This window comes from Novimethylophilus kurashikiensis (assembly GCF_003112435.1).
In the GTDB taxonomy this organism is placed as follows: Bacteria; Pseudomonadota; Gammaproteobacteria; order Burkholderiales; family Methylophilaceae; genus Novimethylophilus; species Novimethylophilus kurashikiensis.
In genome coordinates this window covers 1-107,903 of sequence record NZ_BDOQ01000007.1, presented here as the reverse complement: position 1 = coordinate 107,903, position 107,903 = coordinate 1, and the positions used below count along the sequence as shown (strand labels likewise).

122 protein-coding genes, 37 tRNA genes, 1 other RNA gene and 1 pseudogene (1 of these 161 running past the window's edge) are annotated in these 107,903 nt (G+C 53.2%); 48 read left to right on the top strand and 113 right to left on the bottom strand.

The features are described from left to right. From NMK_RS09720 to NMK_RS09685, 8 genes are all read right to left on the bottom strand, one after another. On the bottom strand, positions 1-357 hold the 5' portion of the coding sequence (locus NMK_RS09720) for a hypothetical protein (RefSeq protein ID WP_181376226.1). 36 nt of this gene lie to the left of the window's left edge; 357 of the gene's 393 nt are visible here — the first part of the coding sequence; the start codon lies at positions 355-357; its stop codon lies beyond the left edge, outside the window. Positions 358-714: 357 nt separating this feature from the next. Beyond that, entirely contained in the window at positions 715-1,224 is a 510-nt protein-coding gene (locus tag NMK_RS09715) for a hypothetical protein (protein ID WP_109015553.1), read from the bottom strand. Positions 1,225-1,226: 2 nt separating this feature from the next. Beyond that, complete coding sequence (locus tag NMK_RS09710) at positions 1,227-1,841, bottom strand: YcbK family protein (RefSeq protein WP_109015552.1); 615 nt, start codon at positions 1,839-1,841, stop codon at positions 1,227-1,229. A 98-nt stretch (positions 1,842-1,939) separates the two neighbouring features. Further along, on the bottom strand, positions 1,940-3,406 hold the full coding sequence (locus NMK_RS09705; protein WP_109015551.1) for a PhoH family protein: 1,467 nt from the start codon (positions 3,404-3,406) through the stop codon (positions 1,940-1,942). 102 nt (positions 3,407-3,508) lie between these two features. Continuing rightward, positions 3,509-4,456 carry an MYG1 family protein gene (locus NMK_RS09700; RefSeq protein WP_109015550.1) on the bottom strand — a complete coding sequence of 316 codons (948 nt, stop codon included), beginning with the start codon at positions 4,454-4,456 and terminating at the stop codon, positions 3,509-3,511. A gap of 66 nt (positions 4,457-4,522) precedes the next feature. Beyond that, entirely contained in the window at positions 4,523-5,488 is a 966-nt protein-coding gene (locus NMK_RS09695) for an AI-2E family transporter (RefSeq protein ID WP_146187161.1), read from the bottom strand. Positions 5,489-5,522: 34 nt separating this feature from the next. Beyond that, positions 5,523-5,855, bottom strand: coding sequence for a hypothetical protein (locus NMK_RS09690; protein WP_109015548.1), 333 nt, complete (start codon positions 5,853-5,855; stop codon positions 5,523-5,525). Positions 5,856-5,897: 42 nt separating this feature from the next. Next, positions 5,898-8,168 carry a DNA topoisomerase 3 gene (locus tag NMK_RS09685; protein ID WP_109015547.1) on the bottom strand — a complete coding sequence of 757 codons (2,271 nt, stop codon included), beginning with the start codon at positions 8,166-8,168 and terminating at the stop codon, positions 5,898-5,900. 254 nt (positions 8,169-8,422) lie between these two features. Between NMK_RS09685 and NMK_RS09680 the strand changes: the two genes are divergently transcribed. The 8 genes from NMK_RS09680 (at position 8,423) to NMK_RS09640 (ending at position 17,784) form a co-directional block, all read left to right on the top strand. Continuing rightward, complete coding sequence (locus tag NMK_RS09680) at positions 8,423-8,704, top strand: TraR/DksA C4-type zinc finger protein (RefSeq protein ID WP_109015546.1); 282 nt, start codon at positions 8,423-8,425, stop codon at positions 8,702-8,704. Positions 8,705-9,011: 307 nt separating this feature from the next. Beyond that, positions 9,012-10,163: a hypothetical protein gene (locus NMK_RS09675; protein WP_109015545.1), complete on the top strand. Its 1,152-nt coding sequence runs from the start codon at positions 9,012-9,014 to the stop codon at positions 10,161-10,163. 14 nt (positions 10,164-10,177) lie between these two features. Then, on the top strand, positions 10,178-10,381 hold the full coding sequence (locus tag NMK_RS09670; RefSeq protein WP_109015544.1) for a hypothetical protein: 204 nt from the start codon (positions 10,178-10,180) through the stop codon (positions 10,379-10,381). 102 nt (positions 10,382-10,483) lie between these two features. Beyond that, complete coding sequence (locus NMK_RS09665; RefSeq protein WP_109015543.1) at positions 10,484-10,756, top strand: hypothetical protein; 273 nt, start codon at positions 10,484-10,486, stop codon at positions 10,754-10,756. A gap of 476 nt (positions 10,757-11,232) precedes the next feature. After that, complete coding sequence (locus tag NMK_RS09655) at positions 11,233-11,661, top strand: hypothetical protein (protein ID WP_146187160.1); 429 nt, start codon at positions 11,233-11,235, stop codon at positions 11,659-11,661. Between the two features lie 320 nt (positions 11,662-11,981). Then, positions 11,982-13,457, top strand: coding sequence for a ShlB/FhaC/HecB family hemolysin secretion/activation protein (locus tag NMK_RS09650; protein ID WP_109015540.1), 1,476 nt, complete (start codon positions 11,982-11,984; stop codon positions 13,455-13,457). A gap of 2 nt (positions 13,458-13,459) precedes the next feature. Beyond that, positions 13,460-17,128 (top strand): beta strand repeat-containing protein, encoded by a 3,669-nt coding sequence (locus NMK_RS09645; RefSeq protein WP_109015539.1) that lies wholly within the window; start codon positions 13,460-13,462, stop codon positions 17,126-17,128. Beyond that, positions 17,119-17,784: a FecR family protein gene (locus tag NMK_RS09640; protein ID WP_109015538.1), complete on the top strand. Its 666-nt coding sequence runs from the start codon at positions 17,119-17,121 to the stop codon at positions 17,782-17,784. Before NMK_RS09645 ends, NMK_RS09640 begins: the two co-directional genes overlap by 10 nt. 61 nt (positions 17,785-17,845) lie before the next feature. Here the strand turns inward: NMK_RS09640 and NMK_RS09635 are convergent, their stop codons facing one another. Together NMK_RS09635 and NMK_RS09630 are read right to left on the bottom strand one after the other, a co-directional pair. Continuing rightward, the gene (locus tag NMK_RS09635; protein ID WP_227871445.1) at positions 17,846-18,313 is read right to left on the bottom strand and encodes a VRR-NUC domain-containing protein; all 468 of its coding nucleotides are present in this window, start codon (positions 18,311-18,313) and stop codon (positions 17,846-17,848) included. Then, positions 18,313-19,041, bottom strand: a complete 729-nt coding sequence (locus NMK_RS09630) for a hypothetical protein (protein WP_109015537.1) — start codon at positions 19,039-19,041, stop codon at positions 18,313-18,315. The genes NMK_RS09635 and NMK_RS09630 overlap by 1 nt, the downstream gene beginning before the upstream one ends. 220 nt (positions 19,042-19,261) lie before the next feature. Here NMK_RS09630 and NMK_RS18505 point away from each other — a divergent pair, with 220 nt between their 5' ends. From NMK_RS18505 to NMK_RS09610, 5 genes are all read left to right on the top strand, one after another. After that, a complete protein-coding gene (locus tag NMK_RS18505) occupies positions 19,262-19,747 on the top strand; it encodes a hypothetical protein (protein WP_181376225.1) in 486 nt (161 codons plus the stop codon). Positions 19,748-19,853: 106 nt separating this feature from the next. After that, positions 19,854-20,591 carry a radical SAM protein gene (locus NMK_RS09625; RefSeq protein WP_181376224.1) on the top strand — a complete coding sequence of 246 codons (738 nt, stop codon included), beginning with the start codon at positions 19,854-19,856 and terminating at the stop codon, positions 20,589-20,591. 13 nt (positions 20,592-20,604) lie between these two features. Further along, positions 20,605-21,090 carry a hypothetical protein gene (locus tag NMK_RS09620; protein WP_109015535.1) on the top strand — a complete coding sequence of 162 codons (486 nt, stop codon included), beginning with the start codon at positions 20,605-20,607 and terminating at the stop codon, positions 21,088-21,090. Positions 21,091-21,102: 12 nt separating this feature from the next. Continuing rightward, the gene (locus NMK_RS09615) at positions 21,103-21,453 is read left to right on the top strand and encodes a hypothetical protein (RefSeq protein ID WP_227871444.1); all 351 of its coding nucleotides are present in this window, start codon (positions 21,103-21,105) and stop codon (positions 21,451-21,453) included. Positions 21,454-21,552: 99 nt separating this feature from the next. Continuing rightward, on the top strand, positions 21,553-22,206 hold the full coding sequence (locus NMK_RS09610; RefSeq protein WP_109015534.1) for a hypothetical protein: 654 nt from the start codon (positions 21,553-21,555) through the stop codon (positions 22,204-22,206). 69 nt (positions 22,207-22,275) lie between these two features. On the opposite strand, the gene NMK_RS09605 is transcribed toward NMK_RS09610, so the two are convergent. From NMK_RS09605 to NMK_RS09585, 5 genes are all read right to left on the bottom strand, one after another. After that, a complete protein-coding gene (locus NMK_RS09605) occupies positions 22,276-23,220 on the bottom strand; it encodes a DUF5131 family protein (RefSeq protein WP_109015533.1) in 945 nt (314 codons plus the stop codon). A 127-nt stretch (positions 23,221-23,347) separates the two neighbouring features. Further along, positions 23,348-24,499, bottom strand: a complete 1,152-nt coding sequence (locus tag NMK_RS09600) for a PRTRC system protein D (RefSeq protein ID WP_181376223.1) — start codon at positions 24,497-24,499, stop codon at positions 23,348-23,350. A gap of 119 nt (positions 24,500-24,618) precedes the next feature. Then, positions 24,619-26,025: a DUF2828 family protein gene (locus NMK_RS09595; protein WP_109015531.1), complete on the bottom strand. Its 1,407-nt coding sequence runs from the start codon at positions 26,023-26,025 to the stop codon at positions 24,619-24,621. Positions 26,026-26,331: 306 nt separating this feature from the next. Continuing rightward, the gene (gene trfA / locus NMK_RS09590; protein WP_109015530.1) at positions 26,332-27,231 is read right to left on the bottom strand and encodes a plasmid replication initiator TrfA; all 900 of its coding nucleotides are present in this window, start codon (positions 27,229-27,231) and stop codon (positions 26,332-26,334) included. Positions 27,232-27,712: 481 nt separating this feature from the next. Continuing rightward, positions 27,713-28,609: a 5'-nucleotidase gene (locus tag NMK_RS09585; RefSeq protein ID WP_109015529.1), complete on the bottom strand. Its 897-nt coding sequence runs from the start codon at positions 28,607-28,609 to the stop codon at positions 27,713-27,715. A 157-nt stretch (positions 28,610-28,766) separates the two neighbouring features. On the opposite strand from NMK_RS09585, the gene NMK_RS09580 reads away from it, so the two are divergent. Continuing rightward, a complete protein-coding gene (locus NMK_RS09580; protein WP_109015528.1) occupies positions 28,767-30,998 on the top strand; it encodes a beta strand repeat-containing protein in 2,232 nt (743 codons plus the stop codon). A gap of 61 nt (positions 30,999-31,059) precedes the next feature. Here NMK_RS09580 and fae read toward each other — a convergent pair whose 3' ends face one another. The 5 genes from fae to NMK_RS18500 all read right to left on the bottom strand — a co-directional run bounded on the left by fae (position 31,060) and on the right by NMK_RS18500 (position 33,321). Beyond that, positions 31,060-31,596, bottom strand: coding sequence for a formaldehyde-activating enzyme (fae, locus tag NMK_RS09575; protein WP_109015527.1), 537 nt, complete (start codon positions 31,594-31,596; stop codon positions 31,060-31,062). Between the two features lie 136 nt (positions 31,597-31,732). Then, positions 31,733-32,230, bottom strand: a complete 498-nt coding sequence (locus tag NMK_RS09570) for a hypothetical protein (RefSeq protein WP_109015526.1) — start codon at positions 32,228-32,230, stop codon at positions 31,733-31,735. 1 nt (position 32,231) lies between these two features. Further along, the gene (locus NMK_RS09565; protein ID WP_109015525.1) at positions 32,232-32,573 is read right to left on the bottom strand and encodes an aminoacyl-tRNA hydrolase; all 342 of its coding nucleotides are present in this window, start codon (positions 32,571-32,573) and stop codon (positions 32,232-32,234) included. A 1-nt stretch (position 32,574) separates the two neighbouring features. Next, complete coding sequence (locus NMK_RS09560) at positions 32,575-32,937, bottom strand: hypothetical protein (protein ID WP_109015524.1); 363 nt, start codon at positions 32,935-32,937, stop codon at positions 32,575-32,577. 212 nt (positions 32,938-33,149) lie between these two features. Continuing rightward, a tRNA-Ile gene (locus tag NMK_RS18500) sits at positions 33,150-33,321 on the bottom strand. Positions 33,322-33,527: 206 nt separating this feature from the next. Here NMK_RS18500 and NMK_RS18900 point away from each other — a divergent pair. Then, on the top strand, positions 33,528-33,656 hold the full coding sequence (locus NMK_RS18900; protein WP_265415768.1) for a hypothetical protein: 129 nt from the start codon (positions 33,528-33,530) through the stop codon (positions 33,654-33,656). A gap of 302 nt (positions 33,657-33,958) precedes the next feature. Here NMK_RS18900 and NMK_RS09555 read toward each other — a convergent pair whose 3' ends face one another. Continuing rightward, entirely contained in the window at positions 33,959-34,885 is a 927-nt protein-coding gene (locus NMK_RS09555) for a glycine-rich protein (protein WP_109015523.1), read from the bottom strand. A gap of 99 nt (positions 34,886-34,984) precedes the next feature. After that, positions 34,985-35,239 (bottom strand): hypothetical protein, encoded by a 255-nt coding sequence (locus NMK_RS09550; protein WP_109015522.1) that lies wholly within the window; start codon positions 35,237-35,239, stop codon positions 34,985-34,987. Between the two features lie 122 nt (positions 35,240-35,361). Between NMK_RS09550 and NMK_RS09545 the strand changes: the two genes are divergently transcribed. Beyond that, entirely contained in the window at positions 35,362-35,982 is a 621-nt protein-coding gene (locus NMK_RS09545) for a hypothetical protein (RefSeq protein ID WP_109015521.1), read from the top strand. A gap of 38 nt (positions 35,983-36,020) precedes the next feature. Here NMK_RS09545 and NMK_RS09540 read toward each other — a convergent pair whose 3' ends face one another. Together NMK_RS09540 and pth2 are read right to left on the bottom strand one after the other, a co-directional pair. Next, the gene (locus NMK_RS09540; protein ID WP_109015520.1) at positions 36,021-36,575 is read right to left on the bottom strand and encodes an HNH endonuclease; all 555 of its coding nucleotides are present in this window, start codon (positions 36,573-36,575) and stop codon (positions 36,021-36,023) included. Between the two features lie 56 nt (positions 36,576-36,631). Further along, a complete protein-coding gene (pth2, locus tag NMK_RS09535; protein WP_109015519.1) occupies positions 36,632-37,126 on the bottom strand; it encodes an aminoacyl-tRNA hydrolase in 495 nt (164 codons plus the stop codon). 74 nt (positions 37,127-37,200) lie between these two features. On the opposite strand from pth2, the gene NMK_RS09530 reads away from it, so the two are divergent. Next, positions 37,201-37,866, top strand: coding sequence for a BglII/BstYI family type II restriction endonuclease (locus NMK_RS09530; protein WP_109015518.1), 666 nt, complete (start codon positions 37,201-37,203; stop codon positions 37,864-37,866). Between the two features lie 40 nt (positions 37,867-37,906). On the opposite strand, the gene NMK_RS09525 is transcribed toward NMK_RS09530, so the two are convergent. Beyond that, on the bottom strand, positions 37,907-38,089 hold the full coding sequence (locus NMK_RS09525) for a hypothetical protein (protein ID WP_109015517.1): 183 nt from the start codon (positions 38,087-38,089) through the stop codon (positions 37,907-37,909). 101 nt (positions 38,090-38,190) lie between these two features. On the opposite strand from NMK_RS09525, the gene NMK_RS09520 reads away from it, so the two are divergent. Together NMK_RS09520 and NMK_RS09515 are read left to right on the top strand one after the other, a co-directional pair. Continuing rightward, positions 38,191-38,976 (top strand): hypothetical protein, encoded by a 786-nt coding sequence (locus tag NMK_RS09520; protein WP_109015516.1) that lies wholly within the window; start codon positions 38,191-38,193, stop codon positions 38,974-38,976. 8 nt (positions 38,977-38,984) lie between these two features. After that, positions 38,985-39,341 (top strand): hypothetical protein, encoded by a 357-nt coding sequence (locus tag NMK_RS09515; RefSeq protein WP_109015515.1) that lies wholly within the window; start codon positions 38,985-38,987, stop codon positions 39,339-39,341. 34 nt (positions 39,342-39,375) lie between these two features. Here NMK_RS09515 and NMK_RS09510 read toward each other — a convergent pair whose 3' ends face one another. From NMK_RS09510 to NMK_RS09495, 4 genes are all read right to left on the bottom strand, one after another. Continuing rightward, positions 39,376-39,960, bottom strand: coding sequence for a peptide chain release factor-like protein (locus tag NMK_RS09510; RefSeq protein WP_181376222.1), 585 nt, complete (start codon positions 39,958-39,960; stop codon positions 39,376-39,378). Beyond that, complete coding sequence (locus NMK_RS18895; protein ID WP_181376221.1) at positions 39,908-40,048, bottom strand: PCRF domain-containing protein; 141 nt, start codon at positions 40,046-40,048, stop codon at positions 39,908-39,910. The genes NMK_RS09510 and NMK_RS18895 overlap by 53 nt, the downstream gene beginning before the upstream one ends. 67 nt (positions 40,049-40,115) lie before the next feature. Next, on the bottom strand, positions 40,116-42,329 hold the full coding sequence (locus NMK_RS09500) for an AAA family ATPase (RefSeq protein WP_109015512.1): 2,214 nt from the start codon (positions 42,327-42,329) through the stop codon (positions 40,116-40,118). 137 nt (positions 42,330-42,466) lie between these two features. Next, positions 42,467-42,919, bottom strand: coding sequence for a hypothetical protein (locus NMK_RS09495; protein WP_109015511.1), 453 nt, complete (start codon positions 42,917-42,919; stop codon positions 42,467-42,469). A 182-nt stretch (positions 42,920-43,101) separates the two neighbouring features. Between NMK_RS09495 and pqqA the strand changes: the two genes are divergently transcribed. Then, a complete protein-coding gene (pqqA, locus tag NMK_RS09490) occupies positions 43,102-43,173 on the top strand; it encodes a pyrroloquinoline quinone precursor peptide PqqA (protein ID WP_081774944.1) in 72 nt (23 codons plus the stop codon). A gap of 52 nt (positions 43,174-43,225) precedes the next feature. On the opposite strand, the gene NMK_RS09485 is transcribed toward pqqA, so the two are convergent. From NMK_RS09485 to NMK_RS18890, 14 genes are all read right to left on the bottom strand, one after another. Then, positions 43,226-43,297 (bottom strand) — tRNA-Arg (locus NMK_RS09485). Further along, positions 43,288-43,575: a hypothetical protein gene (locus NMK_RS09480; RefSeq protein ID WP_109015510.1), complete on the bottom strand. Its 288-nt coding sequence runs from the start codon at positions 43,573-43,575 to the stop codon at positions 43,288-43,290. The genes NMK_RS09485 and NMK_RS09480 overlap by 10 nt, the downstream gene beginning before the upstream one ends. A 409-nt stretch (positions 43,576-43,984) precedes the next feature. Then, a complete protein-coding gene (locus tag NMK_RS09475; RefSeq protein ID WP_109015509.1) occupies positions 43,985-44,452 on the bottom strand; it encodes a GatB/YqeY domain-containing protein in 468 nt (155 codons plus the stop codon). 20 nt (positions 44,453-44,472) lie between these two features. Further along, a tRNA-Leu gene (locus tag NMK_RS18495) sits at positions 44,473-44,550 on the bottom strand. 1 nt (position 44,551) lies between these two features. After that, a complete protein-coding gene (locus tag NMK_RS09470; RefSeq protein ID WP_146187159.1) occupies positions 44,552-44,830 on the bottom strand; it encodes a hypothetical protein in 279 nt (92 codons plus the stop codon). Positions 44,831-44,853: 23 nt separating this feature from the next. Continuing rightward, positions 44,854-44,974, bottom strand: a tRNA-OTHER gene (locus NMK_RS18490). A gap of 5 nt (positions 44,975-44,979) precedes the next feature. Beyond that, positions 44,980-45,057 (bottom strand) — tRNA-Ile (locus NMK_RS09465). A gap of 366 nt (positions 45,058-45,423) precedes the next feature. Continuing rightward, positions 45,424-45,954: a 3'-5' exoribonuclease gene (locus tag NMK_RS09460; RefSeq protein WP_109015507.1), complete on the bottom strand. Its 531-nt coding sequence runs from the start codon at positions 45,952-45,954 to the stop codon at positions 45,424-45,426. A gap of 27 nt (positions 45,955-45,981) precedes the next feature. Then, positions 45,982-46,065 (bottom strand) — tRNA-Leu (locus tag NMK_RS09455). A gap of 25 nt (positions 46,066-46,090) precedes the next feature. Next, positions 46,091-46,993 carry a hypothetical protein gene (locus NMK_RS18485; protein ID WP_181376220.1) on the bottom strand — a complete coding sequence of 301 codons (903 nt, stop codon included), beginning with the start codon at positions 46,991-46,993 and terminating at the stop codon, positions 46,091-46,093. 389 nt (positions 46,994-47,382) lie between these two features. Beyond that, entirely contained in the window at positions 47,383-47,631 is a 249-nt protein-coding gene (locus NMK_RS09445; protein WP_109015506.1) for a hypothetical protein, read from the bottom strand. Positions 47,632-47,648: 17 nt separating this feature from the next. Next, positions 47,649-47,724: transfer RNA gene (locus NMK_RS09440), tRNA-Ala, on the bottom strand. Positions 47,725-47,732: 8 nt separating this feature from the next. Next, positions 47,733-47,809, bottom strand: a tRNA-Pro gene (locus NMK_RS09435). Positions 47,810-47,954: 145 nt separating this feature from the next. Beyond that, the gene (locus NMK_RS18890; RefSeq protein WP_265415767.1) at positions 47,955-48,473 is read right to left on the bottom strand and encodes a hypothetical protein; all 519 of its coding nucleotides are present in this window, start codon (positions 48,471-48,473) and stop codon (positions 47,955-47,957) included. A gap of 387 nt (positions 48,474-48,860) precedes the next feature. Here NMK_RS18890 and NMK_RS18885 point away from each other — a divergent pair, with 387 nt between their 5' ends. After that, positions 48,861-48,992 (top strand): hypothetical protein, encoded by a 132-nt coding sequence (locus NMK_RS18885; RefSeq protein ID WP_265415766.1) that lies wholly within the window; start codon positions 48,861-48,863, stop codon positions 48,990-48,992. Positions 48,993-49,280: 288 nt separating this feature from the next. Here NMK_RS18885 and NMK_RS18290 read toward each other — a convergent pair whose 3' ends face one another. The 6 genes from NMK_RS18290 to NMK_RS09405 all read right to left on the bottom strand — a co-directional run bounded on the left by NMK_RS18290 (position 49,281) and on the right by NMK_RS09405 (position 52,681). Continuing rightward, positions 49,281-49,673, bottom strand: a complete 393-nt coding sequence (locus NMK_RS18290) for a hypothetical protein (protein ID WP_146187158.1) — start codon at positions 49,671-49,673, stop codon at positions 49,281-49,283. Between the two features lie 740 nt (positions 49,674-50,413). After that, positions 50,414-50,488: transfer RNA gene (locus NMK_RS09425), tRNA-Ile, on the bottom strand. Between the two features lie 1,071 nt (positions 50,489-51,559). Then, positions 51,560-51,650 (bottom strand) — tRNA-Ser (locus NMK_RS09420). Between the two features lie 450 nt (positions 51,651-52,100). Then, a tRNA-Arg gene (locus NMK_RS09415) sits at positions 52,101-52,173 on the bottom strand. 14 nt (positions 52,174-52,187) lie between these two features. Next, positions 52,188-52,367, bottom strand: a complete 180-nt coding sequence (locus NMK_RS09410) for a hypothetical protein (RefSeq protein WP_109015504.1) — start codon at positions 52,365-52,367, stop codon at positions 52,188-52,190. Positions 52,368-52,411: 44 nt separating this feature from the next. Next, positions 52,412-52,681, bottom strand: a complete 270-nt coding sequence (locus NMK_RS09405; RefSeq protein ID WP_109015503.1) for a hypothetical protein — start codon at positions 52,679-52,681, stop codon at positions 52,412-52,414. A 264-nt stretch (positions 52,682-52,945) separates the two neighbouring features. Here NMK_RS09405 and NMK_RS18480 point away from each other — a divergent pair, with 264 nt between their 5' ends. Then, positions 52,946-53,098, top strand: coding sequence for a hypothetical protein (locus NMK_RS18480; protein ID WP_181376219.1), 153 nt, complete (start codon positions 52,946-52,948; stop codon positions 53,096-53,098). A gap of 59 nt (positions 53,099-53,157) precedes the next feature. Here the strand turns inward: NMK_RS18480 and NMK_RS09395 are convergent, their stop codons facing one another. Continuing rightward, entirely contained in the window at positions 53,158-53,409 is a 252-nt protein-coding gene (locus tag NMK_RS09395; protein WP_109015501.1) for a hypothetical protein, read from the bottom strand. A gap of 115 nt (positions 53,410-53,524) precedes the next feature. Here NMK_RS09395 and NMK_RS09390 point away from each other — a divergent pair, with 115 nt between their 5' ends. Beyond that, positions 53,525-53,857 carry a hypothetical protein gene (locus NMK_RS09390; RefSeq protein WP_109015500.1) on the top strand — a complete coding sequence of 111 codons (333 nt, stop codon included), beginning with the start codon at positions 53,525-53,527 and terminating at the stop codon, positions 53,855-53,857. A gap of 102 nt (positions 53,858-53,959) precedes the next feature. Here NMK_RS09390 and NMK_RS09385 read toward each other — a convergent pair. The 4 genes from NMK_RS09385 to NMK_RS09370 form a co-directional block, all read right to left on the bottom strand. Beyond that, positions 53,960-54,037, bottom strand: a tRNA-Pro gene (locus tag NMK_RS09385). 111 nt (positions 54,038-54,148) lie between these two features. Beyond that, positions 54,149-54,225: transfer RNA gene (locus tag NMK_RS09380), tRNA-Thr, on the bottom strand. A 14-nt stretch (positions 54,226-54,239) separates the two neighbouring features. Beyond that, entirely contained in the window at positions 54,240-54,869 is a 630-nt protein-coding gene (locus tag NMK_RS09375) for a prephenate dehydrogenase/arogenate dehydrogenase family protein (protein WP_109015499.1), read from the bottom strand. A gap of 19 nt (positions 54,870-54,888) precedes the next feature. Continuing rightward, positions 54,889-54,964, bottom strand: a tRNA-Ala gene (locus tag NMK_RS09370). Positions 54,965-55,002: 38 nt separating this feature from the next. Between NMK_RS09370 and NMK_RS09365 the strand changes: the two genes are divergently transcribed. Then, positions 55,003-55,188: a hypothetical protein gene (locus NMK_RS09365; RefSeq protein WP_109015498.1), complete on the top strand. Its 186-nt coding sequence runs from the start codon at positions 55,003-55,005 to the stop codon at positions 55,186-55,188. A 53-nt stretch (positions 55,189-55,241) separates the two neighbouring features. Here NMK_RS09365 and NMK_RS09360 read toward each other — a convergent pair. The 15 genes from NMK_RS09360 to NMK_RS09285 form a co-directional block, all read right to left on the bottom strand. Further along, positions 55,242-55,318: transfer RNA gene (locus tag NMK_RS09360), tRNA-Lys, on the bottom strand. A 4-nt stretch (positions 55,319-55,322) separates the two neighbouring features. Further along, positions 55,323-55,398: transfer RNA gene (locus tag NMK_RS09355), tRNA-Lys, on the bottom strand. Between the two features lie 145 nt (positions 55,399-55,543). Next, a tRNA-His gene (locus NMK_RS09350) sits at positions 55,544-55,620 on the bottom strand. A gap of 132 nt (positions 55,621-55,752) precedes the next feature. Continuing rightward, positions 55,753-55,827: transfer RNA gene (locus tag NMK_RS09345), tRNA-Thr, on the bottom strand. Between the two features lie 6 nt (positions 55,828-55,833). Beyond that, positions 55,834-55,908 (bottom strand) — tRNA-Phe (locus tag NMK_RS09340). Between the two features lie 131 nt (positions 55,909-56,039). After that, entirely contained in the window at positions 56,040-56,357 is a 318-nt protein-coding gene (locus NMK_RS09335) for a hypothetical protein (RefSeq protein ID WP_109015497.1), read from the bottom strand. A gap of 81 nt (positions 56,358-56,438) precedes the next feature. Beyond that, positions 56,439-56,515, bottom strand: a tRNA-Thr gene (locus tag NMK_RS09330). 8 nt (positions 56,516-56,523) lie between these two features. Further along, positions 56,524-56,608: transfer RNA gene (locus NMK_RS09325), tRNA-Met, on the bottom strand. A 6-nt stretch (positions 56,609-56,614) separates the two neighbouring features. Continuing rightward, a tRNA-Leu gene (locus tag NMK_RS09320) sits at positions 56,615-56,702 on the bottom strand. 159 nt (positions 56,703-56,861) lie between these two features. Continuing rightward, a tRNA-Ser gene (locus tag NMK_RS09315) sits at positions 56,862-56,951 on the bottom strand. Between the two features lie 651 nt (positions 56,952-57,602). Then, positions 57,603-57,689, bottom strand: a tRNA-Ser gene (locus NMK_RS09305). Positions 57,690-57,762: 73 nt separating this feature from the next. After that, positions 57,763-57,836: transfer RNA gene (locus tag NMK_RS09300), tRNA-Trp, on the bottom strand. Positions 57,837-57,841: 5 nt separating this feature from the next. Further along, on the bottom strand, positions 57,842-58,159 hold the full coding sequence (locus tag NMK_RS09295; protein WP_109015496.1) for a hypothetical protein: 318 nt from the start codon (positions 58,157-58,159) through the stop codon (positions 57,842-57,844). 18 nt (positions 58,160-58,177) lie between these two features. After that, a tRNA-Leu gene (locus tag NMK_RS09290) sits at positions 58,178-58,264 on the bottom strand. Between the two features lie 419 nt (positions 58,265-58,683). Further along, positions 58,684-58,761 (bottom strand) — tRNA-Glu (locus tag NMK_RS09285). 26 nt (positions 58,762-58,787) lie between these two features. Here NMK_RS09285 and NMK_RS19035 point away from each other — a divergent pair. Beyond that, positions 58,788-59,600, top strand: a complete 813-nt coding sequence (locus NMK_RS19035; RefSeq protein WP_181376242.1) for a C2H2-type zinc finger protein — start codon at positions 58,788-58,790, stop codon at positions 59,598-59,600. Here the strand turns inward: NMK_RS19035 and NMK_RS09275 are convergent. The 14 genes and pseudogenes from NMK_RS09275 to NMK_RS09225 form a co-directional block, all read right to left on the bottom strand. Then, positions 59,551-59,635: transfer RNA gene (locus tag NMK_RS09275), tRNA-Asn, on the bottom strand. The two genes, NMK_RS19035 and NMK_RS09275, sit on opposite strands and share 50 nt — an antisense overlap. Before the next feature lie 163 nt (positions 59,636-59,798). Next, positions 59,799-59,870, bottom strand: a tRNA-Gln gene (locus NMK_RS09270). 78 nt (positions 59,871-59,948) lie between these two features. Next, positions 59,949-60,023, bottom strand: a tRNA-Cys gene (locus NMK_RS09265). 87 nt (positions 60,024-60,110) lie between these two features. Beyond that, a tRNA-Ile gene (locus tag NMK_RS09260) sits at positions 60,111-60,187 on the bottom strand. A gap of 164 nt (positions 60,188-60,351) precedes the next feature. After that, entirely contained in the window at positions 60,352-60,516 is a 165-nt protein-coding gene (locus tag NMK_RS18470) for a hypothetical protein (RefSeq protein ID WP_181376218.1), read from the bottom strand. A 27-nt stretch (positions 60,517-60,543) separates the two neighbouring features. Next, a pseudogene (locus NMK_RS18465) lies at positions 60,544-60,645 on the bottom strand. A gap of 5 nt (positions 60,646-60,650) precedes the next feature. Then, a tRNA-Val gene (locus tag NMK_RS18460) sits at positions 60,651-60,725 on the bottom strand. A gap of 7 nt (positions 60,726-60,732) precedes the next feature. Next, positions 60,733-60,805, bottom strand: a tRNA-OTHER gene (locus NMK_RS09255). Between the two features lie 9 nt (positions 60,806-60,814). Beyond that, positions 60,815-60,890, bottom strand: a tRNA-Gly gene (locus tag NMK_RS09250). A 156-nt stretch (positions 60,891-61,046) separates the two neighbouring features. Beyond that, a tRNA-Pro gene (locus tag NMK_RS09245) sits at positions 61,047-61,123 on the bottom strand. Between the two features lie 9 nt (positions 61,124-61,132). Next, positions 61,133-61,217, bottom strand: a tRNA-Leu gene (locus tag NMK_RS09240). A gap of 299 nt (positions 61,218-61,516) precedes the next feature. Further along, positions 61,517-61,596: transfer RNA gene (locus NMK_RS18455), tRNA-Ala, on the bottom strand. An 827-nt stretch (positions 61,597-62,423) separates the two neighbouring features. Beyond that, positions 62,424-64,262 (bottom strand): type IV secretion system DNA-binding domain-containing protein, encoded by a 1,839-nt coding sequence (locus tag NMK_RS09230; protein ID WP_109015494.1) that lies wholly within the window; start codon positions 64,260-64,262, stop codon positions 62,424-62,426. Positions 64,263-64,530: 268 nt separating this feature from the next. After that, positions 64,531-64,866 (bottom strand): hypothetical protein, encoded by a 336-nt coding sequence (locus tag NMK_RS09225; RefSeq protein WP_109015493.1) that lies wholly within the window; start codon positions 64,864-64,866, stop codon positions 64,531-64,533. A 209-nt stretch (positions 64,867-65,075) separates the two neighbouring features. Between NMK_RS09225 and NMK_RS09220 the strand changes: the two genes are divergently transcribed. Next, positions 65,076-66,677 (top strand): hypothetical protein, encoded by a 1,602-nt coding sequence (locus NMK_RS09220; protein WP_109015492.1) that lies wholly within the window; start codon positions 65,076-65,078, stop codon positions 66,675-66,677. Between the two features lie 104 nt (positions 66,678-66,781). Here NMK_RS09220 and NMK_RS09215 read toward each other — a convergent pair whose 3' ends face one another. The 5 genes from NMK_RS09215 to NMK_RS18285 form a co-directional block, all read right to left on the bottom strand. Then, positions 66,782-67,129 (bottom strand): type II toxin-antitoxin system PemK/MazF family toxin, encoded by a 348-nt coding sequence (locus tag NMK_RS09215; protein ID WP_109015491.1) that lies wholly within the window; start codon positions 67,127-67,129, stop codon positions 66,782-66,784. Then, positions 67,129-67,374, bottom strand: a complete 246-nt coding sequence (locus tag NMK_RS09210) for an AbrB/MazE/SpoVT family DNA-binding domain-containing protein (RefSeq protein ID WP_109015490.1) — start codon at positions 67,372-67,374, stop codon at positions 67,129-67,131. The genes NMK_RS09215 and NMK_RS09210 overlap by 1 nt, the downstream gene beginning before the upstream one ends. Before the next feature lie 163 nt (positions 67,375-67,537). Beyond that, on the bottom strand, positions 67,538-68,296 hold the full coding sequence (locus NMK_RS09205) for a hypothetical protein (protein ID WP_109015489.1): 759 nt from the start codon (positions 68,294-68,296) through the stop codon (positions 67,538-67,540). A gap of 54 nt (positions 68,297-68,350) precedes the next feature. Beyond that, positions 68,351-69,145, bottom strand: a complete 795-nt coding sequence (locus NMK_RS09200; RefSeq protein ID WP_109015488.1) for a DUF2491 family protein — start codon at positions 69,143-69,145, stop codon at positions 68,351-68,353. Between the two features lie 20 nt (positions 69,146-69,165). After that, positions 69,166-69,693, bottom strand: a complete 528-nt coding sequence (locus NMK_RS18285; RefSeq protein ID WP_146187157.1) for a hypothetical protein — start codon at positions 69,691-69,693, stop codon at positions 69,166-69,168. 193 nt (positions 69,694-69,886) lie between these two features. Between NMK_RS18285 and NMK_RS18280 the strand changes: the two genes are divergently transcribed. The 6 genes from NMK_RS18280 to parC all read left to right on the top strand — a co-directional run bounded on the left by NMK_RS18280 (position 69,887) and on the right by parC (position 75,821). Next, positions 69,887-70,084, top strand: a complete 198-nt coding sequence (locus NMK_RS18280; RefSeq protein ID WP_146187156.1) for a hypothetical protein — start codon at positions 69,887-69,889, stop codon at positions 70,082-70,084. Between the two features lie 183 nt (positions 70,085-70,267). Beyond that, positions 70,268-70,618 (top strand): hypothetical protein, encoded by a 351-nt coding sequence (locus NMK_RS09190; RefSeq protein WP_109015486.1) that lies wholly within the window; start codon positions 70,268-70,270, stop codon positions 70,616-70,618. Continuing rightward, positions 70,615-71,124 carry a hypothetical protein gene (locus tag NMK_RS09185; RefSeq protein ID WP_146187155.1) on the top strand — a complete coding sequence of 170 codons (510 nt, stop codon included), beginning with the start codon at positions 70,615-70,617 and terminating at the stop codon, positions 71,122-71,124. The genes NMK_RS09190 and NMK_RS09185 overlap by 4 nt, the downstream gene beginning before the upstream one ends. Positions 71,125-71,164: 40 nt before the next feature. Next, positions 71,165-73,117, top strand: coding sequence for a DNA topoisomerase IV subunit B (parE, locus tag NMK_RS09180; protein WP_109015484.1), 1,953 nt, complete (start codon positions 71,165-71,167; stop codon positions 73,115-73,117). Then, entirely contained in the window at positions 73,110-73,340 is a 231-nt protein-coding gene (locus NMK_RS09175; protein ID WP_109015483.1) for a hypothetical protein, read from the top strand. Before parE ends, NMK_RS09175 begins: the two co-directional genes overlap by 8 nt. 15 nt (positions 73,341-73,355) lie before the next feature. Then, positions 73,356-75,821, top strand: a complete 2,466-nt coding sequence (parC, locus tag NMK_RS09170; RefSeq protein ID WP_109015482.1) for a DNA topoisomerase IV subunit A — start codon at positions 73,356-73,358, stop codon at positions 75,819-75,821. 54 nt (positions 75,822-75,875) lie between these two features. Here parC and NMK_RS09165 read toward each other — a convergent pair whose 3' ends face one another. Together NMK_RS09165 and NMK_RS09160 are read right to left on the bottom strand one after the other, a co-directional pair. Further along, positions 75,876-76,616, bottom strand: coding sequence for a hypothetical protein (locus tag NMK_RS09165; RefSeq protein ID WP_109015481.1), 741 nt, complete (start codon positions 76,614-76,616; stop codon positions 75,876-75,878). A 94-nt stretch (positions 76,617-76,710) separates the two neighbouring features. After that, positions 76,711-77,676, bottom strand: coding sequence for a thymidylate synthase (locus NMK_RS09160; protein WP_227871443.1), 966 nt, complete (start codon positions 77,674-77,676; stop codon positions 76,711-76,713). A 150-nt stretch (positions 77,677-77,826) separates the two neighbouring features. Between NMK_RS09160 and NMK_RS09155 the strand changes: the two genes are divergently transcribed. The 10 genes from NMK_RS09155 to NMK_RS09110 all read left to right on the top strand — a co-directional run bounded on the left by NMK_RS09155 (position 77,827) and on the right by NMK_RS09110 (position 85,997). Beyond that, a complete protein-coding gene (locus tag NMK_RS09155) occupies positions 77,827-78,234 on the top strand; it encodes an SH3 domain-containing protein (RefSeq protein WP_109015480.1) in 408 nt (135 codons plus the stop codon). A gap of 113 nt (positions 78,235-78,347) precedes the next feature. Continuing rightward, positions 78,348-79,079 (top strand): TerC family protein, encoded by a 732-nt coding sequence (locus NMK_RS09150; protein ID WP_109015479.1) that lies wholly within the window; start codon positions 78,348-78,350, stop codon positions 79,077-79,079. 17 nt (positions 79,080-79,096) lie between these two features. Then, positions 79,097-80,281, top strand: coding sequence for a hypothetical protein (locus NMK_RS09145; RefSeq protein ID WP_109015478.1), 1,185 nt, complete (start codon positions 79,097-79,099; stop codon positions 80,279-80,281). A 16-nt stretch (positions 80,282-80,297) separates the two neighbouring features. Then, complete coding sequence (locus tag NMK_RS09140; RefSeq protein ID WP_109015477.1) at positions 80,298-80,936, top strand: TerD family protein; 639 nt, start codon at positions 80,298-80,300, stop codon at positions 80,934-80,936. 5 nt (positions 80,937-80,941) lie between these two features. After that, positions 80,942-81,886 (top strand): hypothetical protein, encoded by a 945-nt coding sequence (locus NMK_RS09135; RefSeq protein ID WP_109015476.1) that lies wholly within the window; start codon positions 80,942-80,944, stop codon positions 81,884-81,886. Next, positions 81,871-82,605: a VWA domain-containing protein gene (locus tag NMK_RS09130; RefSeq protein ID WP_109015475.1), complete on the top strand. Its 735-nt coding sequence runs from the start codon at positions 81,871-81,873 to the stop codon at positions 82,603-82,605. Before NMK_RS09135 ends, NMK_RS09130 begins: the two co-directional genes overlap by 16 nt. A 122-nt stretch (positions 82,606-82,727) precedes the next feature. Next, positions 82,728-83,033 carry a hypothetical protein gene (locus tag NMK_RS09125; RefSeq protein WP_109015474.1) on the top strand — a complete coding sequence of 102 codons (306 nt, stop codon included), beginning with the start codon at positions 82,728-82,730 and terminating at the stop codon, positions 83,031-83,033. After that, entirely contained in the window at positions 83,026-83,673 is a 648-nt protein-coding gene (locus NMK_RS09120) for a ribonuclease H family protein (protein WP_227871442.1), read from the top strand. Before NMK_RS09125 ends, NMK_RS09120 begins: the two co-directional genes overlap by 8 nt. Before the next feature lie 204 nt (positions 83,674-83,877). Then, complete coding sequence (locus tag NMK_RS09115; protein ID WP_109015473.1) at positions 83,878-84,147, top strand: hypothetical protein; 270 nt, start codon at positions 83,878-83,880, stop codon at positions 84,145-84,147. A 203-nt stretch (positions 84,148-84,350) separates the two neighbouring features. After that, complete coding sequence (locus NMK_RS09110; RefSeq protein WP_109015472.1) at positions 84,351-85,997, top strand: methyl-accepting chemotaxis protein; 1,647 nt, start codon at positions 84,351-84,353, stop codon at positions 85,995-85,997. A gap of 51 nt (positions 85,998-86,048) precedes the next feature. On the opposite strand, the gene NMK_RS09105 is transcribed toward NMK_RS09110, so the two are convergent. Beyond that, positions 86,049-86,336, bottom strand: a complete 288-nt coding sequence (locus NMK_RS09105) for a hypothetical protein (protein ID WP_109015471.1) — start codon at positions 86,334-86,336, stop codon at positions 86,049-86,051. Between the two features lie 53 nt (positions 86,337-86,389). Next, positions 86,390-86,815 carry a chemotaxis protein CheW gene (locus NMK_RS09100; RefSeq protein WP_181376217.1) on the bottom strand — a complete coding sequence of 142 codons (426 nt, stop codon included), beginning with the start codon at positions 86,813-86,815 and terminating at the stop codon, positions 86,390-86,392. A 93-nt stretch (positions 86,816-86,908) separates the two neighbouring features. Between NMK_RS09100 and ssrA the strand changes: the two genes are divergently transcribed. The 3 genes from ssrA to NMK_RS18275 all read left to right on the top strand — a co-directional run bounded on the left by ssrA (position 86,909) and on the right by NMK_RS18275 (position 89,247). After that, positions 86,909-87,290, top strand: a transfer-messenger RNA (tmRNA) gene (ssrA, locus tag NMK_RS09095). 19 nt (positions 87,291-87,309) lie between these two features. Continuing rightward, on the top strand, positions 87,310-87,756 hold the full coding sequence (gene smpB, locus NMK_RS09090; RefSeq protein WP_109015469.1) for an SsrA-binding protein SmpB: 447 nt from the start codon (positions 87,310-87,312) through the stop codon (positions 87,754-87,756). A gap of 51 nt (positions 87,757-87,807) precedes the next feature. Beyond that, the gene (locus NMK_RS18275; protein WP_146187154.1) at positions 87,808-89,247 is read left to right on the top strand and encodes a DnaJ-like cysteine-rich domain-containing protein; all 1,440 of its coding nucleotides are present in this window, start codon (positions 87,808-87,810) and stop codon (positions 89,245-89,247) included. 41 nt (positions 89,248-89,288) lie between these two features. On the opposite strand, the gene NMK_RS09075 is transcribed toward NMK_RS18275, so the two are convergent. Further along, positions 89,289-90,896 (bottom strand): PcfJ domain-containing protein, encoded by a 1,608-nt coding sequence (locus NMK_RS09075; RefSeq protein ID WP_109015466.1) that lies wholly within the window; start codon positions 90,894-90,896, stop codon positions 89,289-89,291. A gap of 573 nt (positions 90,897-91,469) precedes the next feature. Here NMK_RS09075 and NMK_RS09070 point away from each other — a divergent pair. After that, positions 91,470-93,734, top strand: coding sequence for a glycyl radical enzyme family protein (locus tag NMK_RS09070; protein ID WP_109015465.1), 2,265 nt, complete (start codon positions 91,470-91,472; stop codon positions 93,732-93,734). Between the two features lie 131 nt (positions 93,735-93,865). Here NMK_RS09070 and NMK_RS09065 read toward each other — a convergent pair whose 3' ends face one another. From NMK_RS09065 to NMK_RS09015, 12 genes are all read right to left on the bottom strand, one after another. After that, positions 93,866-94,288: a hypothetical protein gene (locus NMK_RS09065; RefSeq protein WP_146187153.1), complete on the bottom strand. Its 423-nt coding sequence runs from the start codon at positions 94,286-94,288 to the stop codon at positions 93,866-93,868. Between the two features lie 112 nt (positions 94,289-94,400). Then, positions 94,401-94,556: a hypothetical protein gene (locus NMK_RS18450; protein WP_181376216.1), complete on the bottom strand. Its 156-nt coding sequence runs from the start codon at positions 94,554-94,556 to the stop codon at positions 94,401-94,403. After that, a complete protein-coding gene (locus NMK_RS09060; RefSeq protein ID WP_109015463.1) occupies positions 94,553-94,843 on the bottom strand; it encodes a hypothetical protein in 291 nt (96 codons plus the stop codon). Before NMK_RS09060 ends, NMK_RS18450 begins: the two co-directional genes overlap by 4 nt. Before the next feature lie 2 nt (positions 94,844-94,845). After that, positions 94,846-95,676, bottom strand: coding sequence for a hypothetical protein (locus NMK_RS09055; protein ID WP_109015462.1), 831 nt, complete (start codon positions 95,674-95,676; stop codon positions 94,846-94,848). A gap of 541 nt (positions 95,677-96,217) precedes the next feature. Continuing rightward, positions 96,218-96,652, bottom strand: coding sequence for a hypothetical protein (locus NMK_RS18270; protein ID WP_146187152.1), 435 nt, complete (start codon positions 96,650-96,652; stop codon positions 96,218-96,220). A gap of 152 nt (positions 96,653-96,804) precedes the next feature. Continuing rightward, complete coding sequence (locus NMK_RS09045) at positions 96,805-97,515, bottom strand: deoxynucleotide monophosphate kinase family protein (protein ID WP_146187151.1); 711 nt, start codon at positions 97,513-97,515, stop codon at positions 96,805-96,807. Between the two features lie 4 nt (positions 97,516-97,519). After that, positions 97,520-98,134, bottom strand: a complete 615-nt coding sequence (gene tmk, locus NMK_RS09040) for a dTMP kinase (RefSeq protein ID WP_109015459.1) — start codon at positions 98,132-98,134, stop codon at positions 97,520-97,522. 15 nt (positions 98,135-98,149) lie between these two features. Then, a complete protein-coding gene (locus NMK_RS18445; protein ID WP_181376215.1) occupies positions 98,150-99,478 on the bottom strand; it encodes a DUF4326 domain-containing protein in 1,329 nt (442 codons plus the stop codon). Next, the gene (locus tag NMK_RS09030) at positions 99,468-99,947 is read right to left on the bottom strand and encodes a macro domain-containing protein (RefSeq protein WP_109015458.1); all 480 of its coding nucleotides are present in this window, start codon (positions 99,945-99,947) and stop codon (positions 99,468-99,470) included. Before NMK_RS09030 ends, NMK_RS18445 begins: the two co-directional genes overlap by 11 nt. Before the next feature lie 166 nt (positions 99,948-100,113). Continuing rightward, positions 100,114-100,602, bottom strand: a complete 489-nt coding sequence (locus NMK_RS09025) for a hypothetical protein (RefSeq protein WP_109015457.1) — start codon at positions 100,600-100,602, stop codon at positions 100,114-100,116. 129 nt (positions 100,603-100,731) lie between these two features. Beyond that, positions 100,732-100,974, bottom strand: a complete 243-nt coding sequence (locus tag NMK_RS09020) for a hypothetical protein (RefSeq protein WP_109015456.1) — start codon at positions 100,972-100,974, stop codon at positions 100,732-100,734. Positions 100,975-101,123: 149 nt separating this feature from the next. After that, positions 101,124-101,642, bottom strand: coding sequence for a GIY-YIG nuclease family protein (locus NMK_RS09015; RefSeq protein WP_181376214.1), 519 nt, complete (start codon positions 101,640-101,642; stop codon positions 101,124-101,126). A 104-nt stretch (positions 101,643-101,746) separates the two neighbouring features. Between NMK_RS09015 and NMK_RS09010 the strand changes: the two genes are divergently transcribed. Then, complete coding sequence (locus NMK_RS09010; RefSeq protein WP_227871441.1) at positions 101,747-102,664, top strand: recombination-associated protein RdgC; 918 nt, start codon at positions 101,747-101,749, stop codon at positions 102,662-102,664. Between the two features lie 54 nt (positions 102,665-102,718). Here the strand turns inward: NMK_RS09010 and NMK_RS09005 are convergent, their stop codons facing one another. From NMK_RS09005 to NMK_RS08980, 6 genes are all read right to left on the bottom strand, one after another. Further along, the gene (locus tag NMK_RS09005) at positions 102,719-103,105 is read right to left on the bottom strand and encodes a hypothetical protein (protein ID WP_109015454.1); all 387 of its coding nucleotides are present in this window, start codon (positions 103,103-103,105) and stop codon (positions 102,719-102,721) included. 10 nt (positions 103,106-103,115) lie between these two features. Next, complete coding sequence (locus NMK_RS09000; RefSeq protein WP_109015453.1) at positions 103,116-103,691, bottom strand: hypothetical protein; 576 nt, start codon at positions 103,689-103,691, stop codon at positions 103,116-103,118. A gap of 5 nt (positions 103,692-103,696) precedes the next feature. Beyond that, positions 103,697-104,449 (bottom strand): hypothetical protein, encoded by a 753-nt coding sequence (locus tag NMK_RS08995; protein WP_109015452.1) that lies wholly within the window; start codon positions 104,447-104,449, stop codon positions 103,697-103,699. Positions 104,450-104,462: 13 nt separating this feature from the next. Then, the gene (locus tag NMK_RS08990; protein WP_109015451.1) at positions 104,463-104,816 is read right to left on the bottom strand and encodes a hypothetical protein; all 354 of its coding nucleotides are present in this window, start codon (positions 104,814-104,816) and stop codon (positions 104,463-104,465) included. A 5-nt stretch (positions 104,817-104,821) separates the two neighbouring features. Continuing rightward, complete coding sequence (locus NMK_RS08985) at positions 104,822-105,217, bottom strand: hypothetical protein (protein ID WP_109015450.1); 396 nt, start codon at positions 105,215-105,217, stop codon at positions 104,822-104,824. A gap of 115 nt (positions 105,218-105,332) precedes the next feature. Then, positions 105,333-105,902 carry a hypothetical protein gene (locus NMK_RS08980; protein ID WP_109015449.1) on the bottom strand — a complete coding sequence of 190 codons (570 nt, stop codon included), beginning with the start codon at positions 105,900-105,902 and terminating at the stop codon, positions 105,333-105,335. 402 nt (positions 105,903-106,304) lie between these two features. Here NMK_RS08980 and NMK_RS18265 point away from each other — a divergent pair, with 402 nt between their 5' ends. After that, the gene (locus tag NMK_RS18265; protein WP_146187150.1) at positions 106,305-106,508 is read left to right on the top strand and encodes a hypothetical protein; all 204 of its coding nucleotides are present in this window, start codon (positions 106,305-106,307) and stop codon (positions 106,506-106,508) included. A 17-nt stretch (positions 106,509-106,525) separates the two neighbouring features. Here NMK_RS18265 and NMK_RS08975 read toward each other — a convergent pair whose 3' ends face one another. Next, positions 106,526-107,179 carry a CYTH domain-containing protein gene (locus tag NMK_RS08975; RefSeq protein WP_109015448.1) on the bottom strand — a complete coding sequence of 218 codons (654 nt, stop codon included), beginning with the start codon at positions 107,177-107,179 and terminating at the stop codon, positions 106,526-106,528. Positions 107,180-107,190: 11 nt separating this feature from the next. Further along, positions 107,191-107,766 carry a hypothetical protein gene (locus tag NMK_RS08970; RefSeq protein ID WP_227871440.1) on the bottom strand — a complete coding sequence of 192 codons (576 nt, stop codon included), beginning with the start codon at positions 107,764-107,766 and terminating at the stop codon, positions 107,191-107,193. Positions 107,767-107,903 lie beyond the last annotated feature (137 nt).

Below are 107,903 nucleotides of genomic sequence, written 5' to 3'. Positions count from 1 at the left end.
CACGTCAGCCACCATTGGCCGGAATCCCCTGAGTTTCAACGCTTGAGCCAAGGCTTCATCAAATGCAGGGTCGGCGCTGCCAACTACCGGGCGCAGCTCGTCCATATTGCCGGCTTCAGCAAGGGCGGAAAGGTCATTGGCAATCTCCTTGGCCTGAAACCAGGCTGAACCGCCTTCTAGCCATTCTGGATAGCGGAATAAACCCCATTCGCGTGAATAATAGGGATGGCCATATGGCAATTCGTCCAAGCGCAAGTAGTAGCGCGCTGCCCGGCGGTCCACCGGCAACCGAAGCGCGGGGACTTTACCTGGATGGGTGTAGTCGACTAACTGCATAAAAGCCCTTTCTTGACGCAAAGGTCGTCCTTTGCCTGTATAGCATTCAAATTGATGGCTCTCGGGACAGTCTCATCTGGACAATGCCAGCATCCTTCGGAAGTTATCCAGCGACATCAACAGCGAAACCGCCGCCGAATACGTCAGGATGCCGAGAAACACATAGTCCCCAGCCAGAGATGGATGTAGCTCCGAACAAATCTCATTGGTCAGATAAAGAAGTGCGACGCCAAACGTCGCCTGCCAGCTAGAATCTCTGGAATATCGCAGGATGGCGCGATGACGCGCGTCCTCGACTTTGCTCTGAGGCGGTATACCGCCTGAAACTGCCATTTACCGAAAACCGAAAAATAGAATCTCGGTATAGCAAAACTTACGTTAATTGAATAACCAAAGCAGAAAAATAATCACCGCAAGACCGGGGGCAGCCACCTTGAAATCCTGCTTGCTGGGCCAGGAGGCCTGAAAGATGATGGAACAGATGCTGGTGCGCCAGAGCGACCCCAGGGTGTCGCCCGCTACGATAAAGGGATACGCCCAGTCCGCCACGAGCCAGATGGCCAGTGGCGCCAGCAACATGGGGGCCATGGCAGTAAACGGCGCATTCCACCAGCGCATGTTGGAAAACGCGACATAGCCCAGCGTCCAGCTCCCATCCGCATTCTGCTTGGGGAACAGGGACAGTTCACAGGGCTTGGCGCCCAGCACAAGGCCCACAATCCCGTGGCTAGCCTCATGCGTCACCGTGCCCACCCAGGAGACGAGCGCGAACGTCGAGGGGTGCATGGAGCTTCGCACCAAGACTATCGTCAACACCAACATGAGCACTTCAAGCGCAAGTGCAGCCGGAGGCAACGCGTCGAACCAGAATGCGAGGTAGGCTTGCATCGCTATCCCACTACACCCGGCAAATCCTGATGCCACCGGCGGGAAACGAGATGCCCGCGCCATAATCGGATACGGCCGGTATCGACATGCACAAACCCATCCTTCTCATAAATCCCCACCCCTCCTTGCGACAACCAGGCCATTAGCCTTCCCAAGTACCCCGCCGGCAAGCCGGGCACGCGGAAGTCTACCGCCTTTCCATAGAGATGTTGAGAGTTGCGAGCAGCGCCCTCCGTATGTGCGTTTGTTCTACGGCTGCGGTACCCAGAAAGAATTTGCAGCGGCTCGGTATACCCGAATTGCGCAAGGTAGTGCTGGGTCCAATCCAGAATGGCAATGAGCGTTGGGTCCATTTGCACCGCCTCATTGGCGTGAAAGTCCCGCAACAGCCAGCACAACTGCGGATAGGCGTTGTCGACCCACTGCCCATCTTGCAAATAGCTGAGCTGAAGTCGCTCCCTGGTTTCAGGGCGCCAAAGGTCGACGGTGCGAATCCCGGTTTTGAGGTCAAATCCAAACGCAGGCTCCGCCGCTTCCGCATTGTTTTGCAGAAGTTGCGATAGTAGCAGCCCGGCACCTAGCCCCAGGCCCATGCGTAAGAACTGACGACGGTCCATGCAGATAACTGATTTTTTGAACGGACTAGTATATCATTTAATGCTAGTTTTGCCGACAAAAAGGCGCCTCAAGGGCGCCTTTTTGTTTCGGTTGCACTTTAGTGCTGGTCGTTGCGGTCAGCGACCTCCTCAATGAAGGTGGCCAAGCGACTACGTTCACCCTGGCTCAGGATGAGATGTCCGGCATGCTCCCAGTCTTGCAAGCATTTCACTGCCCAGGCAAGGCCAGAACTGCCTTCGTCGAGATACGGGCTATCAACCTGGCTCAAGTTACCGGCAAGCACGACCTTCGTGCCTTCGCCAACGCGCGTGAGCAATGCGCGCATTTGACGCACAGTGAGGTTTTGGGCTTCATCGATGATGATGTACTTACCCTGGAAGCTTCGGCCGCGCATAAAGCTCATGGAGGCCATCTCCACGAGGGCCGCAGGCGGCACCCCATGCTTGTTTTGCCGAGGGTCGGTCGAAATGCCGAGCGCCGTGAAGGTGTCGCGCAGCGAACCTCCTAGCCAGGCATTCATCTTCTCTTCTTCCGTGCCAGGAACGTAGCCGATGTCTTCGCCCATGGGCACGGTCGCCCGGGTGACCAGAACGCCCTGATATTTACCCTGCTTCACCTGCTCCATACCAGCTGCCAGGGCCAGAAGCGTCTTACCTGTACCAGCCTGGCCAAGCAAAGCCACGCAATCGACATCCATGTCGCGCAACAGGTTGAGTGCCATGACTTGTTCGTCATTGCGTGCCGTCACCATCGTATCGCGGTCATCGAGGGGTCCCAGGGTGCTGTAAACGATGGATTCGTGAGCGGTATGGCTTTCGACGCGCCAAATCCGCGTGCGGCCCTTGCCCAGGTCCTCGGTCAGAAAGGAATTAACGGGTAGCTTGATGTTGATGGTCGTGTACTGGCGGCCATCCCGGCGCCAGAAGGTGGCATCCGTATCCTGGTAGGTAGTCCAGAAGTCTTCGTCAACACGCATGAAGCCAGGCGGAAGCACATCCTCGTCAGACAACACCTTGTCGCTTCGATAGTCTTGTGCCGGGATGTCGCAGGCCAGTGCTTTCACACGGAGATTGATATCCTTGGTCACCAGGACCGTGTTCCCATGGGTCTTGAGCAGGCACATGGCACAAGCCAGAATCTGGTTATCTGCCTTATCTTGCTCGAGCGCCGGAAGCTTGTCAGCCGTCTCGCAGTCTTCGGCGCTACGGAAGTAGAGCCTGCCCGTTGCAACGCCATTGGAGGCGCCTGAGAGAGAGAATCCCTCTTCCATCGAGCCATCCAGCAGGATGGTGTCGAGCTGGCGCGTTACTTGTCGGGCATTTCGCGCGATATCCGCAGTGCCCTTCTTGTGACGGTCGAGTTCTTCCAGCACGACGAGTGGAATGTAAACGTCATGCTCTTCGAAGCGGTAGAGGGAGGTCGGGTCGTGGAGCAGGACGTTGGTGTCCAGCACGTATTGCTTTTGCGGTACGGGGGCCGGCGCTGCGGAGGTCTTGCGTGGCTTTGGGGTTTTTACGGTCGAACGTGCTGCCTTGGAGGTTGATTGAGAATCCGGGGTGGCCATGAATACTCCGCTATTAAGTGGTCTTGAGTATAGGTCCGGAACCCGACATCCCTAACGCAAAAGCCCCTGGAAGAAGTCCAGGGGCTGATGGAGTAAAGCCTGCTACGCGACGAGACGTTCTTCGCGCGCAACATGTTCTATCGCGGTCATTGCCATCGAAATAGCACCTTCCATCGTTTCCGCACCAGCAAGGTGACGGGAACGGTGACAGAACACAGCAGTGTTTTCACCTGATACTGTAGCAAGAGCCGTACGTTCACGACCTCCCCATTGCGGAGGAAGCTTGATACGCGGGGTCATATCGTCGTTCACAGTTGCTCGAAGTTGCCATTGCGGACGCGACCCTTCGGATTCACCGACGGGGTATACCACAAACAACACCCCGGGCATCTCATTCGACACCACTTCCGACCAAGGCAAGCACTTTTCAAGTAAGAGTATCTGACCATCATGGATAGTTTCAGACGCCCGGACCTTGTCTCGTGCCATTACCTTGCCGGCATGACGCTTGATAAAGTTGGTGAGCAGCACTTGCGCCAGGTTCATTACCAACGGAAAGACATCCTCATCCTCCTCAAACCAGGAGGGGTTGAAGCTGCCAATTAACGCCGACAATGACGGACCCGCCGTTTTAATGCGAACACCGCAGTCAACTGCATCGATGTATCGAACGACTGATTCATCGATATGGGTGACAATCTCCTGGATGCTCTCAGCATTCAAGTCTGGATGCAATTTGCGCACAGCTTGTGCGCCGTAATGCTTCCAAACCAGTCCTGCTGTTGCATACGGCCATTCACCGCTAGCTGCATTACGGAAACCAGCACCTTCTGGCTGATGGTGGTCGAATAAACGCTGTTCAGCGTCATACCGGCCCCCTACATCCAGCAAGAATGTGTTGGGTGCCCCGGTGGCGGCTCTCAGAATGTCGAGGTCGCGCGTGCGGGTCACATGGACTTTCTGATAGATGATTTGCAAAATACCAGCTGCAAAAACATCATCTGCGTGCACAACCTTATCGTGCGTAATGATATTGATTTTAGTAGTCATAGAGCCTCTTACTTAAGTTTTGATTTTACCTAAGTTTGTATAGGCTTAAATGTGTCTTATTGCGAGTTATTTGGTTAGCCATGCGTGTCTGCGCAATTCGTTTTTAACAAAAGCGTAAAAAACAGGTGCCGCCGCCATGCCAATTGGCCCGAACAATAATTCGAAGCTGAACAGCATAATGAGGAGCTCCCAAGCTTGGGCCCCAATCTCATGCCCTTGAATCCTAGCATTCATGAAATATTCGAGCTTATGCACGACGACAAGAAAGCCGAGGGCTGCTGCTGCGGCAGGCAGCGAGACGCCGAGCGCCAGCGTACAAATAGCGGTATTCGATACCAAATTCCCGACAACCGGGATGAGGCTGCACAGGAAGGTGACTAGCACCATGGATTTAGCGAACGGGATGTGCCACCCGAACAATGGGCAGATGCCGAGCAGAAAAATACCGGTCAAGGCTGCATTAAGGCCTGCGATTTTACATTGGGCGAATGCGACGTGCTCAAAGGCAATTCCGAGCTGTTGCCATAGCTTCAACCATGTGGACGTGAAAGGAGCGAGTTTCTCGGCACATGGCTTCCGTACAGCCGCTAATACGCCTGCAATCCAGCCAATAAGCGTAAGCACCAGGGTATGCATCGCATGCGTTCCAATATCGGCCAGCGTACCGGCATGCTCTCGAAGTGAATCGGAAAATCGCTCCTTAAGTTCAAGGACCGTCTCTGGTAGCTGGGAGGCCACGGATAGAGGCAAATAATGCTTGGACTGCTTGATAGTAACAGCAAGGGTAAGCATCAATCCTTTGAGCGACTCCCCTTCGAGCAGATGTGCTACCCCCATGCCAATTGCCGCCAGTACGACGAACGAACCCAGCCCAACCAGGAGGCCGGCGAGATGCTCATGGCCCAGGATGAGCTGCATGTTCGGATAACGTTGCAGGAATCCCAGCAGATGACGGGTGAGCGCGAACGCCAGGAGGCCCGATAACAGCGCGGGGATGGTGTGCATACTCAAGGCAAGCAGCAGGGTTGCCACGAAGAGCACACTTGCCGCTGCGGGCTGGACCCATTTATTCATTTGCGGCTCCAGGGCGGGAAAGCTCCTGCGGGGCCAATCGATTAACACGGTTCAACCGGTTGAACAGCTTTACTGCGAGCCAATCCAGCCCAGACAGCGCAGCGCCTGCCAGCATGGCGGCGACCAGGGCACAGCCAATCAACATCCATCCTGCGCAGGTAACGAATACTACCGATGCGGTGACGCCGAAGCCGATGCCGCAAAGCGTGACCCAGATAGCCGTGAGAATTGTGGAGTCCAGCGAGGGCGCCACCCAGGGGGTGTAGTGATTAATAATCAGGGCGCCAAATATCAGCCCCAATCCGAATGTAAACAGCGTTTTCATAAGGTCCTTGATGAAAAGGCCGGCGTCCGCCGGCCTGGTTGGTTATTTGGTATCGGGCCAGATGCTGTGCTCGCACTTCGCCTTACCCTTGGCGAAGTAATTGGAGCAACTCAAGAACTGGCGACCGGGCGCCTTGCTAGCCGGTCCGCATACGCGCAGTTGCAACTCCCCCTTCTTGCACTTAGGGCACACCGCCCCGGATTCGTAGCCACCGATAATTACGGGGTCTTTAGGGAGGGCTGCTTTTTCGACCGGCTTGCCATCGACATCCTTGAAGGTTGTTTTACAAGCAGCGTTGGTGCAGCCAAAGAACCAGCCGAACTTGCCTTTCACCCGGTTCAGCGCGCTGCCGCATTTGGTGCACTTCTGCGCTGAAGCTTCAATGGTGAGGCCAGACTTCTTTCCAGCTGCCATCATCGACTTGCCCGCAAACCAGACTGGCACTTCCTTGACCAACTCGGTCAGCCACTTTTTCTGAGCGGCGATGAAGTCGAGATAGCCTTTTTCGCCAACCTTGCGAATGTCATCCATCGCCTGCTGCCAAAGGGCGGTCATGTCCGGCGCAGAAATCTGCTTCGGCAATACCTGAATGAGTTGTTCACCCAACTCCGTCGGCTTGATTTCCTTCTTTTCAAGCGTAATGAACTTGCGGCCGAACAATTCACCAATCACATTGGCACGCGTGGCTTCGGTACCAATACCGACGTTTTCACGCAAAATAGCCTTGAGTTTTGGGTCGGTCACAAACTTGTGCACCGACTTCATTGCGGCGACGAGCGTACCTTCAGTAAATCGCTTGGGAGGCTTGGTCGTGGTGCTGTCGAAACCCGCATCCTTGACCTTCAGCACGTCGCCCTTCGCCACTTTCGGCAGGGTCACGCTGCCAGCGGCCTCTTCTTCCTCCTTGTCATCCGGGGATGTGAAGGCGTCTTTCCAACCGCGGGAGGTATACACTTTACCAGTGACTTTGAAAGCTTCCTTGGCGCACTCCAGCAGGATTTCAGTGGTTAGGAATTCCGCCGCAGGGAAGAACTGAAGCAGATAGCGTTTTGCGATTTCAGTCCACACCAACAGTTCCTGGCTGGATAGTCCCACCAATTGAGAGGTGGTGACCGGCCGAGGCACAATGGCGTGGTGCGCTGTCACATTCTTGTCGTTGAAAGCCCTGGACTTGAGGGTGGTGTTGGCTTTGCCAGCAGCACCCCCGATAGCGGGCAACCGCGAACTGGCACTATCGATGCTGCGAACGATATCCGAAGCTTCCGCATGCTGGGAAACCGGCAAGTATTCGCAATCGGTACGTGGGTAGGTCGCAATTTTCTTTTCGTACAGGCTCTGGGCGTACTTCAGGGTGTCCTGCACCCCGATGCCATACCGTCGTGAGAGGTGCTCCTGCAGCGACGACAACGAGAAAGGCAGCGGCGGATTTTCTCGGCCCTTATCCGACTGGACATCCTTTACGGTTGCCGTAGCGGCAGCCTTGCACGCGGACACAATCCCATCCGCAACCTTACGGTCGAGTAACCGCCCTTCTGAATCCAGCCTTGAATCTTCTTTGTCCGGGTACCATGCCGCGCGGAACTGAGGGGTTGTAGCGAGATGGATAAATGGGGTGAAGTAATTGACCGGCTTGAAATGTCTGATTTCCCACTCACGGAAAACGATGAGCGCAAGGGTCGGTGTCTGAACGCGGCCTAAGGTAAGCGTGGCATTGCCGCCATTCATCTGGGATGAAAGCGTGCAGGCACGGGTACCATTAATTCCGTAGAGCCAGTCTGCGTGTGACCGGGCCAGAGCCATCCAGTAATAGCCCTTGTAATGCTCATTAGGCTTGATGTCCTTCCACGCCTTGGCAATGGTGGCATCGTCCACGGCGGATAGCCACAAGCGGTTGACCGGGACCTTGCAGCCCGCCCAAATCAGGAACTCATCCTGCAGGAGTTGGCCCTCTTGGTCAGGGTCGCCTAATCCAATCACCTCGGTAGCCGAATCGAGCAGCGACTTCAGGGCTTTAATTTGAGCCATCTTCCCGCTGTCAGGCTTACCGGTTTCACGGTCAACCCGTGGCTTTAGCTGCCATTTCTCAGGAATGATGGGCAGGTGGTCGAAAGACCAAGCCTTGAACCGTGCATCGTATTCGTGGGGCTCGATGTTCTCGAGCACGTGCCCGAACAACCAGGAAACGTTGTAGTGGCCAACAACGATATGTGAGCCAGCTGACCGCACAGTAAGGCCGAAGGTATCTGCCAACCAGGCGGCAAGCGCCTTAGCTACCGACGGTTTCTCGGCAATGATAAGAGTAGATTTAGACACGTGGTTCCTTGGTCAAAGAAATGCCTCGTAGGAGCCGAGGTATTACAAGGTATAGGCCAATTATACCACCAAATGCATAAAACGTCAACTTATGGGATAGCCCATCTTTACTGGGGTTGAAGCATTAGCACTATACCTTTCAACTGACGAGCGTCGCCCAGGGCGCTCCCAGCCTGATTAAGACCCGGCCTCTGCCGGGTTGCTTCTTATCCATCGGCCAGCTGGGCATGGCTGAGCTTTAAGGAAGTTTCAAAATGCAAGAGCGTCACGCCGACCCTATCGATGAGGCCACCGCCTTAGCTGCAACCCTCACCGAAGGAGCTATTGCCGCGGCTCGCCGCGCCTCGGCGCCAGAATCTCATCCTGACTTCGATGGGGAGAATTGCCTGGAATGCGGAGATGAAATCCCAAAAGACCGATTGGCCTTGGGTAAGATTCGATGCGTTAAATGCCAAACCGACCTGGAGCATCGTCGGAAACAACAGGCTAACTTTGGATGGGGGGCCGGGCAGCCGGTTTGGTCCGAGCAAGATTAATCCAACAAAAATTCGGCCTCACGACAAGGGTGTCAAGGAAACTTGGCGCCCTTTGTCACGTATACGTTACACGCGACGTAATTTTAAAGGTCGGGCCTGTAACGATTAATGTTAACCCCGATGTCATGTTGCACCATCTTAGTGCATTTTATGTAACGTTGGCGTGACAGCATGTAGTAAGTTTATTGGTTTTCGCTTTTACGCTTGACAAATAAGCGTTACATGGTATATCATTCGTTCCACGTTTTGCAGCTTTATGTGAATTTGTTACAGATAAATTATATTTGAAAATAGAGGAATAGTTCATATGTCACGCTCGGTATCAACTCTTACACCTTCTTCTTTAACTGCTGCCCTGGAAGCGATTGCGGCTTCCCGCAATGAAGATGATTGTGCTGTTGCCATCACCTCCGCTGCCGCTCACATTCAGGAAGCCGTACTGGCTGGGATTACTCCAAAGGAATTGCTGGATGCTATCGATAGCTGCCCGGAAACGTTGGCAAAGGAGCTGGGTACCACTGTAGACCGTGCGGTAAGTTTTTGCCAACTCGACGATGGTTCGATGCTGGGTTTGTGGCTTCTGCCTGTGGTGGTGTCCCGCCCTGTAGCAACCGCCTCTATTATTCCCCTCGAGACCGAATCCATTAACGGCTTGAAGGCAACCTCCTATATTCAGGCGCAGATGGGCGTTAATCGCAACCGCGGTTGGACCTATGTGATGCCAATGCTCCTGTCCTCTGAGCAGGTCAAGCAAGCCGATATCGGCGCACTCATCAAATTACCCCATCAGGCAATGGCACTGGTGCGTGGCCAGACAGCTAACATCAAGTTTGTAGGCGACGCTTCTGTGCCAGCCCCTCTGCCGGGCGCTGCCTTGTACTTCCTTCCGTTTATTACGCGCCACGCTCCTGGTGTGGCGGTTGAGCCTCCGGCCGCAGATGAACGCGTTATGCATCGAGTCCAGAAGTGGATTTCAGACAGCCTGACTGCCCAATCCGTCGACCTAACTGATTTCGCAATTCATGTTGCCCCGACCCCGGAATCCTACGCGGCCGGCATGCCGGCCGGTGAGCGCATCTTCATTGATGTTCGTATTCGCGAAATGATGACCGGCCTCTGCGACCAGTTGAATGTGCTGCCCAATGCCTTGGCGGCCCTGGTTGCTCCTTATGTCACCAAACAAATGGATGATACCTATGTCTTGGGTGTATCCCTTGTATCGCGCCTTACCGGCGCCTACATGGCTACGCTCAGCATGCAGGTAGATTACGACGACCCTCATGGTCACATCGTCGGCATGACGTCACGCATTCTGAATGAAATGGGCATGCAAGTGATTCAACTTCGCCATGACCCTATTCAAACAGTCTCGTGCCAGCATTGCGGCAACTTGCAGTACGCCGTGCCGGTGTTGAACCCCAACCTGAGCCTGACCAATACGGCTCAAAAAGTTCACTAAGGAGATATCCTCGCATGGCTAGACACGTTAATCAGCGCGCATTCACTGTTAACCCGAATCGTGTTAACGAAAATCCGCAACCTCGCCCTGAGCCCAAGCGGCAAAAAACATTGGTCGAAATCGACCTGGGTGAGGCCGATTACGAAGCTCCTTCCCGGCTAGGCGCCAGCTTTCACCTGCTGCTGACCGGTCAATCCCGAGCGGGTGGCGTGTACTAAACCAGCCTTGCAACAAGCCCCGATTAGTCGGGGTTTTTCATTTGTGGCTAGACAACTCGAGCGCGCTATACGCTCATAATCCTCTACCAACATTTGCTCGTCATGTATTACGGACTTCACGACTTACATCCTGCGGTGGTTGAACTCAACCATTTGCGCGAACGTGTCTCAGCGCTGGAAGCGGCTTTGGGTCGCCCATTTATTGTAGAGCGCGGCCCCTGGTCGGTCGATGCATCGGGCAGCCATTTAGAAAGTAATGATTTCACGCATGACGTGAGGTTGCGCATCATTGGTGATTTCAGCGATGAGGCTCAGCGTCGTGTTTATGCGGAAGAAATTGCCCGTCGTCTAAATCTGGCCTCGGAGACAGCATGACTGACGTTGTCCAGGCACGCGAATCCGCCGTAGCAGCGGAGACCAAGGCTGAGCAGTTCTTTCACCAAGTCTTAGACAAGCTGAATCAGCAAAACTCAAGACTCATTGAGTTGCATGACACCATTAAATCATTGCAACCTGTTGCGTCTGGCTCCATCTGTCTCGAACTCTATCCTTGCGGGCCCGGATGTACCGGCTGTCCTCATCCGAGGTGGGTGAAATATTTCTGGACGCAGCAAGAAGGGAGTAAGCCGCCACGGCTGGTTTGCACCAATCTTGACGCACAGTCACGAGACCCTGTCCGAGCGCTATCCCGAGGCGAGGAGCACTATAAGGAGCTCGCGGGCGTCATTCGCGAAACGAAGGTTTTGATGGAAAACAGAGCCGCCTTGCTGTCGGCAATACGGTCCCTTCGAAACGCTGCTAAGCGTAAATAATGCCATCCAGGGAGTTTGGCGCAGACCATGATTAGATTTATGCTTATCATCCTTGGATTGGCCGCATTTGGGGCTTATTCACTCATTGAAAAAATGGGAGGCCCGGCGGCACCTGCCGAGACGGTTGCCGCGGCGCAACAAGAAGGATTGATATCTGGGCTGGGGTCGATGGCCCTGAAGGCCGCCGCCTCAGCCAGCGGCATCAAGACAGCAGATTTGCCCGAGGAAGGCTGCTCGGACAGCGCCATGTCCGCCGACAACGTGAATTCACTGCTAGCCACCTTACCCGAGGGGCAGAGTCAGGTTCTTTCCGACCTACTCTCTAGTGGTTCCACCATTCTGTCCATACAGATGTACTCAGGGACACTGGGGATGGGATTGTGCATCCCGGCCAAAAATATGGTTGTTCTCTTGCCTCAAAAAGTGCAGCAATCCGTTTCAGGCATACTGCCCACCAGCGCTGAGTAACTAATAGTTAACACGCCGTTGGTCGGCTAACACACCCGCCATAAACCTCTCGAAGCGCTCGTTAATCGTGCGCTGTTGCCGTTGCCGCTCAATGAGCAGAAGCGCGTCTTGATGCATGGCTTGTTTTCGCTCTTGCGCCATGCAGCAATAGAGCCCAGCTACCGCCCTGGCTAATCCAAGCTTGGTATGACAGCTGCAATTTTGAAGGTGAGCGTTCATCCAGCAGTATATTGCTATTCCGCGTTTTGCGGAATGTTAACCTTGCAAAAATAGTCATAATGTGCTATATTAATTTATAAATCAATACAAAGGGATTCCCCTTGAAGAACACGGCTATTGTTGCCGCCATTATGGCGCTATGCGCTTCTGCGGTGTACGCCTCAGCAGCAGATGAAACCAACCCCACAGCTCGCGTGACTGGCTATGTGCTGCCGGACGGCATGGACACCTCTTACCTGTCCCAGTATACCGGGCCCGAAGTTTCTTTCAGCGACCTCGACGCCGCGCGTCAGGCTGTCCAAAGGGTGCTTGACGCCTCACATCCCGGATGGGTCGCCGTGTTGCCCGCGCAAGACATCTCTACGGGCCAAGTGCATATCAACATCGAGAAAAAGCTGTTTGGCAAGGTGGATATCAACCCTGCGCTTATGCCTTACTTCCCATCGGCTAAAGAAGGGGCTCCGCTTGACCGTGAGGGGGTGGAGACGGACCTGTTGTTGCTGGCCGACTTATCAAAGCCTCATGACCATATCTGGGGTGCCGCTGAGCATGGCGCAACCTCGTTGAAGGTTGAGGGTGACCCAATTACGACTCAGCAATGGTTGATGCTTGATAACACGGGAACACAGCGGACCGGGCAGCATCGAGCCACTTACCTGATTAAAAGCCCGATGGGGGCGACAAGCTCTGTGTATGCGGCATTGGTAGCCTCGGTGGAAAAGCCTGATGCTGTCCATGCGATGGTGGCTGGGGTGCGGGTACCCTTCATGGCCTCTGGTCTTATTGCAGACCTTTATGGCGCAACCTCGAAGGCCAATATCGGCGACGTAGGCCCCCTGACCCTTGCGGGCGGCGGCTCTTCCCTTGGGGTAAAGCTCACCAAGTTCATTCCAGACCAGGATAAGGGCAGCCATGAATACTATGGCGGCGTAGAAGCACGTGAATACCACTCTACGACCACGTATGGCGGCCAAGAAATAACGTTGACGCCGGACTACCACCTCATTCCAATCACGGCAGGCCTGCGAGTAACCCGCAAGGATTGGCGTGGCGACGCCTCCCTCACACAGGGGATGGCGGGTGCCGATTTATCTCAAGTTCGAAGTGGCGCCGTTTCCGACTATCGCATCTTGCGTGGCACTTGGGAGCGCGTGGTCGCCCTGGCAAATTTCAGGTTAAGGGTCTTGGCGACTGGGCAGTACACCCCAAATGCGCTTCCTGCGGGTGAGCAGTTTGGATTGGGTGGCGCGTCCTCGGTGCGCGGTTATTCGGAACGTGCCGTGGCTCAGGATAGCGGTTATTCGGCAACAGCTGAAATTTCGCATGCGCTTCCCGTTGGTCCGCGTTGGGTTGGCCGCGTATTCGCTGATATTGGCGAAGGCTATCGCAATAAGGCCCTCCCTGGTGAAGTCAGCCATGACAAGCTGGCAAGCGTTGGTGCGGGCGTCACCTATGGCGATGGCGTCTCCCCTATTGTCGCTCGAGCTGATGTCGCCAAGGCGATGACCAGCCTTCAAAACTCCACCACGGACAAAGGTGGCTGGAGTGTTCATTTCAGCGTGTCTTACAGGTTTTAACCATGACTACAACGAATTTTCGCCCCAAGGCTATCGCAGCCATTATTGCGTCACTGCTCTCCAGCACGGCGCTAGCCAATCCCACTGGAGCATCCGTCGTTTCTGGCGTGGTCAACCTCCAGCAAGTTGGAAGTACGCTGAAGGTGACAGCCTCCGACAAGGCCATCATCAACTGGGGTAGCTTCTCGATTAATCAAAATGAAGTCACCCAGTTCCTGCAACCCTCCGCATCCGCCACGGTCCTTAACCGTGTGGTTGGCCAAGACCCATCGGTCATACTCGGGCAGCTGCAAGCTAATGGTCGCGTGTTCCTGGTTAACCCGAACGGCATCGTTTTTGGCCAAGGCGCCCAGGTGAATGTAGGCGGTCTCGTCGCCTCCACACTGGATATCAAGAACGCTGATTTTCTGGCAGGAAACTATGCCTTTTCTGGGGATAGCACGGCCAAGGTGAGTAACGCGGCATTTCTTGAAACGCCCTCTGGCGGCCGCATTGTGCTTTTGGGGCAGGCAGTCGAGAACTCAGGCGTAATTCACGCGCAAAATGGTGAAATCTGGCTCGCCGCCGGCAACTCGGTGACGCTTGCAGACTCTGCCCAGCCGGGGACGTATGTCACGGTTAAAGCTCCCGCTGGTTCCGCAGTAAATATGGGTCAACTCATCGCAGAGCATGGCGTCATTGGCCTGGTTGGACTGGATGTCTCCAATAGCGGTGCTATTTCAGCATCTGGCCTGCAATCGAGTGGTGGGCATGTGTATCTTGTTGCCCAAGGCGCCAACAGCTCCTTACAAACCACCAGCACCTCCGTGATTACTGCGAACGGGGATGGCGCCGGCACGCAAGGCGGGACCATCAAGCTGAAGTCAGACAATACCGGCACGGTAGGTGGCTCATTAACTGCTAATGGTGGCAGCGGGTTCATCGAAACCTCTGCTGGCTACCTCGATGCCTCTGGTGCGTCTATCGAGGCCAAGGACGGCACTTGGCTTATCGACCCCTACAATATCGAAATTGTCTCTGGCGTCGTTGGGAATGCCTCTACCAATACGGGCACAAACCCCATCACCTACTCTCCTACCGGTAGCACCTCCCAAATCGGCGCTGGAGCCATCAGTTCCATCCTGAATGGCGGCACCTCCGTGGTGGTGGACACGACAAACGCGGGTGGTGCCGAGGCGGGCAACATTACCGTAAGCGCCGCGATAACCAAGACGGCTGGCGGTAACGCAAGCTTGTCTTTCCAGGCGGATAACAGCATCACGGTCAATGCGGGCATCAGCTCGACCGCAGGCACTCTTGACCTTAACTTCTTTGCGAACAAATCGACGCCCGGCGCGGGGGGCACGGGAACCGTAGCCATTAATGCGGCTATTGATACCAATGGAGGCGCCTTCAACGTTTCGAACGCCAATAGCCTCACGATTGGCAGTACGGTGAACGCCCTTGGAGGTGTCGCAATCGGAACTCAAACGGGCACCCAGCTGTTAAATTCTTCCATACTGAATGCAGGTACCGGCAAGGTCTCGATTACGGGTAGTGTTTCCGAACTAGGCACAACCAAAGGCCTCATTCAAGCAGGCTCGCTTTCGGTGTCAGCGGTCGGCCAGGCGGTCGACCTCACAGGGAATAACTCCGTTGGCGCTATCGCCATCGATGCAGCCGGCTCGGGTCAGTCCATCGCAGTGACCACGACGGGTGCGCTGAGCATCACGACGGTGGATGGCATCGCAGGCATTAATGCCAATGGCGGCAATCTGAATCTCACCGCAGGTGGAAATGTCTCACAAACGGATGGCATCACCGGCGTGAACTCGCTTTCTGTCACGGCTGCGAATGCCGACCTTTCGACTGCAAGTAATTCTGTCGCGGCCCTCGGAAACGTTTCTACAGGCAACTTCCTCTTGGCTAATGCCGGGGTAGGCCTGACCCTCAACGGCGTAGTGTCCGCGACCACAGCGACGATTACGACCGCGGGAGACCTTACGCTGGGCGCCGCATCACAGCTCAACTTGAGCGGTGCTGGTAACGCGCTGGTTCTTCAATCCGATGGCGTATTCCGGAATCAATCCAACAACGGAAGCGCAGCTATCTCACTTGGTACCGCTGGGGCAAACTGGCTCATCTACAGCAGTGACTACGCCTCCATCGTTACTAACGGACTGGCTGGTAACGGTCGCTACGGTTGCACGTATGCGGCCTGCGGCCCAAATAGCGCGGCGCTGACCGGCCTGACCGGCAATCGCTTCGTATTTCAGAACGCACCCACCTTGACGGTAACCCCTGGTACGGGACAATCGCGCACCTATGATGGCACCGATACCGCTGGTGACGGGGTGCTTGGCTACACGTTGTCCGGTTACTTGTTCAACGATGTCGCGGATGATTCTATTTCTGGCAGCCTGACCCGCGCGGCAGGCAGTAATGTTGGAACCTATAACTTCATTGCGAGCAATCTGGCTAGCAACCTTGGCTACCAGATTCAAATGACTGGTTCGCCGGCAACGTACGCCATTACCCCAAAATCCATTACCTACACAACCACGAACAATAGCATTACATATGGGGATGTCACTTCCTTCGGCAGCTACACTCTCAATGGCGTTATTGCTGCTGATTTGACCGCGGTAGGGGCCACGCAGGGACTGACTCTGAACGGGACCTCAATCAACCCCAACCAGACCTTGCATGCGGGCACGTATGTTGAAACCTTGACGGGCTTGACTGGCTCCGCAGCAGGCAACTACACATTGGCTTCAACCGGGAATACCACGGGCACCCTTACCGTTAATCAGCGGGGGATTACGGTGACCGCTGCCAACCAAACTAGTGTCTACGGTGACCCGACCCAGCCCCTCACCTACTCGGTAACTACAGGTTCTCTCGTTGGTACGGACAGCCTCACTGGCGCCCTTAACCAGACGGGGGTGCATGTCGGTAACTACAGCATCACCCAGGGCACGCTAGCCGCAAGCAGCGACTATGCGCTGACCTATGTTGGGGGAACCTACAGTATCACCCAGCGTGGCATTACGGTAACGGCTGGCGCACAGAGCAAGACCTATGGGAATGGCGACCCAACCTTGAGCTATGCCATTACGACAGGCTCTCTAGTGGGCTCTGACAGTCTCACAGGTGGTCTTACCCGCCAAACGGGCGAACATGTCGGCACCTATAACATCACCCAAGGCACACTCTCGGCCTCCAGCGACTACTCGCTGACCTTCGTTGGGAATACGCTGACGGTAAATAAGCGAAATATTGGGGTCACAGCAGACCCCGCCAGCAAGACTTTTGGTGGAAATGACCCGATTTTTAGCTATACCGTCTCATCAGGCAGTTTGGTGAACGGTGACACGCTATCCGGCGGCCTGACCCGGGATGCTGGGGAAGCAGTGGGCCAGTACGTCATTCGTCAAGGCACCCTGTCCGCTTCTGGTGACTACAACCTGAACTTCACAAATGGCCAGTTTTCAATTCTGGCTGCTCCAGTTGTTGTTCCGGTCACGCCAGTGCCAACTCCTAGCCTCCCGGTGCTCAGCGTGCCGGAAACAAACCTGTTATCCAACGTGCTGACGACTGCAATTCAAACCCCGGTGTATGGCGTGTCTGCACCACAGACGCCGCTCCAGGTTGACCAGGGGCGCGCTAAAGGAGAACTGTCGTGCATGTAGTTAAGAAAGCAATCTCGATAGCGGCGCTGGTGGCGGCCGCCTTCGTGAGTCAGTCGGCGTATGCCGAAGCAGTGGGGACGATTAAGAAAGCGGGACCCTTGGTTTCCATCCGCCATCCAGACCAACATGTCAGCCTGGCTTCAGAAGGCTCCGCCTTCGAGCAAGGGGACGTCGTTCTAACCGGCAAGACCACAGATGCAACTCTGGTAATGGCTGACGGCCAAGTGGTGTACCTCAAGCCAAACAGTGCATTTCGTATCGATAATTACAAGTTTGCAGCTGTAGCGCCGGAAGAAGGGGTTAGCTTTACCTCCATCCTGAAGGGCGGCCTGCGCACTGTGTCTGGGTTGATTGGTAAGAAAAACCACGACAATTATGCCCTGAAGACGCCTACGGCAACTATCGGGATTCGAGGCACGGATTATTCAGCCATGCTTTGCGGCAATGGTTCGTGTGATGGATTGGAGGATGGCGTGCACGTCTTTGTGTATGACGGCCACATTGTCGTATCGGATGATACGGTAAGCCAGGACATCAACACGAACGAAGGGGCCATCATCAAGAAGGCTACCGACGCAATCACGCCGATGGACTCAGGTGTGATGCATTTCACGCCGCCGGTAGAGTTCTTCACGCCAAAGCACCCTGGGTGCTAACTAAAAAAGGGCTGAATATTTCAGCCCTTTTAGTTTTGTCCCGCTGTATGGCTTAGTGGATTTAGGCCACCACAGTAGCCGGTAAGCGCATATAAGCTTCCAACACTGCAATCGCCGCTTCAACCCCCAAACATACCTCAGCCTGGTAGCCTTGGGCGCGCATCAAAGCGACCCAATCCTTCTGAGAGTCTGAGACGCCGGCATCATTCGGCGGCGCGGCTTTAAACTCAATCCACAGCCCGAAGAATCCTCCTCGAGCCACAGGCAGCATCAGGTCGCTTACACCGGCGCGTACCCCCTGCTCCTTGAGTCGCCATCCTTCAAATGCGTTCTTGCGAGAACCGCCGTTGGGGATATGTATGAGGAGCGGCCCCTCGGCCGGGAAAAGCTGCCGGAAAAGCTTGATGAGCTGGGCTTGCTCTTCGCCTTCCAGCTCAGCCTTGCGGGCCTTCGTCGGGCGGGCCTTTTTCGGAACCTCGCTTGGCTTTATCCAGCCTCGCTTGACCGCCTCCTCATAGGAGACATTCATTAAGCAACAGCCCCTTCTGTAGCCGTTTCGACGGTTTCTTCAGGTTGCTTGGAGTTACCACCCTCCTCCGCCGGAGGCAGCGCCATCTCGTAAACAGCCACGCCGAAACTGGAAAGCAGCTCAGCCAATTCTGGGGTGACTCGAACGGACAACAAGGTGCTCACGCGCAAGGATTGCAAATCAGCGTCCCATTGGTCGAGCGTGGTCTGCATGTTACGCGTGGAGGTCTCGTATTCGCCGCTGTCCTCACTACCAAAAACGCGCAATTCGCGGGTAATGCTGCGCAGTCGCTGGCGTTCGGTCGTGGCCGCCTCACCGGTACCGCTGGAACGCAGGGCTGTGTATTGCGTGGCCGCATGGTTAATGTCTTCTTCATCGATAACACGACTCGGCAAGCCGCACATGTACTCTTCAAATACCGAGATGATATTACGAACCGTCGAAATCTGCTGCTCGAGCGTAGGAATGCCAACATCAAAGGATACCTGGCGGACTTGGGAGCTTACTGCCTGAATGAGCAGCTGGAGGTTTTCCAGGTTGTTCAACTCGGCTACCGCCTGGTTACGCATCCTGGCTGTTTGGCCGAGGACAACAGACAGCGTTTCAACAGTCGCCGCTTTAGGCGTAAGCAGCGCCCGCAGCGATTGACGTCGAGCAAGGAAATCTGCCTCCAAGCGTGAAAGCAGTCGATTCCAAAATTCAATGGATAAGGGTTGTGATTCGAACATGCGCAAAGACCTTTCAACTAATAACGGCACCAGGAAGGCGCCGTAAAAATTCGTTACTAGAAACCGAGATACTGTATAGCGCAGTTCGACAGGCAATGCGTTTGACAGTGATGTATTAACTTAATAATATATCATAAAAAGCCTGTTTATTCAATTGCGGCAACGTGCTCTGCTGCGTTTTCTATACTGGTTCAGGACTTAACTTAATAACGGAGGACATATGCTGCATACGAACAAGCCCCTTAATATTCTCAATTTACAAATCCCTTGGGACATCGAGTCGCCGGCTCTTCGGGAGGCCGGGTTAGCCTGGTTGGACTTTGCTGTGGCATTGTTCGCGCAAGAGCCCTTTAGCTATCTAACGCTCTCATGGGCTCGCGATTTTGAAGGTAAAAATCCAGCACTGCGGATTTCTCTGGACTCCTCGAAGAATTTCAAAACAAGGGGGTTGAGAGAGCGGGTAGGTGCTCCTGAGGATGTAACTAATCGCCGCCTAATGTTTGATAAGGAAGTCGAGGTTCTATTCTCAAAAACCACGCCGGATGAGCTTTGGAGTGCTGTCATCGCGTCACAATTCAGTTCCATCTCGGCTTGGGATTTCAGTCATGATGTTCATGAAGAATCCTATCCGCGATTTGCGAGTGGACGTGATTTCCTGGTTCATGTGTTGCCCTTGCATAACGCATCCTGGCATCCTTGGTTGTAACACTCGTACCCCGTCTATGACGGGGTATTTTTGCGCTCTCTATACTCAATCAGGAACAGATGTGCTCTTCATTGAGCTTACGAAAATTGATATTGAGAGGTATATTATGTACATTCAGATTACCACCCGGTGCAACATGACCTGTGCGCATTGCTGCTTCTCGGCAACAGCAAAAGGCACCAACATGGACCGTTACACGTTCATCACGGCGCTCGAAATGGCAGTATCCATGGGCGACCACGTCACCATAGGTGGCGGCGAGCCTACGACTCATCCTGAGTTTTTTGTATTTCTGGATAAGGCGATGGAGTATTTTGAGGCTGGAAAGCTGGATATGCCTCCCCTGGTGGTGACCAATGGTAAGTTGGTCACCAAGGTCAGGAAGTTGTTGGATTACGTCGAGGAGGGTCGCCCGGTCACGGTCGAACTATCTCAAGACGAATATCACGACCCCATCCGTCCTGAAATTGTTGATGCCTTCAAAAAGCATCAACGCGCCAAGGATAGCCAATCGAGGTTCTCTTCGTCTTACTTGGAGCTTAATGACGGCCGTGGCGCCGGTATCCGTACCGTATCCATCATCAGTCCTGTTGGGCGCGCTGCAGAGCCTGCTCGCGGCATTCTGACATCGACTGCGGAGCATTTGCAGTGCTGTTGCGAAACCCCGCTGGTAAGCCCAGAGGGTTTGGTTTATTCATGCGGCTGCAAGCATCACCTACTGGGTAACATTTTCGAAGGCCAGTCTGTACTTGAAGGCTACGACCTCGAACTTGCCCACCAAGGAGGTGGATTGCCCTGCCGGGACATCGCATCCGTTCAACAATATCTGGCTGAAGCCGCTTAAGGGAGAAATCATCATGGCAAAACGGGAAAACCCGGTGTATGCGTACGTCCGTGCATCGCAGGCGCATGGTTACGGCCACATCTACATCGATTGCTTCGAATTGTTCGGCTATAGCGGCCCTACCCTGCGCCTGAGTTGTCAGATGGGAGGCGAATCACATACGACCAGCTACGCCTGGGAGTTTGGCCTCTCGAACGACTATGGCGTTATTGGTGAGTATGCCTGTCATAAGGGCTATCTCCTCATGCGCCGCGCTAACCGGGTACTCAAAGAACTGAATGATACGGTGGGCTATTCGGCCAATTTTGCAAACTATGCTGTTCGAGCTTTGCAAGCAGCTGGTGTTCGAAAGGTGTATTTCAACGACAACCTGCGGGGTGAGATTGGAGGTAAGGGCGTCAAGGAGCTTCCTTGCTTGGACACCAAGCGGGAACCCGACTTACTTGAAAAAGCCATTTTCGACATGGAATCGACGCTCATCCTGCTCATGCGCAGGTAATAAGGAGGCTGTATGCAATTTGTATTCTTGTTTCTGGTGTGTGCTGCTGTTATTTGGGTGTTACATGCCCCGGTAATGCAACTAAGCCGCGCCCGGATGTCGGATGCTGTTAAGCAACCCACGCCCGAGGTCGGCTCCAAGCCAGGTAAATGGGTTGAATGGATGGGAGCTGCTGCTGGTATGACGGGGTCTGCATTATTGGCTTGCCATAATGCGTACTCTGGCTACGGGTTCGTTGCTTACCTGCTATCCAATGGCTGCTGGCTCTGGTTCGGCCTTAAAACCAGAACATGGGGAATGGTGGCCATGCAGATGGGTTTCATCATGACATCCATCATCGGGAGCTATAACTGGCTCTCATAATGCAACATCTCAAAGCGCTGATGGTTTTCCATCGGCGCTTTTTTCATGAGCGTCCTCTAGCTATACACCTAAGTCACTATCATCAATAGAGGAAACATCATGGAAATTTCAAACAACTATGCCTTGGCTATTTCCCCCGCCTACTGCTACTTCACGTCTACCGGCAGCCCGGCGCACATCACCCTTCGACTAAGCCAAGGGAAGTATCTGATTTATCCCGCCGGGATGCCTCGGCAGGATATGGCCACTGAGGAAGAAATGTGGAGATGGCTATCGGCTATGACTCCCACTGCCTTGCAGGACTTGGGGGAAAGCAATGATTTGTTCCGCCTAGGGCTGTATAAACGGGCTCAAATGATTCTGGACGCGGGTTCTGGAATGGCCGCACATCAAGCTAAGTTCAATGAATACATGCTGCGGATAGCACATGAAATCCTTACTTCGCTTGGCTGCGCTGTCAGGCATAAACTGAAGCCACGCCGGGTATCCCCTACAAAAAGTGAAAGCTGGTGGGAGGTTCGGGCAAGGTGCAACCGGGCTGACGGTCCTGACGGCTATGATTGGGTCCATATTCGCATGTTTCCCAGTCCATTTGATGATGCAGCCTGGCAGGTTGAAGTACGCATGGCCGCAGATGGATTGAATGGCTACTGGACGAATCGGTCTCGCTTAGATGCCGCATACAAGCAGCTGGAAAGCCGCGGTATCCGGATTGAAAATGTGCTCTCTGGGTCAACTATCATTCTAGGTTAATCACCCTTCTCAAAACAAAACGGCAACCCATATGGATTGCCGTTTTTTCATATCCAGGCCTGCTCGAGATTACTCGGGGTATTCCTCAATCAGTTCCCCATCCAGGGTGCGGCCGGTATCAAAACTGCCCGCATGGATTGCACCTACGCCGCCGCCAAAATCGTGCATAGCGTGCCACTCACCCAGCGGTAGTTTGGTAGCCTCGTCATGCAGGCGCCAAGTGGCTTCAGGAGCGCCGTAGGTAGCCGGCGCCCAGGCTCCCCACTGCTTGAACAGGAACTTCTTCCCGGCCTTGCGGCACTGGTCACGCAAGGCACGAAACCAACGCAAGTCGGCCGGGCGCGCGCCATCTCCAGATTCCGCCCCGCCTACCACCCAGTCGATTGACGGGAGCGCGTCACTCTCAAGGGCAAATAACAGGTCCAGCGGCCCTATCAGCGGCTCCGCACTTACCCAGCGAATGGCCGCAGGTGTTTTCTGCAACCAAACGATACGTTCCAGAGCTGCTTCCTGGTGCTCAGCAGTAACGCCTAGCCATGCGTTCTGTACAGGCCATACCAACCCCACCATTTTCACACCCCACTTGGGGGCCAGCTTATGCATTTCGGCCAGGATGCGCGACTTGACCTCAGGGTGCGTTAAGTAGAAAAACATGCGCTCCGGGCGCTTTGTCAGAATCTGGAATACGTGCCCACGCCCAAGCAGATGGCAAAGGGCCATCACCGCAAACATCTGGTCGATGAAGGCGTCCGGGACGTCATGGTGAAAAAGGTCCGACATAGCGTTGACGAAAATCTTGCGCGGACGCGTCCAGCGCAATGGCTGGTCCAGTCTCTCAGGATGGCACATCACATCAGTGAATTTGCGACCGAAGTACACAGTGCCCGGCTTGGCTGCGTTACGCGCCCAATCGCGTTCGGCATAACAATGCTTGCAGCCCTGCGAAATTTTTTCGCAGCCTGTGACAACGTTCAGAGTAGCATCCGTCCACAACAAATTGGTTCTGTCTGCCATGATAATTCCTAGTATTTTCAGTTAGGTTTTGATTTTTCTTAAAGTGACTTCAATTAATTTCTTTAAAGTCATTTCTAACAAAAAAGGGCGGTATTGCCGCCCTTTTTCATTGTTTTACTTTAAGCGACTAGATTTCCTCGGCCTCGGTCTCAGGCTGTGGTGCCGGCGCAGCGGCCTGAGGCTGCGCCGCTGGTGCCGCGGTAGCTGCTTGCGCTGGCTTTGGCGGCTCCCATGTCAGTACAGTAACCTTGGGCGCATCTGCCGCTTTTGTCTGGGAAGCAGGCACCCCGGCAAACTTCTCGCCAGCGGCCTGGAAGCCTTTGACGTTCGCTAGTTGGGCATCCGGTAGCACGTAAATCTTGTGGTCCTTGTAATAGTTCAGGATGGTCTTGCTGAAGATTTTTTCGCCACCACCCATCAGGATGATGTTGTCGATATCAGAGCCATCCCCCGCAATGTTGCGCAGGTAGTTAACCGAGCCTTCAATGGCGGCACGCGCATTTCTGATATGCTCGAGCATATCTTCCACTTGGCCGCTAATCTTGATGCGACGGCGCTCGATAGCGCGGTCAATGGCGGTCAGGTTGTCATACTTCATGCCAAACTTGTTGGAAATCGATTCCGCAATCGCGCGCAGCACCTTGGAGACACCGCCAGGGTGGGCCGAACTGCGAGGGTCGTTAATTTTTTCACCGTTAGTGACCAGGAAGTCAAAGGTCAGGTAGCCGGGGTCGATGATGAGGTTGGTTTCATCACGGAGAAACTCGAACTCAGGCACCGTGTCTTCCAGCGACAAGCAATAGTGCAGGCCGCCCATCGGCTGAGCCAGAACCAGCGCCTGTTTGACCGTTACCGTCTCATCTTCATTGATAACATGCGTACCCTCCATCATTGCTTTGAGGTCTGCAGCACGATGCAAGGTTGTAAGCGGCAAACCAACAACCAGCAGGTCGATAGTTGACTCACCCATGTAGTGCAGGGCGCCGTAGAAACAAGCCTTGTATTGGTCGGTATATATGTATTGGTCGTTCAGGTTGCGGGTAGCGTCGTTGGTATCGAGGTCGCCGCTATCCGGGCCAACCTCATACTGCGTCCCCTCAACCGTCACCACAACAGTATCCCGCTTACCCAAAAGCGACATCGAGAGGTCGCGGCCGGTATGGCGCGGGGCAAGCGACGGGAAGCTCATGAACTCGAGGCCATTTTCCGTCTTCTTGCTCAATTTTACAAAACCGGAACCCAAGTCCAGTGCGCGAACTACTAAATCCTGCTTAGCCATTGAGGAATCCTCCTGGTATTTCATTGCTGATTGCGATGGTGTAACTATAGCAGAATAAATGAAAAAAGGCAAGTGTTAACTTGCCTTAATTAACAATTTTGCCGCATTAATTCTGCATGTTACGTCAGGATTAACTTTGTCGGGATGGTTAACCCTGGAATGTCGTACCGTGCTATATAGACGGCCTGACGCATCAGTATAGTTGGGGTGAGCTGCTCATAGTTTCCCGCGAGGACCGCGTCCAGAATACGAGGGGAATATCCTGACAACAAAACAACACCAGGGGTATTGGCGCGCACAGGGGCATTGCCGGCTCTGCCCGCCAGGTTCCAGAACACCATTAACGGCATCTTAAAGCCAGCCCGCTCAAACTTCCTGCGTGCGACCTCAAAGTTTGTCCATCCCTTGGCGTCTGCCTCATCGAACTCCATGTCGGAGAGGATGATGAGTGCTTCTGGCATCTCGAACCCCGCGCCGGCTTCTCGTGCCATCGAGAGAATTTTATCGAAAGCAGCCTGTATGTTGGTGCTCATGCTCCACATCCCGCTGGTGAGATTGGTTACACGCTCATGCAGCGTATTGCCTTTCACCGTGTGGAACTCTGGTTGGGCTGAGAACATCAAGACCTTATTCTTGAAGGGCTCAGGCAGCGCTTCTGAAAGCAACAGGCCAAGCGCAATGGAGACTTCGATTGCGAGGGTATTGCCGCCAATACGCCGTATCATTGACGAGGATACATCAGATAGCACCAGCGCCTTGCCTGCAATAGCAGGACGGGGCAATTGCGTCCACTGCGCAGTCGCTGCCGCATCATGCACAGCGCTTGCCTTAACAACATCGTGCGGGAACACCACTCCCGCATGCATGGTTGCCTTACCCGCTGTAACGTCCTCGATGTAGGTCGCATAGCGCTTATCGTGGCGCGCAAAAGCCTTTTGATAGCGGGTTGCCGCGACAGACGGGACTGCGGTATAGCGGATGCCACTCCACTTGCCTGCCGACATTTGCTGCTCGACGGTATCGGAAATCTTGGCCAATCCCTTTCGCCACTGGGCCTCGGAAATACCAAGGGCCTTACAGAGCCAAGCTGCGACCGGGCCAGAGCGCGGCATCCACTTAGCTGCCAACCTGTCAGGTGACGCTTCCATGGAGCCTGCTAAAACAAGCGCTACCTGGCTTGCGACCAAGGCCCGCAGTTCCGGTGTCGCTACACCTAAGACGTCATCCCAGCGGCCAACCTCCGGAATAATCCAGGAGGCAATGAGCTTTCTCGCTAATTCTGGACGCTTACGCTCAAGCCAATGCAGGACGTTGCGGAAGGTGTCTCGCTCACCCGCCCCTCCGCGGGCGTCACGCGACCACAGGAGGATACGCAAGGCAAGCGCCTGGTCTTCGCGCAGGGCACGCTCAAAGAGTTGAATAAGCTGTGCGGGATGACGGCGTGCCGCTCCAATCATGGAGAACAGGTCAAGGCAGGCTGAGCCTGATGTCTTGAATGTAGCTGCGCCGTTTAATGTTTTCCGCATAAGAGTTTAATCGCTGAGGGAGAGAATCAAGCGGAACCAGTGTAACTGGCTCCGCTTACAGGATGGTGCCCTAAGGCTATTCCGGTTCGGTCGTCCAAGGCTACCTGCCTGGAAGGGAGTGGCTATCGTGCCACACAACTAGCTCAGGATTGCGTCCCCAAGCGGGAGGTTTCGGTCCTTACGGGAGAGTTTTAGTCCACGTAAGGTGCCCCGGCAAGCCATTTGTCAGAAATGAAAGTGCTGAACCCATCCTTATCCGAACAAGACAAGTATATCACTAAACTTCAAATATGCAACATGTGAAGATTAAATATCTTCCTCGTCTTCTTCTGCCACTAAATCATACCTAGGCCTCGAAGATTTTTCGTGGCCAGCGCGCTGCGCTAATTTTGTGTGGCTTCCTTTTTTCACGGATACCACCCCATTGTTAACCTCGCACTTCCACCCAATGGTGCTATTGTTGATATGCTCAATGGCTTCTTGAAGGAGCTTATTGAATTTACCCGCTTCCATCTCGGCCCGCCCGCACAGCATCTGAATTTTCTGTGTCCCCAAAGGCACAGGTGAGCGATGGGTTGAGTAGAACGCGTGAAGCCACTGCGCCAGGACGTGAGCACTTGTGCGACCTGCCAGCGCAAGACGATGCGCCAGATTGAGTTGCGTCCACCCAGCAGAGAAAAGGTTGCGGAGCTCAGCATCCAACAGAACCTCGTATCGGCCATCCTCGCCTGGGGACTGGGTAAATTTATGAACCAGACCCGTCACCGTCAATTGCTCACCGCAGGTGATTCGGTAGGTAGCCATACGCATTTCAGTAAGCTTGTCACGCAGCCAAGCCATATCCGCGCCGCCTCCGGTTTTACCGAGGTGACGGAGCATCTCCCGGTAGCCAAATGAAACGGTCACCGTTTTATCAGACTGGTTTAAAGGATTATCGTAAGAAGCCTTTATGAGGAGTAGCCAGATATCCAAATGGTCCTGAGTAAGATGCGGACTCCCCGCCTCCTGCCAGATTTCGTAGCCACCATACGCCGCTAACAAGGTACGCTTCCTGTAGACTATCTTCCCTACCGCACCTCGACCAGTGCGCGCGGCAAACATCGAGCAGCGAGCAAGGACGTTCGGAATGGGGCTTAAATGCGTGGCAGGTGCCAACACTTCTGGCAGCCAGCCCGATAATTCGGCGACAGCGGTTGATTCGTGCAAAGCGATATTCCTAGAGAAGCCGGAGGCGATTCGATAATACCAGTATACCAAAGAATGCAGGTAAGTGCGGGATAATTGGCGACAGGTGCGGGATAATTGGCGAGCTTCTGCGGGATAATTGGCGGCAAAGTGCGGGATAATTGGCGGCGAGTGATTTTGTAAGTCACTGATTATTAGATTTAAAACGGCAATTTTACACCCCTGTAATCATATTATAATCACTAGTTTGTAATCCCAAATCAAATGGGAGGCTTATTAAGACGCATCAGAAACCCCCTTAGGATGCAAATTTCGTAACCCCGAACCCTCGCGATAATCACTCACCTTCCCGCCTTCGGCGTTAGCTTCAATTTTGTCCAACCAGGATGGACGAGCGGTGTTAGCATCTCCATCTCGGCCTCGCTGGGCCGAGGCGTCCTCGTAGAAATGAAAAAGCCCGACACGATGGCCGGGCTTCGGTGGGTATGCGGCTGAGTATGCGTTATGCGGTAACGGCCATTTCCTGGTTCGCGACGCCGTGTGGGACATGGCCCGATGGCACGTACTGCGCTGCGGACTCGATGTTATGCATACCGTCATCGAAAAACAGGTCTGCGCCAAATGCTGCGAGGAAGGGTCCTTTCGGAAGGCCGCCGCACAGGAAGCACTCATCCACCTTGACCCGCCAGGTACGGAAGGTATGCAGAACACGCTCATAAGCTGACACACTACGCGCCGTTACCAGCGCGACGCGTATTGGGCAATCAGCAGCGTCGGCGTAGCTCTCCTGAATCTCCTGCAGGGCCTGTAATACAGGCTTGAATGGACCTGCTCCCAACGGAATCCTGGCTTGCTTCTGCTCATTCTGCGTGAATGCGGCCAAGCCTGATTCATGGTTTACCCGTTCGGCCGAGTCATCAAACAGGACGGAGTCGCCATCAAACGCGATGCGTATGCCAGGCGCAGACTCGCCTACGTGCGAATGAGGTTGCACACAAGCACTTGCAATGCCCCGGTCAAGCGCGCGACGCACTTCATCAGGGTTGGTTGACAGGAACAGCGTCACATTACCGGCTTGTGCGATGGAAAATCGGTTGCCACCCGAAGTGAAGAATGCACGGTCGATGTTCAGGCCGTAATGGCGAACCGAATTCATTACGCGAGCGCCCGCATCCAAGGTATTACTCGACAGTAGAATGACATCCACCTTGCGGGGAGCACCTTCAATGTTGAGGGCAAGCAGCTTCTGGATGACCGGGAAGGCAACCCCTGGACGAAGAGGCTTCTTCTCATTTTTACGCATGTAGGCGTCAAATGCAGCCCATCCCTCCGTCTGGAAGATGGTATTTCCGTCTTCAAGATTAAATAATGCACGGCTACTTACGGCGACTGTTAACATTTCTATACTCCCTTTTGTATTTTTTGAGTATATCAAAAATAGCAAGCAATGTCAATAGCTTAGTTAATTATATCTTGTGCTATCAAGATGTTAACTATACTTCTGACACATGATTTTTTGGTTTCCAAAAATGCAAAAATATTCAGAAAAAGTTTGGATGACCCGGCTGGCTGCTTTCGGTTCAATGGCGCTAGTTACTTACACTGCTCTAGCGGATACTACGAGTGATGCCATTCGCCGTAACAGCCAATACGCCTCCGTGCAGCAGGCGGTGTATCAGCTCGTTGCTGAGAGCTACGACGTCGATAATGATGCGACCATTGAAGCGCCGGCCATGAAGCTGGGTACCGGGCTAGGCACCTCGGATGGAGGCGTCATCCCGGATACCTCCTCCGCGCCCAAGACGGATGGCTTCGGCGGCACGCTGGGCTATTGCGCCTGGGATAACGGTACACTAACCTCGAGCAGCGGCCGCTTGCCTGGTAGTACGGCTGCAGGCTCAGTCTCCCTGGCGGTCATCTCCTACGGCCTAGACAACGTCTTTCAGACGACTTGCGCAGACCTAGCGCAAGGCATTGTGCGTGGCGACGACTATGCCTTCTGGATGACGACCAATCAGGTGACGACCGGCGCCTCGAGCACGACGTCGACCTACTGGGGCGCGCCTGCAGCCTCACTAACCGCGCTTCAAGGGCTTAGTGCAGGCTCCTTACATGATGGTGAAGTCCGCCTCACGACCGACACCAACCGTATGTACCGGTGGAGCGCCAGCCAACAACAATGGCTTAACCTGGGAGGGGGAAGTGGTGGCAGCCAGAACTGGCTTGATAATGGTACTTACGACGTCACCATGGCGAACGCCAGTGGCCGCGTAGCCATCGGTCAAACAACCCTTGGCGCTGAAAAACTCACTATCAATAGTGGCGCCTCGGCGACGGCCCTGGGGCTAAGCGGCACCAGCTCAACGACCGGCATCAATATCTACAACACGGCCGGCTCTTCGGTGAACGCTTTTCTGGGCTACGACAACACCAACAGCAAGATGCTGATTAACGTCGCTAACGGTAGCTTTGCTATTAAGACCGGTGGCTCTGAACGCTTCAATCTGGGCACCGACGGCACGGTCACGGTCAACGGCGCCGTGTTCCTGGATGCCAGCAAGAATGTGACGGCGAATGGTGGGGCATTCTCCGGCGTAGTGAATGCGGGTGGGGGTCTTCAGGTCGGTGGCACGACGGTCATCGATACCAGTCGCAACCTCAACAATATCAATAACGTCATCGCAGCGGGTAACGCTACCGTGACTGGATATGCAAACGTAGGCTCCCTCCAGATTGGTGGGGCGTCGGCTATCGACGGCAGCCGTAACGGTACGCTGGCGACGCTGGTGACCTCCGGAGGTATCACGGCTAACGGCGGTATCAATACGTCCTCCCTGACGGCGACTGGGCAGATTGTGGCGCCTGTGGGTTCGACGTCCTCCCCAGCGTACACCTTCACGGGTAGCCCGACCACGGGATTGTATTCGCCATCGGCCAATACGCTTGGCTTGGTCGCTGGTGGCACACAAGTCCTGAGTGCGACCTCGAGCGGCGTGAGCCTGCCAGCCGGAACGACTGTATCTGGAGGAAATTTGGTGCTGTCTAGCCCCAGCATCACAGGGGCTTTGGCTGCCCGGCCAACTGCCAGCGTGGCAAACCGCATTTACATGACGACGGATACTAACGAAATCTATCGGGACACAGGCAGCGCCTGGGCTAAAGTTGGTGCATCGAGCTTGGCTACCATGGGAGATGTAAGCCTAACGAGTCCATCAAACGGGCAAGCTCTTGTATATAACGGAACCACAGGCAAGTGGGCCAACGGTATGTCGCTAGTAGAGAACTCAACTGGGTTTAGTCTTGCGGGAGGCGTCACTAGGAAGACCTTGACCGTCAACAACTCCATAACCCTGGCTGGCACGGATGGCACGACGATGACCATGCCCAGCACATCGGCAATCCTTGCACGTACAGATGCGACACAAACGTTTACTGGCCAGCAAAATTTCTCAGGCGCTATTAATGCGAGCGGTGCCATTTATGGCAACAATATCGTTCCATCCCTTGTCGCCGGAGCCGGTGCAAGCTGCGCAGGCTACAATACGGGCGCAATGGCTAATACATCAAATGGCATCCCTGTATTTTGTTCTGGCGGGGTTTGGACGAAGGTATCAACTGGAACTGCAGCAAGCCGTTTTGGGGGGACTTATGCAATGTCGGGGACTAATTGTAGTACCGCTAATCCAGAAACCGGAGCGTGCTCCTGCCCAGGAGGATATAACTCCTACCAAACGGGAAATTCTTCAGGCTCTTTTATAACTTACACTTTCTACCTCTGTCAGAACTAGGTTTCAATGAACAAAAGGGCGGAATCTCCGCCCTTTTTTACCATCACCCTTGTGGGTTACGTTACTTCGCCGCGAACGGGTGTGCCGCCTTCTTGCGTTCTTCCAGAACATGCTCAGCCGACGGGAAGCGCGCAATCGCATTCTTGATTGCCTGCTTGGTGGCCTGGTAGTTCCAGTCCTGAATGCGCTCGTCATTGTCAGCGTTGTGGTCGATGAACACGCCCACGCAAATGAAAATGTCGTCAGCCTCGGCGGCCGGGATGATACCTTCTTCGACACAGTCCATGACCGCCATCGAAACACCGCGTTGGGCCGGGCCGAACATCTGAACAGCTTGCTTGCCGTTCTTGATGGTGACCTTGTTGAACATGACCGTGGCCGGCTTGGTCATGAGGTTGGGTGCAACAACAGCCAGGAGGCCGTTCACACCTTGCTTCTGGTCGGTCAGGGTGCGACAGAAGGCTTCTTCTGCTGCGCTTCCACGGGGGCCGAGGATGAGGTCGATATGTGCAACGTTCAAGAGGTCCAGCTCATTGCTGTCCACTCGCATATCGATAACCAGGGCTTCGCCCACCAGAACGCGGTCAATTACTGCCATGCTTGTTTCTCCAGAGAAAATTAGGGGGCCGGGTAGGCCCATGTAGATAAGTGGCCGCTGATGGCAGCCACGCATCATAGTATATCAAAAAACTATACTTTTCGCAAGGAGAAGAATTTGGATGGAGAACGCGCTATCAATTTCGAGCGCCAAACTTAGCCTGCATTCGCAGGTACTCGGCTCGCTCAGCCTCCTCCTTGGCAATTGCAGCCAGGCGATTACGTTCATCCTCCGCCTCCTTGGCCAAGCGGTCGGCCTCAGCCTTCTTCTCCGCTTGCTGAGCCTGTAGTACCACCACCGCTTCTTTTGCGAGTCGGGCTATCTCCGAAAACTCCTCCGAATATGCACTTTGTGCATCATAGACAGCATCGACATCCACCGGCTGGTTGAGAATATGGTAGTCAGAATAATCCCATGGGATACCGTTAATCAGTACTGTTAAAGAATAGCCCGATTCACTATGGCCAAGGTCAGTATTCTTGAGCTTGAATTCCGCCATCTTGGCGATAAGCGCGTCTCGGTCCAGGCCATACCAGAGTTGATAGTCTCCGCTATAGGTATCCATCAAGCAGCCGCGGCAATAGCTTTGGCTTTCTTCCTTGAGGGCAATGAGGGTGTAAATTTTTGTCGTCATGTCAGCAGGTCTCCATCATGGGTTGTTTTGCCTTGTACAGCCGATATTTCCGCATGTGCTTACGCTCATCTCCGAAGAGCGGCCTCGTGGCCAGCGCAGAGTGGCCCATGGGCCCGAAGTCGGGCTCATAGAACATGTGATGCTCGATGCCAAGGTCCGCGAGCTCCTCTGCCGTGCGAACCAGCTCCTCCTGGTTCTTCGCCGCCAGGAGGATGAGGTAGGAAGTCTCGGCCGGGCGATTAAAGCTGAAGCCGGCCTCGAGGGCCGCATGGCCCAACTGCACCATCTGGTGCTCGAGGGGGATGTCTTCACGCACCATGAGGTATGAGTAGGGCTTATGCATCTTAAGCCTCCTTTCGAGCTGCTTCGATGGCAGCCGAGATGGCATCCAGAAGCTCATTGAAGCGCTCACCGCGAAGGCCAGGGAAACATAGAGCAAGCTTGCGAGTCAGCGGCCCCTTATAGGCTCGGCCAAGCATGTCAAGAGCATGTTGGTAGCCCCCAAACTCACGAAGACCGTTTGCCAGCTTCTTGGGGTTGGTGATGCGCGTGAATCCAGTCTTGGGGTTCTTGCCTCGAAGGATGGCGTAGAGAATGAAATCCTCTGCGCGCGCCTCCCCGGAGGCATGGAAAGCGCTCCAAGCGGCTGTAAGCGTGCGACGCTCGTCCGAGGTCAGGATGGTGGTATTGAGGTTAGTGGTGGTCATTGCAAATCTCCATTCGATAAAAGTTAAGTCGTACTGACGCAAACTGAGCCAAAAGGCTCATCGAATGGGATGGCGGACCACGAGCTGGAGGCAGGCTCCAGGCATGGAAAGAGTTCCTCGCCGAAGCGAAGGAATCTAACGCGAGATGTATTTACAAGTGAGGCATAGTTCTCAGTATAGTGCTGTTATTTACAAATTAACAAACTTCATTGCACGGCGGGCTGGACTCGAACCAACGACCTTTCCATTATCTTTGGATTGCTCTACACGCAAGAAATTGTTCACAGATTACCTCCACAGGCCTTGTGGGCTCACCCATGCCTTAGTCAAGCGTGCTTATAGCAAGTCTGCAGCCTCACCATAAGCCATTTGAGCTACCGCCGTGCAATGAAGTTTAACTTAAATATTAACAATATGAATATAGCATATCTGATTATCTGATACTTGTCAAGTGAATGTTAAGTTGATTCTAGCGATGACATTACCCATGCCGCCAGGCAAGAAAATGTATATGTATGCTCAATTTTACTGACACCGCTGGTACACTATACAGAGTGGTACACTTTGAGGAATGTTGATTTAGGAGATTTATGATGGCGGCCTGGATTAAAGAACACTTCGACACTGCTGAACATACCCGCGTGACTTTGTCCTATGGCAGCGCAATCATTGGCACAATTCTATTCGCTGCGGCCATGCTTGCGGTGCTGCTGAAGTAACTTCATTCAGCCGATAAAACTCAAAAAGCCCACCAGAAGTATTGGTGGGCTTTAGTTTGTCTGGTGGCCCCAGAGGGGTTCGAACCCTCGAATGGAGAATTTAAAGTTCCCTGCCTTAACCACTTGGCTATGGGGCCATATTTGAACAGAGGGCTGGGCTCGACACCAGCTGTGCAGGGCACGGAGACCCCGAGCGCAATGGAAATTCCTTGTGGGCGCATGCGCTGCGTCTAGCCGTTTTGCGTGTCCATCCACGCCGCCACTGTTCAAACAGTATACTTCAATTGCCTATTAATGTCAAGTTAATAATAGATGACAACATAGCCGGGTTGTCCTGAGGCCGTTCCTGAGGAAATATTCGCGCCATTCCCTTTCCCCGCCACGTAGTCGACATCTGCGGCATTAGCGACAACATTAACATTGCCCGTCGTCAGGATGGTATTCGTTGCACCAGATATCACGTGCCCAGAGCCTCCACCCGACGCACCGGTGGCACCTCCTCCAAACCATCCGCCGCCTCCGCCTGAATTATTTGACGCAATCGTTGCCCCGCCCTTCAGCGCACTTCCAGTTGTACCGCTGTTATAGTTTGTTCCACCGGCAGTTTGGGTGCCTCCTCCGGCGGTGCTTCCATTTTGCCCAGACGAACCACCCCCCGCGCCCGCATTACATATGGATAAGGTTGCGCAGGCACCACCTCCTCCTGCAATAACAATGGCATTAGCCTGTGTAGCAGAATTGTTAAGGAAAACGCCCGAGTAGCCACCGCCGCCATAAAAGGTTGCAACACCTCCGCCGCCGCCATTTGTGCCGGCGACGTTAACACCCCCGCCGCCACCAACCGCAACCAGGACAGTAGACCCAGGCGTTACACCATAGTCTGCTTGGGCGAAACCACCACCTCCAGACTTAGAGACATTACCCGCACTGTAGTCTGCACCGCCTGCTCCCCAAGCCTTAATTCGGATTGTTCCGCAGTTGTCGGCCGGAATAGTCCACGACGTATTTGCGGTAAAGCCTACCTTACGCGAGAAACAGGCTGTAGCACCAGAACTGAGGGCCCGCCAGGTCCCGGCAGTCCCGCTGGCCACGGTGAATTTGTGCCAGGTCGAGTTCGCTGTGGCAACCGATTGAATCTGATGATAGGTGGCTGCATCCCCGACAGCAAAGGGAATAAGGGCCAAGGCCACAATAGTGGCCGCCTTGCGAAGGACAAAACGTAGTTTCATTTGATGAGAACCTTAAATCCCACGGAACATTTCAACAGGCCGGGGAGGCCAGGCGATAAAGAAGATTGTGAGTATAGGGAAATCCCTACAAAAAAGAGGCTATAAGGCCGACAAAGCCTCGGCAATACGCTTCAGGTTGTATTCGCAGATTTCTTCAGGCGTTGCCTTCATACAATAGGCTTCACCCTGCGCCATATCGATTCCGCTATCGATACAAAGCTGGTGAACCATATTGCCAGCCTCAATTTCAGCCGGGCTTCCCCAGTAAATATCCTGCGTATCTGCTTTCAGCAGTTCAAGGTGAGCCGTTTCCAGCTTTTGGGCGAACTGCAGGGAAAGTTTAACGTTAGACATGGGGTTACCCCTTTGAACCGAGATATAGTAAATCTACCATAAATATCATGTTGGGTCAAGGGAAGCGGGCTGGAATGCAGCTATACATATCGTGGTCTTTATTAATTTTTAAGGAAACTATTATGCTGAATGCAAATTTGGAAAATCTGATTGAACGTGCTGAAGAGCTGTCTCATGCGACAGGGAATTGCGGGCGTAGCATCCGCCGTTATCTGGATGGGATTTTTACTGAAGGTCTGGGGAAAATTGTTTTGGCCGGTTCGCCTGAGCAGTCAGGCATCAAGGATAAACCCCTTGCCTTTGCTTACGTCGTCGACCGAATTCTCGCGAGTCTCAAGCTGGCTACATCAGCTAGCGAGGGGACGCTTGAATTCAAGCTTGGTGAGGTGAGCCTAGAAAAAGGCTCGGTTGATGTGCTGATTGAAGCGGAGGTGCCTGATAGCGTTCGTGACCGTCAGGAGTTTCTAGCTACCCTCGCGTTTTCGCTCCGTCGCATAAACGGCATGCTGGCTATGCAGGGAAATCGCCTCGAGCAGTCTGATTCCGCCTTACTGGCCGAGATGTTCTATGAGTCATCCACCAGTGAAATCGAGGGGCATCTGCAGCAGTTCTATGCGTTGCTCAAAAATGAGTATGCATTATTCGACAGCACGCCAATTGCCTTAATTGGACTGGCTTCATTGATTTCGCCGGCTGTTAGCGATTACGACAAGCAGTTTGACGAGATTTTAGACACGCTGTAACACTCAAACCCCGCCGATTTCTCGACGGGGTTTTTCTATCAATTAAGCCTGCCAAGCAGCCTGGAATCAGGAGGCAGACAGGCCCGTAGGAACTCCATCTGGTCCGCCTTGATGTTGCGGCCGGCCAGGATGAGAGATTCGGCTGTATTTGGCGCATACGGCACGTACAGCAGTTTCACTCCAGCCTCTTCAGGCAGCATGCAGCCCTTGGCGTTATTGCACGGCTTGCAGCAGGTTGCGCAGTTGGTCCAGGTGTTGGGGCCTCCGCGTGCTACCGGGATAACGTGCTCGCGCGTGAGCTGTCCTCGCGGGAAGCGCAGGCCACAGTAGCAGCAGATGTTGTCGTCACGAGAGAACAGGTTCTGATTCGTGAGCGGTACCCGGCCGGCAAAGCCGATATTGCGAACGGCGATGATGGAGGGGAGCGCAACAACGGTGCGTTGTCCAGACTTGGAGTATCCACCGTGAAGGTGATATTCGTCCTCGCCCTGGCTCCAGGCGATAAGTCCCTTGAGATGGTAGTAAAGCGCGTCTTCAAGCGTGCTCCAGCGGTTAGGCTGGCCGGCTTGGTCGAGCGTGAGGATGGCAGTCATGAGGCGTCCTTTCAGTGCGAGATGGAGCAAGCCCCTTCCCGCCGGACGCCATCGACTTAGAGGAGCGGTAAGCCCCCTGTAATGCGGTCGACAGCCTCGGCATCGCCGGGGCCAATTGATAAAGCGGTGCGCGTCGGCACACCATGGAATTCGGTTAACCCGGAATCGGTAATAAGCGCAGCAGGCAGACCTGCGGCTTGCGCCTGGGCATAGAGCTCAAGCAATGAGGCTTCGTCCGGGGTGGAGACACAGATTTTCTTGAAGCGTCCGTCCAGCCAGGGGCGGATGTCGGCATCAAGCGGAATGATGATGGCTGACGGTAGGCGTATCCCTCGCTCGAGCAGCGCGCCTATTGAGGCGTGCGCACCTTGGGCGACTGATTTACCAAGTCGCATCTTCAGGTCCTTGCGTAGAACAAGGACCTGCTTGTGTGTGCTGGATGAGGTGTGCTCGAGCTTCTGGATTGGTTGGTTAGCGGCCAAGGCAGCCTTCAGCTGGTCGGCAAAAGTGAGGGTCTCCCGCAGAAGCGCCTCGATAAAGTCGTGATTCATGTGTTTCTTTCAAGTTCGTTACAAAAAATATCAATTAACGCTATACGATGACCTCTAAATCATGCGGCCATCCAATGCAAATTTTGGAAGTTCGGGACTTCGGGCTGGACCCCAAGCATCCTCGGGCAGAAATTCTCCAGCAGCTATCCGCCATCGTGGATTCAGTCCCCTTTCCAGTGTGGCCGGGCTATGCCAAGCTTCCTGAGCACATTGGCAACATCCCAGCTTTAAATGCCCTCTTCGCAGCCCAACTCAAGGCGCACGGCTGGCGAGTCGGCCATCCTTTGGCGACTGGCGATATTCCTGATGCCTATAAGGAAGTCGCCGGCGCCAGGGTGGCTGTTGAAATCCAATGTGCCAATATCGCCCGTGACGAAGCGGATATCGTAAAATTCATGCGTCTCGCCGAAGCGAACCAGGCAGATGTGTTTGTCCGCATCGCCTTGGCTCACGAGACAGGCGCCTTATTCGCGAAAGGGATTGCAACCCCTGAGCACTTCTGCCGGAGCATTGAGCGCCTTGGAAGCCGGTATGCGGGCGTCCCTACGATATCCATTTCCATGGGGCATCACGGCGTCGCTCAGGAAGACTTCTCTGGCTACGGCATAGCGGTGCAGGAATTGAAGCATTGCAGCTCACACCCAAGACTAGCGAGAATCGCTGAATCCATTATGCGCAAGGTTGCCGGCGGGGTCAGCCTGGTCTTGGAAAGCGCGCCCACGCAACTCGGGTTCTTTTAACCAAATAAACAAACACCCCGGAAAACCGAGGTGTTTTGAGTTACTGGGCAAGCGCTTGCGCAAATTCTTCCCAGACCGGGTCATTGGGGGCGTCGCCATAAGAAGCAGCCAGCTGCTCATATTCGATTTGCACTGATGTCCCTGGGCCTTCGGTCTCAATGACCGCTCTTACTTGATTCCAGCACTGCTCCTTAAGGGGTAGTGTAGTCCTTACGGCTTGCATGATTTTTCCTCCTGATTGTCGATTTTCCTACTCCTTCGTATAGGAAGGATGCTCCCTATACTTCAACGCAGTAATTAGGAAACATTAACCAAGGAGAAATCATGAGCAACGCAGCATTGAACACCATCGTCGACAACGCAAAACAAGCAAGCGGCATCGGCATTCCCAAGCTGAATCCCTATGAGCCTGGTACCAATAACTACCTGGCCTACGAGCTAGGCTGGGAAGGCGAGGTCACCCTCGTTGAGCGTCTGGATGGGCAGGTCTTTGGGTTGAGTTGGGATGGGGTTGAGTACCACAGCGATGTGCCGTTTGACCTCGCAGAGTCTGGAGAAGGCCGCTATCACGAAACCATCGAGGAAGCGCTGGAGTATCTGCAGACACTGTGCTGGACGACTGCCGATTCTGCGGCCGCGCAAGCCGATGGCTGGGACTTGTTCGAGACTATCGTCGACGGCAAGGTTGTATTGAGCCTTCAGCGTGATGACGATGAAGATAGCTTTCCAGATGATGCGGCAGCCTTGTCTTTTGTGCGGAATGCGGCGTCAACCGGGAATCGAGTGGCCCTCAAGGCACTTGAATTGACCGGACTGGCAGCGCCTGAAACAAAACCCATCTTCAACGCAGGTAACAAGTCCACGATTGGAGACATCTCCATGAGCGACATCCTCGGTGAGGACGTTGAACCGGAGGCTTCACCTGAGTGGGCCTGGGTGCAGGAAAACGCAAGCTATGCTCACCGTGACAATGGCAAGGGTGCGGGTGTCTGGGAGTTCATGCTCAATATGAGCCGGACTTACAAGGACATCCCGGAAAAGCTGGTGCCGGTCCTCGCAGATGCTCGCGAGAACGACCTCAGCTACATTCTGATTCACAACGGCACCTAGGAGGCAGCATGTTAGAGCTAAGTCGTTCCAACGGCTACTACCCTCCTGGCTTGAAACCGGGTGACTTCATTCAGACGACGTCACATTGTGGCGACGTTTTCTTTGAAGTGCTAAGTTGTATCCAACCTTCACAACCTGGCGACTATTGGCATATCACCTATGTGACTTATGACAAATACGGAAGCCAGCCAGGGAGAGAGTTTGTTAATTCTGCAGGGTCTATTCGCGCCGTCATTCCTGCTGAAATGGCGATTCCTGTCATGGTGCGAAAGCGGTTGCGGTTCAAGTCAAAAGAAGGCCAGTTTGACCCGTTTTATGGGTATGCCCCAGTGGGAACACCATTACGCAAGAAGGAAGTTTGGTAGCACACTCAAAAGCCCGCGATTGCGGGCTTTTTCTTTACAGCAACAGGTCAAGCTTGCCGGCTTCAACTGAACTCAATGCCGCTCTTTTTCCTGTGCGATGGTCAGTCACCCCGTCCGCACGATAAGTGCGTATCTTGTCACCCCGAGCGCCCGTCCCAACTTGTGATTTGCGGAAACTGTTCTCGGCCTGTGCCGCCCGCTCTGCGTAATAAGCCAAGACTCGCTCGCGCAAGGTGGCCATGGCCACTCGACGGTTTGCTTCAAGTGTGCGCTCGGCCTCAGCCTTTACTTCGATACCGGTTAGGCGGTCTTTGAGGATTATGGCGGTTAATCGCTTGTTTCGATTCTGCCCGCCTGGACCAGTCCCCTTTGTTACTCTCTCCTGGATATCGTTCACATTCAGCTGTAAAGGAGCGTATTTTTCACCCTCCATTACGGCAACGGTGACGGTACTGGTTTGCATCCTGCCCTTGCGTTCGGTCGGAGGTACGCGTTGCCAGCGATGGCCGCCGGCCTCATTGCGCAGGATGGCAAGAATTTCTGCTGGTCCCTCGAGAGTTACCAGGTCAAAGGTGGCCCCGTGTCTCCACAGACGCCTTGATGCCGTTACGTGCGGCATAGCGTTGATAAATGGCTGCCTGGTCATGAACCAGGAGCTTGGCATCTTCACCGCCCTCGGCGGCGCGAATCTCCAGCGTTAATTTCATGATGTACTCCTTGGATGGAAAAACGCCCCACACAAATGTGCGGGGCATGAGGGTATAGCGTTATTGCTTAGCGCAGTGCTTGAATTGCGTCTCGCACCAGGACTACACGTTCTGTATCCGGCAGCGCCAAGAAGTCAGTCTCCGAGGTTGTGGTGACCAGGTGGTCGACCAACGGGTAGAACTCCTCATCGATGTCCTTCTTGAATCCCTTAGGATGACAGAACATGTGCCGTACCTTGGTGTCGCTCATACGGCCGAGGAACTTGGTCACAAGGTAATAAGGCGTCTTGAACTTCAAGAGCGTCTTGTGTGACTTCGCATCCCGAACCATATAGCCTTCCAGTCGGGAGGTGGCCACCTTTTCCTTCAGCTGCCCGAACGACGTGTAGAACCACTCCGGACGATTCACGGTCAACATCAACCCGATTTCGTCCAACTCATCTTCCGTTATCGGCTCAGCGCCCTGCTCCTTACCTCGCCCACCAATCAACCAAAGGCCCATGTCTTGCGGCCGGTACTGGATGATGTGCGGGTCTTCCGGATGCAGAACCTCGAACATGAGCGTCACGTTGTTGCGCGAGAAGTACGAGAGGAGCAGCCCCTTCAATGCCGGCGTGATGAACGACTTGATGTAGTCAACGAACGGCGAGTCGAATGACCCGGAGCTCGTCACCAGCAGTTCATTCTTCCAAGGATGGCGACTGATGCAGCCTAGGAAGCCATTCATCTTCTCAACCGCGTAGACCGGATGGTCGTCTGCGATATCGAGACCGGCACCGTTTTCACCATAGTTAAACACCTTGTCGAACGGATGCACGACAATGTTTCCAGCCAGGTCAAGCACGATACCGCGAGCCTTCAGGAGATAAGGGCTCTCACCCCACAATGCATCGAAAAACACACGCTTCGAATACTTGTAGAGCGATAGGCCGGCCGACGGCTCCGTTTGCACGGTCACCATCTTGGCGGTCTTCAGCTTATCCAGCGAACGCTTCAGTTCAAACTTGGCGCTGTGTACGTCGAAGTCAAACTCGCACTTTTGGGAAACGAGATTGTCATTGAAGGCCTCTTGAGCCATCTTTTCGCGACAGTCAGCCAAGAATCCATCCAGGCGCAAGGCCAGCATGTTTCCGGCAAACGCTTGGTGGGCGTCCAGTGAGAACACGCAATGATGCATACTCGTCAACGGGATGTGCCCATGGATAAGCATGTGCCGTGATTCGCCGCTGCGATAGCTCTCCGCATACATCCCGTCGGCGTCCTCATCGCCATAATCCGGCAACTCATTCCCGCCATACAGGCATTCAGAATGCAGAATCGTGAAAGGATGAAAAGCCGTCTGCGGTGCATGCGCAAACGCAAGCTGGAGTGGCCCGTCGGTCACAGTGTAGAAGCCAGGCAGGTTTCGGACAAACTGAATCAAAGCCTGCTGTTCTTCCTCACGCAGCTTCATGAACTCCATGGCCGTTTCAGCAGCAGATGGAGAATTTGCGCGAGGTGCCCCAGTCTGGAGTGAATCCCAGAACTGCAGCAATTTGCGCTCATGATTACCTGCGACCATCAAGTGCCCAACCGCTATAGCCTGGCGGACGAACTTCAAGGTCTCAATGGATTGAGGCCCACGGTCAACGACGTCACCCAGGAAAAGCAGCTTACGGCCCTGCGGATGTACGGGCACACCAGACTCGAGGGAATACCCGAGCTTGCCCAGCAACACCTTCAAGTCGTCAAGCAGGCCATGAACATCCCCGATGACATCGAAGTTGGTGTCAGGCAGGTCGCGAGACACCAACCGAGGCACCGTGAATTCCGGCACACGCACGAACGGATACATGCTGTCCAGCTGAAACTCCTTGGACATCTCATTCATCCGATACTCGGAGACCCGGTCTTGCCGGGAAATGTTTTGCACCATACACGTGTCAAAGGGGCGGTCAAAAATCAGCACTACCACTTTCACGCCATGCTTCTGGGCGAGCTTCACCAAAGGCTCACGCTCAGCATCGTTGAGTAACGTTGCATCCACGAACGTCGTGAGCTTTTCCTTGAGGCGAACTTCCAGGATTTGATTCAGTAATGACCAGACAACATCATTCCTGTCCTGAAAAATATGCTTCAAGCCACCGACCATTTTATGGCCAAGCACGGACTCACGAATTGCATCCGCAGATAGAATCATGCTGGGTAAAATGTTGCCGCTTCCCAGCCACGTGGACTTGCCGGCGCCAGGCAAGCCTGACGTCAAATACAAGGTGCCTACTTCCAGATTTACGAATTGCATAATAATACCTCCTCCTAAGTTAAAAATATGTCCTTAGAAGGTATAGAATGAATGGATTTAACTTGCACGATTATACCAATAAATGATAAATCGTCAAGTGAAGAAAAGCCGCCCCAAAAAGGACGGCTTGAGAAATGTTAAACAGGTTCCCAGCAACTAGCTGGGCCATAGTTGATTGCTACTTTTGCGGCATCATCCGGGTCCTGCAGGTCATAGATTATCTGGTCCGTATCTGCGGCGACCAACTTAATCCACGGGTCAATCAGGTAGCGGTCGTCGAGAATCGCAAAGTCGTGCCCACCAGGATGAATACCTTCAATGGCAACGCGGGACGTCGGGTTATTCTCATTGTGAAACCCAACTATCTGCACACGTCCCGGGTAGGCATTACGCACCTGAACGGCATAATTGGTGCAGCAGGTTGCGCTGGAGCCATCAGGTAAGCAGCTGAAATATTCCTTATCCTGAAATTCGTCAGCTCGAGCGTCAAAGTCCGCAGCGCTCACCTTCATCCCTTCCACATCGAAGTACACGCCCATCGCTTGGTCGGTCCCAAATTGAGCGTCAAGCTCCTGAATAAATGCTTGCATGATTTTTCCTCGTAAAGTTAATTAAACACACGAGGTATAGCGCGCAAGCACGACGTTAATGGTTTTCTTTAGGCATGAATCAGGATGCCCTCTAGGGCTGGAGCAGAACCTCAGGCGATAGCCTCACTCAAAGCCTACAGATGGGACATCTCCCATTCAATTAATTCCTAAGGAGACTTAACATGTGGACCAAGCCTGAAGTAACCGAAATGCGTTTTGGTTTTGAAGTAACGATGTACGTTTGCAATCGCTAATCGCGAATTGCGAATGAATTACGGGAGCATATGCTCCCGTTGCTATGGAGGGCACCCTCGAGACGAATCGAACGTCCGGCCTACGGGATAGGAGCCCGTCGCTCTTCCGCTGAGCTACGAGGGTACTGAACAATTTCCAGGGCAGGCTTTGTGGATGATGACAAAACCATCGACCGACTCGCAAGCCATGGATTTGGCATCAAAATCAGTCAGCGCCGCTTCCTTTTCTGACACCAAGGCGCCACAAAGCGCACATGGGACATGTCCGGCCTGACGCTTTTTCAGCATGCGGTAGACCGTTTCCCGACGCCCCTGCCTAGCGCTGACCTTGAGTGCCTTTTTTAGGTTGGGAGACATTTTCACCCGTTTGCCAGGCTTGCCTAAAAGATACGTCAAATCCATGGTATTGATTGGCCTCCCCGTAGAGATTCGAACTCATAACCGGTACGGCTTAGAAGGCCGCCGGGCACTCCGGAGCGCGGGGAGAGATTTTTTAATTGCATTGATGGTTACGCCCAGGCCGCTTGAAGCTTGCTGATAGCCGCTCTCACAAGAGCCTCACTCCAACCCTTACCGGAGTGGGCTTCAGATTGGTTATTCGGCCCTGGTACACACCACCCCAGTTCAATGGAGCGCAGCTTGAAGTTTATCGACACCGCACCTCTTCCACTCCATGCAATATGGATGACATTCTCATTCGAGCTATGCGCGGCGTAACCCCATGAGTCATCAGGTAGTGCTGGAAGTTGGTCAATCTTGCTGGTCATAATAGCGTATTCACTCCCTTGGACAAGCGCAACACATGCCGCAATTACTGAAGCGCATGCTTCACCAATTCACTGGCGAAACGTTTGTCGAAGTTGGCGCCAAAGCGCTTGTTAAGCTGGCCCATCACAGCCCCCATGTGCTTGGTGGACTTATCCGGCAGCGCGGCCACAATCTCACTTACGGCGGCCTGCAGCTCTTCAGGCGCTGCTTGCTTAGGCAGGAACGACATCAGGACAGCCTGCTCGAGCTGGAGCTTGGTACGGCGCGCCACACGGGCTTCGTCCAAGTCAATCTTCTCCGGAATCCAGAGAGCTTGGATGGTGTCGTTGTTGTTCTTGATGAACTTGCGCACAACTTCCTGAACTTCAGCATCGGTCGACACGCGATTGCCGTCGTCCTTGCCGACGCGAGCAGCTTCAGCGAATAAGGTTGTCAGTAACGCAGCTTCGTCCGTATTGCGAGCCTTTCGCGCCGAGAGACTTGCTGCCTGGATGGTATCAAGTAAGGACATCGTTTTTTCCTTTTTGTAAGTGGTACCGCGCCCGCGACTCGAACGCGGAGACCCTGAATTTTAAGGACAGGAGGTTTACCAATTCCCGTCAGCGCGGCATTAAATTTCTGCCGCTTCACGCATCATGCGGCGACAGGCAGCAATTGTTTCATCATCCCGATAGACAAACCCCGGTCTGACCGAGTAAACAAATATGTTGAGCAGGTCCATATCGGAGAGCTCTTGCCCCTCACGAGCCAGCTGCTCAGCCCTTTGCATCATCGTCATCACATAACGTCTATTGGCTGGTCGCTGTCGGGCTAAAGTGGGCGTGGCATGCTTGGTATAAATGGCTCGCCAACGTGTCAACTGTTCATCAGTGGGGGCGACGTAGGACATATCGACTCCAATCTCTATAGGGGCGCTGGTGGCGAGGCTCGAACTCGCAATTGCCTGCGGCTCTCCGATTCCCGAGAAGGCTCGTGCTCCGGTTCTGACGCCCGGGTGGCCACCGCATATGTCTACCGATTCCATCACACCAGCATGTGTGGTGGGCCTTCAGGGGTTCGAACCCATGTACCTTCCGATTATGAGTCGGGTGCTCATACCGTATGAGCTTAAGGCCCAATTGTTGTGCCAAAGGTGTGCTGCTACGCTAAAGGTTATTGGACATTTCAGGGAGCTACGCCCTAGCAACCTTGTTTCCAAGCGACTTCCTTCACCCGGAAGAGTCTCATGCTCATCCCAACCAGGTCCTTCAGTAACATTCGCCTTTGCCCTGCTTCCAGTTCCCGCGAGTCTCACGGGTCTGTGGGATTCATCAGGGTGAATCTCTCCACGGTCACGTGCGCCTATCACCACTCATTATCGGATTGCTGGGTCTCGCCCAGCTGGCTGCTTCTAAGCCTACCGCCCGATGGCACAATTGATAACGCCACTTGTTAACAAGTGCGTATCGTGAGCCTAAATAGTAGCAAAAATAGCTAAAATTGTCAAGAGTAATACCCCTCACTTCGCATGACCCCATGCTTGAGTGAGCGGGCGTCATGGAGCGCATGGTGTTGGCAGTCAGGATGGTCCAGGAAGTAGTCTTCACAGGCCCTCTTAAATTCCTTTGCCGCCACATAGTCGGGAAAGCCTAGGTGTTCGTATTTGATGTTGAGATTGGGCGAAACCTCTTGACGGTAACCTTCTATTTTGGACTTGTAATCGAGCAGTTTGTGAAACAGTTTGCTCATCAAGTAGCTGTCATAATTGTTGTCCGAGACCAGCCGCACATACGCAGCTTGAGCAGCGAGCCAGTCGATGATGTGCTGGGCGGCCATCAAGGGAGAGCTGACGATAACGCCAGGTGCGCGTAGCATCGGGTAGACGATTTCGAGTACAAAGTCCGAACACTCGGACTTTGCAATGCCATCGAACTCAATGTAGAACTCTTGCCCGTGTTCGGTGACGAATCCAGCGGAAATAAGTTCGGCCGCTGCTGACAGAGACGTGAATTCGGTATCGTAAAATATGCGCATTATTAGTACCAAAACGAACAATTAAGATGGTGTCCCAGGCGGGATTCGAACCCGCACTCTTTCGAACCGATTTTTGAGAACGGCGCGTCTACCAAATTCCGCCACCGGGACCTCATGTTTTACAATTTCAAGAGCATCATTGAATCGGGCCTTTAACCTGGGTGGAATTATTCCCGGACGTCCAGGTCAGCGTATATCCATTAGCCTGTACGGCAGCACCTGCAGCACCACCCGCATAGGGGCCGTATGGCCCAGTGGTTGATGCTGTTCCGCCGGATGCCCCGGCTGCTCCATAACCGCCGCCAGCACCTCCGCTTCCGCCGATGTAACCCCCGCCGTTATTACCTCCGGCGCCACCTGCGCCAGCAGCTGAAATTGTTCCGCCCGCTCCTGATGAAGCGCCCGCTGCAGCGCCTGTACCGCCAGCTCCACCGGATGAGACCCCTACACCGCCACCACCACCGCCGCCACCAGAGTTAAGGTGTGTGCCTGCGACTTGTCCGCCACCGCCACCTCCACCTCCCCCATAAATGGTTCCGATGTTATTAATGGTCGTTGGAACGGTAACGCTAACTGCCGCACCTCCAGCTCCCCCCGCAGAGCCTGCGCCTCCAAGCCCCCCACCTTTACCCCCATTACCGCCCCGGCCTTCAATACGACCGCTATTAGCGATGGTGAGCGAACTTCCAGCCGGGAATGACCCAGATACAAATGCCGCAGTGCTTGTCGTTGATGAGGAGATAACAACACCACTATTGATGGTGACGCCCACACTGACCGGGGTGACTCCGTCCCATCCAGCGGCAATAGCTGCGGTTCTGACGTTGTAATTTGTTTGGTTGGAACTTACTGTAAGCGCAATATCATAGGCAGAACAGGGGCCCAGCTTGTGCCAAGTGTTCGCCGCTCCAGAAGTTACGCAGATGCCGTTCCATTTATTCGCCGCAGTGAAGCTTGAAATTGGTGACCATACAGCCGCCGAGGCCGCACATGACATAGCGGCCAAAATGCCCAACATGAGTTTTGCAAAGTAACGCATAAGAATACCCAAGTAAAATACTAGGATGTATAGGAAACATCCTGGTATTTAGTCACTCATCAAGCTGGAGGTGACGTAGCTCCTGGATGGTGAGCTCTCCCAGATATTTCCTTGGATTACCACATGATGCACATGAGCATGGGGTTGGCGTGTTAATAAGAACAGCCCACATAGTAGGCTCGAGGCTCATATCCCGGCCCCAGTGATATCGACGGTTTTTCTTCACTCGCGCGGCATGATGCCGACGCAAGGCGCGTTTCATTGATTTGTTCATCTTGCTCGTCCTCTAGGGACGGTGACCGACCGCCACGCGGGACCCTCCCGCGCTACTCAAGAGCTGTCGGCCTACCGCAGGATGAACTTGTTGAGGGATAATTTAGAAGCGAGCATTACAATTCCTTTGACGTTTCTGGATATCGACTGATGAGGCCATACAGCTCCTCGATTTTAGGCTCAGCGGCAGCTTTCAGAGCGGTAGTCAGAATACCCTGGATGAGAGCTAGAGCCTCTTCTTGTGTAAGCACTACACGTGCCTGGTCTCCAAAGGTATCTCCCAGTTGTACCAGGATGCGCCCATACCCGTCGGTGTTGGCTGCCCAATGTGCTCCAGAGCCTTGTTTGATGTAGTTATGGCGCATGATGTATGACTCAATCTTGGTGGACCGAAGGAGGTTCGAACTCCCGACCTCCGCGTTGCGAACGCGGCGCTCTCCCAACTGAGCTATTGGCCCGGAAAATTTGGTCGGGGTAGCGTGATTTGAACACGCGGCCTCTGCGTCCCGAACGCAGCGCTCTACCAAGCTGAGCTATACCCCGGATGATTTTGTGAAGGTTAAACTATAGCATATTTAATAGTATATTACAACATATCCAGGCTGAGCGTTTGTGGCTTGAACCCCGTTCCCCTTTCCTGCGACGTAGTCCGTATCTCCTGAATTAGCTACAGCCGAACCGGAGCCATTCAGTAGTCTTGAGTTAGACGCCCCGGGGACGATATAGCCAGAACCGCCGCCACCTGCATAGCCAGCGCCCCCGCCGAAATAGCCGCCACCGCCTCCTGCCCCCGATAGATTTGAGAGCCCACTACCGCCTTGGAGAGCAGACCCAGCAGAGCCCATAGACCCACCTGAGCCACCTCCTCCAGATTGTGTTCCGCCTCCCCCACAACTTGACCCACCACCTGCCGCACCAGCAGAGCCACCTCCCGCACCACCCGCAGCAAGAACGCCACCCCCGCCACCCCCAGCCATGACCAATGCATTAGCTTGGGAGGCTGAATTATTCTTAAATACCCCAGAATAACCTCCACCTCCAGTTGAGGTGTTCGAGGAACTACCGCCCCCTCCATTAGTACCGCCAGCAGATGCCCCAGCAAGGTATTTGGCACCACCCCCGACAGCAACCAATAGGGTTGAGCCTGCGGGGGCAGGTACATCTGCCTGACCAAATCCGCCGCCGCCGCCATAATAATTGAAGGCACCACCATTACCTCCAGCTCCCCAGGCTTTCACGCGTATAGTTCCGCAGCCTGTCCCCGGAACCGTCCAGGACGTGTTTGCTGTAAAGGTAACCTTATTGGAGAAGGTGCAAGTAATAGAGCCTAGCTTATGCCAGGTAAGATTTGCTGTATTGCCTGACGAAACAGCATGCCAGGTCATGTTGGCTGAGCCAACATTTTTTACGACCCCCCAAGTGGCAGGGATGGCTGCGCACGCAAAAAGCGAGAGCAGTGAGGCAACAAATATCTTGTTAAATTTAGGCATGGCGTACAGGTGGAACTATCGTAGACAAATACTATATTGTTAGTTACAGTATATGCAGATATTTATGTCCTGTAAAGCAACCTTACATTTAATAATGGAATTGAATGGCTGAGCTCAATAACCTAAGCGTTAAAGCGCAGGTGCGCAAAATTTTATTTGGATTAATGTACCGACAGCATTATGTCGGTGATGCAGAGATAGATGACAGGATGTCATCAACTGCAATGGAAGCGTGAGATAACGCGCTTTGAGAATTTGGCCCCGATACTACTTCTCCGGCTCGCAGGTCCACCTTTGTCGCGCCGAAGCGCCAAGAAGAAGCAGATTTAGGTTACTCATGATGTGCCCATCACCCCAAAGAGAGACATCCCTCCCGGCCCTTATGCAAGGGTTTCACCTGAATTCAATATGCCGGCTCGGTATTCTGCGGCCCCGAGCCGTCTGGTTAGCCAACTGCAGTAGGCATCCCAAATTAAGGCCGATTGTGTTTCAGATGGCCTACTGGTGATACCCAGAAGGCCTGTTCAACAACGAGAGCCGCATGACCTAAACCCCGCTCTGAAGCCAAGTTCAAAATGACGCTTCAAGCATGCGGACCTTGTTCGCACTGGTAGATATTGAGTCTTTATTTTTGATATATAGCCCAAAGACACATTATGCTTCGCCGCAATAGTGCGATAGGCATCACCATTTTTTAGCTCACCAATAATTTCTTGCTTTGTTTTTTCTTTCACGGCTTTAACAGGAGGCGCATTAATGCCACCCAGGTTCACGGTAAAGGTAAATTCCTCATAATCCAACATGGTATGCGGAACCATATCTTTTAGAACTTGGAATGTCACCCCAACAAGGCCAACTTCGTCAAATACCCTTTGAAGAGGCCGACAATGATGTCTTCCACACTGAAGCAATCTCAAATGTTCCGCCACCTACGCAATGAAGACCCCAAAGCCTGACCAACATAGGTCAAGCCTGAGTTTCGTATTGCGTAAAGTTGCCCGTAGGCCTCAAGTTCCATCATTGTCATTTCATACTGAACCATGGCGCCGGAATTGAACCGGCTTGTTTAGCTGTCGAGCCGCAGGAAGCTGTCCTGCGACGCCCGGCTACTGGGCGACATCACCATCGACGGCGAAGGTTGGAGTTGCGCCAACATATGACATTTCAACACAGTTTTATAAGAACTGTTGCACGCCAGTGCTCCATGGATTGAGCGACGCTTTTGAGTCGCTCTGCTATTCGACGCGGGGTTTAACTCGCGGCGGTAGTAACTACACTTAAGGATGTCCTCGATGAGCACATCCTCAAAAGCATTCACTCTTGAGATAAAAGCTTGAGATTACAGCTTTAATAGCACCCCGTTCGCTCAGGTTATCGCCGGGCTTGCGTCCCAGCGTTTCTGGCTTATCCACCCCTCAAAGGAGTCGGGCACCGTGGCTGCCGTTTTAGGCTTTCGCCAAGGAAGGCTTCCTCCATGACACAACACACTACTCGATTATCGTCCTACCGCCGACCTTGCGAGCCGTTCGAGGTTGCAGCCTCTACGTGCGGATTCCAATCAACACCCTCAGCTTTGCGAGCTTTGGATGTCTGCCTTCACGTCGCCGTGGGCAGAATTAAGCCACTTTCATGTGCTGTCGGACACGACTTTGCGTTTAAATGCGAGTGGAGTTCGAATCCACAGCCTTCAGATTATCAATTCTGACGCTCTTCCAATTGAGCTATTGCAACCCACCGCCGCGAGCGTGTCCAAACGCTCCATGTCCTTTTGAGACACAGAATACGCTTCGCAGCATGTCTTTCTCCTGCCGGATACTCAACCGATTTTCAGGATTCTGTCATGGTCCCAGCGGGGCCTATGCCATTACCCTTAAATCTGCGTTGTCGCCATTGAGGGCATCTACGACAACAACGCTACCCTTTCCCGTCCGGATTAACGTGTTTGGTTTGGCTGGACCGCGGCACCACCCGCTGCTGTTCAATACCACGGGTTCCCAGCCGTAAGGCCGGCCCGTAAGGCAAAGTTCTTTCCCATCCACACGCTTTACCCCTAGCTCCGCCGCTCTTGTCAGCGAAGCGCGCCTCACGGCGCCAGGGAGGCTTGCATGGATTGACCTGTTTGCGGACAGGCGCGAGTTAGTGGGCTACCTCGCTTTGACTGCATCACTGCAGCTATCACCCCCATGCGGGAATATTCATCGCGCCATGCCTGTGCAAGCACATGCAGAATCGCGCTGAATATAGTTTCGACAGCCGGCAGAGCGAACCCTGCTTTGGGGAGGTACATGGCTGCAAACCATGGCTGAGACAGTCAACCCCGGAGTGGGCTACCTCGACTTAATCCGGATGCCTCCAGATGCGTTGCGCCTTTCCACTCGCTTACTTACCAGCTTCGTAGCGTGTCAAACCACGCCGCGGCTGTCGAAACTATATTCAAAACTTGCATTACACAGCCGGCTGGGCTTGATTCCAGCTCAGACACACACTGCCAGTGCCCTCCGGTGGGGCGCTCGTCAGCGTAGCCCACTCCATTTTCCTATCAGCACCTTCGCAGTCCAACTGAATCTCGTGAACGATACCGATAGCCAACGCTAATTGGCGTGTAGGCTCTAACTAACCACCGCTTCTCACTAGGAGCCGGATATGAGTCTTTTCGAGTCTGGATTTCATGTTTCTGCACCGTGCCTAGCGTGTCCTATCCACGCCGCAGCTGTGTAATGCGAGTTCGTTTTTTTGTTAAAGAGCAATTGAATTGGCAGTATATGCAAAATAAGCATATTGGCAATATCAATGTTAAGTTAACTGGCGGCGAGGCAGGGATTCGAACCCTGGGGCCGTTCATCACGACCTCGCATTTTCGAGACGCGCGCTTTAAACCACTCAGCCACCTCGCCAATTTTGATGCCATTTGCAATGCCGGTCCGCCGGGACGACCTCCACCACTCCACGTGATGGCGCTCTCTAAAGCTTTCCACGCCCTACTTATCGAATCGTGCGCACTCATCGACTTTCAAGCGCTTTATCGCAACTAGAAGCTCGACGCGACTACGGCCGTAATCACGCCAAACCCTTCGTTTATCTGAGCTACGACATTGCAAATGACATCAAGCTTATCTGCCCAGCAGCCTGCCCGTAAGGGCAAGGACAGGTTGGCGACCTGCTTTGCGGTATCTCGCGCACGCCTAGCCCAAGTTTGCCTGGTCGAGGTTTGCTCGGCTGGAGTTGCCAACTCAGCCTGCGCGGATTCTTTCGCTGCTGGGCAGATAAGCCTAAAGACGAATTACCGTTCGCCTCAGTCAGTTTGTTAATTATGCCACAAATAGCCAAATATGTCAATACAAGGGCACCCCCGGGGAGACTTGAACTCACCGACCATCGGCTTCGGATGCCGATACTCTTCCACTGAGCTACGGGGGTATCGTGTTAGGTCATCATGATTTTCTGTGTACGCTCGCTACAGGCAAAGTCACATCCCTGATATTCGATAATCCAACCAGATAAGGCTCGATGGGCAGGAAGGTCGTATCGAGGTGCGCGCCTGTTTCGAGTAGCGCCATAAAGTCGTCGTGCTGCTTCTTGCGGTCGGATAGCGACTGGTTGGTTTCCGGCATTGGAATCTCCATAAAAAACGCCACTTATGCAGTGGCGTAGTGAGTTAAAGACCAACTCGGTTACAGGGAACATTGGTGATGCTGTGTGTTTTGTGCCCATGAGAATCAATGTCGGTCAGGTCGGTGTAACAGAGACCGAACTTGTCCTTGAAGTATTCCAGATTGCGCAGTACTGCGGCGCGCTCTGCTGCGTCAGCCCTTGCTTGCACCGCAGGCGGGGCTTTTGAACAACTGGCCATCACCACCGCAAATAGCCCTAGAATCGCGACACTTACGAACCCATCAACGACAAATTTAATAATCTTCGATTTCATGATTTTCCCTCAACTGGCTGTATTGCCAGGTCAAGTATAGGTTCGGCAGTCCCGCTATCCTCCCGGGAGGCCTTACGGGGTTGTCTCGCACCACGGAGTAACAAGACTCAACGCGGGCGTCTAGCCGAATTCTGGATGGACAGTATTGCACTATCCCAAGCCTATACTGACTGAGGCACTCATCCAGGGTACATCAGTGGAATTGTTAAACACATGCTTTATACTTTGGCTTTAGCAAAGGATAGGGCGAACAGAGAGGACATCATGACTGCAAAAGACCGACAAGAATTCAAGGACTATCTCAAAGCCTGTACCGACCGACAGGTCTATGGCGTCCTGGAAAAAGAAAAGGCTGCAAACCGTCAAGATTACGCCGACCTCGCTCAAGACGAGCTGGAGCGACGCAATCTGGTTTAACGCGTATCTCAACAAAGCCCCGACCAACTTCAAAGTTGCCGGGGCTTTTTGTTGTCTCTTCAGTGCAGCACAGCGTTGAGCTCAGACTCTACCGTCGGGCTCAAGTGAAACTGATGTGCGATAGCGCTTACGCTTGCTCCAGCCAGTGGATTACGGGTGACCTCGATGCCGATACGCTCGCCATGCCGCAATAACGTCACCAAGGCCGCTTGCCAGTCCTTAGCTTCAGAAAGCCTGTCGACAAGGTCCGGCTCGTTGGTAATTTTAAATCCCGCGGCTTTAAGCGACGGGATGAGATGAATCGGGTACATACGTCCTCCAGTAGGTAGCTGAATAACGTATATCCCAACAATCCGTTTACAAGCGGCAATCTTCGCCTTTTTTCCTATACCTCCAAGTGACAGTTATTAACTTCAAAGGACAGGTATGGACAAGAAAGCGTTGTTGAAAAAGTATGGCATCACGGAAAAGCAAGTCGCGCTGATTCGCAAGGTCGCTGAGCATCCCATCTATGGTGCTCTTGCCCCAGAATTCAGCCGGGTACTTCCCGCCGCTTTGCGCTACGGCGTGATTGAGCAGGTATGGCTGGATAGGAGTCCCCCGATAACGCGTGTCGTCACGGATGTAATTCCGGGCACAAGCTTCAAGGGGACTAACAACCAGTGGTATGAAGTCTCCAGCCGGGCAATAACCTTCATGCATGAGTACGACCCAAGCTGGCAATACACACGGCCAAGCGCCAAGTGGGCAACGGCTTAACACTCAAATCCAGGTCTTCATGGCCTGGATTTTTAATTGGCTCTGCGCGGGGCTGCACTCTCCTTCCGCTCGAATATCTACAGTTGCAGCTTTCTCAGAAAATGGTCGGGATACCGAGATTTGAACTCGGGGCCTCCGGTCCCCCAGACCGGCGCGCTAACCAGGCTGCGCTATATCCCGTTTTAAAATGGTGCAGAGTTGCAGTATCGAACTGCGCGGGCTGGGCCTGGAACCACCAAGCACAACTCTTATTGATTCATACCGGCAGCCTACCGGACTCACTCTGCAAAATGGTGCCCAAGGACAGGATTTGAACCGTCGACCGTCGCATTACAAGTGCGCTACTCTTCCAACTGAGCTACAAGGGCATAAATCTTCAAAATTAGACTTTAAGTTTGACGACATTTCCGCCTAACTTTGCGGAGGAGCTCCAATGACTGTTTGCCAGAATGCTGGACTTGGTGCCCGGCGGCATGTCGAGGAACTGCTCAGCCATGGCTTTCAGTCGCTTGAACGACGTCGGCAAGCATTCATCCGGGATATCGGAGGCATCCGCCACAATGGCGTTGATTTTGTCCGCCAGCCGTACCACCTGGAGATGCGTTTTCGCCATCATGCGGTCGTGGGTCTCCCCAGTAATGCGTTCGCCATTGGCAAACTCAACCAAGGAGCTGATGCTGCCAAACACTTCTAACACCTCATCACTGCAACTGTTCGTGAGCGTCACGATGCTAGTGCGGCCGGCAGCCGGCGAGCGAGGGCCGAACATAGGGTGAATACCCGTCACGCGGTCGCTGTGGCGCAAACAAATGCTATTGGTAGCATCCTGAACTGAGCAGACGTTGACCAGGTGCTTACCGGCATGCGCCGAGGCAACGTCTTCGTATGCGTCAAAAGGGACGGCAAGGATGGCGATATCAGCATCCTCGCTAAACAAGCAAAAAGGCGCCAGGACAGTGCGCAGGAAAGTCCCGAACACGCCGGCGCCAACGATATTAATTGCAACGGCCATGTTGCCTCCTTGGTTGAAGTGGTGGAGCCAATGGAAGTCGAATCCATGACCTCTTCCCTGCCGAGGAAGCGCTCTCCCAACTGAGCTATGGCCCCAAGTATCAAAAACTGCGACATGCTGTCCCATTAGAGGTATGAAGACCGCACTCGAAAAGAAATTTCAGGGCTACTGGATTCCAATAGCCATTCGTAATCAACGGCTGACCAGCCAGGAGCGCCAGGCGCTCGATAGCGGCGATACCATCGAGAAGGATGGGACACACCTCCGGCGAGTCGATTGGGCGACGCGGAAGGCCCTGCAGCATGCCTTAAAACGGTGAATCGTAATCGGATAGACCCTGCAGCAGACCAACAAGATACATTCGATTAGGGTTGGTGGAAGTGGGGAGCCTCGAACTCCCAACCGCCCGGGTAAAAGCCGGATGCTCTGCCTACTTGAGCTACACTTCCAGAGTGGTCCCTGCCGTGGGAGTCAAACCCACAACCGTCGGAGTAAGAGTCCGCTGCGCTATCAGTTGCGCCAGACAGGGAGAGAGATTTTTAGGCTCTCTCGCGAACCACCCTGGAGTAGTTCGTTAGAGAGCCATGCGTTTGCCGTCGAGGTCGACGGACTTGGTAGGTTTTCGCATGATTGCTCCTGATAAAATGATTGGATGTTGCTGCTTAAAAGCACTTTGGGGTGACCAGAGAGGTTCGAACTCTCAACCACAGGAGTCACATTCCTGGGCTCTATCCAGTTGAGCTATGGCCACGCCGAAGTGCTCTTCGATGTCGTTAAATGATGGTGCTCCGAGCTTGAATTGGAATGCGAAGCCAACCTCGGAAGAGGTAAATCTCCCCGCCGTAGGCCCAGGCCGATTGGTTCAATCTCGACTCAGCGCTAATGGTGCTCCGAGACAGAATCGGACTGCCGACCTCTTCCTTACCAAGGAATTGCACTACCACTGTGCTATCGGAGCGATGTTTGGTGCCGTCACGGGAATTGAACCCTGCCCTCCAGTGTTTCAAACTGGCGCTCTCACCTGGTGAGCTATGCCGGCGTTAAATGGCGATGCGCAGGGGTACCGAGCCCCTCTGATATCTTGCGTGACAGGCAAGCGTCCACACCATGCAGACCCGCGCACCATAGTTGCTCAAGAAGATAAAGCCGGTAAATTACGGCTTTTTTGTGTCAATTCCAATAACCCAACAGCCCCTTTCGAAGCAACTGAACCTCGTGCTCAGGATTCTTTTTCCATCGGCACAGTTCGGTTTTTGCAGTCATGCGGTGCTGAACTTCAATACACTGACGATAAGGTTTCGGAGGCCTCTCACCCCACCAGCAGCTCTTATCTTCGTGCCACCAGCGCAACTTATTGGCTCGCTCATCCCCATCCAGCTCAATGTGTCCGCCATAGCATTCAACATTGAAAACCGGGTCGATGAAGTAGTAGGAATCTTCTGTCACCCATGCAGGGGTGTAGTGCTTGCGGCGTACGGTTCTCGCCATTTGTGTCTCCCGTTATGAAAGGTCATAATCGGGAGCAAGTCACGTGAGGCATATGCATCTATAATCCTTAGCTTGAGAGGGTGGTGCTGATTGACAGTCTCGAACTGTCCACCTCCTGAGTACGAAACAGGCGCTCTGCCAACATGAGCTAAATCAGCATGAATTTTGGTCGAGAGAACTGGATTCGAACCAGTGAGACATTTCTGCCACGGCTTATGAGGCCGCTCCTATAACCGCTCAGGCATCTCTCGATTAACTGGTGGGCTAGGTGGGCCTCGAACCCACACGTCCTTTCGGACACAACGCTCTCATCGTTGCGCGTATACCAAATTCCGCCACAAGCCCATTTGACATCCTCCTCAGCCTGAAGCCGAGGCTTTCCCCGCTAGCTGGTAAAATAGTTGGCGGTGAGACAGAGATTCGAAATGCGAACCCTCACCGAAATAATTCAAGTCGCGCAGACGAAGGCCGCTGGCCGTAGTGGTCGACTGAATTTTCTTGATATGGCGGTGAGACAGAGATTCGAACTCTGGTGGGACTTGCGCCCCCATCACATTTCCAATGTGCGCCCTTAAGCCTCTCAGGCACCTCACCTATAGCCTAATAATTGGTGCTTCTGCCTGGAGTTTAACCAGGGCATACCGCGATTTATCGACCAGCCGGGACCCAAGGGCCACCAGTCGCTTATTCGTAGCGGACTCATCCTGCTAATGGAAGTGCTCTAAGACTGAGCTACAGAAGCATATACTGGCCTCCTCGGGGAGAATCGAACTCACCTATCCTGACGTTCGTAGCGTCGGGCCCTGTCCATTGGCAAGGAGAAAAACTGTTTCAGTTGAATACCCTAGTCCTTCACAGGGACCGGCGGATGACATCGATGCCACCATCTTCCCCTTCGCTTGGGGATATCCTGCCATTAGACGACACCTAACGGGGATTCAACCTACTCCGAAAAACTGTTTCAATAGCAGCAAGCACCACCTCCAGGTGGCCGGCGGGCATCGACTCCGCATCTCCTCCCTCATATAAGAGGCGTCCTTACCGTTAAACGACAATTGTCGCTGCTATCTACTCCGGATGTTTGGCGGGGGATGTAGGGCTCGAACCTACGCATAGCCTGGCTCAGAACCAGGTGCCTTACCAACTTGGCTAATCCCCATCAGAAACTGTTTCAGCACATCGGCTGGATGCGTTCAAAGGCCTCCAAACCCTTTTAGTTAGGGGCGATGTACCTACTCCTGAAGATGGCGGAGAGTGTGAGACTTGAACTCACACAGCCTTTCAGCTGCGGGTTTAGCAAACCCGTGCGGCTACCAATTTCGCCAACTCTCCATTAATCGTTTTGCTTACATGAGTAAACAACAAGCCAGATATTGCTTGCTCATGTAAACATTGTCACATCCAATGGCATCCAGTGAGGGAATCGGACCCCCGTCTTAGGTTTTGGAGACCTTTGCTCTACCACTGAGCTAGCTGGATACTGGTTAAATCGAAACGCTATTCACGAGCGTGCGCAGCTCGCTGGAAATGTCCGGTGCTGGGACAGGAAAATCCCGGTCATCAAAGACAAGTGGAGTGACATCACCATCCAGAATTGCTTCAAGATTGCTGCAAACCGAAGTTACAACCTCATCAACGCTGTATTTTCCGCTTGCAAGGGATTCACGGTTCCAAGAAATATGCAGGTTTACGCACCCGGACGCAGTTAACCGGTCTTGCAGCTTAGTCATGCGCTCACGGACGGCCGGCGACATTTCGTAGGAAGTCAACCTGGGTGGCTCAAACGAGAAAGGTAACTCCATTACCACTCCTTAAAATTATGGTGCCCAAGGCGAGGCTCGAACTCGCACGTCCAGGGGACACTGGTATCTGAAACCAGGGCGTCTACCAAATTCCGCCACCTGGGCAAGGTTGGTATGCAGGCTTACCAGGCCCCATACCTCGAACACTTTGTCAGTCGTCGCCTTCAGGTTCTAGCCGAGTCGCGTGGCGCACACGTCTGTTTCTTTACCTTACGGAAGGCTCACAGAGCCTCTCCTGCCGACTTACGCATCTGAGCCCATGAGGAGTCATGGGCGAGGCAGAGCGTTCTACGGCTCATCCGCTGGAGAGCGGCGGATGCTTACAGTGCATCCAACTGGGTAATTGCGACAATCAATCGACCAGCCAATTGAATGCCTAGTGCACTTTCGTGCCTCCCCTACTCTCTTAATATCCAACTCAAGGTTGGACCAGCCCTCAACGTATCGAAGACTGGCGGCGCCGCCGTTTGCTTGCAGGAGTGACCTGCTCAAGGGGATATCGGGCGGTTTTATTGCTGGTAAAGTGGTACTCGCAACGGAATTCGAATCCGTATTTACCTGGGTGAAAGCCAGGGGTCCTAGTCCAATTAGACGATACGAGTATTGAGACTTTAAAGCTATACATTGGATGTTTTCATGCATCCAATGTAGTAGAAATTTCAAATCTATTTATGCCCTTAATGGCCATCTACGCACACACAACGATGACTTTGTCGAGGTAAATAGAACGAATGGGCTTAAGTGGGCGGAAGCAGCAAAAGAAAAATATTATCTTTCACCTAAAATTTGCAAAAATTGCTCAATTGTTATTCAATATGAGAAACATAGAGCAAATTATTCAATAAAGTTTTGCTCTCAAAATTGCGCCGCTTCATTTAACAACAAGGCTAAAGCCCCAAGAAGCGAAGCTTCCAAGCGGAAAACTAGTCAAACCCTACTGCGTAGGGCGCTACTGCATCCAAAACAGGCTCAAGCTGCCTATTCCAAACTCAAAAATTGCCAGTGCGCACACTGTGGATTGCGATTTCTAAATAGACAGGCTATCAAATATTGCAGCCAACATGCCGACCTATACAAACGAAACAATCGCAATCGGTACGCCTTCACATTTTCAATAAGAGATAACTCTTCCGCGTTTTCGGCGTCAGAGCTTGCCCTTTTACGCAAATATGGAATGTGGTCATACAACAACACATCCGGAATTACTAGAGACCACAAAATTTCAGTTGCATCAGCAATTAAAAATGGGTACGACCCGTATTACATAAAGCATCCCATGAATTGCGAACTTATGCCTTGGGCAGACAACAACAGGAAGAAAACAAAGTCATCCTTAACATACGAAGAACTTGTTCGATTGGTATTGGAATATGATGCCAAAAAGTCCATTGCTCCGACGGCTGGGCTCGAACCAGCGTCCGCTTTCGCGCTCACTGCTTAACAGGCAGGGCCGTTACCATCTCCGGGCACGTCGGAGCAATGGACTTTTACTAAATTTCGGGTTGCGGGCGAGGGAGTTGAACACCTCTTCCATCTGGGCTTATGAGGCCCGAGTCCACCACTGGAACCCGCCATAAAAATATGATGTTATACTTTAATACCTTTGAGAAAAGTTCTGATTAAAAACACTTTTCAAAGGCGGGGGCGGACCGATTCGAACGGTCGATGACAGGGTCAAAACCTGTTGCCTTAGGCCTCTAGGCGACACCCCTCCTGAGTCAGCAATTGGGCCTGCTGTTGGCCATCTGCGCTATTCATTTGCGCGCTCCTTTCTCGACGTTAAAAGTATTGGAGTGGGGTACCGGAATCGAACCGGTCTAACCTGGATTTGCAGTCCAGTGCCTCGCCAATCAGCCAACCCCACATCATGATGCGTTAGGCTCCCAACAGTTTAAGATGGACTCACCTCAAACTTGGCCGTGTTTTCCTCGGGGCATCACCCGGAACCATATGGTGCCCGTTCCTGGATTTGAACCAGGGACCCCTGCCTTATCGAGACAGCGCTCTAACCAGCTGAGCTAAACGGGCATTGAAAATTGGTGGATGGTCGAAGAATCGAACTCCGTATTGGGACTTAATCCGTCAAGGTCACCCCTGATGTGCCCATCCCAGCTCTCCGCCATGCGATGCACGGTTACGAAAACGGACTGAGAGACAATCACCTGCTGTCACACCACCCAAAACTGTGAAGCTTATAACTTCACAGGAAAACGTTGTTCATCAAAGAAGACAGTCCCCATCTCATTAGCCAGGGCTCGCAGGATGTTGCTGGAGGCAACGAGGCGTGGCGCCAGGGAGAACTTCACATCAATTGAAAACGTGAGGCCCTTTGCCAGGTCGACTTCCTTAGTTAACATTTGAATTCCTATCCATCCAGGTTATGTTGGTGCGCCTCGTGGAATCGAACCACGGTCTCTTTGCCATACGGCCGGCCGCAAAGCCGAGCAACCCTTTGGGGGTGTGTTCTACCTTTGAACTATAAGCGCGTTACTGGTAGTCGGTGCGTGAATCGAACACGCCTATGCCCACTTGTAAGGAGGGTGCACAGCCACTATACCAACCGACTATAAATTTGGAGCGGGCGACGAGATTTGAACTCGCCTGTTCCGGCTTGGAAGGCCAGACGTACGCCACTTGACCACCCGCATATTAACTTGGAGCGGTATGCCGAATTCGAATCGGCGACCTCGACGATGGCAACGTCGCGCTCTACCAGCTGAGCTAATACCGCATAAATTCGCGTCACTTCGGACTTTTACCGCACCGCTGTTTTTTCGCGCTCACTCGTGGTCGGTGATTACCTCGGGGTTCGATACCCTAACGCGTTTCATCCCTCCGTGACCGGAGGCGGTGTTTACTTTGCCGGCGTTCCTTCCGGCTTAATTAGTGGTCTCGCAGGTGAGACTCGAACTCACGATGTGCCTGCTCCCAAAGCAGGTGGTATAGCCGCTAACCGACTGCGAGATAATCTGTTGGTGCCCAGAGAGGGGGTCGAACCCTCACGCTGTAAGGCGCTGGAATCTAAATCCAGTGTGTCTCCCTATTCCACCACCTGGGCGTTACGTTATATGGCGGAAGAAGGGTGCAATCGAAGCCCAAACCTTTCGGTTCAACTGTTTTCAAGGCAGTCTCCCTCCCTGAGGGTTCATCTTCCAATGTATGGTGGAGCATGGCAGGAATCGAACCGCTCGCCGCGAGGGAACTGGGTTACAGCCAGTCTCAGGCCCAGCCTGACTTATTTCACACTCCGTAAACTTAGTGGAGATTTCGGGTTTCGAACTGCGATTGAAGCCTTGAAAACTCAAGTCTCGCAATCGAAGGCCGCAGGCCGCAGCGTTCGAGTGAACCTCCAAATTATGGTGGAGATTTCGGGTTTCGAACCCGACTGAAATCCGCATTGCAAGTGCGGCGACCACCCCATAGCAGTCCCAATCCCCAAAATTGTTAACGATTACTTGCATAATCGCCTTTCTGAAGCATCCTAGTCCTGTTGCGAGGTTGCGCTAAACTCGCTTGAAGACCAAGACGCTTTAGAAAGTGTGGAGGCCATCCCTCCACTGCCCATTTTACTCCTGCGTTCTCGCCACAGTTTCAATCCGGGACTCCGCCTATTCAGCCTGCAAGGAACACTGCTATCCAGTGTTTTACTGCCCTGCCTTTTACGTGTTGGCCGCGGTCTCGTTCCGCGTATGCACGTTACTTCTGTTTGCTTGCGTCCACCTTCGGAGCCAAGCTCCCGAGATGATTTGTTTGTTCAAGCTACTGAATACATAACAAAAAACCCGGTTAGCTTTTGGCTACCGGGTTCTTGACCGACACCTTTTCAGGTATCAAGGCACGCTGTATTTACACATTATGCCTTCGGTAGCGCCTCCTTTTTAAGGGATGACGGGCGCTGATAATTGGGCTCATACATGTTCCCCCAACCCGCATCTACGCTAATTCGCGTAAACGTGGCGCCACATCCCAGACTTGCTGGGACGCATGTGACGTCATGGTTGTTGAATTGGGTTAACATTTGAATTCCAGTATCCTTAAAAATTAGTTCGACGTCGGCCTCTTGCTCAACGTCTACGAACAAGTATAGTCAAACTCATGCGTTCTGTCAACGTCTTTTTACAGAAAATCTCAAAAAAGTTTAACTTTTTGCATAAGTCATTGATTTTCAATGGCTGAAAAAGTTAACCATCGTGCTGCTTCATTGTTGCGTTCATGCAACAAGATTTTGGCTTGATGACTAAAGGGGCTTTCGCCCCTTTGTTAACTACATTTCTTCGTCCAGTTCCGCCAGTTCTGTGAGTATCGCCTGGAACTCGGCCGGACCCGAGTCCATAGGATTCTTTCGGAACTTCAGCGGAGCGGGTTTTGCTGGGGCAGCTTCCTCCTGCATTACCGGTTGCGCTGGCGCCGGTGCTGCGGCGGGCGTTTCCGGGAGTGCGGCCACCAGCCCCACTCCGCCACTCTGTGGTTGGCTCGCATCCCCCTTTGGAATGAGGTCCAGCATTGGACGCGCCACAAAGTCGCGGTCGACGTAATTCTTTGCCCTCTTATCCCGCTTCTTGGGGAACGGCAGTTTTAGCGAGCAAATTGGATAGTCCCCCGCCAACTTGAAGAAGCCTTGCAAATTGGCCAGCCGCTGGAGTTCCACCGGCATCACTGCCCGTTGAGTTTGAATCTGCTCGTTTAAGGAATCCGACCCTCCAGATTCAGAGCTGCTCTCCCCTCGAGTCATGCGCGAGATTTCAGAATCGCCAATATATTTTGATACATACTCAGAAGTTTCAGCATCCGAGCATCGCAGCACCATCCAGGAGGAAAGGCAGGAAAGGATAGTCTGAGCAGCCTTATCTCCATATCGGTCTTGCAGTTGAGATACCGACTGCAGGCCCAGCAGCAAGCAGCCACCCATCTTTCGTGCCTTGGTGGCGACGGCTTCAATCGACTGCACCTTACCAATTGAGGCGAATTCGTCGATGATGAGCCATACGCGACGCGTAGGACTGGCCGGCAAAGCTAAAATGGTCCGTGCGGCAATGTCCAGGATGCAAGACATCATGTTGCGCAAGGAATCCAGCTGGTCATCCCGGTAGGTCAGGAACAGGAAGCCAGGTTTTTCTGCCTTGATGAAATTGGCGACAGAGAATGGATTCGCATTGTCTTCAAGGTAGGCGTAGGTTCCAAGATAGTTGGCTGCAATCGTGCGGATGGAGCCAAAGGTCTTATCGGAGCCTAACTGAGCAGCGGCCGGTGTGCCCGCCAACAATGGTTCCAGCTCGGAAATTGGCGCGGCCTGAACATAATAGAGCAGGTCCTTGATGGAGAGCTGCTTACGTTCTACCAGGCGGCGCAGTATCGAGGTCACTAGCGTTTGCGCATAGCTATTCCAATCCTTGGACTCCCCTACCCCGTCCGGAATCATTGACTTGGCCAGTGCTTCTGCATCCCAAGGCCCGGCCATTTCAGCGGTAGGCGACCAGGGCACGCAGCGGTCGTCGAAAGGATTCAGGATGTGGTCTCGACCGGGCTTCATGTAGCGAGAGCTGAATTCACCGCCTGAGTCGACAATTATCGCGATATCTCCGCGCGCTTCCAGGTGGTCGATGAGGCTGGTAATGAAGACAGACTTGCCTGAGCCCGTAGAGCCCACCACAAAGAAGTGATAGGGCTCCGCCGAGCGAGGAATGTTGACCCCTCCAATATTAAAGCTCTCCTGAAAGTCTGAACTAGGCAGTGCTTTTGACGTCGCCTTATTCACATCGGAAGGCGTCCCCACCTCGGAACCGCGGCGCACCTTCTCTTTCGGGCGCAAGCGACGAATGCCAAGGTTGGCCAGCGGGATGATGCCTGCGCCGAACAACGCAAACAGGCCGTTAGGCATGGCAAACAAGTTGCTGCCAAGCGCCTGGAAGAAAAGAATCAGGACGCCAAATGCCGCAGCATACAGGGTCCATTTGGCGACCTTCGTTGCGAGGGGGAACCACTTATCCCAGCGAGTCGCCAACTTGCGCCAAGATGTCCATAGGGCATAAGCGGAAAATCCAAATAAGGCACACGTGCCGGCGTCAGTGGCCAGCCACGCTTTAACAATAGAACCGAGGTCCACGCAAATCTCCAGTCGGAAAAACAGCGCCTTAGCAGGCGCTGTGTGAATGAGTGAACCTGTATAGGAACTATTTTGCTTTTTAGCCTCGAAGACCCAAAACGCGTTTCATCTCCTGATGCTGGCGTGCTGAAATCACCGGCTTACTCCTGGTTGGAGAATGCGAGGGCTGAGTGACCGGACGGTACCAGGCCAAACTCCAGAGATTGACGGGGCCAAAGTTGATGGACGGCCAATCGATGTGTGCAGCTTGAAGGGACATGACGACCTCCTATTGGTAGTAAATGATAACGCCGCGGCCATCTGCCGTTGGCTCGATACTTACCACTACGGGGCTTTCGATACCAGTGTAAGCGGAAACATAAGTTTCCGGGCTCCACCAGTCCTGCGGCATGCGCTTGGTTTTACCGAAGAAGTTAACCTTCTGGTAGCACACACCGTTTTTCAGATTGACCCGCTCGCAGAAACGAAACTCACCTTCAATCTGGCGGGCTTCAATATCATGCGCTACCACGAACATCGGATAGGTCGTACCAGCATTAGCCTGTGGTGAAAATAGCCAGGCCAGGCACAGCATACAAATTACGGTCTTGATGAAGTTGAACATGATGTTTCCTCTATAAAAGTGATTTACCAGTCACCGTATAGCGCCAACCTATACTGACGAGGAAACGCTAGTTCGCACCGGTTACCGGTATGGCGCGTCCGTAAAACTCAAGGCAACAAAATCTTCTGTCTTTAATAAAGGCAAAGCTTTGTTGGCAACGCGAACACCTGACATTCAACCGGCTTTGCCGACTACTTAAGGACATCAAAATGAACGTAACTATCACCGCAGCAAACATGAACGACCTGGCTTCACGGATTGCCGCCTGTGCCAATACCATGGGATTCCAGAAGAACGGAAAGCCGATGGTGGCCAGCCAGGGCCTGAAGCTGATGGCCGCGCTCGCAGGGTATCGTGAAGAGCACAGTCTCGTTGCAGCACTGAAGGCGGAAAAGCCTACGCTGGGTGAACCCGACCAGGATGTGGTGCTTCAGCGCCAGGAAATGGCAAAGGCTCCAAGTCTTTTGGCTGCCGAGCATTCCGTTGAAACCGCCAAAGCCTTACTTCTTGGGAAACTGGGATACAGCGTCTATCCGGACGCAGACCAACCAGGGATGTGGGTTTGGAAGAACGGCAGCGATGGGTGTGAGGCTAGCTTTAACTCCATGGATGAAGCCATTTCCGATGTTTGGACAATTGCTGCAGACAAGGTTGCCCGTATTAAAGGGTTAACCGGTCACGACTGGGCGAACCTGAGTTTGGTGGAGCAGATGCAGCTTATCGAGGAGACGCTTGTGGTCGAATCTGAAAATGGTTCGTATTCTGAGCGTAGCTTCGAGCTGGGTGCTATGTCGCGCGATGCGTTACTGGATGTATTGGAGGCTGGTGATTATCCGAGTCATGTCTATGACTGGACTTCGGATGATATCCGCGGCGTTATTCTGGAAGCAGAGTTCCCGGAAGTTTCTACCGAGAATTATGACGCCGGAATGGCCAAGGCAGCTGACACATCCATGTATGTCATCTACTCAGCAGCAGAAGCCGAGGAAGGGGCTGGATTCTGGAATCAGACAAATGGTTGGACTGAGCTATCAGAAGCAACACCATTTTCAGCTTCCATAAAGAATGCCACCTCTTCTGCCAAAGTCTTTTTGCCTATCACTGCAAAGCAAGATGCTAAGTGGGTATCTCTGGCTGAGGCTGCCAAGCTCAACCAAAAGTCCCCGATGGACGAAGCAATCGAGGAACTGCAGCAGCGTTGGTATGAAGAGCACGGCTTTTACACCCGCTCCGACTGGAAGGAAGAAGTCGCACGGGGGGATACCAAGCTTGGATATTGGGAATGGGTCGTTCACGCCATTGAAGCTAACGATGGAGATGAATCGCACTGCGCTCAATGCGGCAAGCCTTTGGATGACGGTGAAGGATGGGATGGGAAGTGCGGTAATTGCGCTGACCATACCGAGCACCTCACTGAGCTTGCAGAGACACTTGGCATCAATCTTGAGGATGCAAAATTTTGGGTGAAAACTCATTATGCTGCTGACTTCGACGACTCCTTGGAAGATGAACAGGAGGCGTGGCTCCACAGCTATCGCCAGTACAATGGGTTGACCCCGGCAGACTCCAAGGCAAATCAGAGCATCGATGCGCTACGGAAGGTTGCTGACGCTGCGTATGAGTCGTATGACTTCGGCGAGAACCTGGTTGTTGAAGGGGATAGCGGCTGGGAATGGACGACAGGGGAAACCGTGTTATCCAAGGCTGTATTCCTTGGCGATATCCGAACACCTGAGCTACCGTCTACGCGTAAGGTGTTCGTAGTTAATGTGGTCAACGGAATCGCACAAGATATTCACGTGCGCGATTAAGCAACCTCAATAAAAAGCCACCCCAATTTCTCAGGGTGGCTTTTTCTATGCTTCGTGTGTGGTCTGGTGGAGATTTGTTCTTTATCTCTTCTGACGCAATAACCTCATTCAAACAAGATGGCTTCAATTCTGGCTAGGGCCTCATCGACGATATACTGCGGCACCGTTTCCTTGAAACTAACATTCCGCGCCCGCCAGTCAAGAGACTTCAACTGGTGGCAATGAACAGCGCCTTGCGTTTCGGTGCCTGACCCCATCAGCGTAACAACTGTACCGTACGTTCGGGAGGCGGCAGCTGCGCCCTGAGAAATCGGGCATATCATTACTAGCCCTTGCTGGTTGAAGACTTTGCCGCTCAGAACAAGACCGAAATGCGGGCCTTTTATCTCTCGGCCTGAGGAGGGGTCGAAGTCGAGATGCACGATGTCGCCACGGTTCGGCAGATACGCCATCAACTGTTTTCCAATCCTACCGAGGGCATGTCTTCCCATCCATCAATACGCGGCAGTCCTTGAGGCATCTCAGCCATAAGGTCAGCCAGTTTGTAGCGAGGCCGGGTCGGTGCTTCCACCGTCAATTTCTTTCCCTGCAGGTGTAGTTCAACCTGCGAGCCTTCGCTCAATGCATTCTGGTCGATAAATGCCTTTGGCACAGTCATTACGAGCGAGCCGCCCGCTTTGCGTAGGGTCTGAAGCATAGGAACCTCCTGACAATCAAAAATCCTATCCTAGTATAACTGAATGTTTTACTCAAGTAGGATATTTAAGGGGCAGCGTAGTCGAAATGCTAGACGTGGATGAGGGGATGCGTACTTAGAAATTGGACCGGGTCACCTGACCCGGTCCATGGGTTACTACAAGTTATACGCTCTGGCCGCCAGCTAAGCGACGCAGTCGGTCTGCGGCCGACTCCCCTTGGGTGGACGTGCCAGCAGCAATGCGACGGGCTTCTTCCACTGCGTTTGCACGCGCTTCAGGCTTCGCCTTCACATCATTGACGGTTTGCAGCGCAGCGGCTTCGTCGCGCAGTTGTGTCGCCTTCTGGCCCAGCGCACCCAATGCTGTGGAGACGGTGCCCGTACCATTACGCATAGCTTCCAGTTCCTGGGCTTGCGCGGCACGCATTTGCTGACGTTCAACATCCGCCTTGGCACGGTCGATGTCGCGGGTAGCCTGCTTGGCGGCGCGGTCGAAGTCTTCCAAACGAGATTTCACCGAAGTGACGATTTCGTTTAGGGTGTCGGCGTATTCCTTGGCGTCAGCCGCGTCTTGAACAGCATCAGGCAGGCGCTTTTGCATGTCTTCCAGGTTGTCGGTGAAGTCAGTGACGACGGACTCATCGATTTCCTTGGCATCCAGCTTTTGCAGTAGAACGCCGGCGGCCTTCTGGTCGTTGGCGATGTCATTTTGCAGTTTGGTCAGAGCAGCCTGGGCATCATCACGCTTACGGTTTGCTGCTGCCAGCTTAACAGCGGCATCATGCAGGTCTTGTTCCAGCTTTTCGCGGTCTACCTCCAATGCCGTTTCCGGGTCACTTGCGGCGAGGAATGCGAACAGCGAATCACCAAGCTTCTGGCCATGTTTTGCGAGCAGAGAGAAAGAATTGGTCCATCCAGACATAATAGTCTCCTAACGATTATTGAGATTGTTGTTACGGTTACGGTAAAACTTTGCTTAGTACACCTTGATTTTGGAGAGCGACAGCGGAATGCCAATCATGAAATCAATGTGCACCATTGGGGCCTTTTGGCCATCCAGGGAGTCAACCACTGAAAATGAAATCAGCAAGCGCTCTTCCTTCGAACCCAACCCGTCTTCCGGCAGCACACGCATGTATTGCATGAAGCGGATGGTCTGCGACAGGCCCTTGTCGCCAAACTGGTCGTCGATACGATTTTCGGTAGCGAGGATGGGCGGAACATAGTCGCCACCCGGGGTGTCACGGACAAAATCGAGCGCTTCCGCATCCCCCAGCAAATTTTCAATCTGGCTGCTATCCAGCCCGATTAATTCCAGCTGGTCGTCCGCCATGCTGTAAAGCTGCTCACCCAAGCCAAAGCCTTCGCCGAGATACGGCGCCTGCTCTTCTTCCGTCACAGGAATCGAGCGAAACAGGAATTGGTAGTAAGTCGCCTCCTGAACTTCGCTCCCGGAGGTCAACACTTGCAGGAAGCTTGCGCCATCCCCTGCCCGGTCGCTACCGCAATCGGTATACAAACGGTAGAGCCCGATATCCTCCGCTTCATCGAGATGCAAGCGACTCAATGCCACTACCTGTTGCTGCTTAGCGGGGACGCGCATCAGCGACTTGTTTAAGAGGGCGAAATCTGCCACAGGCAATTCCAGCAGAGAGCCGATGCGCGCGCCCAACGGCAAGCCTTTATCTTCACGCTCAGCCTTAACAGCCGCTTGCGCATGGGCATCCAGCTTCTTATCCAGAATGCGGCGCCCTAATTCAAAAATACTCATCAGATAATCCTTGGCTCAACTTAAAGGGAGTAGTTATGCTTGGGCGTGAGCTTTTGAATACGAGCCGTACGCGCCGACCACAAGCGATAGCCACCGAAGATTAATGCGCCAGTACCCAGCAACAGCAACAGATTGCGGAAGAAGTGTGATTCCTCTTGCGGCTGAGCTAATTGCTGCGCTGGAGCCGCCACCGGTTGCCGCACCGCAGCGGCTTGCGTTACACCAGGCGAGTCCGAATTAACGGTGTAACCCGGTGCCACTCCAGCAGACTGAGCATAGCCGCCAGGAGTGCCATTGTTGATGACGACGGTACGGTCATGGTCATGATGGCTCGCCGACCCAAGCAGGTACCCCCAGAAGAAGTTGCTACTGCCAGCACTCGATTCATGAACTACGGTCGTATGGTGGATGACAGTCGGGGGAGCATAAGACGGCGCCTGAGCGACATAGGCAGGCGCTGATTGAGGGGCCACAGCCCGATAGGTCGTCCCGCTGCCAGCCACAGGAGGTGATTGCTTTGCGGCCGTCGCAGCCGTATAACTAGCCACCGCCGCCTTATTTGCGCTTGCCGCATAAACCGCACTTCCCAATGCGGAAGGTGCAGGCTTTGCGGCCACTGCCGCAGGGGTAGAAAACCCAGAACGAGGCGCAGGTGCGACAGGCTTATAACCCGAGGACGCCGCCTGGTATGACGAGCCACTTGATGGTCTGGATGCACTCCCATACGAGCGCGAGCTGCTTATGGAGGAATGGGAACTACTGGATGAAAATCCAGACCGACCACCCGATTTGGCAGCAGCTTCTGCCACCACCCCCACAGATAGCGCTAAAGCAGTAATTAACGCAAATGCTCTCACAGCATATTTATTATTCATAATGAAACCTTTGCATACAGGTGAATTAGAACTATACCAAAAAGAAGCATTAATGTCAACGTAATTTTGATGTTAACAAATTCATTCGCATCCTAATAAGGTTGTTAAATTGACGCTAATAAAATTCAGTAAAAGCCTTAATTTACGCCGATTTGCGCTTGAAAACTAAAGAAATTCTGGTTTTTACATGGCTTGACAATGGGCATCAATAGGCTTATAATCGCAATAACTTGAATTTGGAGTATGTATGATTAACTTATCAGGGGCAGAGTTCAAGCGGTTCTACCGAGACCCTCACTTCTGGCCGGATGACGAGGGTGCCACTTGGCACGAAGAAGAAACAATTTGTGTTAATGGTGACGAGGTCGATGAAAGTTATGACCTGTATAGCATTCCAGATGTGGCCCATGTGACTCTGGCGGGTGGTATTGTTTACGGGCCAAGCCTGCCCACCAATGCCGCGCCTTCACTTGAGGATTATTTTCTCCGGTGGCGACAAGCGCAGCACACCACATTTTTGCTTGTGGAGTGCGACCGGACTGCCATAGACCCCATTATCGCTGCCGTCATTGAGCATAACGGCAAGGTGATTCAGTGAGCAAGCCAGGTCCTATCTTGGTGCTGTCACGCCTCAAGGCGGAGCAATACACCCCTTCAGCTGACGCCGTATGTGTTTCGATTACTAACCCGCGCCAATCACCGGCAGCGTTAGCGGGCTGGAGTGATTTGCTGCGTCTTGGATTTCACGACACCGACCGCAAGGGCGGTAATTTCGTCACCATGTCGCTTGGCCATGCCGGTGAGTTTCTTCGATTCTGCCAGCGCCACAAGGCGCACCCGCTCATGGTCCATTGCGAAGCTGGGGCTTCACGGTCTGTCGCGGCCGGGTTATTCGCCGCTGCATGGATGGGTCGCCAGCTCGAACTTACGGCAACCGATGTGCTTGCCCCAAATCCTTGGGTGATTCGGATGCTTAGACTTGCAGGCGTGTTCTACGCCATCAAATGGGTCGACTCGAATCTATTGAAGGTTTCCCTGCTTGGCCCGCTAGCCTTTCGCTATACAGTGCTTCCGCCGGCCATTGCCGACACCTATTTGGACTGACACGACTTGCTGAATGTAGCTATAAAAATGGAGACAACGCATGACTGATTATTCAGCATCATCTATCCGGGTTCTAAAAGACCTTGAGCCAGTGAAGGAACGTCCGGGCATGTATACCCGAACGGATGACCCGACACATATTATTCAGGAAGTCATCGATAACGCGGCCGACGAAGCCCTGGCCAAGTTTGCCAAGCGTATCTCGGTGACAGTAAAAGCATCCGGCTTGATTGAAGTCTCCGACAACGGTCGTGGTATTCCGGTTGATGTCCATCCAGAAGAAGGCAAGCCTGCCGTTGAGCTGGTGTTCTCCAAGTTGCATGCTGGAGGCAAGTTCAACAAGAAGGATTCCGGGAACGCTTATCGATTTTCCGGCGGTTTGCACGGCGTCGGCGTCTCGGTCACCAACGCGCTTTCCTCCAGACTGGAGGTTGAGGTTAAGCGTGAGGGCGGTGTGTATCAGATGGCCTTTGAGGACGGCTTCGTTGTTGAGCCGCTGCAGCAGGTCGGCGATTGCGGCCCCCGGACCTCTGGCACCACAGTGCGTATTCAGCCAAATCCTAAGTACTTCGACTCCCCCAAGGTAAACCTCCGGCTACTGGAGCACCTGTTGCGCTCGAAGGCAGTGTTGATGCCGGGCGTTACTGTCACCCTGGAAGTCGACGGGCAGGAGAAGAAAGAATGGTGCTACACCACCGGCATGGCGGAATACCTGGCAGAAATGCTTACCGCAGACTCGCTGGTGCCCATCTTCGTAGGCGAGAAGTATGTCGAAACTGAAAACGGTTTTGCAGTAGGGGAAGGCGCGTCATGGGCACTCACCTGGACGGAAGAAGGAAGCAGTTCTACTGAGTCCTATGTCAACCTGATTCCCACGCTGGAGGGCGGTACCCACGAGGCTGGATTGAAGTCTGGCGTATTTGAAGCGGTAAAGGCTTTTGCAGAACATCACGCCATGCTGCCGGCCAAGGTAAAGCTTGCTCAGGATGACGTCTGCAACCGGATGACCTTCCTCCTGTCGGCTAAGGTGCTGGACCCACAGTTTCAAGGGCAGACCAAGGAAAAGCTCACCTCTCGCGATGCCTACAAGCTCATTACGGCCATGGTTCGCGACCCGGTCGAGCTGTGGCTCAACAGCAACGCAGAGTACGGTAAGAAAATTGCTGAGCTGGCGGTGAAGGCTGCTCAAAACCGCATGCGCGCCACTCAAAAGGTCGAGAAGAAAAAGTCCTCCGGCATCGCCACCCTACCCGGCAAGCTTACGGATTGCGAGTCCGACGATATCACCCGTAACGAGGTGTTCCTGGTGGAAGGGGACTCTGCCGGCGGCTCCGCAAAACAAGGCCGCGACAAGGAAACACAAGCTGTGCTACCGCTTCGCGGCAAGGTGCTGAATACTTGGGAAGTGGAACGCGACCAGTTGTTCAAGAACAACGAAGTCCATGACATTTCTGTCGCAATTGGGGTTGACCCGCACGATATCGCCGACATGGACAAGGAAGGCCTGTTGGCCCATCTGCGCTATGGCCGCATCATCGTGATGTCGGACGCTGACGTTGACGGGTCCCACATTCAGGTGCTGCTGTTCACCCTGTTCCTAAAGCATTTCCCCAAGTTGGTGGAAAACGGCAACATTTATGTGGCTCAGCCTCCTCTGTACCGGGTGGACGCCGAGACGCGCGGCCATACCAAGAAGGTCTACTGCCTGGACGAGTCTGAAAAAGAGCAGGCAATGAAGAAGCTGCGCGATGAAGGCGTCTCCGACCATCGCATTACTGTTTCACGATTCAAGGGCTTGGGTGAAATGAATCCCGAGCAGCTCTGGGAAACGACCTTGTGCCCGGATACTCGTCGTATGGTGCCATTCCAGGCGACACGTGAAGAAATTGAAATCATGCGCGACACCTTCACCTTGCTCATGGGTAAGAATCAGGCGGCTGGCCGCCGCGAATGGATGGAACGCGATGGCGGCACGGTGGAAGCTGATGCCTAACTCATTTCCGCCCGTCGAATTGCACCTGCCTGACAATCATATGGCGGTGCTGCTGGCTGAGGCTGAGGCGCACGAGCTCTCTCCTAATGCAGCGCTGGCGCAGGCTGTTCGGCTCTACCAACTCATTTCCGAGCGCGCACGAAACGGCTTGCAGCTGACCTTCGTGGACGCCCACGGCAACATCGTTAACGACCTTTCCCCGGCCAAGCCGGTGAAACATTAACCCTAAGGACACGACATGTCTGAAGAGCTCACATTGAACGAAGGCGATAACGGCAATATGCCAGTCACTTTGCCACAACCGGCCCAGTATGCCTCACAGCGTTATCTGGAATACGCGATGAGCGTAGTGACCGGCCGCGCCCTACCCTCGGTCGCGGATGGCCAGAAGCCGGTACAGCGACGCATCCTCTACGCCATGCACCGCATGGGCCTCTACCGTAGCCCGAAACACGTTAAATCCGCTCGCGTGGTTGGCGATGTTATCGGTAAGTACCACCCACACGGCGACTCGTCGGTTTATGAAGCCATGGTACGCATGGCTCAGGACTGGAGCCTGCGGTACCCGATTGTAGATGGCCAGGGCAACTTCGGTTCCAGAGATGGCGACGGCGCGGCGGCAATGCGATACACCGAGGCTCGCCTCACCCCGATTGCCGAACTGCTGCTGTCCGAGCTGGATGAAGGCACCGTAGACTGGCGCCCCAATTATGACGGTGTTAACGACGAGCCCTGCTTATTGCCGGCGCGATTGCCGTTTGTTCTACTGAATGGGGCCTCTGGCATTGCGGTGGGTATGGCGACTGAAATGCCCTCCCATAACCTGCGCGAAGTTGCTTCTGCGGCTTCTTCACTCATCCGGAACCCGGACACTACCGAAGAAGACATCCTCGCAGCTATCCCTGCGCCGGACTATCCCGGTGGCGCTCAAATCATTTCGACCCGCGACGAGATTGAGTCCGCATATCGTACCGGTCGCGGTAGCCTGCGTGTGCGTGCTCGCTGGACGATTGAGAACCTGGCGCGCGGCCAATGGCGCCTCGTCGTGAATGAGTTGCCGCCCGGGGTGTCGACCGCGCAGGTGATGTCTGAAATCGAAGCCTGCTCTAACCCGGTACCCAAGGAGAAAGCAGGCAAGAAGGTATTCACGCCTGAGCAGACCAACCTGAAAGCTGCCTTCCTGTCGGCGATTGCTTCCGATGGCGTACGCGATGAGTCGGGCAAGGAATTCAAGGTTCGCCTGGTGATTGAGCCGGCATCCTCCCGCATGGATAAGGACGACCTGATTCGTTTGCTGCTGGCTCATACCAGCCTCGAAACCAATGCAGCTATCAATCTAACCGTGCTGGGTACCGGCGGGGCGCCGCGCCAAGCCAGCCTGTTCAGCATGCTGAGCGAATGGTGTGCCTTCCGCCTGCAGACAGTCATTCGTCGCACCCAGCATCGCCTGGAGGCCGCAGAGAAGCGTATTCACATCCTGGAAGGCCGCCAAGCCATCCTGCTGGATATCGACCGTGCTATCCGGGTTATTCGCGAATCGGATGACCCTAAAGCTGACTTGATGCGTGAGTTCAAGCTGACGGAAATTCAGGCTGAAGACATTCTTGAAATCCGCCTGCGTCAATTAGCCCGCCTGGAAGGCATCAAGATTGGCGAAGAGCTGAAGAAGCTGCGTGAAGAGGCAAAGGGACTCAAGCATCTGCTGTCTAATGACGAAGCCCTGCGTACGCTGGTGGCCACGGAAATCGATGAAGACGCCAAGAAATATGGCGATGACCGTCGCACCATCATCGAAGCCGCGGCTAAAGTAACCCTCTCCGATGCTAAATCCGTTTCTGTGGCGGACGACCCAGTGACCCTGGTCGTATCGAAGCATGGTTGGCTGCGCGCTCGTGCCGGGCATAAGGTCGATACCTCTACGCTGACATGGAAAGTAGGCGACGCGCCATTGGCCATTATCGACACACGCACGAGCCAGACGGTGGTGTTCTTCGACACGACTGGTCGCGCCTACAATGTAGCAGCCTCGGCCTTCCCGAAAGGCAATGGCGATGGGGTTCCGCTGACCTCGTTGGCCGATATCGGCAACAACAAGATTGCTCATGTGTTTGTGCTGGATGCCAAGGCCCAATACCTGCTCTCAGGCACCGGCGGCTACGGCTTCATTTGCACAGGTGAAGACCTGGTCACGCGCCAAAAGGCGGGTAAGGCCGTCATGACCCTGGAGGCAGGTGAAGTCATTCTGCCTCCAGTGAAACTCTCTGCCGTGACCGAGATTGGTGAAGCCGTATTTGCTTCTAGCGCCGGGAAGATGCTGATTTGTCCGCTGACCGAAATGAAGCAAATGGCCAAGGGCCGTGGGGTACAGTTGATGGCCTTGAAGGGCAAGGATACCTTAATTGCCTCAGGCGCCTTCGAGGGCCGCATCGAGGAACTGAAGGTCTCTACCCAGCCGGCCGGCCGCAAGAAACTCACGGAATTCGTCATCGAGGCAGATGGCTTGGAGGTCTACATTGGCCACCGCGCTCGCGCCGGTGCTTTCCTCCCAGAGAAGGCTTTGGCTACGGGATTCACGGCCGAAGTGGTCTCGGGGGAACTGCCAGTCGCGGAGAGTTCGGCCCAGGCTTCGCCAATACCTCAACCTACGCTGTTCGAGTTTGACGAGAACGTGCAACTGGAAGATGGTGAGGAGGAAGACATCTAACCCTCCCGGCTGAAATAAAAAGGCTCCCTGAGTGGAGCCTTTTTACTTTGACGCTCAGCTGCGATAGTGTTGCTGGTTAGTCCGGCGGGCTCTATCGTATGGTTTAAGAACTTCAAGCAGGCTCCCTAAGCCGGCCAATTGCGGGTCGTGCTCTTTCGGTGCAATAGCCCCCTGCTGCAACCAAAGCGACAGCCACTCAATGGGCACCGCCAGACCATCCCTAGCCTCGTCGAGGATGCCGGGCGTTACAGGGCCTTCAATTTTGCTCCAAAACGCGCCGGAAATGCAGCGAAGGGCCTTGTTAACTGGGAGCAAAGCATTCCAGGTGAGATAAAGTAACTCAGAATCCCGGCGGCCATAATTTGCGGCGGAGACGGCGTCCCGAAGTTCACCTGATTGGCATCCCTTCAAAACCAACTCACGATAACCGTGGGTAGGTAGGCAAACGATTTCGCCTGTCTGTTCGAAGTAATGAATAATCCAATGCGATTCGCTGGATAGTAGCCAACCAGGGCGGAGAGAGGGCCGGTCGGCCTTGATGAGTTCAGCCGCGCAATTCCTCACACGCTGCTTTTCAACCTTAAAATCGACCTTAACGCCTCCTTCGAGGATGTAGTCAACGCCGCGAGCCCACCATTCACGGTCGTTGCGGAGGTCGTGCCATGGGGACAAAGCAAAAGGTGGGAGTTGGCTGAAAAGCCGGGTTAATCCGGACTTTTCTTCCTGAATACTGCGGTCGAATACAAATTGACGGCCAGCAGCTTGCACTCCTGGCTCGGCGATGCGTTCTGGCATAAAATATCCAATAGGTATGGATAAAGTATACCATAGAATGCATGTTTTTGTAACATGAAGAAAGGCCGTCACTAGGACGGCCTGGAGTTTCGGCTTATGCAGCCATTTTTAGTTTAATGCCTGGATGTGACACATACCCTTCCAACTGGATATCGTCCGGTTCGATTCGCGCGAATGCTCCTGGAATTTCGTCCAAGGTCACCGTCTTAATGTTGTCGGACAGAATCAGCTTAGGTGAAGCGAAATGCTCACGCGAAAGCATTTCCTTAATGCCCTCAAAATGCGACTCGTAGGCATGCGTATTCGCAAACTGACAAACAACATGTCTGGGCGTGTACCCGGAAAGCCGCGCCATCAACGCAAGGAATATCGCAGTCATAGGGACATTGAAGGCAAGTGCACTATCAAATGACCTCTGACTGAGGACAATATTGAGCTCCTTCGTATCCTCGAAAGGAACTAGGGTGTACGAAACGTGGCACGGGGGTAACGCCATCAAATCCAACTCTGCTACATTCCACCCAGACACGATAATCCGGCGGTCGCTGGGATTGGTTAGGATTGTACGAAGCGCGTTTTCCAATTGATTAATCGAACGTTCCATCCCATAAAGACCGGCTACAGGGTCATACATTACCTGCTTGAATCCTTCGTTTAGGAGATGGTCACGCTCAACCTGGTCGACGAAGCGACGGTCACGCCAATCAGTCCACTGCGCGCCATATATGCGACCCAAAAAGTCCTCTTGACCTTTTCTGTGCCGATTGGCAAGCCAGGCTGGAGTTTCATTAGCATTCGCATCCCAAACAGTGCAACCAATCGAGCGGAAGTCTGCCGCGCTTTGATATCCCCGGAAAAAGCCGAGCAATTCACCTTTGCACTGCTTGAATGCCAGTTTTTTTGTCGTGATTGCCGGGAATCCATCCGCAAGGTCATACACCAACTGGTAACCGGGGACTGCCCGGCAAATTTCACCGGTACGTTTGTTGAGTTGGTCAACACCATTCTTCATGATGTGACGCAACATCTCATGAAAATTTTCCATCTGAGCTTCAGCCATGATTATTCCTTTAGGTAGTTAGAAAGATAAAGCCACATCAAATTATAGGCCTCAAGCAGTATATGCTATTCTACGTTATAACATGCTCAGCCGCCAGCAGGTCTATACGTTCCTAGGAAGTCATTTTTAAAGGACATTAGGAGCATTCTTATGGAACAAGCAGCAACACGTGCGGGTAATATCCGTCACAATCTGGATGAGGGGCTGATTCAGGCCCAAACTAAGGAAAACGTTACCCGCCTGGAAGGCCGCCGAGGTGAGCTCAAAAGCTTAGAAGCGAATAAGCTCATTGAATATAAGAAAGCACTCGATGATGGGAACGCACATCTTTGGTCCAAGGTCCCGAAAGGCGACAGCTGGGTGGACCCCTACATTGATAACGAAATCGAGCGGCATCTTAATTACTATTCGAAGGCTAGGGTGCTCGAGCTTCCTATTCAAGGGAATCGATTCATCCTCGTCTATGGCGATGCCGCCGATGACTCATTTACCAATGGCACCGGCCCGTTTGAGTCTTTTGAAAAGGCGGCTTCATGGTTTAATAACGGAGGAAGATAGTTAACTCTTTGCCCGGGCAATTGCTCGGGCTTCTTCATTGTTAATTGACAAAACACGCTTAATATAGTATGATGATTACTCATACCCGTTAACAAGAAGGAAGAGGGACTATTATGTTTGGTATTGATTGGGCCGCATTGTTCAAAATCGTCGGCATCGACATTCTCCTTGGTGGTGACAACGCCATTCTCATTGCTCTGGCCTGCGCTGCGCTGGCCCCTGAAGTTCGTAATCGTGCCGTGATGTTCGGTACTGCCGGCGCCGTCGTGATGCGCGCAATTCTGTTGGTCTTTGCGAGTTTTCTCATGGGTATGAGCTATGTGAAGTTCTTCGCTGGCGCCTACTTGCTTTATGTCGGCTACAGTTTACTCAAGGAAGGTGATGATGACGAAAACGTCGATGCGCCTGACCGCTTGTGGGCCGCTGTGAAGACTATCATTATCGCCGACCTCGCCATGAGCACGGACAACGTTTTAGCTGTTGCAGGCTCCGCACAAAGCGCTGGTGCCCATAGCAACCTCTATGCGGTTGGCGGCATCCTGTTCTCCATCCCCATTATCGTCCTGTTCTCTCAAGCTATCATGAAGCTTATGGACCGCTTCCCGGTCATTGTGTGGTTCGGTGCAGGCTTGCTGGGTTGGGTGGGTGCGGAAATGATGATTACCGACCCGATTCTGACTGATTACATCACCCGTGTGCATATGACCATGGGCGGTTACACGGACCTCTCCTACAAGCTCGCTGGCTTCGTTGCTGTGGTGTTCACGGTTGCCGCAGCACGCCACATCAATAAGCGTGGTGAACTCGCTGCTGAAGCAGCGCATCCGGCCAAGGCTGAAGCCTAATCGAAAGGCAATCCATTATGATGCCAACTAACTTAGGTTCTTCGAGCGGCGTTATCAGCGCTCAAACCCTGGAGTCCATGCCCAGCACGCTGGTGTTCCCGCAGAACTTCCCGGTTCAGCTGGAGCAGTCGCAGCTCGCCGCACTGACCCAACGCATTACCGCGTTCGACTTCAATACGCTGCCGCTGGTGCAGATTGCGACGCTCGGCCACGAACCAGAAATGGCACTCAGCAAATCGCTGGATGGCTTTTTGGCGCGTATCGAGAAGCAGGATAATCCGCAAATCTTCAAGCTGGTTGCAGCGCTGAATACCGCCGTCGAGCAAGAAAAGCTGCCGGAACTGGCAGCTCAAATCATGGATGCCAAACCCACGCTGGGTGAACGCATCCTCGGTATGTTCAGTAAAAAGGCGCTGAACAAGGCACTGGACCGTGCTTATGAAGAAACCCGCCGTATTGCCTCCGGCAAGTCCAAGAAACTTTCCGACCTGATTGGTGAGCAGGAATCCAAACTGCGTACCGAAATGGGCAAGGTGGCCGAGGAACTTCGCCAGCTGGACCAGGTGAAAGCCCGCTATCGCGATAGCTTCCAAGCGTTTGCCATCGAGACGCTGTTCATCAACAACGTTCTGGAAAAGGCGAGGGTTCAAGCCCAGACTCTCCTGGATGGCCAAGATGTTCAGTTGCGGTCGGAAGTACAAGACAAGCTGCAGGCACTGGAATCCCGTGCCTTGGCACTTGAAGCCACGCTGACAAAATTGCCGGCAGACCAGTTGGTGATTCGCCAACTCCAGAATGCAGGTGTTTCGACCCTGCAGGAGCTGGCCACCACCATGGCGTCACGCTTCAATAGCATCAAGATGACGCTGCTGACCATTCACGGTGCTCGCATGGTGCAAGACGTCCAGCGCCTGGGCCAGCAAGGTGCCGACCTGGATGCCAACCTGAACAAAGTCCGCTCCGTATTGATGCACGACGTTGTCGGCACTGCGGCGCATGCGCCCGGGAAGAACCGCGAAGAGCAGGCGAAACAGCTCGAGGCAGTGGTGGCCGATACCAAGGCGCTGTACGAACTCTCCGAAAGTGCTCGCGCTATCAACCAGGAAAAATTCAACCAGGCGCGCGCAATTATGGCGAAAGCACGTGAAGACATGCTGTCGCTCGGCCGGAACATGAACCCATCGGCGGAATTCCCGCTGTAATAACAAGGAGCCTCAAATGGCAATGCTTGAACTCAATCTGTTAAAACAAGGCGAAGACGCCCCCAAACTGAGCCTCTCGCTGGACAAGGGTGAACGCTTCAAGGTTCGCCTGTCGTGGGAAGGTGATACTGACCTCGACCTGCACGGCCTGCTCGCTATCAACGTCGGTCACGGCGCCAAGGTTTCCTCCTTCGGCGACATCCTCTCCACCTACAACGTGAAGCGAACGATACGCGGCCAGACCGTGGGTACGCTTGAAAAGTCTGCGGATGGCACCTTCGAGATTCATGGCGGCGCACTCACCCACAGCCCGGATGCCCTCGAAGGCGACAGTAACGACGGTGATGATGAATGGATTCTGATTAATCCGGACCGCCTGACGCCGCCGCAGCAAGGTGCGATTGAAATTCCACTGGTCGCCATGATTCACCCGCAAAACGCCGGCCGCACTTTCCGCAACGTGAAGAATGCTCGCGTCATTGTCGAAAACTCGACCGGCGAAGAGCTACTGAACGTCAGCCTGTCTGACCAGTTCGGCGAATTCGTTGGTGTGCAGATGGGGTCCATCATGGTCGAACCGTCCGGCTCGTCCTTTGTCGGTATTGGCGTCGGCTTCAACAGCGACTTCAATCAGGTTCTGGCTCACTTCTCTTAATCCAAATGGCCGTCAAGCCCACCATTATCGGGAACACAGGCGCCGGTCGCCCGGCCCCGACAAATCTTGGCGGCCTGAATGTGCAAACTTCACCAACCGCTCCAGAGGTTAAGCCCACGGTGCTCCCCTCGACGCTGCCGCCAGGCCCCAAGGTGGAGGTGTCCGCCTCCTCCCTTCCAGGCACCCCGCGCAGGCCGATTGAGGCAACACTGGAAGAATTGTCGACGGCACTACCTGAGGCTTCCCCGGATGCGTTAGTGCGCATACGTGCAATCTTGCAAGGGGTCTCGCCTCAAGCGTGGAATACGCCAGCATGGCTCAACTACGGGGTGGAGTCACAGGAGCACGTTACCAGCCTCCTTGAGCAGCGCTTAAGCGTTCTGAACCAGGATGCCTTGAGAGCCACCCCGCAACATTTCCTACAGCTTAAGAACCTGTTGATGGAGGTTCTGGACGCCCTAAAGGGTGGCCTGATACGTCGCCCAGGAAAGCATGGATGGGAAAAGCATGAAGGGGAAATTCGGCAATTGGCCGGCCTGCTGGATAAGGCCAGTAATCAGCTCTTTGAGGTTGTCACCCAACTGACTGACATTGAAGCTCGTAGCCAGGAGGTGTTCCTCCAACTCAACGCCCTCGTCTTGGCCGCCGAGTACCTGGTTGGTCTCTTGCCAGCAGATAAGGTCGCTCTGGTCCACCAGCGTCAATTGGCGCTTACATCGTCACAAGCGATGCTCCAGGAGCACATTCTCAGTATTGGTAATGACGTACATCGGGTTCAGGAGTTGATTGGGCTGGTGCAGGACGGCGCCCTGCTAAAGCTTCCTGCGGTTTACACACAACTCGCAAACCTTCCTGATAAGGCAAGCGAAACACAACGCTATCTGGCCGTCGACAAGCTCGACGACCTGGTACAACTTTTTGAAAGGAAACACGCATGGCTCTCGTCGTAAATCTGGAAAAATCCGCACAAGCGCTGGTACTGAGCCTCGAGAAGGCGGGTATTACCCAGCCACCAATCCTGGAGGTCGGGTTTGGCCTGGACGTATCAAAGTCCTTCGAGGACGAGCATCGTTCGGGAATTACGGATGTGCTGCTGACGCGCCTGGTGCCATGGGGGCTGGCCTTTGACCCCGATAAAAAACTCGACTGCTTCACTTTCAGCGATGGTCCGGCACATGTATGCGACGTCGGTCCCGTAGACGCCTCCAATTACCAGGGGTTCATCCCCCGCAAGGTGGTTAACAAGGTGATTGGCTGGAACGGTGGCACCGATTACTCCTATCTCTTGGAAAAGATGCTGACGCACTTCGGTTGGCGCCAGCCTGAGCAGCCTGGATTCATTAAACGACTCTTTGGCGCAAAACCTGTTGAAACGGTTGAAAAGCGACGCTCACTCATTATTGTTGCGACCGACGGCGACAACTACGACCCAGACCGCACACGGATGGTTCTGGAAGAGTCGCAAGCCCGCAAGGATGAAGTGTATTTCCTCTTCCTGGGCATCTCCAACCAAAAGGTTAAATTCGAATTCCTCCGCTCCATCGGGGATGTCTTCGACAACACCGGATTTGTGCGCATTGAAGACTTGCATGGGTTTGTTGAGAAGTCAGACGAGGAACTCAATGAACTCCTCATCACCGATGAACTGCTCAGCTGGTTGAAGCGATAACCAATCCGCCCGGCAGCCTAGTTTGCCGGGCATTTCTTCTTAGCGTCACAGCCTGCATAGACGGGCCTTTCCTTGACAAAAAAGGCAATATATGGTCTAATATCATTATTCAGGAGACCTATATGAGCAAAGAACAAGCATCCACTCCAACCGAGGAATTCGTCGTTCCGGAGGGAATCCAAATCAAGCAGGTGTACGGCAAGCTGACTGGCAAAACCTTGTACACCGTGGAAGGGTTCGAGATGCCATTGCAAGGCACCCCGGAAGCCGCCGTTCGTGTTTACACCACCCTCAAGCAAGCATACGAAACAGGTTACTTCTCAGGTGGGGTCGTTAAGAAAGAGCGCGCCGCCAAAGCTGCGGCAGAAGCCGCTTTGACTTCGGCCGCCGTAGCCGAAAAACAAGAACAGGAACTCGAGCATGTCTAACTCATCAATGGCTGCTGTGGCGCTGGCGAAAGCAATTGCAGCGCTCGAACTCATTGCCGCGCCAGCACGGCCGGATGGCACCTATAATCGCTGTCGTGAGGCTTGTGAGCAGTTGGCGCAGGAAACCCTGGACCACATAAGCTCACTTATGACTACGGCAGCGCCTGCCCCGGCGGTTGAGGTGAAGGTGTCCGGGCGTGTGCTGGTTTATTCTGACGGCGGCTGCAAAGGCAATCCAGGCCCTGCCGGCTGGGGTGTAGTGGTGGTTGATGAAGCGACTGAAACGGTACTCACTGAGGCCGCAGGCTTCATCGGAGTGGCGACCAACCAGGTGGCCGAGATTGTCGCCGCTACAGAAGGATTGTCTCGTGTCCCCGAAGGCACCGAGATTGTGCTTATCTCTGATAGCCAGTACACCTTGAAAGGCTTGTCTGAATGGCGAACTGGATGGGTTAACCGTGGGTGGCGGACCGCATCTGGCGACCCTGTAGCTAACAAAGAGCATTGGATGAAGCTCTTTGCGGTTGCTGATAAGCGCAAGGTTACGGTGCGCTGGGTTAAAGGGCACGCCGGCGATGTAAATAACGAGCGTTGCGACGCGCTGGCCGCCAATATTATCGCGTCGACCGTCGATATCTGATACTCTTCCCGGTGGGCAGGAGCCGGAAATCCTGCCCGCGCAGCACTTCAATACCGGTTTTCTGCATTCTTGTATATACCATTAAATAGAAGTTATGGATTGACATAACATGCTATTAATGGTAAACTTCATGGATTGGTTGGCAAGAGAATTTGCCTCAAATCAAGTGAAATAATTTGAATCAAGATTGCAGAGGATAGGTAGATGACGATTAGTTCTGTTCAGAATGTTCAGCTGGTCAAAGGTAGCGATGTCATTGAAATCAAGCATTCGCGCCAAGAAGGTATAAAGCTCCCCAAGTTTCTAGCAGGGGGCGACTCTGTAAAGGTTGTAAGTTCCGTCGGTCGCTGTATCTTAAAGGATGCCCGCTGCATGTCAGTAGCGGAAGCCGAGCGAACGGTTAAGCAAGAAGTGGCCAAACTGGCCAAGCAAGGCTGGGCACTAGTGGCTCCGCCAAACGCTGTTGACGCTTAAATCTACATTATCCAAACTACCAAGCCAGCTTCTCGCTGGCTTTTTTGTTTTTAGTCTAAATGTGCAATTCATTCGAATTTCCTTATATAAGACAATGCTTAACTAACAAGATAAAAATATCCTAAATAGTTACGCCAAGAGTCGCAAACTGCGATATACTGAAAAATGTGCAAAAGTGAAACACATCCATTTTCAGGGCTTATATGCGAAACAACCATCCCGTCACTGCAGTAGAAACGTTTCTGCCGGAAGGTGAATTCATTTATTCACGAACCAATCTCAATGGCGTCATCGAAGAGGCGAACGAGGCATTTGTGCATGTCAGTGGGTTTGAGCGCGACGAAATGTTGGGTCAGCCTCATAACATCGTGCGACACCCCGATATGCCCGAGGAAGCGTTTGCGGATATGTGGCTCAACCTCAAAGCAGGTCGACCGTGGCGAGGCGTCGTTAAGAATAGGCGAAAGGATGGCGGTTTTTACTGGGTTGTAGCTAATACCTCCCCTGTGCGAGATGGCGGCCAAATCATCGGGTACCAGTCTGTGCGCTCAAGGCCTACCCGAGATGAAGTTGCGGCTGCAGAAACGGCCTACAAGAAAATCAAAAACGGTGACAAGTCCTTGTGCATTGAGGATGGCCGCGTTGTTCATCGCCGCTCAAGTGCTGCCGCTAAACTGGCCTCTATGAATGTTCAACTGGGGCTGATGGGCTATCTTATGTTGTCGGCGAGCACCTGGATGGTATGTGAGTGGTATCGCCACCTCTCGAAAGCCGTGAGCGTCAGCTCGGTTGGTATTGGCGGGCTTGCGATGGTTGGGTTGCTTTACAGCTTCTATTTCCTTTATTTCTTCACTCCCAGGGTAACAGGGGACTTGGACCGCCTGGCAGCCTGGTTGGAATCTCTGCTTGTCACCGGTAACCTGGGGAATCGCCTTAACCTGAATCGACGTGACCAGATTGGGGTCATTGCCCAACGCGCAGACCGAATGGTCTCCTCGCTGCAAGCCACCATCCAGGGGATGGCAGACGTATCTCACCAAGTAGAGAAGGCTACGAAGGCAGTGGACAAGGGTATCCGAGTCGTTGAGGATGCCGCGCATTATCAAAGCGAATCGACCGCAGCAGCTGCCGCAGCCGTCGAGGAAGTGACAGTTTCCATCGGCGAAGTCGCATCCAACGCAAAGGAAACGCAGCGTAACGCGCAGAAGACAGTGACGTTAGCAGCCGCCGGCGCCGAGCTGTCTGCGCGCGCTACTACAACAATTCTTGAAATGGCGACGTCCGTTAAGCTGTCAGCCAACCAGGTGGAAGCCCTAAGTCAGAGGTCAGAAGAAATCAGCCAAATTGTTGGGGTTATCGGGGATATTGCGGACCAGACAAATCTTCTCGCACTGAATGCTGCCATCGAAGCCGCCCGCGCTGGGGAGCAGGGCCGAGGGTTTGCGGTTGTAGCCGACGAGGTCCGAAAACTCGCAGAACGCACCGGTAAGGCCACTCGTGAAATCAGCGACATGATTGGCAGTATCCAACAGGATACCAAGTCAGCCGTCAGCGGCATGCGTGCCGGTGCCACTCAAGTTGAGGATGGGGTTTCGCTAGTACGGCAGGCGGAAGAAGTGCTCCGTACAATCAACACGGAGATGACCAAGACCGCAGAGATGATTACTGAAATCTCCCATGCATCGACCGAAGAAGAGCGTGCATTGACTGAGCTTGCGCAGAATGTTGAGCAGGTGGCTAGCATGACCGAACAGAATGTGAGCGTAGTGCATAACACCGAGACACTGGTCGACTCTCTCTCCAAGCTGGTGTACCGGATGGAGAAAGCTGTTAAGCAGTTTACGCTGTAGCGAGATGAAGTGAGCCGTCGAACCTTTAAGGAACGACGGCTTGAGGTTGTATTACTTTGCGATAGCGGTATGCAGCGCGGAGGTCGCGCGCAGAATTTCAGCCGGTGATGCCGCCAGCAACATTTCCGAGCGGCCATGCAGGGCATAATCCTTTATCGACATGGAACGCCAGGCCGGATGCGGCCGATTACTCATCAGCTGCCAGTCGTGCTTATCGCTGGCACGTCGATGTACCGCCACATCAATTGAGCAGGTTAACCCACTCCCCCAGCAAGCTTGCGCAACAATCCGGACTTCCGAGCCATCAGGACGATGATGCATGTGTTCAACTGTAGCCATAACCTTCTCCTATATTTCCTAAAATTAACGGTCCCACTGACCGGTATAGCTGTTTAATCGTCTGGCTTATATCGAGACAGGACCGACCCCATATCGAGGACCTGGAGAAGACGGCCATCATCCAGGTCGGCAATGGATTTGAGATGGCCGCTCGTTAGCATAGGAGGTGCTTGGCGTAATTTGGACTCATCCAGCCTCACAATGTTGTCAACGGTATCGACAAGCATGGCCAGCATTCGACTCTGATGCTCCGCAACAATCATGATGGTGTTGTTTGAGGCTGTTTCTTGCCCCATCAATTCTGCTAGCGCAAGGACTGGGATAATCACACCGCGCAACGAAACCATCCCCTTCACCCCGACCGGCGCCGAAGGAACAGTCGTTAGTACAGGCGTTTGCAGAATTTCACGCACATCGAAAATGTCCATGCCATACAGCTCCCGAGAACCGTATGCCTTGGACGTTCCCAAGGTAAACATCAACAACTCAAGCCTAGTCATGCTTGAGGATTTAGTATCAGAGCCTGCGCGCGAAGTGAACATGGGTAAGATTAAGAGGGATGGATTGTTAAGTATAGAAATAGTTATTGACAAAACTGTCTATTTTGTATATACTGCTTGAATCGTTGTAATTCCTCTGGAGTTAAACGGCGTTGGAAGGGGGTTCGATTCCCCCCGCCTCCACCAAAAGAGCTGTCGGTTTGCCGGATGTCCACTAATACTGGAATGGCCTACTAACCTAACAACTCTTCTGACGGGGGCGCCAGGCTTCGACAGCGTTGGGAGATGAAGGCGGCAACGGCAGTAGGCGAACACTGCGGCACTTGTGCCATGAAGTAGCAAAAAAGTATTCGCAAACGACGAATCTTATCGCCTGGTCGCTTGACCAAGCCGGGGTTTGAAGGAGCCTTGTTAAGCAATTCCTTCACAGAGGCCCCTTAACTGGGGCTTTTGTTTTTTTCAAAGGACAAAACATGGAAACCATTGCTGAAAATCGTCAGGCGCGTCACAACTATCACATCGAGGATACATTCCTTGCAGGGATGGTTCTTGAAGGCTGGGAAGTGAAGAGCATCCTCGCCGGCCGCGGCAATTTCGGCATGGGTGGTGCCTTTATCGCCATACGTGATGGTGAAGCATTTCTTGAAGGTACCCATCTCACCCCAGATGCGCATGTTCAGCGCAACGCACTGAACGGCGTTTCTGCTGTTCGCACCCGTAAGCTTCTCCTCAATCGTTCCGAGCTTAACAAACTTCAAAAGAAGGTTGTGGAGCGCGGCTACACCATCGTCCCATTGGAAGTACAGCGTGAAGGCGCCGGCCGCAAGCTCAAGCTGCTCATCGGCCTTGCTAAGGGGAAGAAGCAATACGATAAGCGCGCAGACCAAAAGGCGCGTGACCTTGAACGCGCTGGCGGATAACCCTAAAATCAAGGCATACTTCACTTTTTAGCTAACTTTCGAAAGAGCAATATGAAAAACGAAGTGGTAGCAGCTGATACTGAAACAAAAGATGAATATGCCGGCTTAGCGCGCAAGGAAATTCAACGGTTCATCCAGCGCTCCACTCGCTTTGAGCCAGAAAATGTTAGCTTTAGCAGTGACAATTGTCTCGACGTCACATTCGAGGTAAGAGTCCGCCATGTCCTTCAAATGGGCACCAATCACTCTACCTACACCGGTATTGTCGAAGCGAATCCTGGTGATTATGTGGTGCAATCTGCGGGTGAGTACGACGCTACGGTTACCAGCCTCATCTCAGAAGCGGTAAATAATCCGAACATTCTTGCCAACCTCGCCCCTCAAATTGTTCAGGAGGGCTACGGCGCTTATCGCGACCAAAAGAAGGTCGGACATTATTCAAAGCGGGTGATTCGAACTTACACCTGCGCTCGTTGTTACGGCGATGGGGAATATAACTGCACTTATTGCAATGGAACCCGTAAGCAGTCTTGCTCCTGGTGTTATGGCACAGGGTATCAAACGCGAACCATCACTACCTATGATTCGAACGGTCACGCTCAGACAGGCCATCGCAGAGAAGCTTGTATGTATTGCGATACCACCGGCAGGATGACTTGCAACACTTGCCGCGGTCGAGGGAAGCTCACCTGCGGTGATTGTGGAGGTCATGGCCGTTTCACCAATGTGGCAGAGGCCGAATACTTTCTCAAGCCTGATTACAAAGTCGTATCGATAAACGTAGATGACGCCGATGTGACCTATGCGCTCACTGTTCGTGCTGACCTGCCGACAGTAGTTAATTCTGTAGCAACATTGCTCCATCGGGACGTTGTTCGGGATGAGCCAAGACGCTGCGTTACCGAGCAAGCAACCTTCTCTACCAAGGTCTACAAGAGCGATGTGACCGTATCCAGCGAGACCTCCAAGATGGTGGTCTATGGCAACAAGTGCGCAATCGCCGACGCCGGAACCCTGGTAGAACAACTGGTCACCCCTGACCTCGAGGCGCTGGAGCTGACCTTGCTGTCATTCTCAATTTTCAATATCAAGAAGATGTTTGGCCTGGCGGGCGCTGGAAGGAGCTTCATGCAATCGGAAGTGCATCAGCAAGCCGTCGAACATGCCCCAGCATCCTTCCATGTCGCGGCCGACTTAGCACCGCTGTCGGATAAGTTGGCCAAAGCGCTGCAGCCTGAATATCTGTTACGCGCGCTACTTTCGCTGAAGCAGATGAAATCCGCCATCAAGTCGACCTGGCTTCTTCTGTTTTTGGCTATTACATCCGTTGTCCTTTTATGGAAGGGCTTGGGGTCCAACCAGGCTGTGGACGTGACGGACCTGATGGTAAATGGGGTGGTGATGGTCGGGATGGCCTGGCTCATCAGCGCCATGATGTCCTGGTGCCACATCCGCTGGATTGGTGGGAAGCGACTAGCCAAGCTCAAGTAGCAAGCAAAGAAAAAAGCCTCGTCATTGACGAGGCTTGTACTTCAGAAGGGAATTTCCATGGCCATAAAATCATCATTTTGCGCACGGAAATTCTCGAAGGGCACCTCAGTCAACGCTTGATGATGCGTCATTGACTGCGGCCCCTTCAACACAACGTTATTTTCCATCTTGGGAAGCTCGGCCGCATTACAACGTTTAGCGACCTTTGTGGCTAACTGCCTTACCTCCTGGTCGGTTACTCGTGAGTTTCCCTGGCCATAGAGCTGAGCAATAGTCCACTTCGACTTCTGCAGCTTTAGCTCCAGAGTCGCCACTCGAACTCCCTCCTTACTCTTGATGGAGTAAATGCGAGAGCGGTTCTTGAAGCAATACTCCGAGTACCCGCCGACACAATGGCCCATTGAGTCGCCTTCATCCCAGAGTGACTCTGTATCGTTGAGACTGGTCGCCACAAACGATTTAGAGACGACCTCCTGGATAACCGGAGCCCATGCCCATTGATTTCCACTTTCCCGCAGTTTTTCACGGCGCTCGCGCTGAATCTTGCGATGCCATTCTTCTTGCCTGCGTACGAGACTTTTCCAGGTAGCTCCCTTAAACACAGAAAGCGACTTACCACATTCAGCCCGAAGAAAATCAAAGATGAGCGGAACGTAATGATTCATTTCTGATGCTTTTGCCTTGCGCTGCTTATAGGTTTCAGCAACTATCTTGGCCAAGCCAGGCATGAAAATGCTCGTTGAGTGGTGCCATAACGAAAGAACAACAGGAACCTTACCCACCTGAGCATCAGCTAAATCCGTTGCAAGTTTGGCTGAGTGATACCAGGATTCCCTTGGGAACCGGCGGGATACCGTCCCCCATCCTTGTTTGGTAAGCCAGCGCCAACCCTTTGCCGAACCGCCCGCCATGATGAATTCATCACGCGCTTCCTGAAATACAGTGCTCTGTGCGTACACCTCCTCACCCCTATTGCAGTAGCGAATAAGATACGAAGCCAAGTTAGGTGCCTCTTTGATACGCGCTTCAACATCCACACGATTAATCATGCATGCGTTGTAGCAGCTCAAAGTAGGAGAATTACCCTGGATGCGGATACTCAAACCAAATACAGCCCGGTCAAGAATATTGCAATCCCAAATTCGCTTTTGTACCGTCTTAGCTTCAACCCGGAATCCATGCTTTCGCGACCACAAGGCAACGGGCATGTTCTTCACCATCCACTTCCAGCACTCGGAAATAGATTCACGCGCACTATAGCTAAGGGTGATTCCCCACGATTCAGCTTTTAAAAACACTGTCTCCATCACCTTCTCCCGGTAAACATAGAGCAACGAGTCATAAGCCAAATCCACCAAATGATGCCCCAGGCTTGAAACGTAACGGCGGGGAACTACGGACCCAACAACTGTTCCATCCCCTTCCCGGCGAATGAAATGTCCACCATAAAGCTCGATGTAGCCGTCCACGCAGACCTGGAACAACCGAGGTTTTTCGTTAGCAAGATAGTTACGAAATAGCGCGCGTAATGCCAGCGCAAAATCACGCCATACAAGCTTTTCCTTCTTGGAAGAGAATTGCAGGCCTTCCGCCTGCAATTGAATAAAATCCTGCAAAGCGGGAATAATTTTAATATCGTCCTGATTCATTTCGGTCTCCGAAAATTAATATGTCCAGTCTCTGTATAGGTTGACCGATATATCATTAGACACTATACTTCAATAGCTATGAGTTAACAACCAACAACACCCAAATGAAGCCTTCCCACCTAGGGACAGGTACGTCTACAGGAGTTGTTATGCATAAGGTTGTTAAGCATTCAAGCCCCCGGCCTATTCGTGTTGTTAGCCAGGGTGCTCTTTGGCAGGGTAAGCGTTTCCCCTGGGCATTTGTATGGGTGCATGAACGTGAACTAGCCCCTATCCAATCCGACCAGGAGCGGTTGCTCGAGATGGTGACCGCACTTCAATTGCCGCCGTCATTCAATCAAGATGGGCAGAGGCAATTTCACGGCTCTCCCCGAAGGAAGCCGGGAAGCTGCTATCCAGAGTTGAAAAACTCACACCAAAAGAACAGCTGAAGCTGTTCAGGGTTTAACCCATTGCCCCATCCCTTGGGGCATTCATTTCGATATGGACCTGCGCTTAGCACTATTGCGCCTTAGGCGCTATACAACTACTCAAAGGTTCATATTTTTATTTACTTATAAAGGGAAACAAATTATGCAAGTTAATGCAACCAAGTCCGCAATCGGTAAGGCGATGATGTCCGCATTCAAAATGTGCGACTACACGCAGGAAATTCACGAAGACGGTTTAGTCCGTCGTGAAACGATGTCGGAAGCTGTCGACCGTGTCATGGCCATGCATGCTGAGAAGTATGCTGACCGCATGACGCCGGAGCTGAAGGACCTGATGGACGAAGCGGCGCAAGCCTACAAGTCTCGTCGTGTACTCGGTTCTCAGCGGTCATTCCAGTTCGGTGGCCCCGCTACCGTCGTGAATGGCGAGATGAAGCAAAGCTCGCTGCTGAAGCACGAAGCCAAGATGTACAACTGCAGCGTCAGCTATGCAGACCGTGTCCGGTTCTTTCAGGAAACGCTGTATCTGCTGCTGTGCGGCTGCGGTGTTGGTTTCAGTGTGCAAAAGCATCACGTGGCCAAGCTCCCGGAAATCGCTTTCCGTTCTATCAGCGATGTGAAGGTTCATGTCATCGCCGACAGTATCGAAGGTTGGGCTGATGCAGCTGGAGTTCTGCTCGCCTCCTACTTCACTGATGGTGGTGAGTTCCGTGAGTTCCATGGCCATACCGTGCACTTCGACTACACCCAGATTCGTCCGAAAGGCGCCTTCATTGCCGGTGGTTTCAAGGCCCCTGGTCCTGATGGCCTGCGTGCTTCGCTGCAGAAGGTCGAGGAGCTCATCGAGCGCCGTCTGGCTGGTGGCGAAACCCGCCTGCGCACCATTGATGTCTATGACATCGTGATGCACCTCGCGGATGCGGTTCTGTCTGGTGGTGTTCGTCGCTCTGCAACCATCGCCATGTTCTCCATCGATGATGAAGACATGTTGAAGGCCAAGACCGGCAACTGGTTCGTGGATAATCCGCAACGTGGCCGTAGCAACAACTCGGTTATGGTGGAGCGTTCCAAGCTCACGCGTGAGAAGTGGGCAGAAATCATGACTTCGGTCCGTGATTTCGGTGAACCTGGGTTTATCTTCACTGAAGACCTGGACTTCGCTTATAACCCATGCGTGGAAATCGGCATGCGCCCCATTGCTGAGTCTGGCGAAACTGGCTTCCAGTTCTGCAACCTGACGGAAATCAATGGTGGCAAGTGCGATTCGGAAGAAGCCTTCTACAAGGCCTGCCGTGCCGGTGCAATCCTGGGTACCCTGCAAGCTGGTTACACCAACTTCAAGTACCTGTCTGACGCATCGCGTCAGATTACGGAACGTGAAGCGCTGCTGGGTGTTTCCATCACGGGCTGGATGAATAATCCTGCTATCCTGTTCGACGAACGTATCCTGAAAAAGGGTGCTGAAATCGTGAAGGAGACCAACCGTGTGGTGGCTAAGCTGTTGGGCATCAACCCGGCTGCTCGTACCACCTGCGCAAAGCCGTCTGGTAACGCATCTGTCCTGTTGGGCACCGCATCCGGCATCCATGGCGAGCACAGTGCACGGTACTTCCGTCACGTGCAAGTCAATATGGAGTCCGATGCCGGCCGCCTGATTAAGGACCGCAATCCGGACATGGTTGAAAACAGTGTGTGGTCGACCAATGGCACTGACTTTGTGGTCGCCTTCCCCGTGGAAACGAAGGAAGGTTCGATTACGAAGAAGGACCTGCTGGGCGTCAAGCAGCTTGAATACGTGAAAAAGGCCCAGATGCATTGGGTTGAGAACGGCACCAACGTCGAGCTCTGCGTAGACAAGCATCTGCGTCACAACATCTCCAACACCATTACCGTGGATGATTGGGCTGCTGTGGAACAGTACCTGTATGACAACCGCCAATGGTTCGCCGGCGTGAGCTTGCTCGCCGCTAGCGGTGACAAGGCCTACGCCCAAGCTCCGTTCACGGAAGTTCACACGGCCGAGGAAATCCTGCAGATGTACGGTGACGCCTCCATGTTCGCCTCCGGCTTGATTGTTGATGGCCTCCACGCCTTCGACAACAACCTGTGGCAAGCAACGGATACGGCTATGGGCTTTGGCCTGAAGCTGACCGATGAAGCGCGTGACCTGCTGCGTCGTGACTGGGTCCGCCGTTTTGAGAAGTTCGCTCAGAATTTCTTCGATGGCAATACTCAGAAAGCGTCGTTCTGCGTCAAGGATGTCTACAACTTGCATAAGTGGGTCCGTATCCAGCGCACGATTGAGGAAGTCGATTTCTCGACAGAGCTGGGTCAAAAGGAATTTGTGGACACCGGAAACCTCGCAGGCGCAGCTTGCGCAGGCGGAGTTTGTGAGTTGATTTTCTGATACATAACAACAGGTTATAGCATAAACTTAACCTAATCTCTTAAACCCAGTCTTCGGACTGGGTTTTCTTATTTGACGGCTTCTGGCAATGAAAAACCGCCCGGGAAGCCGAGCGGTTGAGATGATGCAGTCTAGTGAAATAAAGCGAGTTCGCTTGCCCCTGAAATAACGCCGCCATCGAAGAAGTCGATACCGGCAGCCAGCATGCGCTGGTGACCAAGTTGCATTCTCGATGAGAGTACGTCATCCCCGAGCCGGTGTCGAACGAACAAAATCAAACGCTCGATGAGCATCGGGTCAAACGGGTTCCAGACATCCTCGATGCCAAGGGAAACGATGTTTTTACCTTCGGCCCCCATGTACTCCTTCACCTCTTTTACATGCGACTGCTCCATGCAAATGATGGTGTCGGCCGCACGCAATAATGCGTTGGTGATAGGCGCCAAGGCGTCTTTATCGGTTCCACAGCTACGGGCATGAACGCCGCCCATGACTGCAATGACCTCCGCGGTACGGCTGCGGATTTTTCCCTGGCTGCAAACAAAGAGAATCATGATTACCATCCTTTCCTTCGGGCGACCCATAGCCAGAACTTCAGCCAGAGCCACTTAGGTGTCAGCCACTCAAGGGTTACCATCACCACTGCGATGACCCAAGCCAGCGCCTTCAATGGTAGTGCTCCTCGACCTTGACGATGCCCAGCAAATTGAACGACGCCTTCCTGGATGGCGAACTTGCCCAGGCTTGCGTATCGAACTTGCTGTCTTTAACAAAGGCGAGATGACGACCGCCGTCTCGGTGGACCAGAACAATGGCTTTCATTCCAGTCCTCCATCCGGGTCAGCGAGGTCAACATCAAACTCCAGCCCGGCCATTAAAGGCTCACACGCACGCAGTTCGTCAGCTCCGCCACAAGCGCCATACTGCGCGTCGAGGCAAACCAACTTTCCACTGGAGTTCATGAGGCCAACATCCTTCCAAAGATGCGGAAAGGTGCGGTAGCTATTGAGCGCGCTCTTACCGGGGTAATCCCTTCCGGGATAGCCCACAATAGTGCATTGCCCTGCCTGGTCGGTGAGTGCCGGCACAATGAAGAGTGTTCCCTTCATGATTAGCACAGCCCCGCGTTCAGGATTCGGTCTGCTGCAGCGAATGCATGCTGAGCCAACTTATCCGGAATACGTTTGCCTTCCAGGGCAGCCTGGAGCTCGGCACGCGTGGTTTCGAGACCAGAGAAGCCTAACGTCGCACCAACCAGGTAAGCCGTAGTCTCCGCCTCAACCTGCTGCATGGCGGCATCTTCTGGGACATTCTTGCCGAGCGTCTCGGCAGTGTGACCCAGAACGACACGTGCCAATTGGCGAATGCGACCGTAGGTCGGATTGGTTTCGAGTGGTGATACCGCAATGGTCCTGCCTTCCGCAAAGCCAAGACGGGTGTCAGTTACACTGGTGAACGTGAAAGGGACCTCGGTCACTTCCAGGAAATCCAGTGCAGACGACATCAGCCAATCCCCGGCGCTTGCCTCGACGACAACTTCATCGCCTTCGGTTTGCCCCATGTGGAACCACTGCTTGCGCAGGATGAAGCGATTGAACGCAACGACGCGCTCTTCCGTTCCATCCTCCTTTTCGACCGTACGTTTAACCGGCACCGGCATGATAAGCGCGATGCTTGCGGTCTCACCCTTCTTCACCTGGCGCTTGAGGGCCAGCCAGCCAGACTTACCTTCGCCGGATTCCTTGTCACGCGTACCATAGGTGTTGATAGGCGTAAGCGGGAGCCCCATATGGCGCAGTTGACTGGAGGCTAACCAGCGATTGACCAGGCTGTACTTGTGGAAGAACTTGTGTGCTGCTGCCAATTGACCAGGCTCCTTGATAGCTTCATCCAGGAGCGAGTACCAATCGGGAGTTTCAGGCTGAGCTACTTTCTTTTCCATGATATGTTTCCTCAAATAAAAGTGATGCCCACCGGGGGTGACCCAGTAGACAATGACTGTTAATAGATTATGTTCCTGCGGAAAAGTATAGCATAGAATGCAAAAAGCCCCCTGAAGCATCAGAGGGCTAGTAAGAAGTTATGTGTTATTCTTCCTCGCTGGGTTCGAAGCTAAGCATTTCGCCGCCTTGACCATTTTGTTCCAGAGCAAAAGCGAAATCTTCCAAATCAACGAAATCAGGCATGATATTTCCTCTCAGTTATCCAGCCTATAAGGTAGCTGTACTAGCGTATAGCTCACAGACGTCAAACCAGCATGGTACGGATTGAAAATATAATAAAAAAAGCCCGGAGCTTACGAATAAGCACCGGGCTGAGCCTAGTGGGAGCCGAAACTCTACCGCCAGGATGGTCTTGCTAGGACCGCGGAGGAAACAACAGCAGAAACTTGAGCAGCGAACCTTTGCTGCAATCCATGGTTAGTATAATACCTAAAAGTTAGCATATTGTCAAGTAGTTTCTGCTGAAAATGTTAACTTACTTTAGTGGAGGCTTGGGCTGCGCGCCATGGATACCTGAGCTGTTCTCCACAGTGATGGGCCGGTTACCGCTATGGGAGTGCGCCAGGATTGGCCATGCGCCATTGCAAGGACATCCTGCCAGGCCATTTGCCTCGTAATAGTGAGGAGAAGGCCTGGTTCCAGTTTTACGGCTGGAATGATTTGATGTTCCAGGTGCTGCGCAGGCGAGATGCCTTGTATTGCCACCTTTTCGGCAGCTTGGATGAGGACTTTTTTTGCATCGAGAAAGAATGTGCTGCCGTCAGCAAGGAATACTTGCAGGGTTCCTGCTTCTGGTTTGTGCGCTGGTGCTTGTGCAGCATGCCAAGAAATGTTTGGTAGTCCTTGGGCGGCTGGCGAATAAAGAATAGCGTGGTGCATAATGGGCCTGCATTGAAGGTTAATCAAACGCAGCAAGCCAGGCCACTTCCGCGCTAAATGGCAATTCTGACTTGATGCGCGGTGCTTTCGGTACTGAATTTAGTATACATAAATATGGCTATTAGCGCAAGTTGCAATAGAAAACGCCTACAGGGATAAATCCCTATAGGCGTTGAGTGAGTCGCCCGTCAAGCCGCTTTCGCGAGCGTTGGCAGCAACGTATTATGTACCACGGCTTCCAGCTTGGCGAGGCCTTGCGCACCCTCCTCATTGATGAAGGTGGTATCGACCGGGTAATTCAGCATCATCGTTTCCGATTGATGCTGCAGCCCCGGGTCATCGGCACCACCCAACCCTGGTCGCGATACCCTAGCGATTGATGCGCCCATATTTCGCAACATTTCCCCTTCATCCGGATATCGAACGTCGGTAATCACGAAGTTGGTATTAGGCTCCGCAACGATGGCCAGGCGCACTTGCTCGCGCCAGTAGTCGTCGCGGTACACCACGCGCCGATACTCGGTCCCCCAAATCTGCAGGACCTTGCGAGGTGAAAGCGGCTTCGAAAGCGCTTTCTTTAGTCGGCGACGCATACCAGGCCGAGCAAGCACCTTGTCCTCGTTTAGCGCCCGGCGAAGCGACTTCTTATAGCCAGCATCTGCCAGGAAAACATCCACGAACTCGAGGTTGGTGCAATACTTCAGCGCCATACGCTCGAGCGGCAGCTCTTTGGTGTCCCGGTTCTGCAAGAAATCGATAGACACGCCATACGCTTCGGAGACTTCGATATAAATCGCGTCTCCGAACGACAAGCGCTTCCACCCGTTGGCCAGCAACATCTTAGCCACCGTATCCTTGCCCGAGCCACGCAGCCCGGTCAAACCCAAAATACTTCTCATAGAATTACTCCCCTAAAACAAGTTTTTGAACATGACCCGAGAGCTCAGCGCGGATAGCATCAATGGCCTGGGTGGAATCGATAACGACCACACGACCAGGCTCTGCTGCCGCACGCTCCAGATACACGCGGCGTACCGCAGCATGAAAGCCTTCTGCCTCAGTCTCAAACCGGTCCTTTTGGTCCCGACTTCCATCCATGCGCCGCTGGGCCTCCGCCGTGGGCACATCAAATAGGAAGGTCAGGTCTGGACGTGCGCCGCCGCACCACTTATCCAGCGATTCCAGTCGGTCGAGGCTGATACCCCGGCCGCCACCCTGAAACGCGTAGGAGCTGTCGTGGAAGCGGTCGCATAGAACGATATCCCCGCGGTCGAGCGCCGGCTGGATGACCTGCGCCAGGTGCTCAGCACGCGCCGCCGTCATCAACAGCAACTCTGTATCAATCGACATGGGCTCACCCAACAACATGGCACGCAAACGCTCGCCAAGTGGGGTACCGCCAGGCTCACGGCTCACAACCACCGACTTGCCTGCGCCACGCAAAAGGTCGGCCATCCAGGGGATGTGACTACTCTTGCCCGCGCCGTCGATACCTTCAAATGAAATGAATTTACGCATGTTATTCCTCGATTATTAAAACAAGCTTTTTTGAGCAGGCTCAGGCAGGGACCATGGACGGCCATCTGCTAAAGCCGCCAGAATGTGCCCATGGCATTGGGTATCGGGTTCCGCACGAGAGTTACACCAGCAAGCCAGCGTCTTGAATCTCAGCTCATGAATTTTGCTCATAAGCTTTCGATTCGTACTCGCATGTTGGTAGTACTTGCGCAATACATCGTCACGCGTACCGTCTTTACCAATCACCCAAGGGTTAGCCCAGATTGATTCTTCCAGGCTGCCATTGGCACGACCGATATAGACGTCATACGGCGCTTCCTTGACGTGAACCACTCGTGTTTCAGGACCTTCATTGGTCAACGACTTCTGATAGCCATGAATCAGGTTGCGAATGAAGCGGGAATTGATTCCCTGCCCCTCCCAGGATTGGAATCCCGGAGATTTCGCTCCCGTTATATGGCTACAGCGTGCCAACCAGGAGACGCCGCCACGCTGGGTGACCAGTGCCTGCAGCTTCGGATTTTGCAGAAACTTGAGGCAGATGATATCGACCATCAAACCATCGTTGTACTGCGCATCCCCGGGCCGTTTTAAGGCCTGGTATGCAGCCTCGGAGTCTGGATAGGTCAGGCCATTAATCGTCACAGGATAACTGTGACGGATGCAGCCCTTATCTCGCGCACGCTCTGACATGTTCGTCAATGCGCCGCCAAGACCCTTTTCACCGCTATAGATGTTGATGCCTGGAGAACAGGCCAACTCAGCTCGAAGAGCGTCTGCGTCGGTAAGTTCTGTAATAGCCACCCTTAAATCCAAACCAAGGAATTCCTCGAGGAGCTCCAGAGCTTTCGGGTTGGCCAGGTTAACCACCGGCAGGGCCATACGGCTGGCGATAACGATAGCTGTCGCTGTCCCACCGGTCGAAGATGTGCGTGTCGATTCATGCTCACACCCATCCGCGGTCCAGCACAGAACGAACTTGACGGGAGTTTTGCAGTCGGCGCCCAGCACTTGCCCAACATTTCTGCTGTGCAGTGCACGAGGTCCACGAGACAACTTTTCCCATGCAGGATGCGCGGTAGCCGCGATGCTTTCGTGCTCCGCAGAGGGGTAAAAACCTGTATCAGCGTGGTTATTGAATCCTCGCCAAGGCAACCAGATTTCAGATTCCCCCTGCGCAGCCTCACAACCGGCTTCAAAGGCCGAATCAGCCCCATCTGCAGCACCTGACCTCAAGACATAGCCAAAGCCAGCCAGAACTCGCGCGAGGGACACCATCAAGCGCATAACATGCGCCGGCGTCTCACGAGAGCCGATACCGGCATAAAACATCTTATCGGCCATAACCCCTCCGGACAGGCGCGCCGTCGAAGACGACCAAGGTATGGTCTTCCCCAGCAAGTTCTTCATCAATAATGCCGGAAATGACTGACCAGTCGCCTTGCGCCAATCCAGCGCCAATCATTGGGTAGCCAATTCGAGCATTAGGAAAGCTTCCCTTGATTGCTCGAAACGCCTTCCTGATTGCAGCATAGTCAGCGTTATTTGCCCCTCGGTAGTCGAACTGCGTATATGCGTTGACGACCGTGAAGGCAAAAGGACGTTCCGCGATAAAAGCTTGCGTAAAGGTGCCCAGCTTATTGCGGTCGCCATACTTCGTCTGGCAGTCCGCCTCATAAGCCAAGGGAAACTCATCCTTAATGGATTTAGCAATCCCCTTACCCATTGTGCAAAAACAATTGCAGCCATGAACGATGACATCGAAATGTCCCGCTTTGGCTAGTTTAATTAAATTGCCAGTGATTGATTTCATATACCCTCCGTGAAAAAATTTGCCCTACAGGCAGGTATAGCTCACGGTATTCATTGAATATATTAGTATACCAATCAATATATAAAACGTCAATTTGAACGAGGACTGGTGCGTCCACCAGAAATAAAAAAAGCCGCATTTTGCGGCTTTTTCTACAATGTAAGGCTTAGTGTTGGAGCGGCATCGAATTACCGCGGTAGTACGCTTGAAGACAAACGTCTTCAACCTGCATCAATCGCTTTTCGACACCCCCTGCATTTTCAGCGATAACGACGCCGCCAATTTCGTCCTTGAACTTGAAGTACTTATCACGCATCAACATATCAGAGCAGACACCCTTCTCAGCGAGAATATCTTCGCGCTGAACAATGCATTTGCCGGCGGACTTATGAAAGCTGGCGGTAGTCGTGACGATATCACCCGGGTCGCCGAAGGAAGCAATGATGGTGAGATTGGTTTTTTTGGACTCATCGAAAAACTTGGTACCAACGCGCCGGTTATTCGCCTTCAGCGCAAACTCGAAAGTATCAGTGATGAGATTATCACACCCCGTAAATCCAACCTGGTGCGCCATATCGACAGGATTTGCGTCACCCGCATACGCATGCGCGGTGAAAGCGAAAGCCATGGTGATACCAATCAAACCTTTACGCATAATATTTCCTTAATATTGTTTTGAAGAATTACAGTGTGGTTGCACTATATCACAATAAAGACTATATGGCAAGGCCATTTTAAAGGTAAAGGCCATGGAATTACCCATGGCCCTTATGGTTTAGACGTGTTATTTGGGTTGGACTGCTTTTGCGCTGGGCACACCAGCACTCTCAGCCTTTGCCGCAGACACCTTTTTAGCCTTTACCTTAACAGCAGGCACTTTGACTACTTCAGGCTTAACAGGCTTGAGGTCTGCGGGCTTAGCCACTTCAGTAGTCACACCCGCCTTTGCTCCGGCAGCCGCCGGTTCTGCGGCAAACACACTGGTAGAAATGAGAGCAAGTGCGAGGAGGGACAGCAATTTTTTCATACAACATCCTTTTTATGATTTGAGGTTGCCTGAAGCAGGCAGCCAAATTGTTAACGTGAATGCAATGACATGGGTTGACAGTTAACAATCTAACTAGCTATGCCGGCACTTAGTATATGCCTCAACCCTGAGTGCTGCGTCAGGGGGAATTAATGCAAAAGCTGTTCGACAGGATTTACCGAAAATAGGGAGCCAGACAAGTCGTAGGGCGAAAGCACATCCGTAAGGTGCTGCCTATCCTCCTGCAGTGCCCGTTCAATTCGACTTACCAGCTCACGCCATGGGGCCTGGAACAATTCGCCTTTAATCCGAAGGTCAGCACAAGCCGCATGTATTCTCGCCTCTAAGCCAGGCGCATCATACACCTGCCAGGCCATGACAGCCTGCCAAGGAACTAAGACTCCAGCGCCATTCAAGGACCTCATCCTCTGCTCGAGCGAGCTTCTCGTTTGCCCAATTTTATAAAGGTTAGTCGTTCCTGGATTACTTGCTAGATAGACATAGCCTGTTTTAGCTTTAACCCAGTCGGCCAACCCTTCTACCAGGGCATCACGCAGCAAGTCACCTACAGGACCATCCTCCATAGGCATGCTCTTTCCCTTACGCGCGAGCTGAACGGCCTTTGCGGCGGCTGCAGAAGGGTCATAAATATAGCTGTTGGGAATCATATTATGTTTTAAGTATACCATAAAATAGCAATAATGCCTTTTTCGCGGTATACTGTTAATCGAAACGTGAGATTACCTTTCACCACTAATTCAAAGGATTGACCATGGCAAAATCGAAAGTGATGTTCAAAGCCGCATTGGCATTTCGCTTGGGCGAAGGCTGGCACATGAGTGCTGACGAGCTCAATGAAAAGCTGAGCAAATTCCAATTCCAACCCTGCACAAGCCAGCAGGAAACCTCAAAAGGCTTTACGCAACCCCGCGGCCTTCCACATGAGCCGCTAGTGCATGCTGTTGGGGGCCAGTACCTCATTACAGTTCAGGAGCAGAAACGTTTATTGCCCGGCGCTGTGGTTAAGGATGCCCTTGCTGAGCGTGTACGAGAGGTCACTGACCAACAAGGGCATGCACCTGGTCGCAAGCAGATGAAAGAATTGAAGGAAGCCGTTCGCATGGAGCTGCTGCCTAAAGCATTCCTCAGCAACTCGACGACTCGCGTATGGCTCAACCCCACGGATGGCTGGCTCGTCATCGAGGCAAGCGTCGGCGCCAAGTCTGACCACGTGCTCGAGCTTTTGGGCAAGGCGCTGGATGAGTTTCCGGTTCGCCGTTGGTCAACCGAGCTCGCCCCTGGCGCCGCCATGACCGATTGGCTTTCCGCTGGTGAGGCTCCCCTCAATTTCACCATCGACCGCGACTGTGAATTGAAGTCTCCAGCCGAAGAAAAGGCAGCTGTTCGTTATGTCCGTCACTCCCTGGATGGCCAGGATGTTCGCGACCACCTGCGTCAAGGCAAGCGACCTACTAGACTGGCATTGACCTACAAGGACCGCGTGTCATTCGAACTCACTGAAAGGCAGGAACTGAAGAAGCTCGTCGTCCTCGACATCGGTGACGACGTCGGACAGGATGCCGATAATGCTGAGGACATGTTCAATGCTGAATTTGCCCTTATGACCGGGGAATATACAAACCTGCTCTACGCCATCACTGAAGCCTTGGGTGGCGAGCAGAAAGACTAAGCCTCACCAATTAAAAAGGCCTGCATTGCAGGCCTTTTTTGCGTCTATGTTTTGTTATTCGAACACTTCGCGCGCAGCAATCCCATCCCCTGTTACCAGTTTGTATTTACTCCCAACCTGAATAACCGACCAGTCTTCGACCGTGAGCATGCCATTTCGAATGAAGTGCACGCGGACCTTGGATTTCCCTGTGATGACGATGCATTCGAGCTTGTCGTGTCCAGAATATCCAGGCTGACATGGGTCTTCTCCCCAGATAGCCAGAGTTTCGACCCCAAGGCTGACCGTCTGGCCGGCTGATAAAACCACCATGGGGGCCGAAACCGGTTTCACTTCTGCAGCCTTAGGTGCTGGCGCCGAAGATGGCTTGTGGAAAATGGCAGGCAGCTGGCTGCATCCACTGACAAAAGCAGCCGCTAGGGCTATGAGTATCAGTCGCATTGTACGTCTCCTAAGATATCTGGATGGACTCTGTTCTGCGGGAAAGCCGCTCTCGCTGAAGCTCTTGGATTGGCACGCGCACGGCTACCGCCGTTTCAGCCCGGCCATTCACCACATGCGCTCTGGATTGAAAGAGTCTCTTTGTGTCGGATGAGGCTTTCTCAATTTTATCAAGGTTGGTCGACTCGCCCCATTGCATGACGCTGGCCGGTACCAGCAAAACCTCCACCGCACGCCAATTACCTTCCATGAGCTCTGGGAACAAGGACAGGGATTCAATCCTGCCGCTCACCTCAATCCCCACCCCACCTACGCGACAAGTGAGTGAACCGCCTATGGACATGCCTAAGCCATGTAGCCAGTCCAGCAAGAGGTTTTCACTTACCACTCGAGTAGCCTCTTCTACACCGTCGAAAGACGTATCCAGGGTACCCAGCTCTTGCTTCACACTGGCCATGACGCCTTCCATGTGGCGCGGTATCAAGGGCTTCCGGTCCAGGACAGCTCTAATTTTCTTGAGATAGATAAACGTGCCAGCGAGGGAAATGAGCTGGGCTTCAAGTTGATTAGCGTTTCTTTTAGCCATGATGGTTATACATCGAACTCGATATCAGACGCATCCTTATCAACTTCGAACAACTCGAAACCACCGTTGTTGGTGTTATTGAGGAATTGGATATACCGGGACAGGATGCTGTATTGCCTCCTTTCATCCTTCAACGACTCTTCGTACCAGCGGTCCGTCACCAAGACCTTGTATTCGTCGCCCCAATCCATATCCTCAGTTGAGGCAAATTCAATTGAAGTACCTACACGTTGCCGCGCCGGTTCCAGGAAGCTCAGCGCGAGAAAGACTTTTTTGCTGAGCTCAAGCAGTTTTTCATCTGCATATCGCGTCTCAGACGCCGACATAATTAACTTCTGTGGTGCGATGTCCCCTGCACATTTCTCGCTGGCATTAAATACCAGCCAGGTCAGCAATTCAGACACCCATGCCTCTTGAATATCGACTGATGCCGGCTCAGGTAGCTTCCCGTTATAGACCATACTCAAGTACTTGGTCGGAGAGCCGTCACGCGGATGCGTAAGAACCTCCTTAAGGGCACGCCATAGCCATTGATGGGAACGGAGTTCATTCCGGAATCCATTTTCAGGTGTCAGGACCTTATCACGTACCCCCGAGTAATACTCACTCTTGGCAACTATGTTCTTAACCATCACCAGAAGATTAGCGCCCGTGGCCGCCACAATTTCAGTACTGTGCCGTAATTTGATTTGAATCACATGGTTCGGCAGAACAACGCTTGTAACACTGCCAACTGCCTTTTTAGCCTTATCACTCATACGAACTCCAATCTCAAGATTTGTCCTTACCAAGCTCCACAACAGAGGCTACAAACATGCCAAAACAAGTCACTGTGACAAGACCGACAACAATTGAGAACCCATACACAGTACAGGTCCCAACCCATGACTCCTTGAGGTCATAAACTGTCCACGTGCTGGCGGCCACACTCTTAACAAGGGCCGTGGGGAATTGAGCGGGGGCGGTAAGAATCAGGATTCGACCTAAAATGAAGGACAACTCCATTACCACAGCAGTGAGCGCAGCCATCAAAAAAGACATCAGTACCATTATGGAAAAGTTCTGCAAATGCCATTTCCCATCATTGCCCATCCATTTGGACAGGCCACTGAAAAATGCTCCCATATCAGCTAGCCCTTTACCTTCTTGCCGCAAACACTTTTGATGGCTGCCAGGCGCTCATCGGGAGCCCGTCCGTCGTTTGCAATAGCACCTATTTTGTAGAGGGCCTCAGACATTGCGTTATAGCGCGCACGAAGGCTTTCCAGGACCGGGCCGCCAACACCCAGCTTGGTTTCCGTGTTCGCAAAAATCTTGCCATGATTCCAGTCGAACCCAACTGTAAACCCAGTGACAGCCACAGAGGGGGTTGCGCCAATCGTTGCATGGCCAGGCTCATACGCAATTGAGATGGTATCGTTACCATGGCCAGCCCATTTCAACTTGGTTAACAACTCAATAGCCGCTTCAACGGTAAGTGGTGGATGGATGGGAGACAGGGTCTCACCTAGTGAAGGGGTGCTCATCAAACTCCTCAGCGATTAATTTTTAATAGTGAGCATTAACTATATCAGACAAATGTGTATATGTCAATTTTATGATATATCCCGGCAAACAAAAAGCGCCTTACGGCGCCTTTGTTTACTTCTGCTTCCATTGGGTCTTCCGGAATCGCTTCCAGTTGCGGTCCTCGCGAGCAGCTATGCAATAATCGTCATAGCGGTTTGGCAGGTTCTTGAAATTACGCGAACCTCGCGGCCCCGGGTCTCCGTCTTCAAGCACGAAGGCGTGACGACGCTCATTGGTGGTTTGCACTGCACGATAACTATGCCCGCCTCGATGCCGGCCAATATTAGGGACTGAACCTTGCCCATTCCACCGTTCAAGCTGCCGCGCCCTAAACCGCCAAATGGAATTCTTGCTGCGCCGGATAATGAGATGTTGAAAGTCGGCCGCAGTTACAGGCTTCCCGGCATCATCCCGCATCACATACTCGTAGGTGCGATAAACAGGCTGATGCGCATACAGGTCAAGCTCAGGATTCCACAGGGAGCTCACGTGCGAAAATACGCGGAATGCCGGGCCTACGTTTCTTGCAATCCAACTAAACCCAAGTTCTTTAAGGGCAGCAGCCTTTGACGGATACACCCATATACCAGAACCCTGCGCAAACAAGGTCACTGCTGATTCATACTGCTTTACGATGTGCATGAAATCCTCCTAGTGTTGAACACTAGAAGTCGTCGTTTGTCTGCCTATAGCGGATATTCATTAGTTGCTTCCCAGTTTTCTCAAGCGATTCCAGATAAAGCGGAGCCCATTCCTGGGCGCCGGACGAGAAATTACCCGTTCAAATTCGTTGGCGTTGCACCGCCGCAACTCCTCGACCAATGCGTCGTAGCTTCCTAACCGGTCAAGGCTAACCCCAAAACCAGCAAGATATTCGCGAATGTATAGCGCTGTCTCTGCAGGCATTGCATATCCCCCGGAGGAATCCTCAGTAATGAATGGAATATGCTCGAGAAGGGAAGCCATGAGGTGAATGTATCACTTAACATTGATTATGTCAAGCAAATTCTATACTGAGCGTGGACATACTTTGGAAGGATTATCATGGCAACACCCGCCGTAAGAGATGTGGTGCGTGCATGCAATCGCCCATCTATTTTGAATGCCAGCCGTTATGAGCTAGAGCGCCTGGAACATGTGCTCTGGGTTGAAATCATGGCAAATGAGAACATCACCTATGACGTTCTCATTGCCCATCGTTCGCTCAAAACGGAATTAGCGCTTCGTACCAGGACAACCTTGCACTAACTCCCATCCGGCAAGTCTTACTTGCCGGATTGTCTTTTTGCCAAATTGATATTTGAGTATTGCGGGTCGTTTGATACCTCAACCCCAAACCAAGCTGGCGGCTCGAATGGCGCATCTTCTGAGGGTAGCTCAACCTCTGCCATCACAAACCCCTCAAGCGCCCCATGGAACACATCAAGTTCGATGACGTACGGACCATGCGGGACGCAGTAGCGGCTCTTGGCGACCTGGAGGTCTTGGCAGAACAACCCAATAATCAATCGGGCATCAGCCAGCGGAATTTCATATTCAAACTCATCACGGGTCATACCGCCTGACAGGGGCTTACCCTTGATGGTTAGGTAGCCAACGCCATCCTGCACACGAAATCGAGTTGCAGGCGCATCTGGCCCCTTACGGAAATGCCCGAAGATACCGGATTCATCCAATCCGGCACCCGTGCAGAACAGCTCAACCATTTGGGAGGCATCCTCCCGTGGAATGACGTACTTGAAGCTATGGGAGTCTTTTCGTACAACGACGACAGCCTCTGCTGCTAGGACGTGGACGAGAACATCCGGGGCATCGTAGGATTTGGGCAGGTATCCTTGATGGATACTGTGCAATGTCAGCGCCGTCAGGTCGAGAGGGACCTCGTTGACGAGGAATTTACGTTCAATTTCTTTTGCCATTTGATTCTGCTTTATTTAGGACAGTCTTGGGGAAGGCCGTTTAACCCTTCCGCCTCTTTTGAAAATTGCGCAATAGCGCCGTGGACTCGAATAACGTATAGGCTATCGAAATCATCATCTGCCCACCCAGGAATAGATGCGGTCCCACCCACCTTGGTGACGATAGCCGATGCCAGCTTGCTCGCCCAGTGATGTTCCCACGCTACAACCTGCACGCCAGAACCCGTAATCAAATGGTCCGCCACAGCATCGATTTCAGGCATACCCCAATCGATATCAACCGGCAAGCCGTCTGCAATTGCTAAAGGCTCGATGGTGGCCAAGGGGCGAATATAGCTGTATGGAATCCCCTTATCATCTTTCTTGATGGAGGGGTTGGCAGCATATAAGAAGGATGGCTTGCCGTAGGTGGTATGAATTTTAGTCGGCAGCGCCAGCGCTCTCCGCAAGCCTTGGCAAGTCAGCTGGCCAAGCCCAGCGGCAGGCTTTTCCGCATGTCGCATAATGACGATGGTGGTGTCGGCAGCCACTGAGGACGAAAACAGGGACATCGCCACAATTAACAGCGATAGCAAGGGCGCAATCATATTTTTACCTTTTTTGAATTAGGCTTATTATATCAAAAAAGATTGAAAAGGTCAAGCCCCTTTCTAATCCTCCTTCTCGTCCAATTCTTCCACTTCTTCCTCATCTCCGTATTCGTCGACAACCTCAATATTGAGGT

What these genes read in the sequence shown, in the direction of transcription:
- NMK_RS09715 (WP_109015553.1), bottom strand. Translation starts at nt 1,224, where the DNA reads ATGCAAGCCTACCTCGCATTCTGGTTCGACGCGTTGCCTCCGGCTGCA.
- NMK_RS09710 (WP_109015552.1), bottom strand. Translation starts at nt 1,841, where the DNA reads ATGGACCGTCGTCAGTTCTTACGCATGGGCCTGGGGCTAGGTGCCGGG.
- NMK_RS09705 (WP_109015551.1), bottom strand. Translation starts at nt 3,406, where the DNA reads ATGGCCACCCCGGATTCTCAATCAACCTCCAAGGCAGCACGTTCGACC.
- NMK_RS09700 (WP_109015550.1), bottom strand. Translation starts at nt 4,456, where the DNA reads ATGACTACTAAAATCAATATCATTACGCACGATAAGGTTGTGCACGCA.
- NMK_RS09690 (WP_109015548.1), bottom strand. Translation starts at nt 5,855, where the DNA reads ATGAAAACGCTGTTTACATTCGGATTGGGGCTGATATTTGGCGCCCTG.
- NMK_RS09680 (WP_109015546.1), top strand. Translation starts at nt 8,423, where the DNA reads ATGCAAGAGCGTCACGCCGACCCTATCGATGAGGCCACCGCCTTAGCT.
- NMK_RS09675 (WP_109015545.1), top strand. Translation starts at nt 9,012, where the DNA reads ATGTCACGCTCGGTATCAACTCTTACACCTTCTTCTTTAACTGCTGCC.
- NMK_RS09670 (WP_109015544.1), top strand. Translation starts at nt 10,178, where the DNA reads ATGGCTAGACACGTTAATCAGCGCGCATTCACTGTTAACCCGAATCGT.
- NMK_RS09665 (WP_109015543.1), top strand. Translation starts at nt 10,484, where the DNA reads ATGTATTACGGACTTCACGACTTACATCCTGCGGTGGTTGAACTCAAC.
- NMK_RS09655 (WP_146187160.1), top strand. Translation starts at nt 11,233, where the DNA reads ATGCTTATCATCCTTGGATTGGCCGCATTTGGGGCTTATTCACTCATT.
- NMK_RS09645 (WP_109015539.1), top strand. Translation starts at nt 13,460, where the DNA reads ATGACTACAACGAATTTTCGCCCCAAGGCTATCGCAGCCATTATTGCG.
- NMK_RS09635 (WP_227871445.1), bottom strand. Translation starts at nt 18,313, where the DNA reads ATGAATGTCTCCTATGAGGAGGCGGTCAAGCGAGGCTGGATAAAGCCA.
- NMK_RS09630 (WP_109015537.1), bottom strand. Translation starts at nt 19,041, where the DNA reads ATGTTCGAATCACAACCCTTATCCATTGAATTTTGGAATCGACTGCTT.
- NMK_RS18505 (WP_181376225.1), top strand. Translation starts at nt 19,262, where the DNA reads ATGCTGCATACGAACAAGCCCCTTAATATTCTCAATTTACAAATCCCT.
- NMK_RS09625 (WP_181376224.1), top strand. Translation starts at nt 19,854, where the DNA reads ATGTACATTCAGATTACCACCCGGTGCAACATGACCTGTGCGCATTGC.
- NMK_RS09620 (WP_109015535.1), top strand. Translation starts at nt 20,605, where the DNA reads ATGGCAAAACGGGAAAACCCGGTGTATGCGTACGTCCGTGCATCGCAG.
- NMK_RS09615 (WP_227871444.1), top strand. Translation starts at nt 21,103, where the DNA reads ATGCAATTTGTATTCTTGTTTCTGGTGTGTGCTGCTGTTATTTGGGTG.
- NMK_RS09610 (WP_109015534.1), top strand. Translation starts at nt 21,553, where the DNA reads ATGGAAATTTCAAACAACTATGCCTTGGCTATTTCCCCCGCCTACTGC.
- NMK_RS09605 (WP_109015533.1), bottom strand. Translation starts at nt 23,220, where the DNA reads ATGGCAGACAGAACCAATTTGTTGTGGACGGATGCTACTCTGAACGTT.
- NMK_RS09600 (WP_181376223.1), bottom strand. Translation starts at nt 24,499, where the DNA reads ATGGCTAAGCAGGATTTAGTAGTTCGCGCACTGGACTTGGGTTCCGGT.
- NMK_RS09595 (WP_109015531.1), bottom strand. Translation starts at nt 26,025, where the DNA reads ATGCGGAAAACATTAAACGGCGCAGCTACATTCAAGACATCAGGCTCA.
- NMK_RS09585 (WP_109015529.1), bottom strand. Translation starts at nt 28,609, where the DNA reads ATGTTAACAGTCGCCGTAAGTAGCCGTGCATTATTTAATCTTGAAGAC.
- NMK_RS09580 (WP_109015528.1), top strand. Translation starts at nt 28,767, where the DNA reads ATGACCCGGCTGGCTGCTTTCGGTTCAATGGCGCTAGTTACTTACACT.
- fae (WP_109015527.1), bottom strand. Translation starts at nt 31,596, where the DNA reads ATGGCAGTAATTGACCGCGTTCTGGTGGGCGAAGCCCTGGTTATCGAT.
- NMK_RS09570 (WP_109015526.1), bottom strand. Translation starts at nt 32,230, where the DNA reads ATGACGACAAAAATTTACACCCTCATTGCCCTCAAGGAAGAAAGCCAA.
- NMK_RS09565 (WP_109015525.1), bottom strand. Translation starts at nt 32,573, where the DNA reads ATGCATAAGCCCTACTCATACCTCATGGTGCGTGAAGACATCCCCCTC.
- NMK_RS09560 (WP_109015524.1), bottom strand. Translation starts at nt 32,937, where the DNA reads ATGACCACCACTAACCTCAATACCACCATCCTGACCTCGGACGAGCGT.
- NMK_RS18900 (WP_265415768.1), top strand. Translation starts at nt 33,528, where the DNA reads ATGATGGCGGCCTGGATTAAAGAACACTTCGACACTGCTGAACATACC.
- NMK_RS09555 (WP_109015523.1), bottom strand. Translation starts at nt 34,885, where the DNA reads ATGAAACTACGTTTTGTCCTTCGCAAGGCGGCCACTATTGTGGCCTTG.
- NMK_RS09550 (WP_109015522.1), bottom strand. Translation starts at nt 35,239, where the DNA reads ATGTCTAACGTTAAACTTTCCCTGCAGTTCGCCCAAAAGCTGGAAACG.
- NMK_RS09545 (WP_109015521.1), top strand. Translation starts at nt 35,362, where the DNA reads ATGCTGAATGCAAATTTGGAAAATCTGATTGAACGTGCTGAAGAGCTG.
- NMK_RS09540 (WP_109015520.1), bottom strand. Translation starts at nt 36,575, where the DNA reads ATGACTGCCATCCTCACGCTCGACCAAGCCGGCCAGCCTAACCGCTGG.
- pth2 (WP_109015519.1), bottom strand. Translation starts at nt 37,126, where the DNA reads ATGAATCACGACTTTATCGAGGCGCTTCTGCGGGAGACCCTCACTTTT.
- NMK_RS09530 (WP_109015518.1), top strand. Translation starts at nt 37,201, where the DNA reads ATGCAAATTTTGGAAGTTCGGGACTTCGGGCTGGACCCCAAGCATCCT.
- NMK_RS09525 (WP_109015517.1), bottom strand. Translation starts at nt 38,089, where the DNA reads ATGCAAGCCGTAAGGACTACACTACCCCTTAAGGAGCAGTGCTGGAAT.
- NMK_RS09520 (WP_109015516.1), top strand. Translation starts at nt 38,191, where the DNA reads ATGAGCAACGCAGCATTGAACACCATCGTCGACAACGCAAAACAAGCA.
- NMK_RS09515 (WP_109015515.1), top strand. Translation starts at nt 38,985, where the DNA reads ATGTTAGAGCTAAGTCGTTCCAACGGCTACTACCCTCCTGGCTTGAAA.
- NMK_RS09510 (WP_181376222.1), bottom strand. Translation starts at nt 39,960, where the DNA reads ATGCCGCACGTAACGGCATCAAGGCGTCTGTGGAGACACGGGGCCACC.
- NMK_RS18895 (WP_181376221.1), bottom strand. Translation starts at nt 40,048, where the DNA reads ATGAAATTAACGCTGGAGATTCGCGCCGCCGAGGGCGGTGAAGATGCC.
- NMK_RS09500 (WP_109015512.1), bottom strand. Translation starts at nt 42,329, where the DNA reads ATGCAATTCGTAAATCTGGAAGTAGGCACCTTGTATTTGACGTCAGGC.
- NMK_RS09495 (WP_109015511.1), bottom strand. Translation starts at nt 42,919, where the DNA reads ATGCAAGCATTTATTCAGGAGCTTGACGCTCAATTTGGGACCGACCAA.
- NMK_RS09480 (WP_109015510.1), bottom strand. Translation starts at nt 43,575, where the DNA reads ATGGATTTGACGTATCTTTTAGGCAAGCCTGGCAAACGGGTGAAAATG.
- NMK_RS09475 (WP_109015509.1), bottom strand. Translation starts at nt 44,452, where the DNA reads ATGTCCTTACTTGATACCATCCAGGCAGCAAGTCTCTCGGCGCGAAAG.
- NMK_RS09470 (WP_146187159.1), bottom strand. Translation starts at nt 44,830, where the DNA reads ATGTCCTACGTCGCCCCCACTGATGAACAGTTGACACGTTGGCGAGCC.
- NMK_RS09460 (WP_109015507.1), bottom strand. Translation starts at nt 45,954, where the DNA reads ATGCGCATATTTTACGATACCGAATTCACGTCTCTGTCAGCAGCGGCC.
- NMK_RS18485 (WP_181376220.1), bottom strand. Translation starts at nt 46,993, where the DNA reads ATGCGTTACTTTGCAAAACTCATGTTGGGCATTTTGGCCGCTATGTCA.
- NMK_RS09445 (WP_109015506.1), bottom strand. Translation starts at nt 47,631, where the DNA reads ATGCGCCATAACTACATCAAACAAGGCTCTGGAGCACATTGGGCAGCC.
- NMK_RS18885 (WP_265415766.1), top strand. Translation starts at nt 48,861, where the DNA reads ATGGCTGAGCTCAATAACCTAAGCGTTAAAGCGCAGGTGCGCAAAATT.
- NMK_RS09410 (WP_109015504.1), bottom strand. Translation starts at nt 52,367, where the DNA reads ATGCCGGAAACCAACCAGTCGCTATCCGACCGCAAGAAGCAGCACGAC.
- NMK_RS09405 (WP_109015503.1), bottom strand. Translation starts at nt 52,681, where the DNA reads ATGAAATCGAAGATTATTAAATTTGTCGTTGATGGGTTCGTAAGTGTC.
- NMK_RS18480 (WP_181376219.1), top strand. Translation starts at nt 52,946, where the DNA reads ATGACTGCAAAAGACCGACAAGAATTCAAGGACTATCTCAAAGCCTGT.
- NMK_RS09395 (WP_109015501.1), bottom strand. Translation starts at nt 53,409, where the DNA reads ATGTACCCGATTCATCTCATCCCGTCGCTTAAAGCCGCGGGATTTAAA.
- NMK_RS09390 (WP_109015500.1), top strand. Translation starts at nt 53,525, where the DNA reads ATGGACAAGAAAGCGTTGTTGAAAAAGTATGGCATCACGGAAAAGCAA.
- NMK_RS09375 (WP_109015499.1), bottom strand. Translation starts at nt 54,869, where the DNA reads ATGGCCGTTGCAATTAATATCGTTGGCGCCGGCGTGTTCGGGACTTTC.
- NMK_RS09365 (WP_109015498.1), top strand. Translation starts at nt 55,003, where the DNA reads ATGAAGACCGCACTCGAAAAGAAATTTCAGGGCTACTGGATTCCAATA.
- NMK_RS09335 (WP_109015497.1), bottom strand. Translation starts at nt 56,357, where the DNA reads ATGGCGAGAACCGTACGCCGCAAGCACTACACCCCTGCATGGGTGACA.
- NMK_RS09295 (WP_109015496.1), bottom strand. Translation starts at nt 58,159, where the DNA reads ATGGAGTTACCTTTCTCGTTTGAGCCACCCAGGTTGACTTCCTACGAA.
- NMK_RS19035 (WP_181376242.1), top strand. Translation starts at nt 58,788, where the DNA reads ATGTTTTCATGCATCCAATGTAGTAGAAATTTCAAATCTATTTATGCC.
- NMK_RS18470 (WP_181376218.1), bottom strand. Translation starts at nt 60,516, where the DNA reads ATGTTAACTAAGGAAGTCGACCTGGCAAAGGGCCTCACGTTTTCAATT.
- NMK_RS09225 (WP_109015493.1), bottom strand. Translation starts at nt 64,866, where the DNA reads ATGTTCAACTTCATCAAGACCGTAATTTGTATGCTGTGCCTGGCCTGG.
- NMK_RS09220 (WP_109015492.1), top strand. Translation starts at nt 65,076, where the DNA reads ATGAACGTAACTATCACCGCAGCAAACATGAACGACCTGGCTTCACGG.
- NMK_RS09215 (WP_109015491.1), bottom strand. Translation starts at nt 67,129, where the DNA reads ATGGCGTATCTGCCGAACCGTGGCGACATCGTGCATCTCGACTTCGAC.
- NMK_RS09210 (WP_109015490.1), bottom strand. Translation starts at nt 67,374, where the DNA reads ATGCTTCAGACCCTACGCAAAGCGGGCGGCTCGCTCGTAATGACTGTG.
- NMK_RS09205 (WP_109015489.1), bottom strand. Translation starts at nt 68,296, where the DNA reads ATGTCTGGATGGACCAATTCTTTCTCTCTGCTCGCAAAACATGGCCAG.
- NMK_RS09200 (WP_109015488.1), bottom strand. Translation starts at nt 69,145, where the DNA reads ATGAGTATTTTTGAATTAGGGCGCCGCATTCTGGATAAGAAGCTGGAT.
- NMK_RS18280 (WP_146187156.1), top strand. Translation starts at nt 69,887, where the DNA reads ATGGAGGAATGGGAACTACTGGATGAAAATCCAGACCGACCACCCGAT.
- NMK_RS09190 (WP_109015486.1), top strand. Translation starts at nt 70,268, where the DNA reads ATGATTAACTTATCAGGGGCAGAGTTCAAGCGGTTCTACCGAGACCCT.
- parE (WP_109015484.1), top strand. Translation starts at nt 71,165, where the DNA reads ATGACTGATTATTCAGCATCATCTATCCGGGTTCTAAAAGACCTTGAG.
- NMK_RS09175 (WP_109015483.1), top strand. Translation starts at nt 73,110, where the DNA reads ATGCCTAACTCATTTCCGCCCGTCGAATTGCACCTGCCTGACAATCAT.
- parC (WP_109015482.1), top strand. Translation starts at nt 73,356, where the DNA reads ATGTCTGAAGAGCTCACATTGAACGAAGGCGATAACGGCAATATGCCA.
- NMK_RS09165 (WP_109015481.1), bottom strand. Translation starts at nt 76,616, where the DNA reads ATGCCAGAACGCATCGCCGAGCCAGGAGTGCAAGCTGCTGGCCGTCAA.
- NMK_RS09160 (WP_227871443.1), bottom strand. Translation starts at nt 77,676, where the DNA reads ATGGCTGAAGCTCAGATGGAAAATTTTCATGAGATGTTGCGTCACATC.
- NMK_RS09155 (WP_109015480.1), top strand. Translation starts at nt 77,827, where the DNA reads ATGGAACAAGCAGCAACACGTGCGGGTAATATCCGTCACAATCTGGAT.
- NMK_RS09150 (WP_109015479.1), top strand. Translation starts at nt 78,348, where the DNA reads ATGTTTGGTATTGATTGGGCCGCATTGTTCAAAATCGTCGGCATCGAC.
- NMK_RS09145 (WP_109015478.1), top strand. Translation starts at nt 79,097, where the DNA reads ATGATGCCAACTAACTTAGGTTCTTCGAGCGGCGTTATCAGCGCTCAA.
- NMK_RS09140 (WP_109015477.1), top strand. Translation starts at nt 80,298, where the DNA reads ATGGCAATGCTTGAACTCAATCTGTTAAAACAAGGCGAAGACGCCCCC.
- NMK_RS09135 (WP_109015476.1), top strand. Translation starts at nt 80,942, where the DNA reads ATGGCCGTCAAGCCCACCATTATCGGGAACACAGGCGCCGGTCGCCCG.
- NMK_RS09130 (WP_109015475.1), top strand. Translation starts at nt 81,871, where the DNA reads ATGGCTCTCGTCGTAAATCTGGAAAAATCCGCACAAGCGCTGGTACTG.
- NMK_RS09125 (WP_109015474.1), top strand. Translation starts at nt 82,728, where the DNA reads ATGAGCAAAGAACAAGCATCCACTCCAACCGAGGAATTCGTCGTTCCG.
- NMK_RS09120 (WP_227871442.1), top strand. Translation starts at nt 83,026, where the DNA reads ATGTCTAACTCATCAATGGCTGCTGTGGCGCTGGCGAAAGCAATTGCA.
- NMK_RS09115 (WP_109015473.1), top strand. Translation starts at nt 83,878, where the DNA reads ATGACGATTAGTTCTGTTCAGAATGTTCAGCTGGTCAAAGGTAGCGAT.
- NMK_RS09110 (WP_109015472.1), top strand. Translation starts at nt 84,351, where the DNA reads ATGCGAAACAACCATCCCGTCACTGCAGTAGAAACGTTTCTGCCGGAA.
- NMK_RS09105 (WP_109015471.1), bottom strand. Translation starts at nt 86,336, where the DNA reads ATGGCTACAGTTGAACACATGCATCATCGTCCTGATGGCTCGGAAGTC.
- NMK_RS09100 (WP_181376217.1), bottom strand. Translation starts at nt 86,815, where the DNA reads ATGTTTACCTTGGGAACGTCCAAGGCATACGGTTCTCGGGAGCTGTAT.
- smpB (WP_109015469.1), top strand. Translation starts at nt 87,310, where the DNA reads ATGGAAACCATTGCTGAAAATCGTCAGGCGCGTCACAACTATCACATC.
- NMK_RS18275 (WP_146187154.1), top strand. Translation starts at nt 87,808, where the DNA reads ATGAAAAACGAAGTGGTAGCAGCTGATACTGAAACAAAAGATGAATAT.
- NMK_RS09075 (WP_109015466.1), bottom strand. Translation starts at nt 90,896, where the DNA reads ATGAATCAGGACGATATTAAAATTATTCCCGCTTTGCAGGATTTTATT.
- NMK_RS09070 (WP_109015465.1), top strand. Translation starts at nt 91,470, where the DNA reads ATGCAAGTTAATGCAACCAAGTCCGCAATCGGTAAGGCGATGATGTCC.
- NMK_RS09065 (WP_146187153.1), bottom strand. Translation starts at nt 94,288, where the DNA reads ATGATTCTCTTTGTTTGCAGCCAGGGAAAAATCCGCAGCCGTACCGCG.
- NMK_RS18450 (WP_181376216.1), bottom strand. Translation starts at nt 94,556, where the DNA reads ATGAAAGCCATTGTTCTGGTCCACCGAGACGGCGGTCGTCATCTCGCC.
- NMK_RS09060 (WP_109015463.1), bottom strand. Translation starts at nt 94,843, where the DNA reads ATGAAGGGAACACTCTTCATTGTGCCGGCACTCACCGACCAGGCAGGG.
- NMK_RS09055 (WP_109015462.1), bottom strand. Translation starts at nt 95,676, where the DNA reads ATGGAAAAGAAAGTAGCTCAGCCTGAAACTCCCGATTGGTACTCGCTC.
- NMK_RS09045 (WP_146187151.1), bottom strand. Translation starts at nt 97,515, where the DNA reads ATGAGAAGTATTTTGGGTTTGACCGGGCTGCGTGGCTCGGGCAAGGAT.
- tmk (WP_109015459.1), bottom strand. Translation starts at nt 98,134, where the DNA reads ATGCGTAAATTCATTTCATTTGAAGGTATCGACGGCGCGGGCAAGAGT.
- NMK_RS18445 (WP_181376215.1), bottom strand. Translation starts at nt 99,478, where the DNA reads ATGGCCGATAAGATGTTTTATGCCGGTATCGGCTCTCGTGAGACGCCG.
- NMK_RS09030 (WP_109015458.1), bottom strand. Translation starts at nt 99,947, where the DNA reads ATGAAATCAATCACTGGCAATTTAATTAAACTAGCCAAAGCGGGACAT.
- NMK_RS09025 (WP_109015457.1), bottom strand. Translation starts at nt 100,602, where the DNA reads ATGCGTAAAGGTTTGATTGGTATCACCATGGCTTTCGCTTTCACCGCG.
- NMK_RS09020 (WP_109015456.1), bottom strand. Translation starts at nt 100,974, where the DNA reads ATGAAAAAATTGCTGTCCCTCCTCGCACTTGCTCTCATTTCTACCAGT.
- NMK_RS09015 (WP_181376214.1), bottom strand. Translation starts at nt 101,642, where the DNA reads ATGATTCCCAACAGCTATATTTATGACCCTTCTGCAGCCGCCGCAAAG.
- NMK_RS09010 (WP_227871441.1), top strand. Translation starts at nt 101,747, where the DNA reads ATGGCAAAATCGAAAGTGATGTTCAAAGCCGCATTGGCATTTCGCTTG.
- NMK_RS09005 (WP_109015454.1), bottom strand. Translation starts at nt 103,105, where the DNA reads ATGCGACTGATACTCATAGCCCTAGCGGCTGCTTTTGTCAGTGGATGC.
- NMK_RS09000 (WP_109015453.1), bottom strand. Translation starts at nt 103,691, where the DNA reads ATGGCTAAAAGAAACGCTAATCAACTTGAAGCCCAGCTCATTTCCCTC.
- NMK_RS08995 (WP_109015452.1), bottom strand. Translation starts at nt 104,449, where the DNA reads ATGAGTGATAAGGCTAAAAAGGCAGTTGGCAGTGTTACAAGCGTTGTT.
- NMK_RS08990 (WP_109015451.1), bottom strand. Translation starts at nt 104,816, where the DNA reads ATGGGAGCATTTTTCAGTGGCCTGTCCAAATGGATGGGCAATGATGGG.
- NMK_RS08985 (WP_109015450.1), bottom strand. Translation starts at nt 105,217, where the DNA reads ATGAGCACCCCTTCACTAGGTGAGACCCTGTCTCCCATCCATCCACCA.
- NMK_RS08980 (WP_109015449.1), bottom strand. Translation starts at nt 105,902, where the DNA reads ATGCACATCGTAAAGCAGTATGAATCAGCAGTGACCTTGTTTGCGCAG.
- NMK_RS18265 (WP_146187150.1), top strand. Translation starts at nt 106,305, where the DNA reads ATGGCAACACCCGCCGTAAGAGATGTGGTGCGTGCATGCAATCGCCCA.
- NMK_RS08975 (WP_109015448.1), bottom strand. Translation starts at nt 107,179, where the DNA reads ATGGCAAAAGAAATTGAACGTAAATTCCTCGTCAACGAGGTCCCTCTC.
- NMK_RS08970 (WP_227871440.1), bottom strand. Translation starts at nt 107,766, where the DNA reads ATGATTGCGCCCTTGCTATCGCTGTTAATTGTGGCGATGTCCCTGTTT.